Genomic DNA, 115,343 nt, shown 5'->3' on the forward strand with positions numbered 1-115,343 from the left:
GGGCGCCGACGGCCTCGATGCTGGCCATGGGAGCTCCTTCAGTGCAACAGGGGATTGCCGTGCAGGTGGATTGACGACCTCACCCTAGTGGCGTCCGACGACGACCGCGTCGGGACCTCGGTCCGGTGGACACCCTCACGCGGCTCACCGACGTCAGCCGTCCGACGGGCGCTCGTCCGTCGCCAGGACGGCCATGAGGACCGAGCCCGACCACTCGCCGTCCCACAGGAGGGTGTCCCGCTGCCGGCCCTCGACGACGAACCCCGCCTTCTCGTACGACCGCTGCGCGCGGGGGTTGAAGTCGAAGACGTCGAGCTGGACGCGGTGCAGTCCCACGCGGCCGAACGCGTGGTCGAGGACCGCGGTCATCGCCTCGGTCCCGTAGCCCCGTCCGGGCATGCCGGTGGCCAGCGCGATGCGCACGTTCATGCACGCGTTGTCGTCGTCGAGGTCGTTGAGGACCACCTCGCCGACGTACGCGCCGTCGGGCAGGGTGATCGCCCAGTCGGCGCGGTCGTCGGCGGCCGCGACGCGCTCGAGGTGCGCGGCGACCTGCTCGCGCGTGAACGTCGCGTGCGTGCCCGTCAGGCGCATCGACTCCGGGTCCTGCAGCGCGTCCCAGGTCGCGTCCAGGTGCTCGGGGCCGAGCGGGACCAGCACCAGGCGTGGCGTGCGCAGGATGGGGACCGTCCGCAGCGCGGCGCGGTCGACGACGGGCTGCGGCACCGCGGGCGTGACGGGCATGACCCCAGGCTACGCACGCACCGCGGCGGTGGACCGCGCGCGTGGGCCGCGTCGGCCGTCCGTGGTCACCCGGCGGAGCAGGAGCCCCCGTTGAGCCGGAAGGCGGTCGGTGCCGTCGACGTGCCGCCGTGCGACGCGTTGAACCCGATCTCGACGCTCTGGCCCGGTGCCAGGCGCCCGTTCCACGGCGCGTTGGCCGCGGTGACGAGCGACCCGCTCTGCGACCACTGCGCGCTCCAGCCCTGCGTCACCTGCTGACCGGCCGGGAACGTGAACGTCAGCGTCCAGCCGTCGACCGTCGTCGCACCCGTGTTCGTCACCCGCACGTTCGCGGTCAGGCCGGTGTTCCACGCGTTCGCCGTCCAGCGCACGCTGCACGCGGCCGGACCGCTGGTGGGGGTGGGCGTCGGCGTCGGCGTCGGGGTGGGCGTGGGCGTCGGGGTGGGCGTGGGCGTCGGGGTGGGCGTGGGCGTCGGCGTGGGCGTCGGGGTGGGCGTGGGCGTCGGCGTCGGCGTCGGGGTCACGCCGATCCGGGACGGGTCGACGATGCCCCAGTACGCGGCCTTCGCCTGCAGCGCCCCGTCGAACAGCAGCGGCGCGGCGCCCGCCCGCAGCCAGGTGCGCGAGTCGTCGACCCCCCACACGGTCACGGACTCGAACGCGGACGCGTGGCGCTTCAGCACCGCGAACAGGTCGCGGTAGTACAGCGCCTGCTGCTGGAGCCGGTCGGCGGGCGGCGTGGTCCAGCTCTCGCCACCGTTCAGGTAGGTCGAGACGTCGAGCTCCGTGACGGCCTGCCGGACGCCCAGCGCCTCGAACGCCGTGATCGTCGCCTCGACGTAGCCCAGCGACCGCCCGACCTCGACGTGCAGCTGGTGCCCCACGCCGTCGACCGGCACGCCCTGGTCCAGCAGGGAGCGGACCAGCGCGACGTACGGCGCGCGCTTGTTCGGGTACTCGCTGTTGTAGTCGTTGATGAACAGCTCGACCTCGGGACCGAACGCGGCGCGCGCGTACCGGAAGGCGTCGGCGATGTACGACGGACCCAGGATCCGGTACCACTCGCTGCGGCGCAGCCCGCCGGACTGGCTCTCGTCGACGACCTCGTTGACGACGTCGAACGCGAAGATCGGGTTGCCGGCGGTGCCGAACTCGCCGTACTTCGTGCGGTAGTGGTCGGCGACCGCCTCGATGTGGGTCTGCAGCCGCGAGCGCAGCAACGCCTGGTCGGCGGCGCTCGTCGTGAGCGCGACGCCGTCCCGCTGGAAGAACCAGGCGGGCGTCTGCTGGTGCCAGACGAGCGTGTGCCCGTAGACGCGCTGCCCGTGCGCGAGCGCGAAGTCGACCAGCAGGTCGGCGGCGTCGAAGCGGAACGTGCCCTCGGTGGGCTGGATCGCGTCGGGCTTCATCTGGTTGCCGGGCGTGATCTGGGCGGCATGGTGCGCGACGAGGTCGCCGCGGCCCGCCAGCACGTCCGCGGGCTCCACCGCGAGCCCGAAGGTGAACCACGGCGCGAGCGTCCGGTCGAGCTGCGGCAGCGTGAGGTCGGGCGTGGCCCGCGTGGCGCTGACGACCACGTCGTCGACCAGGAGGTCGGTGAGCGAGGACGTCGACTCCACGTAGAGCAGCGCCGTGTCGAACGGTCCCGGGGTGTAGCTCGCCACCACCTGCTTCCACGCGCCGGCCGTGACGCCCGTGACGGTCGCGACGGTGTCGTACGACGAGGCCCCCGCGACGTCGCGCTGCACGGAGACGCGCAGGTCGGCGTAGCCCGTCCCCGTCGCCGGCAGGCGGAGCCACAGCCCGATCGTGTGGGTGACGCCCGGCTCGAAGGCGTCGGTGACGTCGATGCCGGCGCCGTGCCAGGTGGACGTGCGGCCGGTCACCAGCAGGCTCTGGGCACCGCGCGCGTTCTCGGTCGACAGCGAGACCGCCGGCGCGGGTCCGCGGGCCGCCCAGCCGTCGAGCCCGTCCTCGAAGTCGGACTGCACCACCACCGCGGGCGACGCGGCGCGCGCCGGGCCCGCGAACGGGGCGACGACCAGCGCGACCGCGGCCAGCGCGGCGACGAGCGCCGCCGCCACGAGGCTCGCGACCAGCGGGGCCGGCCCGGCAGCCGTCGGGTGGGCGGGACGAGGCATGGCGGCGCTCCTTCGCGACGTGGCCCGCGCCGAACCCGCCGGGCCTCCCGCCGGACGCTAGGGAGCCTGCGGCCGGGCACGCCAGGGGGTGAAACGGTTCGACGCGCCGCCCGCGGAGGCGCAGGTCAGACCTGGTGGAGCGCGGCGACGATGCGCTCGGTCTGCTCCTTCGCGTCACCGAACAGCATGGCCGTGTTCTCGCGGAAGAACAGGGGGTTCTGCACGCCCGCGTAGCCCGTGGCCATGGACCGCTTGAAGACGACGACGTGCGCGGCCTTCCACACCTCGAGCACGGGCATGCCCGCGATCGGCGAGGCCGGGTCCTCCAGCGCGGCGGGGTTGACGGTGTCGTTGGCGCCGATGACCAGCACCACGTCGGTGCCCGCCAGGTCGTCGTTGACCTCGTCCATCTCGAGGACGATGTCGTACGGCACCTTGGCCTCCGCCAGCAGCACGTTCATGTGCCCCGGCAGCCGCCCGGCGACGGGGTGCACGCCGAACCGCACCTCCACGCCGCGCGCCCGCAGCTTCTCGACCAGGTCCGCGACGGGGTACTGCGCCTTCGCGACGGCCATGCCGTAGCCCGGCGTGATGACCACGGAGCGCGCGTCGGCCAGCAGCGCCGCGACCTCGTCGGCCGAGGTCTCGCGGTGCTCGCCCACGGGTCCGTCCGCACCGGGACCGACGACCGTGCCCTCGTCGGCCCCGAACCCGCCCAGGATCACCGAGACGAACGAGCGGTTCATGGCCCGGCACATCAGGTAGGACAGGATCGCGCCGGACGCGCCCACGAGGGCACCGGTGACGATGAGCAGGTCGTTGCTCAGCATGAAGCCCGCCGCGGCGGCCGCCCAGCCCGAGTACGAGTTCAGCATCGAGACGACCACGGGCATGTCCCCGCCGCCGATCGACGCGACGAGGTGCCAGCCCAGCGCGAGCGCCACCACGGTCATGAGGGCCAGCGGCCACAGCGACGGCGCCGCGAGGAACCAGGCCAGCAGCCCGGCGGACACGACGACCGCCGCGAGGTTGAGCAGGTTGCGCCCCGGCAGCGACAGCGGTGCGCTGCGGATCCGCGCCGAGAGCTTGAGGAACGCGACCACCGAGCCCGTGAACGTCACGGCCCCGATGAGGACGCCCAGGAACACCTCGACCAGGTGCACCGCGTCCGCCGGCTCGGTGAGGTAGGAGTTGAAGCCGACGAGCACCGCGGCGAGCCCGACGAACGAGTGCAGGATCGCGATCAGCTCGGGCATCTGCGTCATCTCGACGCGCCGCGCCTGCCACGTCCCGACGACCGCCCCGACGGACAGCACGAGCGCGATCAGCAGCGCGGTGGCGAGCACCGGGCGCTGCGACGCGCGCAGCGCGAGCGCGATGGTCGCGGCCAGCGCCAGGACCATCCCGACCATGCCGAGGACGTTGCCGCGGCGCGCGGTCTCCTGCTTGCTCAGCCCGGCCAGGGAGAGCACGAACAGCACGGCGGCCAGGACGTAGGTGGCCTGCGCCAGGGACACGAGCGTCATCTCACGCCCCCCGTCGGAACATGCGGATCATCCGGTTCGCGACCAGGAACCCGCCGAAGATGTTGATGCTCGCGACCGCGGCAGCGACGCACGCGAGGACCGTCACGACGACGTCGTCGGACCCGATCTGCAGCAGCGCGCCGACCAGGATGATCCCCGAGATGGCGTTGGTCTGCGCCATGAGCGGCGTGTGCAGCGAGTGCGACACGTTGGAGATCACGTAGTAGCCGACGAAGACCGCGAGCACGAAGACCGTGAAGTGCCCCAGGAACGCGGCGGGCGCGAAGGACACCGCGAGGGTCAGCGCGACGGCCGCGAGCGCGAACGTCACGGTGCGTCGCTGCGCGCGCCGCGCGGCCTCCTGGCGCGCGGCCTCCCGCTGCGCCGCGAGCTCCTGCTCGGTCGGCGGCGGTGGGACGGCCGCCGGCGGGGGCGCGGCCGAGACCGCGACGGGCGGCGGCGGCCACAGCACGTCGCCGGCGTGCGCCACGGTCATCCCCCGCTGCACCGGGTCCTCGAGGTCGAGCACCGGCACCCCGTCCGTGCCCGGCGTCAGCAGCTGGAGCAGGTGCACCACGTTGGTCCCCAGGAGCTGCGACGAGTGCTGCGGCATACGGCCCGCGAGGTCCGTCCAGCCGAGGACGACGACGCCGTTCTCGGTGACCACGCGCTCGCCGGGGACCGTGAGCTCGCAGTTGCCGCCGCCGGACGCGGCCAGGTCGACCACGACGGAGCCCGGCCGCATCGCGGCGACCGCGGCCGCGGTGATCGTGGTCGGTGCGGTGCCGCGCACCAGGGCGGTGGTGATCACCACGTCGGCCTGCGCGCACTCCGCGGCGTAGACCTCGAGCGCCGCGGCCGCCTGCTCCGCCGTCAGCGGCCGGGCGTAGCCGTCCGCGCTGACCTCCTGCTGTGCCTGCGGCGCACGCACGAACTGCGCGCCCATCGACTCGATCTGCTCGCCGACCTCGGGCCGCACGTCGAACGCGCGCACCTGCGCCCCGAGCGACGCGGCCGCGCCGATGGCCGCGAGGCCCGCGACGCCCGCCCCGATGACGAACACGCGCGCGGGCGGGGTCTTGCCCGCCGCGGTGACCTGGCCCGCGAACATCCCGCCGTACTCCTGGGCGGCCTCCACGACCGCCCGGTAGCCGGCGACGTTGGACATCGAGGAGAGCACGTCGAGCGACTGCGCGCGGGAGATCCGGGGCACGGCGTCGAGCGCGAGCGCGGTGACCCCGCGGGCCGCGAGCGCCTCGACGAGCGCGGGCCGGGCCGCGGGCTGCAGCGACGCGACCAGGAGGGCGCCCTCACGGAGCAGCCCGACCTGCTCGTCGGACGGCGCGTCGACCGCGGTCACCACGTCGGCGCCCCAGACCTCGGCGGCGTCGGCGGCCTGCGCCCCCGCGGCACGGTAGGCGTCGTCGGCGAACGTCGCCTCCCGGCCGGCCCCGCGTTCGACGAGCACGGTGTACCCGAGCCCGACGAGCTTGCCGACCGTGGCCGGGGTGGCCGCCACGAGGCGCTGTCCTGGTGCCTCGCGGGGGATGCCGATGCTCGCCACGCGCGCCTCCCGTCCTGTCCGGGGACCCCCTCGCGTACCGCACCGTGAGCAGAAGGCGTCCGTGCTGCGACCCGTGACCACCGGCCGCGAGCAGACACTATCGCGGCGGATAGCGCTTCCCAGGGACGACGGTCCTGGGCGACGGCCCCGAGGACCGCCTGGTCAGGCGGGCGGCGCCTCCACGGCGCGGGCACGCGCCTCCCACGTGTCCGTCGCACGGCGCAGCTCGCCCTCGGCGTCCAGCCCGGCCGCTCGGGCCTCGCGGACGAGCGCGAGCAGCCGCGTCCCCACGTCCTCACCGGCCGGCGGCTCGACGACGAGGCCGGCACGGTCGGCGCGCGCGACGAGCTTCTGCGCGCGGGCCAGCGCCCCCATCGCGCGCGGCACGCCGTCGAGCGCGGACGCGCGCGCGGGCTTCTCCTGCCGCTTGAGCCGGTCCCACGCGACGTGCCGGCCCTCGTCGTCGGCGGCGCCGTCCGCGCCGGCGAACACGTGGGGGTGGCGGCGGACCAGCTTGTCCACCAGGTCGCCGGCGACGTCGTCGACGTCGAACGGGTCCGCCGGGTCCTCCTGCGCGACGCGCGCGTGGAAGACGACCTGCAGGAGCAGGTCCCCGAGCTCCTCACGCAGGCCTGCGCGGTCGTCGTGCTCGATCGCCTCGACCAGCTCGTACGCCTCCTCGAGCGCGTACGGGGCCAGGCTCGCGTGCGTCTGCTCGGCGTCCCACGGGCAGCCGCCCGGGGAGCGCAGGCGGTCCATGACCGCGACGAGCTCGGCCAGCCGGCCGGGCTGCGCGTCGCCGCCGGTCAGGACGCGTCCGCCTCGGGTGCCGCGATCCAGGGCCACGAGGTCAGCGCGGTGACGTTCTGGTTCTCGTCGGCCGTGCCGAACCGCGGGTTCACGTCGACGTCGAGCGCCGCGAGCCGCTCGGAGACCTCGTCGCCGATCGCGTCGGCGTCGTCGGCCTCCTGCAGGTTGCCGCTGGCGAGCGAGTACCGCGCGATCGCGATCGTCGGCTCGCTGAACGTCTCCGGGGTCGCCTCGCCCGCGCCGGGGTCGGTGTCGTCGTCCGCCTGCCCCAGCGACGCGGCGACCTGGTCCAGCAGCGCGACGGCGTCCGCGTCCGAGACCCCCACGCCGTGCTCCTGCGCGATCGCGGTGACGGTCGGCTCCTGGATGAGCACGGAGACCACGGCCGAGACGTCGAACTGCTGACCCAGCGCCGCGAGCTCGTCGGACGCGACCTGGACGTCGGACGTGGTGATCACCCGGTCGTCGACCACGGCGGCGGCACCGGGCGTGCCGGAGCAGGCCGCGAGGAGCCCCGCCGCGACGAGCCCGCCGGTCGCCGCGAGCGCGCGCACCGTCCGTCGCCCTCGGCGTCCTGACCTGCGTGCTCCCGTGCCTGCCGTGCTGCGCACCTGACCTCCCGCGTCCTCGCTCGTCGATCGCCGACATCGTAGGCCCCCGGGCCGTGCGCGCGTGCCGCACGTCACGTCCGCCCTCGCGAGGTCAGTCCGGGGCGTCACCCCGGGCCTCGCGGCGCCCGCGTCAGGCGCCGTCCGACGACGGCGCGTGCCGGTCCAGGAACGCGTACATCTCCGCGGAGTCCACGCCCGGGAACACGCCGGTCGGCAGCGGCGAGAACACGTGCTGGTGGATGCGCGCGCTCGGCCAGGACCGGTCCTCCCAGCGGGCGGCCGCGCCCTCGTCGGGCCGCCGGCAGCACGCCTCGTCGGGGCACGTCGAGCGCCGCCGCACCTGCGTCTCCCGGCCGCGGAACCACGTGGCCGACGAGAACGGCACGCCCACGGCGAGCGCGAACCGGCCGGTCGGCGCGACGCCCGGCTGCGTCGAGCACCAGAACGTGCCCGCCGGGGTGTCGGTGTACTGGTAGGACTCGGTCGCGTGGTCGCGTCGGTCCAGCGCCTCCCGCACGCCCCACCGTCGGCACACCACCTGACCCTCGATCGCGCCGGTCACGTCCTGCGGCAGCGGGAGGCCGTCGTTGGCGTAGCCGCGGTAGATCGAGCCGTCCTCGTGGATCCGCAGGAAGTGCACGCGGATGTCGAGGTGGTGCGTCGCCAGCGAGGTGAACCGCTGCGCCGCGGCCTCGTGCGTCACGCCGAACGCGTCGCGGAAGTCCTCGATCGCAAGCTCCTTGGCGCGCTTGCGCTGCGCCAGGAAGTCCACCGCCGCGGACTGGGGCATGAGGCACGACGAGGCGAAGTAGGTGATCTCCATCCGCTGCCGCAGGAACGCCTCGTAGGACGCCGGCAGCCCGTGCCCCAGCACCCGGTGCGCCATGGCCTGCAGCGCGAGCGAGCGCAGCCCGTGCCCGCCCGGCGTCGACGCGGGCGGCAGGTAGATGCGGCCGTTGGCCAGGTCCGTGACCGTCCGGGTCGAGCGCGGGAGGTCGTCGACGTGCCGGATCTCGAAGCCCAGGCGCTCGGCCATGCGCCACACCGTGCGGTGCGTCAGCGGGCCGGAGGTGTAGCCCGCGTCGCGGACCATCTCCTCCGCGAGGTCCTCCAGCACCGGGAAGTGGTTGTCGCGGCTCTGCCGGTCCACGCGCAGGGCGGTGTTCGCGCGTCGCGCCTCCTCCGGCGTGGCGATCGCCTCCCGCTCGCGCCGGGCGAGCTCGGCGTGCAGCCCGACGAGCTGCTCGAGCACCGGGGTGGGCAGCGTGCGGCCGGGCCGGAGCGCGGGCAGGCCGAGGCGCTGGAAGGAGCTGGTGCGCTGGGCCTTGTCGAGCTCGATCTCGAGCGCGGCGCGCCGCGTCGGCGGCTCGGGGTCGATGAGCTCGTTGACGGTGACGCCCAGTGCGGCGGCCAGGTCCCGCAGCAGGGCGAGCCGCGGCTCGCGGCGCCCGTTCTCGACGAGCGAGAGCATGCTCGACGTGACGCCGACGCGCCGGCCGAGCGCGTCGAGGGTGAGCCCGCGCGCCGTGCGCAGGTGCCGGACGCGCCGGCCGACCGCCAAGGTCTCGTCGGAAGCCACGAACCTCACGCTACGTCAAGAAGGGCGAAACTTGACCTGCTGGCCAGCCAGCGGATGCGCTCGAGTTGACAACAGGATCGAAGCAGGAGGCCCGACCGACGGGCGTCCCGACCCGAGGTAGCTGGAGACCGTCATGACCGCCACGTCCGTCCGCCTGCCGCACCTGCCGCACGTCGCACCGGGCCAGCCGCTCGACCTGCACGCGTGGGTCGCGGCCGTCGCCGACCTGGTCGAGCCCGACGAGATCGTCTGGTGCGACGGCTCGGCGGACGAGCGCCGGGGCCTGGTCGACCGGATGGTCGCGACCGGCACGCTCCTGCCGCTCGACCCGGTCCTGCGGCCCGGCTCCTACCTGGCCCGGTCGGACCCCGACGACGTGGCGCGCGTCGAGTCACGGACGTTCATCTGCTCGTCGTCCGCCGAGGACGCCGGCCCCACCAACAACTGGCGCGAGCCCGCCGTCATGCGCGCCGAGCTCGCCGGTGTCCTCACGGGCGCGATGCGCGGCCGGACCATGTACGTGGTCCCGTTCTCGATGGGCCCGGTCGGCAGCCCGCTCGCGCAGGTCGGCGTGCAGATCACCGACTCGCCGTACGTCGTGGTGAGCATGGGCGTCATGACGCGGGTGGGCACCGCGGTGCTCGACCGGATCGAGGCCGGTGCGCGCTTCGTGCCTGCCGTGCACTCCGTGGGTGCCCCGCTGGTCTCGTCGGACGGCACGCGCGTCGCGGACGTGCCGTGGCCCTGCCACCCGACGAAGTACATCGCCCACTTCCCCGAGACGCGGGAGATCTGGTCGTTCGGGTCCGGCTACGGCGGCAACGCGCTGCTGGGCAAGAAGTGCTTCGCGCTACGCATCGCGTCGGTGATGGGCCGCGACGAGGGCTGGCTCGCCGAGCACATGCTCCTGGTCCGTGTCACGTCACCGGAGGGCCGCCGCTACCACGTCGCCGCCGCGTTCCCGTCGGCGTGCGGGAAGACCAACTTCGCGATGCTGCAGCCGACGCTGCCGGGCTGGACCGTCGAGACGATCGGCGACGACATCGCGTGGCTGCGCCCCGGCGAGGACGGCCGCCTCTACGCGATCAACCCCGAGGCCGGCTTCTTCGGCGTCGCGCCCGGCACGGGCGTCGAGACCAACCCCACCGCCGTCGAGATGCTGTCGCACGACGTGATCTTCACCAACGTCGCGCTGACCGACGACGGCGACGTGTGGTGGGAGGGCCTGACCCCGGAGCCGCCCGCCCACCTCACCGACTGGACCGGCCGCTCGTGGACCCCGGCGTCCGGCCGCCCCGCCGCGCACCCCAACGCGCGGTTCACCGTCGCGGCCGCCCAGTGCCCGTCGATCGCCGACTCGTGGGAGGACCCCGCGGGCGTGCCGGTCGACGCGATCGTCTTCGGCGGTCGTCGGGCCACCAACGTCCCCCTGGTGACGCGCGCGCTGGACTGGGAGCACGGCGTGTTCCTGGGCGCGACCGTCGCGTCCGAGCAGACCGCCGCCGCCGAGGGCGTGGTGGGCGAGCTGCGGCGCGACCCGTTCGCGATGCTGCCGTTCTGCGGCTACACCATGGCCGACCACTGGGCGCACTGGCTACGCGTCGGCGCCGGGCTGTCCGGCGCCGGGCGGCCGCTGGTCTTCGGCGTGAACTGGTTCCGCAAGTCCGCGTCCGGGGAGTTCCTGTGGCCGGGGTTCGGCGAGAACGCGCGCGTGCTCGCGTGGATCGTCGGGCAGGTGGACGCGGCGCGGTCGGCTTCGGGGTCCGGATCTGGGTCCGACGAGGGTGCGGTCGCCGGCCCGGTCGGCCTGCACCCCGCGCCCGGGGCGCTGGACCTGGACGGCCTGACGCTGCCCGACGGCGCGCTCGAGGAGCTCTTCGCCGTCGACCCCGCTGCCTGGTCGGCCGAGTGCGACCTCACCGAGGAGTTCTTCGCGCAGTTCGGCGACCGCCTGCCCCCCGAGCTGACCGCACAGCTCACGTCCCTGCGCGCCCGCCTCACCGCATCGTCCTGACTCCCGGCCCCTCGCGCGGCGTCGCCGGATCGGACGCCGGCCGCCTGGTTGCGGTGACAGGGTGGGGGGATGACGGACACCGGGCTCGACGCGCCGTTCTGGATCTGCCGGACCTGCGGCGTGGAGCACGCCGAACGGCCGACGGTCTGCGCGATCTGCGCCGACGAGCGGCAGTGGGTGCCCGCGAGCGGTCAGGCGTGGACCACGCTCGACGAGCTGACCACCGAGGGGCTCGCCGTCACCGCCCGCGAGCTCGAGCCGGACCTCGTCGCGCTGGAGGCGCCCGGGATCGGCATCGAGCAGCAGGCGAAGGTGGTCCGCACCGAGGCGGGCGCGCTGCTGTGGGACCCGCTGGGGTTCGTCGACCAGGCGGGCCTGGACGCGGTGGTGCAGGCCGCGGGCGCGAGCCGCTCCGCGCTCGTCGTCGCGAGCCACCCGCACATGTACGGCGTGCAGGTCGAGTGGGCCCGGCGGCTGGGCGATGCGCTGGGCACGGAGGTGCCCGTGCTGGTGAGCGAGGCGGACGCCGAGTGGCTCGCCCGGCCCGGCCCGACGGTGCGCACGTGGAGCGGCGAGGTCGAGGTGCTCCCGGGCCTGACGCTGATCCAGCCGGGCGGCCACTTCCCCGGCTCGGCGGTCGCTCACTGGGCTCCCGGTGCGGAGGGCCGCGGCGTGCTGCTGTCCGGCGACACGATCTTCGCCAACCCCGACCGCACGTCGGTGAGCTTCCTGCGCAGCTACCCCAACCGGCTGCCGCTGTCCGGCGCGGTGGTCACGCGCATCGCGGAGCATGTCGCGCGCCGCCCGTTCGACCGGCTCTACAACAACTTCGACGGCGTCATCCCCACGGACGCCCGCGAGGTGGTCCTGCGCTCGGCGCAGCGCCACGCCGCCTGGACCCGCGGCGACTACGACCACCTCACCTGACGCACTCCTCGGCCCGAGCTCGTCACCTCGGCGCGAGAGCGCGGGTGCGGCGCGCGCTCTCGCACCGGAGTGACGACCTCGGCGGAGTGTGCGGCCGCGGGCGGGGTCAGGACGGCGCGTGGCGGTCCAGGAACTCGTAGACCTCGGTGGTGTCGACGCCCGGGAACACGCCGACGGGGAGGGCGGCGAGCAGGCTCGCGTGCGGGCGGGCGGACGGCCAGGACGCGCCCTCCCAGCGCTGGGCCAGGTCGGCCGGCGGCTGCCGGCAGCAGGACGGCTCCGGGCAGCGCGACCGCGAGCGCTCCGTGGTCTCCCGGCCACGGAACCAGCGCACGTGCGCGAAGGGCACGCCGACGGACACGGAGAACGCGCCCTGCGACGAGGGCTGCACGCGTGAGGTGCACCAGTACGTGCCCGACGAGGTGTCCGTGTACTGGTAGTACGGCGAGAACCGGTCCTCGAGCGTGAACACCACGCGCGCGGTCCAGTGCCGGCACACGGGCTGGCCCTCGATGGCGCCGAGCGGGTCCGACGGGAACGCGACGCCGTCGTTCTCGTACGCCTTGTGCAGCGTGCCGCCCTCATGGACCTTCATGAAGTGCACCGGCAGGTCGAGGTGCCTCGTCGCGAGGTTGGTGAACCGGTGCGCCGCGGTCTCGTACGGGACGGCGAACGCGTCGCGCAGGTCCTCCACCGACAGGCGGCGCTCCTCCTTGGCCGCGGTGAGGAACGGGACCGCGCCGTCCTCGGGCAGCATCAGCGCGGCGGCCAGGTAGTTGGCCTCGACGCGCTGGCGCAGGAAGTCGCGGTAGTCACGCGGCTCGGTGTGCTGCAGCACGTGGCTGGCGAGCGCCTGGAGCAGGGGCGAGCGGGAGTCGGACAGGCCGCGGTCGCCCTGCGGCAGGTAGATGCGCCCGTGCGCCAGGTCGGTGACGGTGCGGGTCGAGTGCGGCAGATCCGGCACGTGGTGCAGCGTGAAGCCCAGGTGCGCGGCGATGTCGGCGGTCGCGCGCTGCGAGAGCGGCCCGCCGTTGTGGCCGATCGCGGTGAGCAGCGTGCGGGCGTGCTCCTCGAGCTCGGGGAAGTAGTTGTCCCGCGCGCGCATCCGCACCCGCAGCTCGGCGTTGGCTCGGCGCGCCTCCTCGGGCGTCGCGGCGTGCTCGGTGAGGAGCCGCTCGACCTGGTGCTGCAGGGCGACGATCGCCTCGAGCGCGTCCGACGGCAACGACTTGCCGACCTTGACCGTGGGCAGCCCGAGCTGCCCGAACAGCGGACCGCGTTGCGCCCGTTCGAGCTCGACCTCGAGCGCCGCGCGCCGGCTCGGGGCCTCGGTGCGCAGCAGCTCCGCCAGCGGCACGTCGAGCGCGTCGGCGATCTGCGTGAGCAGGCCCAGCTTGGGCTCGCGGTGCCCGTTCTCGAGCATCGAGACCTGGGAGGGCGCACGCCCGATCGCGGCGCCGAGGTCCTCGAGCGTGAGCCCGCGCTGCGTGCGCAGGTGCCGGATCCGCCGGCCCAGGACCAGGGTGTCGAGCCCGCCCGACGAGCCCGCGGTCTCGTCGGACCTCCCGCCGCCGTCCCACGGGGACGACGAGGCAGCAGGCGACGAGGCGGGGCCCGACGAGGACGAGCGCGGCGCGCCGGGCGCGGCGCGAGGGGTGCGGGCGGACGTCGTCGTCATGCACTCCAGCGTCACACCGGCCCATGCTTCTGTCGAGGAGAAGTTTCCCCGATCTTCTCCGCCTGGAGCGGGGGAAGAACCGGTGCGCGTGCACGAACGTGGAGGTCAGGCCAGCCGGCCGAGAAGAACTCCACGAACCGCACCGGAGGACCAGATGAGCACGCAGACGGACCCGACCGCCGCCCGCCCGGGCACGCCGGGTCACCCGCGCCCCGGCGACCAGACCACGACCGCCGACGAGCTCGCGGCGGCCTGGGAGATCGACCCGCGGTGGGCCGGCGTCCGCCGGGCCCACACCGCGGCCGACGTCGTTGCGCTGCGGGGGTCCGTCCGGGAGGAGCACACGCTCGCCCGCAGGGGGGCCGAGCGCCTGTGGGAGCTCCTGCACACCCGCACGCACGTCCCCGCGCTCGGCGCGCTCACCGGCAACCAGGCGGTGCAGCAGGTCCGGGCCGGCCTGGAGGCGATCTACCTCTCGGGCTGGCAGGTCGCCGCCGACGCGAACCTGTCCGGCCAGACCTACCCCGACCAGTCGCTCTACCCGGCGAACTCGGTGCCCGCCGTGGTCCGGCGCATCAACAACGCGCTGCTGCGCGCCGACCAGATCGACGTGGCGGAGCACGGGCGCCGCACCCGCGAGTGGCTCGCGCCGGTCGTCGCGGACGCCGAGGCCGGCTTCGGTGGCCCGCTGAACGCCTACGAGCTCATGCACGCGATGATCGCCGCCGGCGCGGCCGGGGTGCACTGGGAGGACCAGCTCGCCGCGGAGAAGAAGTGCGGCCACCTGGGCGGCAAGGTCCTGGTCCCGACGAGCCAGCACGTGCGGACGCTGAGCGCGGCGCGGCTCGCGGCGGACGTGGCGGACGTGCCGACGGTGGTCGTGGCGCGCACGGACGCCCTGGGCGCCGACCTGCTGACCAGCGACGCCGACGAGCGCGACCACGCCTTCCTCACCGGCGAGCGCACTGCCGAGGGCTACTACCGCGTGGCGCCCGGGCTGGACGCGGTGGTCGCCCGGCAGAGCGCGTACGCGCCGTTCGCGGACCTGCTCTGGGTGGAGACCGCCACGCCCGACGTCGCGCTCGCGGTCGAGTTCGCCGAGCGGATCCACGACGCGTTCCCCGGCAAGCTCCTGGCGTACAACTGCTCGCCGTCGTTCCACTGGCGCCGGCACCTGTCCGACGAGCAGATCGGCCGGTTCCAGCGCGAGCTCGCGGGTCACGGCTACGCGTTCCAGTTCATCACCCTCGCCGGGTTCCACGCGCTCAACCACTCCATGTTCGCGCTGGCCCACGACTACGCGCGCCGCGGGATGAGCGCGTACGTCGACCTCCAGACGGCCGAGCTCGCCGCCGAGGACGCCGGCTACACCGCGACGCGCCACCAGCGCGAGGTGGGCACCGGCTACTTCGACCGCGTCGCCACCGCGATCTCGCCCGACAGCGCCACCCTCGCGCTCGCGGGCTCCACCGAGACGGCCCAGTTCACCCACTGACGACCCCCGACGACCCCCGGCGGCGGCCACCCCACCCCACCCCACCCCGCCCCGCCCCACCCCGCCCCGCACGCACACCCGACTCGCGAGATCGAGGAGACACCATGACCGTCATCACGCCCCTGCCGGACCGGACCCTGCTCACCGACCCGTACGCGCGGCCGCACCTCGACGTGGTCGGGCCTGAGGTCGCCGGGACCGCCGAGATCCTCACGCCCGAGGCGCTCGACTTCCTGACCGACCTGCACGCGCGGTTCGCGGGCCGCCGGCACGACCTGCTGCTGGCCCGCCAGCACCGCCGCGACCGCTGGTCGAACGGCGCCGACCCGCAGTTCCTGCCGCTCACCGCGGGCATCCGCGCGGACCCCTCGTGGCGCGTCGCGGGACCCGGCCCCGGGCTCGAGGACCGCCGGGTCGAGATCACCGGTCCGACCGACCGCAAGATGACCGTGAACGCGCTGAACTCCGGGGCGAAGGTCTGGCTGGCCGACCACGAGGACGCGATGAGCCCCACGTGGGCGAACGTCGTCGGTGGGCAGCTCAACCTTCACGACGCGATCCGTGGCCGCGTCGACTTCACGAGCGCGGAGGGCAAGGAGTACCGCGTCGGCGAGCACACCCCGACGATCGTGTTCCGCCCGCGCGGCTGGCACCTCACCGAGAAGCACGTGGCGTACGTCGACCGCGCGGGCCAGCGCGCCTCGTCGTCGGCCTCGCTGCTCGACGCCGGGCTCTACCTGTTCCACAACGCCCAGGCCCTGATCGACGCCGGCCGCGGACCGTACCTCTACCTGCCCAAGCTCGAGGGCCACCTCGAGGCGCGGCTGTGGGACGACGTCTTCCGGTTCACCGAGACCTACCTGGGCCTGCGGCACGGCACCATCCGCGTCACCGTGCTGATCGAGACCATCACCGCCGCGTTCGAGATGGAGGAGATCCTCTACGAGCTGCGGGACCACTGCGCCGGGCTCAACGCCGGGCGGTGGGACTACATCTTCAGCGTCATCAAGAGCTTCCGGAACCGTGGGCCCCGGTTCGTCCTGCCCGACCGCGCACGCGTCACCATGACCGTGCCGTTCATGCAGGCGTACACCGACCTGCTGGTCGCGACGTGCCACCGCCGCGGCGCGCAGGCGATCGGCGGGATGAGCGCGTTCATCCCCCACCGCCGCTCCCCCGAGGTCACCGCCCGCGCGCTCGAGCAGGTCCGCGCCGACAAGCAGCGCGAGGCCGGCCAGGGGTTCGACGGCACGTGGGTCGCGCACCCGGACCTGGTCCCGGTCGCGCTCGAGGTGTTCGATGAGGCCCTCGGCGACCGCGTGGACCAGCGCGACCGCCTGCGGCCGGACGTCTCGGTCACCGCGGCCCAGCTCCTCGACATCCCGTCCGCCGGCGGCTCGGCACCCGGCGCCGTGACCGACGAGGGCCTGCGGAGCAACGTCTCGGTCGCGGTGCGCTACCTCGAGTCGTGGCTGCGCGGCGTCGGTGCCGTCGCGATCGACGACCTCATGGAGGACGCGGCGACCGCCGAGATCTCCCGGTCCCAGGTCTGGCAGTGGGTGCACCAGGAGGTCGTCACCGCGTCCGGCACCCGCATCACGGCGGACCACGTCCGCGGCGTGCTGGCCGAGGTGCTCGGCTCGCTGCGGCGCTCGTCGGACGACCGGTACGACGACGCCGCCGCCCTGTTCGAGGAGGTCGCCCTGGCCGAGGAGTTCCCGACCTTCCTGACCGTCCCGGCCTACACCCACCACCTGGTCACCCCAGCCTGACCCCCCGACCGACCGACCCTCCCTCCCCCGACCACGCCATCTCTCCGGCTCCGAGCGCTCAGAGCCGGAGAGATGGCGTGGTCGGCGGGATGTTGTGAGGGGTGGGGTGGGGGGATGGGATGGGAGGGGGTGGGGGGTGGGGGTGGGGCGGCGTGAGGCGGTGGGTGGTCAGAGGGACTGGCCGCCGGAGGCCTCGATGCGCTGGGCGGTGACCCAGGACATCGCCGGCGAGGTGATCGCCGCGACGGCCCGGCCGATGTCCGACGCGTCGCCCACGCGGCCCATCGCGCTCGCGCCGGCGATCATGGTGCGGTACCGCTCGTCGTCGCGGATGACGCCGCCCGCGAAGTCCGTGGCGGTGGCCCCCGGCGCGATCGCGTTCACCGCGATCCCCCGCGGCCCCAGCTCCTTGGCGAGGTAGCGCGTCCACACCTCGACCGCGCCCTTCATGGCGGCGTAGACGCTGTACGGCGCGGCGCCGGTGAAGCGCGTCAGGCCGGTCGACACGTTGAGCACGTGCCCGCCGTCGACGAGCAGCGGCGCCAGCGCCTGCGTGAGCAGCACCGGACCGCGCACGTGGATGGCGTACAGCGCGTCGACGGCGTCGGCGGTGATCTCGCCGAACGGCGTGTGCCCGGCGACGCCGGCGTTGTTCACGAGCACGTCCAGACCCGCGGCGCCCCAGCCGTCGAGCACGGCCCGCAGCGCGGCGACGAAGTCGGGGAACGCCTCGGGCGAGGTGGTGTCCAGCGCGAGCGCCGACGCCCGGCCTCCCGACGCGGCGACCTGGGCGACGAGCTCGTCGGCGGAGGCGCGGTCGCGGACGTACGTGACGACGACGTCCGTGCCCTCCTGCGCGAGGGCGAGCGCGGACGCCCGGCCGAGCCCGCGCGAGCCGCCGGTGACGAGTGCGGTGCGAGTCATGTGAGTTCCTCCCGTGGTGGTGGTGCCTGTGCTTCCACGCTGCGGCACGGGCGCGTGCTGATCCAGGCCGCACCCGTCCGGGGATCGGCGATCCCTGGTTCGCGCCGGTCACCGGGGAGACGATGGGTGCATGGACCGTCCCCAGCTCGCCGACTTCCTGCGCGCGCGACGCGCGGCGCTGCAGCCGGAGGACGTCGGCCTGCCCCGCGGGCCGCGCCGGCGCACGTCCGGGCTGCGGCGTGAGGAGGTCGCCGCGCTGTGCGGGATGTCGGCGGACTACTACGGCCGGCTCGAGCAGGGGCGCGGACCGCAGCCGTCCGAGCCGATGCTCGCGGCCATCGCACGCGGCCTGCACCTGACGGTCGCGGAGCGCGACCACCTCTTCCGCGTCGCGGGCCACCCCGCACCCGAGCGCTCGGGTCGGTCGGACCACGTCGCGCCCGCGATCCTGCGCATCCTCGACCGCCTGCAGGACACGCCGGCGCAGGTCATCACCGAGCTGGGCGAGACCCTGGTGCAGACCCCGGCGGCGGCGGCCCTGCTCGGCGACCAGACCCGCTTCCGCGGGTTCGAGCGGTCGACCGTCTACCGCTGGTTCACCGACGCCTCGTCCCGCGACGTCTACCCCGCCGGCGACCACGACGAGCGAGCCGCGACCTTCGTCGCGGAGCTGCGGTCGGCCTACGCGCGGGGCGGCCGGGACTCCCGCGCCGCCCGGCTCGTGGCCGACCTGCTGGCGCGCAGCGAGCAGTTCGCGGCGCTCTGGGCCCGCCACGACGTCGACGAGAAGCACGTGCGCACCAAGCGCCTGCAGCATCCGGAGCTGGGGGTCATGACGCTGGACTGCGAGACGTTGCTCGACACGGACACCGGTCAGCGGCTGCTCGTCTTCACCGCGACACCCGGATCACCCGATGCCGACAAGCTCGCGCTGCTCACCGTGCTGGGCCCGCGCCCGTTGTCGCCCGCTCCCTGACCAGCGACGCGCGCGGCTGGCCCGAACGGGTGCTTCTCTCGCGGACGCTCACCGGGCTCGCAGACGGCCGTCGTGCACCTGCGCCGCCCGCTGGCTGCGGGCAAGCACACCTGGCGCATCGACTACGGCGGCACCCGGCTCGTCCTGCCGTCGACGACGCTCACGCCGTCGTCCGCCGCTGACGGACCGGCGGCCGCGAGCCCGACGAGCCGACACCGCCGGGTCCGCGCGCGGCGTGCGGGTGGTCAGCGGGCAGTGCCCACCTGGGCGGCAGTGGCGACGTCGCCGCGGACGACCGCGTCGATGAACTGGCGGCACCAGGTGAGCAGTGCGCCGCCTGCCAGCGGCTTGCCGCCGATGCGGGCGGTCGTCGGGAAGGGCACCAGCGCGGTGCGGACCGCGGGCTTGACGATCGAGCCCGGGTACAGGCGCTTGAGCCGTAGCTGCGCGGACTCGGGCAGCTCGACGGGCGCGAAGCGGACGAACTTGCCCTGCGCCGTGATGTCCGTCAGGCCCGCCGCCCGCGCGTGGTTGCGGAACTGCGCGACCTCGAACAAGTTGTCCACCGCGTCGGGCACCGCGCCGTAGCGGTCGACCAGCTCGGCGCGCACCTCGGCGAGCGCGGCGTCGTCGGCACCGACCGCGATCTTGCGGTAGGCCTCGAGGCGCAGCCGCTCGTGCGCGATGTAGTCGTGCGGGATGTGCGCGTCGACGGGCAGCTCGATCGTGACGTCCGGCAGCTCCTCCGGGACGTCGTCGCGGAACGACGCGACCGCCTCCCCGACCATGCGGATGTACAGGTCGAACCCGACACCCTCGATGTGGCCGGACTGCTCGCCGCCCAGCAGGTTGCCCGCTCCGCGGATCTCGAGGTCCTTCATGGCCACAGCCATGCCGGCGCCCAGGTCGGTGTTGGCGGCGATGGTCTGCAGCCGGTCGTGCGCCGTCTCGGTGAGCGGCTTCTCCGGCGGGTACAGGAAGTACGCGTAGGCGCGCTCGCGCCCGCGGCCCACCCGGCCGCGGAGCTGGTGCAGCTGGGACAGGCCCAGCAGGTCGGCGCGCTCGAGGATGAGCGTGTTGGCGTTCGAGATGTCCAGGCCCGTCTCGACGATCGTCGTGCAGACCAGCACGTCGAACCGCTTCTCCCAGAAGTCGACGATGACCTGCTCGAGCTGGTGCTCGTTCATCTTCCCGTGCGCCACGGCGATGCGGGCCTCGGGGACGAGCTCGTTGAGGCGTGACGCGGTCCGCTCGATCGACTCCACGCGGTTGTGCACGTAGAAGACCTGGCCCTCGCGCAGCAGCTCACGGCGGATCGCGGCGGAGATCTGCTTCTCCTCGTACCCGCCGACGAACGTGAGGACCGGGTGCCGCTCCTCGGGCGGCGTCGCGAGCGTGGACATCTCGCGGATGCCGGTCACAGCCATCTCGAGCGTGCGCGGGATGGGTGTCGCGGACATCGCCAGCACGTCCACGTTGGTCCGCAGCGCCTTGAGCGTCTCCTTGTGCTCGACGCCGAACCGCTGCTCCTCGTCGATCACGACGAGCCCGAGGTCCTTGAACCGCACGTCGCCCGTGATGAGCCGGTGCGTGCCGATCACCACGTCGACCGAGCCGTCCCGCAGGCCGTCCGCGATCGCCTGGCTCTCCTTGGCCGTCTGGAACCGGGACAGCGCCTTCACGGTCACCGGGAACGCGCTGTACCGCTCGGTGAACGTGTCCAGGTGCTGCTGGACCAGCAGCGTCGTCGGCACCAGGACCGCGACCTGCTTGCCGTCCTGCACCGCCTTGAACGCGGCCCGCACCGCGATCTCCGTCTTGCCGTACCCGACGTCGCCGCAGACCAGCCGGTCCATCGGGATCGACTTCTCCATGTCGGCCTTCACCTCGTCGATCGTGGCCGCCTGGTCCGGCGTCTCCACGTACGCGAACGCGTCCTCGAGCTCACGCTGCCACGGGGTGTCGGGCCCGAAGGCGTGCCCGGGGGTCGCCATCCGCGCGCTGTAGAGCCGGATCAGCTCGGCGGCGATCTCCTTGACCGCCTTGCGCGCGCGCCCCTTGGTCTTGGCCCAGTCGCCGCCGCCCATCTTGTTCAGGCTCGGCGCCTCGCCACCCACGTACTTGGTGACCTGGTCGAGCTGGTCCGTCGGCACGTACAGCCGGTCGCCCGGGTGGCCCCGCTTGCTGCTCGCGTACTCGATGACCATGTACTCGCGCGTCGCGGCCGACGCACCGGACCCGATGGTCCGCTGCACCAGCTCGACGAACCGCCCGACCCCGTGCTGCTCGTGCACGACGAAGTCGCCCGGCCGCAGCGCCAGCGGGTCCACGACGTTGCGCCGCCGGGAGGGCATGCGGCGCATGTCGCGCGTCGAGGTCCCCGTTCGCCCGGTCAGGTCCGACTCGGAGAACACCGCGAGCTGCAGGGCCTCGGCGACGAAGCCGGGGCCCACGGGCGCCGGTGCGACGGACACCACGCCCCCCGCCGGCTCGTCCGTGAGCTGGGTGACCAGCCGCGCGGGGCAGTCGGCCGCCTTGAGCTGCTCGACCATGCGCTGCGCCGGCCCGTGCCCCTCGGTCGCGAGCACCAGCCGCCAGCCCGCCTGCTGCAGCGCGCGCACGTCCGCGACCGCCCGCGCGACCTCGCCGCGGTACCGCTCGACGTCACGCGCGGCCACGACGAGCGTCTCCACGCCGTCGGTGTCGCGCACCGGCGCGTCCGCGCTCTCGTCGTCGGACCCGGCGTCCAGCGTGAAGCCCGACAGCGTCCACCACCCGAGCCCGCGGACGGCCGCGAGCGCGCGCACCTCGGCGAACGTCGCGAACGACGCCGCGGACAGGTCGAGCGGCGTCGCCGCGCCCGCCGCCGCGGAGGTCCACGCGGCCTCGAGGAACTCCTGCGTGGTCGCCACCAGGTCGTGTGCCCGGCGACGGATGCGCTCGGGGTCCGCGAGGACCAGCAGCGCGTCGTCGGGCACCAGGTCGAGGACCGGCACCATGCCGTCCACCAGCGCCGGCGCGAGCGACTCCATGCCCTCCACCGCGATGCCCGCGGCGAGCTTGTCCAGCATGTCCACGGCGCCCGGGAGCTGCGGTACCAGCGCCGCGGCGCGCTCCCGCACCTGAGCGGTCAGCAGGATCTCCCGGCACGGGGGCGCCCACAGCCCGTGGTCCGCGATCTCGAGGCTGCGCTGGTCCGCGACCGAGAACCAGCGGATCTCCTCGACGTCCTCGCCCCACAGCTCGACGCGCAGAGGGTGCGACTCGGTCGGCGGGAACACGTCCAGGATCCCGCCGCGGACCGCGAACTCGCCGCGCTTCTCCACCATGTCCACGCGGCTGTAGGCGGCGTCCACCAGGCGTCGCGTGACGTCCTCGAGGTCCACCCGGTCCCCCACCGTGACCTCGACGGGCTCGAGCTCGCCCAGCCCGGAGACGACCGGCTGCAGCAGCGCGCGCACCGGCACCACGAGCACGCGGATCGGGCCGGTCGGTCCGGGCTCGGCGGCCGGGTGCGCGAGGCGCCGGAACACGGCGAGCCGGCGCGCGACGGTGTCCGCCCGGGGCGAGAGCCGCTCGTGTGGCAGCGTCTCCCACGACGGCAGCACCGCGACGTCGTCGTCGGGCAGGTAGCAGCGCAGCGCGTCCGCGAGCTCGTCGGCGTCCCGTCCCGTCGCCGTGGTCACGACGAGCGGGCGGCCCGTCGTCAGCCCGCCCGCGCCCGCGAGCGCGGCCAGCAGCGGTGGCCGCACGCCCGCGGGCCCGACGACGTCCACCTCGCCGCGCGCGGGCACGGCCTCGAGCGCGGCGGCGGCCGCGGGGTCGGTGAGCAGGACGGGCAGGAGTCCGGTCAGGTCCATGGGGTCCTCACGACGAGGTCGTCGTCCGACGAGCGGGGACGGCGACCGGTGCCAGCGAAACAGGGTGCGGCCCGCGGGACGGGCAGCACGAGCGCCCCGGATCCGGCTGGTGGCCGGGTGCGGGGTGCTCCGTCAGTCTACGAGCGCCCGCCGACAACGCCCCCTGGCGGTGGCCCGGGAAAGTCGAGTTCGCGGGTTGGAATTCTCGGCGGGAACGGGCACCCTGTTCCGGTGGACTGGACCCTCGCCGCCGCTGCGTTCGGCATCGGCATCGTCGTCGGACTGACCGGCATGGGTGGCGGCGCGCTGATGACGCCCGTGCTCGTCCTGTTCTTCAACGTCCCGCCGCTCACGGCGGTCTCCTCCGACCTCGTCGCCAGCGCCGTCATGAAGCCGGTCGGCTCGCTGGTCCACCTGCGGCACGGCACGGTCAACCTCCAGCTGGTGAAGTGGCTGGTGATCGGCTCGGTCCCGTCCGCGTTCCTCGGCGTCGTCCTCCTGCAGGCGTTCGCCGACGACGAGCAGATCCAGCACGCCATCAAGATCGCGCTGGGCTGCGCGCTCCTGATGACCGCCGTCGGGCTCGTCGTCCGGGCCTACATGCGGCTCGCCGAGCGGGCGCGCGAGCGTGACGGTCGCGCCGACCCCCTGCCCACCGGCGTGCCCAGGGTGACGGTGCGGCCCATCCCGACCGTGCTGCTCGGCATCGCCGGTGGCCTGATCGTCGGCCTCACGTCCGTCGGGTCCGGGTCGCTGGTGATCATCGGCCTGATGATGCTGTACCCCGGCCTCAAGGCCAGCCAGCTCGTCGGGACCGACCTGGTCCAGGCAGTGCCGCTGGTGGCCTCCGCCGCGCTGGCGCACGCGCTGTTCGGCGACCTCGACATGTCCGTCACCTGGCCGCTGCTGATCGGCTCGATCCCCGGCGTGTTCATCGGTGCGCAGATGTCCGCCCGGATGACCGGTGGGTTCGTGCGGCGGGCCCTGGCGTTCGTGCTGCTCGCGTCCGCGCTCAAGATGCTGGGTGTCAGCAACGAGGCCACCGTCGCGGTGCTCCTCGCCACCCTCCTGCTCGCCCCGCCGATGTGGATGCTCGTGCGGCGCCGGCACGGCTTCCCCGCGATGGCCACGAAAGAGAAGCGAGCGACGGTGCCAGCCACGCCCGCCCCGCCGGACGACTCCGGACCACCGGGACCGGCGACCGGTCCCACCACGGACCGCGACGAACGCGTCTGACCGCCCGACGGCCGGGTCAGCCGATCGTCAGGACGACGTTGTCGACGGTGCCGTTGAGCTGGTCGGGCTGCCAGGTCGCTATCCCGTTCCGCGGCGTGAGCTTGCCTCCGACGGACAGCGGCGTGTCCGCCGTCCGCGTCGCGACCGCGCCGGTGGGCGACGACGCAGCCGCGCCTCGCACGGACCCGTTGCGCAGGTCGGTCACCGTCAGCTTCACGCCGCCCGCGCCGCGCGTGCACCGCACGCGGTACCAGACGTCCGCGGCGAGCGATGTCCCCACGGTCACGATCACCTTCCCGGCGCGCCCCTTGACGGTGCACGCCGCGCGGCCGCCGTCGAGCTCGATCTTGTACTGCCCCGCGTCGTCCGCGAGCCCGCGCTGCACCAGGTTGTCGCCGTCGCTCGAGCCGCCCGAGTCGCGCCGGACGTCGGCGCCGAAGGTGAAGGCGCGGGTCCCCGGGCTCAGCCGGTCGCCGGAGACCGCGCTCCGGACCGACAGGATCGCCTGCCCGGCACCCGGCCTCGGGAGCCTGAGCGCGTTGCCCTGGCCCGCTCGTCCTGCCACGATCGCGGCGGAGCCGCCATTGGCCGTCCGGATGCCGGTGGTGACCCGGAGCCCGTCGACAGCCACAGCGCCCGCGCCGCCGCGGGCCTGATCGAAGCGGATCGTCAGGTCCGTCACCGGTGCGGCCGCCGCAGGGCCGCCCGAGCCGGCGGCGAGCAGGGCCACGGCCACGGCGAGGGCGGACGTCCGACGGACGGAGCGCACGATGTCCATCACCTCAGTGCAGCACCGAGCCGCTCACGGCGCACGCCGGGAGCGACTCGGTGCTCGCGGCGGGTGCACGCCGCGGGATCACTGCGGGATCACTGCGTCACGAGCGTGGCCTTGAGCCAGAAGCTCACGTCCGGAGTCGCGCGATAGTTCAGGTGCGTCTCCGCGGAGATGACGTTCGTACCGTCGCGCAGCAGGCCGACGGGCACGTCGACCACCACCGGGTCGTTCTCGGCGACCGTGATGCGCCGAGCGCTCGCGGCGTAGGTCAGGTAGGTCACCGTCTCGTCGGGACGCATGTTGTGCCGCGCCACCTCAGTTCCGTTGACGTAGATGACGACACCGTCGTCGGCCACGGAGTCGAGCCGGAGCGACACCACGCGTGAGGCGTCGGGAACCTGGACCGACCGCACGAAGTACGCCGCCCGAGCGCGGTCCGCGGTGGTCGCGAACGTGTCGATGTTCGTGACCACCTGGGTGGCCCCGAAGCCGAGGCGGGCGCCGCCGACCGGCCACGCCGAGGCGTCGAACCCGACCTGGTTCCAGGCGGACGGGGGCGCGCCGGTCGCGAAGCGCCACCGCCACGCGGCATCCTGCGCGATCGCCACGGTGGTGACGGGGTCCTGCGGAGCCTCGACGGTGACCGGGACCGTCGTCGAGTCGCTCCCGCCTCGGCCGTCGTCGACCGTGAGAGTGACGTCGTAGGTGCCCGCGGTGGTGAACTCGAAGGTCGCCTCGCGACCCGTCGCCGTCCCCTGTCCGTCGAAGTCCCACGCGTACGTCAGGGCGTCGCCGTCGGGGTCGCTCGAACCGGACCCGTCGACCTGCACCTCGAGATCGTCGACGGTCGTGTCCGCCACCGCCGTCGGCGCACGGTTGGGCGGCGCCGGGACCGAGACGGTGCGGCTCGTGGTCGCCACGCCGCCGAGGTCGTCCGTCACGGTGAGCCGGACGACGTAGTCGCCGGGCGCGTCGTAGTCGTGCTGCGCGGTCGCGCCCGTCCCCGTCGTGCCGTCGCCGAAGTCCCATGCGAAGGACACGATCGTCCCGTCAGGGTCGTGCGAGTCACCCGCGTCGACCGCGACCTTGAGGGGCGACGGCACGGCGGTGAAGGAGGCGACCGGCGCTGCGTTGATCGTCGCGCCGGCGCCGTAGTGGGTGGCCACCCGCGCGGCCGTCAGCTGGACCGGGTAGACGGAGAACTCGTCCAGCTGGCCGGCGAAGTAGTTCGACGTCGTGCCACCCCACGTCGTGTCGCCGCCCAGCCGCCAGTAACCGCTGAACGCCTGCGCCTGCGTCTGGCTCCCGGACGCCCTGAGCGCGCCGTCGACGTACAGCGCCATGCCGGCCGGACCGAGCGTCGCGACGACCTGGTGCCACTTCCCGTCGTTGTAGCTCGCAGGCGTCGTGATCGTGTTGGTGACCCCGGTGTACGTCCCGAACACCAGCTGACCGCCGTCGAGCATGTAGACGTGCCGGTCGTAGGAACCGGAACCACCGGTCTTCGCCGAGCTGAACCCGACGAGCTTGCCGCCGCGGTTCGTGGTCGTCTTGAACCAGAGCTCCAGGGAGAACAGGCTGGTCCCGGAGCGTCCCGTCACGGTCGCCGCCGTCCCGTCCGACCCGTTGAACGTCGCCGTCCGGGCGCTGCCGACGAACCCGGCCGCCGTGCCCATCGTCACGCCACCCGCGGTGCGGCCGAGGTCGAAGTTCCCCGTCGCGTCGGCCAGCAGCCCGGGCGCGGTCTCGTCGAGCCGCCAGAACAGGTCCGGGTCGTCGGTGAGGACCTGTGTCCCGTACGCGTCCGAGACCGGAGCCGGCGGGTCGCTCAGCCCCGAGCCGAGCGTGAAGTGCTCACGCACCTGCGCCTGCGACAGGACGCCGCCGTACACCGCGGCCTCGTCGATCCGACCGGCGAAGTACGCCGAGCTCGAGCCCCACGTGGTGTCGCCGCCGACCCGCCAGTAGCCCGAGTAGCCTTCCGAGCCCGTGTTCGGGTTGGTGCCGGCGAGCACCCCGTCGACGTAGAGGACCATCCCCGACGGCCCGATGCCGGCGACCACCTGGTGCCACTGCCCGTCGTTGTAGGCGCCGGCCGAGGTGATGGTGTTGGTCACGCCCGTGTACGTCCCGAAGACGAGCCGGCCGTCGTCCTGCATGTACACGTGACGGTCGTACTGCGTCGACGTCCCGGACGGGTTGTTCCCGAAGCCGATGATCTTTCCGCCGCGGTTCGTCGTGGTCTGGAACCACGCCTCAACGCTGAAGACCGTCGGGTTCGCGACGGGCTTGCTCGCCACGACGACGTCGTTGCTGCCGTCGAAGCCGGCCGCGGTGTCTGCGACGCCGACGAGCGCGCCGGCCGAGCCCAGGCTCACACCCTGCTGGTACGCCCCGACGTTCTGCCCCGTCGCGGCGTCCTTGGCCTTGGTCCCCGCGGACTCGCCGAGGCGCCAGTACAGCTGCGGCGAGTCGTCGAAGACGGCCTTGCCGTACGCGTCAGCCGGCGCCGGCTGCTCGAGCGCGAGCGTCTTGGTGGTCCTGGTCCAGGAGCCCTGCGCGTCGACCACGACGAGGGCGATCCGATAGGTGCCGCCGCCGTCGTACGTGTGGGTCAGCGAGGACGACGTCGACGTGGTGCCGTCCCCGAGGTCCCAGTACGTCGCCGCGACGCCCTGGTCGTCGGTGGACGCCGAGGACGAGAAGGTGACGGCCAGACCGGAGACGCTGGAGCTGATCACGGCGACCGGGGCCGCGTTGCCGCCCGGGACGACGAGCACCGGCGTGCTGGCCGAGGCGTTGTCGGCCCCGTCCGCGGCGCGCACGAAGTAGCGGTTCGCGCCGCCCTTGGGCACGGTGATCGCGGTGGAGGTCGTGGTCGCGATGACCCGGTCGTTGCGGAGCACCTGGTACGCCCCGCCCGTCCCGAGACCACCGACGGACGCGTTCCACTGGAGCCGCACCGACGTCGCGTCCTGCGATGCGATCCGCAGGTTCGTGGGCACGGCGGGGGCGGTGGTGTCCGCCGGCGCGAACCGAGCGAACCCACCCAGCCAGGTGTTGCCGCTGGCCACGCCGCGACCGGAGACCAGGTCCCCGCCCGCCCACATGGTGCCGTCGGACGCGACCTTGATCGCCCAGACGCCTGAGCCGAGCCGGGAAGAGATGGTCGGCGAGAAGTTCTCGTCGACCGCACCGGTCTCGGTGTTCCACGCCGCGACCCAGCCGATGTTGTCGACCTTGGTCCAGGACGAGCCGACGTTCGGCCAGAACTGGGCGCCTGTGTACAGGAAGTTGTTCGCGTGCGCCCCGGCGTAAACCCAGCCGTTCCCGGACGAGATCGCCTGGAAGTCACCCTTCGGGTTCGCGATCGTCGTGTTGCGACGGGCGTACGTCGTCGTGTCGAAGCCGAACATCGAGTGCTCGGACCCCCCGACCCAGACGCGGCTCCCGGCCTGGTCGATCGCCTGCTGGTAGGACTTGGCCGCGCTCCACACCGGTGCCCACGGCGTCGGGTCCACGGATGCCCCGGAGGAGGTCAGCAGCGCCACCGCGTTCTCCGCGGGAACCGTGCCCACGGACTCGAAGAAGCCGGCGAGGTAGGCGCGCGAACTGTCGTCCTTGATGTCGATCGCCCGCACGGAGCCCGTGAGCTCGGGCCGCCAGGAGGTGTCGGGCTGGCCTGTGGAGGCGGAGACCCGGGCGCCGTTGCGCGAGTAGGTCGCCGCGCCGGAGGCACCCTGCAGGTGCGTGAAGTTCCCGCCGAGGTAGAGGTACCCGCCGCCGACCGCCAGCGCCTGGACCTGCACCGACCCCGGCGAGCTGTTGTTGGTGATCGTGGTGCGGAACGAGCCGGAGACCGCGCCCGTCGCGGCATCGAGGACCGTCAGCCCCGTCACCGCCTGTCCGTTGACCTGCGTGAACCTCCCACCGACGGCGAGCCGGCCGTCGGGCAGCGCTGCGAGCGACTCGACCGCCTCGTTGAAGGTCGGCGTGAAGCCGGTGACGTACTGACCGGTGCTCGCGTCGAACGCGGCCAGGAAGCTCTGCTCGACCCGGCCCGTCCCGGCGGAGTCGCGCTGGACGTACCGGAAGTTGCCGCCGACGTACATCCGAGCACCGATCTGGGTGATCGCCTGCACCTCGACGTCACCTTCACCGGAGACCGCACCCTTCAGGCCCGAGACGCCCCACGGGTTCGTCTGGACCAGCGAGCTGGTCCCGGCCGGCCGCAGCATCGGCGCGGTCCCGGCGTCCGGGATCTGCGTGAAGTCGAGCACCGGGTTCAAGAGCTTCGGGCGGACGTAGACCTCGGTGAACGGCCGAGCGTTGCCCTGGCCGTCCGCCTTCGACCACAGGTAGCTCGAGGTCGAGCTCGACCCGCTGACCCCGGAGCCGTAGGCGAAGCCCCACGTGTACGACTGGTCGGGGCTGATGTTCGAGTCGACGACGTTGAGACCCGATCCCGAGCCGTACTGTGCCGAGCTGCCGCCGCTGCCCGTCGTCGCGCCGATGCGCCAGCTGCCGAGCACGTGGCCGGCGCCGAACGTCCAGGCCCAGCCGTCGAGCCGCGGGAGACTGACCCGGACCTCCTGCCACGACGTGCCGGCCTGGTCCGTGGCGCGGCGCAGACGCACCCCGTCGGTGAGCTCGGAGACGGCCTTCCCACCCAGCAGCCCGTCGACCTGCGCGGTCGACAGCTGCGCGCTCGCATTCGCGGCGGGTGTCCCGGACAGGAGGCTCGACAGGGTTCCCCGGGCAGCGGTGTTCGGTTCCCAGGTCTGCCGGCCCTGGCCGACCTTGACCCATCCGCCGCCGTCGGTCTCCTGGTCGCACCACACCTGGGTCGGCGCGGTCATCTCGGGCGTCAGCACCCAGTACACGCCGCTCGTCGAGTCGGGGTGCAACTGCTTGATCTCCCAGCAGGACGCAGCCGCCGTGTCGGCGCTCGCGCCCGTGTAGGCCGCGGGGTCGATGAACGGGTAGTCACCGGGGTCCGGGTCCGCCGCCACCGAGGTCGTCGCACCTGCGACGACGAGGGCCACTGCAGCACCCGCGGCGGCGGCGACCCGCCACCGCCGAACGGCCGGTCGGACCATGACAGCACTCCCATCGCGCCCCGGTGTCCCCCGGGGAGCGCGCATGCTCCCCCACCTGAAGGGCGACGCTAATCCCGGTCGAATCGGACAGATAGGGCGATAGCGGGTGAACTCGCCCGAAGCGCCCCGATACCACCCGGACGGTCGATCCGAGGAGGACGAGTCAGTCGCCCGGGGAGGTGATCCGCGCCGGGTTCCCGACGACCGTCGCGCCCGCCGGGACGTCCCGGGTCACGACCGCACCGGCACCCACGACGGCGCCGCGGCCGACCCGGATGCCCCCGATGACGATGCACCCCGCGCCGAGCTCCACGCCGTCCTCGATCACGGGGCACGGCCCGTCAGGACGCTTGTTGCCGATCGTCACGTGCTGCCGGATCGTGACGTCGTCACCGATCACGGTCCGGTCGTTGATGACGATTCCCGCACCGTGGAAGACGCGCAGCCGGCGCCCCACGACGGTGCCCCAGGGGATCTCCACCGACAGCACCCACTCGACGGCGACGCGGTACAGGACCCCGATCGGCAGCGCCCAGGGACGCGGTGGCCTGCCGAGCGGGCCCCGCGCGGCGTGCGCGAGCCGGTAGGCCACGACGACCAGCTGCCCCTTCGACTGGCCCGCGTTCGCGGCGACGTCCTCGCGCAGGTTCACGCCACACCTCTTCCGACGAGAGCGACCGCGCCCGGTGACGGCGCGGACAGGTCCGAGGGCCGCGGTCGCAGGGCGAGCGCCGCGACGACCATCGCGACGCCGAGGCCCACACCGAGCAGACCGTAGAAGAACGACTCCACGAGGACCGCGACGAGGACCGCGTTCATCACGACCCCCGGGACGTCCTGCCGCGACCACGTGCGTCTGATGAGCCACACCAGGAACGCGAGGAAGAGCAGGAGCCCGACGAAGCCGTGCGAGAACAGCACCATCCACACCTGTCCCTGGGTGCCCAGGGCGGGGATCTCGATCGCGACGTCCTGCGCCTCGCGCGGCACGGCGTGACCGAAGAACGGCGACTCGAGGGTCTGCCGCACCGTCTCGACGTAGACGGTGGTGCGCGACTCGTTGGTCCCGGAGCTCTCGAGCCGGTCGTCGAGGCGCTGGGAGACCGGCAGGACCTGCAGCGCCAGGACGCCGACGAGGCCGACGGCGATCACGCCGAGCAGCGCCTTCGCCCGTCCGTGCAGCGCGAAGCGCACGGACGCGAGGACCATGATGCCGCCGAGCCCCACGAACATGCCTCGGTTCAACGTGAGGAACGCAGGGACGAGCGACGCGACGAGGAGCAGCACGATCGGCCAGAAGCGCCGTGACCGTCTCCCGATCTCCGCCAGGTACAGGACCACGAGCGGGACGAGCATCGAGTACGCGTTACCCCAGTTGTTCGTGTAGAGGAACGGAGCGCTGGGCCGTGGGTCGATCACGGTCCAGGCATCAGGGTTGTACTGCGTGAGCCTCCGGACGGCCATCTGCTGCACCAGGTCGTTGGACAGCAGGCCCTGCGGCAGGACGTAGGCGAGCGGGGTCCGGATGGTCGCCGCCGGCGCCGCGAGGCCCAGGTACCCACCAAGCACCATCCAGGCGAAGAACACCGTCAGCAGACCGAGCACGTAGCGCTGGCCGAGCGTGCGACGCGCGTTGAACACGTACAGGAACAGCACGGTGGCACCGAGGTACAGCGCGACGCGGTAGACGAAGCCGACGGCGCGGCCGGGTGCGTCCACCTGCGAGGCAGACAGCAGCATCCACGCGAGGAAGGCGAACCAGATCCCGAACCCGCGGGGGACGCGCACCGGTCGTACGCGGGCCAGGTAGAGCACCATGACGCCCGCGAACAGCACCCACGCGAGCTCACCGAGCCCGAGGAGCCACCACACCGGGAAACCGACGAACAGCGCGGCCATGGGCCAGCGCGGGAGCGCGTCGCCGCCGGGGTCCGGCCCGGCGCGCTGGGTGGGGAGCACAGCACCGGTCACGTCAGATCCCACGCCCGAACCGGTGCAGGCTGCGCATCACGAACGCCGGTGTGACGAGCCGGACGCAGACGAGCACCGCGAGCGCGGCACGCGGCTCGAGCAGCCGCCGGCGCCAGACCGCGCGCGCGTCCGCCCATGCCTGCCGGCGGCGACCGGCGGAGGCGTTCGCGAAGGCGATCTGACCCCGCACCCGCGCGTAGCCGTGCGGCTCGGACGCGAACTCCGGGTACTCGTCGAGGATCCAGCCGAGCCCGGCCGCCATGGTGTCCCAGCGCCGGAAGAAGAACGACGTCCCGTGCCACCTCACCACGACGAGCGGCCGACGCACGACGGCGACCGGGCCGGTCCGCGCCGCCCGCAGCAGCAGCTCGTAGTCCTCCCCGAACGCCCCGGGCACCTGCTCGCTCACCAGCCCGATGCGCTCGCGCAGCACCGCGGTGCGGAACAGGAAGGTCGACGGGTGCAGCTCGGTGTGCCGGTCCCGCAGGAGGTCGTCGAACGAGACCACCGCGGCGTCCAGGACCCGCTCGTGCCGCTCGCCGTCGTACTCGACGTAGATGCCGCAGGACGCCATGGAGACCGCCGGGTCCTGGACCGCCTCGACCTGCGCCGCGAGCTTGCCCGGCAGCCACACGTCGTCGTCGTCGCAGAAAGCCAGCAGCTCGCCGGCGGCCGCCAGGATGCCCGTGTTGCGCGCGCCGGCGAGGCCGACCTGCCGCGCGTTGCTGATGACACGCACCGGTCTCCGGGGGTCCTCGGACGCGATCGACAGGTCTGGCTCGCTCTGGTCGTGCACGACGATCGTCTCGACGACACCGTCCAGCGCCTGCTCCCGGACGGCGGCGAGGGCCTCGCGCAGGAGCTCGGGGCGGTCGCGGGTCGCGATGACGACCGTCACCAGGACGTCCGTCATGCCGGTCGCTCCCCGAGGTCGACGCCGTAGCCCATCGCGGTGCGCAGCGGCCCGGTCAGCGCGGCGACGGTGAGCTTGTCGCGGCGCGGCATGCTCCGGCGCCACTCCTCGTCGGTGCGCAGCTCGACCGTGCCGACCTTGAACCGCACCGGGTTGCCGGCCACCGTGTGGTTGGCCGCGAGCTCCATCCGGGGCGAGACGACGTCCAGCCCGTCCGGCTCGAGGCCGAGCTGCCGCCACGCCGCGACGAGGGTGTCGCGCGGGTCGGCGACGAAGTCCTCGTACCGCAGCCGGGCGATCGGCGCCCGCGTGGTGCGCAGGAGCTCGGCCTCGACCGTGGTCAGCGACCAGAGCAGGCTGCTCAGCGCGGGCGTGTACTGCGTCATGTACTCGTCCTCGGCGGTGCGCGCCTCCGGCCGCTGCACGGACTTGGCCCAGCTGTACGAGACGCCGATCGGGTCGCGCACCAGGTGCAGGATGCGCAGGTCGATCCGAGGGTCCCGCGCGAGGCAGTGGGCGAGGGTCGGGTGCTTGCCGGAGTCCACGACCAGGCGAGCGCCGGTGACCTCTCGTGCGGCGTCGTAGATCCGCCGGTAGTAGTCCGTGTAGTCGAGCAGCCCGCGCCGGCGGTGACCGTGGCGCCCCCTGACCAGGGTCGCCGGCACGCGGCGGTGGCGGTCGACCGCGTCCGCGAGCGCGGCGACACGCCGCACGTCGTCGTCCTGCCAGCCGCCGAACGCGAGGCGGCCGACCTCCGACCAGAACGGGCAGGACGCGAACGGCGCGCCGCAGCCGCACAGCTCGTCGCGTGCCACCCCGCGCTCCCACAGGTGGTGCACCTCGCCGAGCACGACGACGCCCGGCACCTGGCCGAGCACGCGCTCGACGAGGGTCGACCCGCTGCGGCCCGCGCCGGCGATGTAGAGGACGGGGCCGCGCGAGGTGGCGTCGGGACGCAGCAGCCGCTCGACCTCGCGCCCGACCCGCTCGGCGGTCTGGGCGACCACGTCGGCGGTCTCGACCGGCGCCCGGGTGCCCTGCCCCACCAGCTCGTCGAGCCGCGCGACGTCGGTCACCACGCACGCGAGACCGTGCTCGTCGACCCATCGGGCGAACCGCTCCTGGTGGCCGTCGACGTGCTCGCCGCGACCGGGGGCCCGGGGCACCAGCACGGGCTGGTGCCCGCCGCGTCGCGCGTCGGCGAGCGTCCCGGGCCCACCGTGGCAGACCACCGCGTCCGCGCGCGCGATCAGCTCGGCGAGCTGGGCGGGAGGCAGGATCGCGACCCCGCGTGCGGTCTCGGGGGCTCGCGTGTACCCGTGCTGGACCACGACGTCGTCGTCGGGGTGCGTGCGCGCCCACTCGTCGGCCCATCCGACGAGCCGCTCGAAGGGGTGGACGTCGGTCCCGAGCAGCACCACGACGGTGCGCGCGCCGTTCACAGCAGCGGCCCGACGACGAGCGCGTCGCGGTACAGGTCTCGCTGCTCGGGCCACTGCACGCACATGAGATCGGTGAACGGGGCGCACAGCCGCCCCGTCAGGGTCGCCGAGTCGACGCGGTCGTAGACCTCGATGTACACGGTCCGGGCGCCGACGAGCCGTGCCAGGACGAAGAACGGGAGCGCGACCCCCGCCCCCGTGCTCACGACGACCTCCGGCCGGAACGACTTCAGCACGCGCCACGCCAGGAAGGCGTTGCGCACGAGGTTCGGCACGTTGCGGGTGGTCGGGAAGTGCGCCCAGGCGACGCGCCGCTCACCGGCGAGGTGACCCCTCGCGTCGTCGGTCGGGAAGGTCACCCACGCGCGGTCGGCGTCCTGCCACCACGCGCGCAGGCCCATGAGCTGAGCGAGGTGCCCGCCTGAGGACCCGACCAGCAGGACCCGGCGGTGCGGAGCGACGCGGTCGAGCACGGATCCTCCCTCTGGCGGTGACGACGGCAGCCTAGTGTCCGGATTCGCCCCTTTGATCCCCGCGGGGGAATGTCACCCGGGCGATATCACGCACCGCCTCGAGCAGGTCACCCGACTGGACCAGCACGGCACCCCATCCCCCGCGCGCGCGGGCGAGCGCCATCCCCCGCTCGGCGAGGACCAGCGCGTAGACCGCGAGGACGAGCTCGCGTGCTCGTCGACCGCAGCCCAGCGCCAGCAGCGTCCCGGTCGCGTCCTGCGCCGCAGAACGCAACCGGGTCGCGAGCTCTCCCGGCCCGGGACGGCGCGGGGCATGGGTGAACCAGTGCAGGGCATCCAGCCCGACGACCGCGTCCGGCTCGCACGTCTCCCAGTCCCACACCCAGAGCACCCCGTCACCCGCACGCGCGACGTTCCACGGCACCAGGTCGCCGTGCCACCGTGCAGCGACGGGGAGCTCCGTCCGGTCGGCGAAGACCGCCTCGAGGAGCGACCGCGTCGCGCGGCGCAGCTCGAGGTCGGCGCGATCCTGCTCGTCGTGCCGACCAAGTCGCTCGTCGAGGCCACGGAGGTGCTCGGTGCCGCCCGCGTGACCCCGGCGCACCGCGGGCGCGAGTCTCGCGAGCTCGGGGGCCGAGGGGCCGGCCGCCGCGGAGCGCACCCGGCGCGCGTCGGGCGGCAGCGGCGCAAGGGCCACGTACGGGCGACCCTCGATCTCGCCCGACGCCAGCACCGCGGCCACGCCGGGCGTCCCGGCGAGCTCCTCGAGAGTGGTCCGCTCCGTCTCGACGTAGCGAGTCGACTGCTCGTCCCAGGCGAGCTTGGCGAAGGCGACGGGCTCGCCGCCCGCGCCGAAGAGCTGGAGCGTCGGCTTGGCGTTCGCCCCGCGGCGCACCCCGATCGCAGGCACCGCGTCGGGACGGTGCAGCGCCGAACGCAGGCGGTCGAGCGGCAGCGCGACGTCCGCGCCCTCGCGCACCTGCACGTCCACCCGATCGAGGCCGGCAGGCAGACCGCAGCGTGCGGCCGAGGCGAGTGAGGCGCGCACCGCAGCGGTCCTCGGGTCGCGGAGCCCGCCGTACGCCTTCAGGAGCGCGGCCGTCCGTCGCGGACCGACCGCTGGCACGAGCATGGTCGCGGCGCGTGCGTCCGGCGCCGCCCAGTACCGCTCGCGCGTGCGCCAGCCGTCCCCCGCCTCTCGCCGGTCAGGTCCCCCCGACAGCGAGCGGCTCACCACGACCCGCGCCGCCCCCTCGTCGACCCACGGCGCCCACAGCTGCCGAACGAGCGCATCGAGGGCCGTGCCGCCCGAGCCGTCCACCTGCCAGGCGCCCGGGCGCGTCGCGTCCGGCTGCTCACGCATGGGGCCACCTCGACTCGGCCCCGCCCGGCGCGGTGCGTCTGCGGGCGAACCTAGCGGCGCCGCCACGGCGACTCAATCGCCCGGACCAGCGACGTCGCATTCCGCCGATATGGGGAGGAACTGCGCACATTCCGGTTGCCGAGGTGAGGACGGCCGACGCGGATCTAGCATGGCCGCAGATCGCAGCACGGCACCGCGCAGCCCGGAGGGCCGCACCACGCCATCCGGAGAGGCTGATGAGCACAGAGGAGACGCCCGGCGTCGACGTCCGCGAGTACGGGCGCGTCGTGCTGCGCCGGTGGCGCGTCGTCCTGGCCTGCACCCTGCTCGGCGGCCTCGGCGCCGCGGCGTACCTGTACGTCACCCCCGTCGAGTCGACCGCGACGAGCGTCGTCAACCTGACGCTCATCACGTCCGACCCCTACGACACGAGCCGCAGCGCGGCAGGCCTGGTCGACATGCAGACGGAGGCGCAGACTGCCCAGTCCACGTCGGTCGCCATCCTGGCGGCCGGGCGGCTGGGCGACGGCACGACCCCCGAGGCGCTGCGCCGCTCCGTGACGGTGACCGCCATCGACTCCACGACCATCATGCGCGTCGCTGCGACCGACATCTCCCCGCAGCGAGCCCGCGCCCGCGCGGACGCCGTCGCCGAGTCCTTCCTCGCCTACCGCGCCCAGCAGGCTGGTGACCGCATCGACACCGTCGTCCGCCAGGGCGAGGCCCGCCTCGCGTCGCTGCGTGACGACCTCGCCGAGGCGAACGCCACGCTGCAGGACGCCGACCCGGCGAGCAACGAGGCGAGCCAGGCGGAGACGGACCGCCAGCTGATCACCCTCCAGATCAACGCCGTGCTCACCCGCACGAGCACGTTCGAGAGCATCGACACCAACGGCGGCACGATCCTGACCTCCGCCGAGTCCAACCGCGTCGTGACCGCACCGGACCGCACCAGGATCCTGGCGATGGGCGTGCTCGCCGGGCTCGGTCTCGGTCTGGTCGGCGCCTTCGTCCGTGACGCGTCGGACCGGCGCGTGCGCGTGGGCTCGGATCTCGCCCGGCTCGGCGCCGGCCCCGTCATCGGCCGGGTGCACCTCAAGGGCACGTCCCAGCCGGCGGTCGCCGCCACCGTCCGCGAGCACATCCTGGGCCACCACGCCGTGACCGACGGCACGGGGGTCGTCGCCGTGGTGCCCTGCGGCGCGACGAGCAGCCCCTGGGAGCTGGTCGGGGAGCTCGCCCGCTCGTTCGCCGACGCGGGAATCCGGGTGCGCGTGGTGGGAGCCGGCCCGCAGGCCGGTCCCCAGCTCGCTCGCGCGCTCCACCTCGAGGACGTCACCGAGGAGCCGGCCGAGGGGAGGCGGTCCCCCACCCAGCCGCTCGTGAGCCTGTGGTCGGCGGGAGGCGACGGCTGGCTCGGGCACGTGCGTGCGGACGCCGACGCGCACCGTTCGACCGACCTGGTGCTCCTCGTCGGGACGACCACGGTCTCCGAGGCGGACGTGATGTCGTTGAGCAGGATCAGTGACGCGCTCGTCCTGGTCGCGGCTGACCACGGGACCCGTCGCGCCACCATCGCGTCGGTGCTGGAGGCGGCGTCCCTCGGCGGGCGCCCGGTCATCGGGTCCGTCGTCGTCCCGTCGCGCCGCACACCGGCGCACGCCGTCCACGAGGTCGACGAGCGCGGCCACCCGGTCGCCGACGAGCACACCGCCGAGATCCTCCCCGAGGACACCGCGGTGCCGGCCGCAGGGCAGCAGGAGCCTGCGGCCGATGCGGACGCTGACGCGGAGGCGATGACCGACGCCGAGCGCCCGGTCGCACCCGGGGCGTCCGCGGGCTCGTCGCTCGACGACGCCGCGACGGATCAGGAGCCCACCGGCGAGGGCGCTGCGCCCGACGACGAGCGCACGCAGGTCTCCACGCCGTCCTGACCCGGGAGCGCGCGGACGTCACCAGCCCATCGGCCGGCCGAGGTACTCACCGAGCTCACGGTTGTGGGGCTCGTAATAGGCGGCCAGCTCGTCGGCGACCTCCTGCGGGGGCAGGTCGGACGTCCGCCAGGTCGAGTTGAAGCTCGACCGCGTCGCCATCGGGACGGACGGGATCCCGAGGAACGCGCAGACCTCGTCGAAGGTCGCCTGCGTGTCGCCGTACAGGTCCTCGGCCCGGATCACGAGCAGCTGCTCGCGGGGGAACGTCGCGTGCCAGTTCCGGATCTGGGGCAGGTACACGCCGCGTGACCGGTAGGAGTAGAAGTCGTAGGCCGCGCTGTAGTAGCCGGGGTCCTCGCGCATGCGGTCGAGCTCGCCGTCGAGGCGCTCGTCCTCGGCCTCGAGCGCGTCCGCGAAGGACAGCGCCTCGACGCCGTTCTGGACCCGCTCCTGGTAGTGGGACCACGCACGGCGGACCGGCTCACGGACCAGCATGATCGCCCGCACGTCGGGCGCCGCCGCCCGGACGCGCTCCGCGATGCGCGGGTCCCAGACGTAGAACGGGGAGGCCTCACCGCTCACCGGCCGGTAGCCGAGGGTGCGCGCGAGCCGGTTCCGGTACCTCTCGGTGTGGAAGTGCGACCGGTACCACGCGTCGCCGCGCGCCTGCTCCTTGAAGAAGTAGTCCGTCGTCTTGTTCCCGCGCATCGTCGGGAACATCGGCAGCACCCCTGGGTGCCGGACGAGGTAGTTGAACAGCGACGTGGTCCCGCCACGCTTGCACCCCACGATCAGCCAGTCCGGAGCCGGCCGGTCGCCGGCGGTCGCGACGGCGTACCGACGCGTGGCGGCGTTGGCCGAGTCCTTCATCCAGCGCGGCGCGGAGGTGCTGAGGGACGTGATGCTCACTGGTCTTCTCCTGACGGTCGAGCGGGTTCGGCGACCGGGGTCGGCGGTGCGGGGACGCGCGGGCTCCCTCGTCGGGCGAGGCCGACGAGGCCGTCGACCTCGAGCGGGCGGCGCAGCACGACCACCGCGGGGGCAGCGAGGGCCAGGCCAGCGCCCAGAGCGACGGCGAGACCGCCGAGCGAGTCGCCCAGCACCGCGCGACCGATCACGCCACCCGCGGCGAACGTCGCACCCCCGGCGGCGAGCGCGAGTGCCACCCGCCCCGCCTCGAGGCGGATGCCGACGAGCCGGCGGACCTGGACCGAGGCGAGCACCGCGTCGACGCACGTCGCGGCAGCCCACGCCATCGCGGCGCCGGCGATCCCTCCGTCGGGCACGAGGACCAGCAGACCGGCGAGCAGTACGACGAGCACGACGACCTTGTTCACGGCGACCCAGGCAGACCGTCCGCTCATGAGGAGCACCGACTGCACGTTGCCCGTGAGGAACGCGACGGATGCGCCGGCGCAGAGCCAGACGAGCGCCTCCCCGCCCGACCGGAAGGCCGGCCCGACCACGCCGAGCACCGCCTGCGGGAAGAGGGCGAGCAGCGCGTAGACCGGCGCGCTGAGCAGCACGATCCAGGCGGTCGTCCGTGCGTAGACCCGTTGCGCCGCAGCGGTGTCGCCGCGGTGCAGGGCGTCGCTGAACAGCGGTGCCACCACGACGCGCATCGACGTGCTCGGGATCGTTCCCGCGCTGACCAGGCGGGTGGCCGCTCCATAGACGCCGGCGGCGCCGGCGCCTGCGATCGCCCCGACGACCACCACGTCGACCCACTGCTGCGCCAGCTCGACGACGGAGGCGAAGGCACGCGGGGCCGAGAACCGGGTGATGCTCCTGCGGGTCGCGCGTGACGTCGTGCGTCGCGGGACGTGCTCGTCGGCGCCCACGACGCCGTCGCGACGCTCGAGCTCACGGACGCGGCGCCTCAGGACCAGGAGCACGGGAAGGAGCGCCACCGCGAGCGGAGCGGCCCACAGCGCCGAGGCGAGCACGGAGCCGGCGCCGACCGCCGCGACGAGGAGGACGAGCAGGGGCCGGACGCCGGGGACGGCGACGCTGCCGATGAGCACGAACGGCCGCACGCTCGAGAGCCCTCTCGTCGCCGCGAGGCCGATGGTCGCCGAGACCGCGAAGGGCAGGAGCCAGGCGGTCGCCAGGAGCGCGCGCCGCAGGTCCGGGTCCAGGCCGGTCCAGGCCGTGACCGCCACGACCGCCGCCGCGGCGAGCGCGAGGCCCGCGACGAACCCGGAGCCGAGGATCAGGGCGAGAACCGGGCGGATCTCGTGCGGGTCCTCCCGCCGAAGGCGAGGGAGCAACCACACCGCGCAGGTGTCGAGGCCGAGCTTGGCGATCGCCACGCCGATCGAGAACAGCCCGATGACCTGGACGACCACGCCCGTGCCGTGCGCGCCGAGGGTCCTACCAAGGGCGATCGTGAGCAGGAAGCCGGCCACCGCGCTGAACGTCGCACCGATGAACGTCAGGCCGGAGGCGCCTGCGAGCGCCCGCGCCTCACGTACGTCGGACGGGCGCGTCGAGGTCACCAGATTCACCCTCCCGGGAGGCGTCAGCGAGGTACAAACCTACCCAGAATGGGATACCCGCATCGATGCCCCGAGCGGGTGGAATGTCGACGCGGCCCGGACCGCGCCGCACGACGGACGAGGTGGAGATGCGACGATCACGAGTGCTGACGGCGGGCGCGGCCTGCGTCGCAGCGCTGGGCATCGCCTGGGCGGTGGCCGCAGCCGGGTCGGACGAGCCGCCGACCGCGACCGCGCCCACGAGCACGCAGGAGGCGCCGCAGTCGCCGTCGTCCGAGCCGTCTCCTGCGCCGACGGCGTCGTCACCCTCGCCCTCGCCGACACCGCGCGCGTCCGCGGCTGCTCTTCCCTCGCCGGTCCGTGGCGCGCTGAAGAAGGACGGCGACGCCGACGACGTCGTGGCGCCGTTCCTTGACGGCGAGGCGCTGGCACGGTCCTCACCCGACGACGACACCGACCTGGACTCGGTCGCGACCGGCGTCGCCTTGTCCGACCTCGCCGCCGAGGCCGCAGACCTCGCCGAGCGAGGCGTGACGCAGGAAGGTCGACCGGTCGTCGTCTCCGCCACCGTGACCGAGGTGGACATGGCGGGCAAGCCGCCCACAGCCGTCGTCGCCCTGTGTCTCGACTACGCCGACGTGGATCTGGTGGCCGAGGACGGCACGTCCATGGTCGACCCGTCAGCGTCCACGCGCGCCGCCTCGATCCTCGAGCTGGTCCAGCAGGACGGCGCGTGGCTGGTGTCGCGGCGGACGTTCCCCGACGACCCGAGCTGCTAGCCCGGGTCGTCGGGTCCGTCTCAGCCGGTGACGAACGCGCCCCAGGCGCGCTGGGAGTACACGTCGTCGAGGCGCCAGTTCCCCGCGTTCGTCGACTGGAAGTAGGTCGCGAACACCGCGTCGTTGGCCTTCAGATAGGCGCCGACCGACGTCAGCCACGCCGCCCGGGCGCGGCCGTCGTCACCCGGGACCAGGCGGCTGCCCGTCTCGGCGATCGCGAACGGCTTGCCCGCCTCACGGGACGCCTTCACCGGATTCGCGAAGATCGACGCCGCCGAGGCGTAGAAGTCACGCGTGGGGTCGGAGGCACCGTTGTACGGGTCCCACGCCATCACGTCGATGACGTCGTCACCGGGGTAGTACGTCGTCCACGACCGCTTCGACACGGGCTCCGCGGTGTATCCGGTCAGGATCAGCGTGGCGTACATGTTCGGCTTGCAGAACTCCTTCTCGAAGCCGGCGATGCGCTTCCACGCCGCGCGGTACTGCGCCTCGGTGAAGGTGCCGTTCGCGATGAGCGGCTCAGGCTCGTGGATGTAGGACCAGTAGACGACCTGGTCATCCGGGGCGTCGCGGAAGAACGCCCGCAGCTGGGCGTCGTACGTCCCGGCCAGGACCTCCTTCGGGTCCGGGCGGAAGGAGACGATCACCGTGCGGTCGGAGGTCACCCGCGAGCGCAGCGAGCTCCAGGACGAGGGCAGACCCGGGTCGAAGACGCGGACGGCGCCGATCTTGCCGAAGGCCTTGTCGACCTCGGACAACGAGGCGTCGGGCGTGATGCCGCTCGTGGAGATGCTCGAGCCGAACTCGGTCGGGCCGTCCGGCACCGCGGCCGTGCACCTGCCGGGCGTCGGGCTCGGCGACGGCGTGGGCGACGCGGTCGGCTTCGGCGACGAGGTCGGCGTGGGGCTCGGCGAGGAGGTCGGCGTGGGCGACGACGTCGGAGAGGCGGTCGGCGAGCTGGTCGGGCTGGGCGACGTGGTCGGCCTCGGCGACGTGGTCGGCTTCGGCGACGACGTCGCAGTGGGCGAGGACGTCGGCGCGGTCGTCGTGGGCGCCGGGGTGGACGTCACGACCCGCATCGAGACGTCGTCCACGCGCAGCCCGTTGCCGTTCGGGACATTCCAGCCCAGGACGTTCAGGTCGAGCGACGCCCCCGAGCGCTGGGCGGTGAACGCAAGGGTCACCGTCCGCCAGCCGGTGGTCTTGAGGTTGAAGCTCGTCGCGTGCGTGACCGCCGTGCCGTTCGCGACCTCGCGGACACGCAGCTGGCCGTTCACGCCCACCTTGACAGGCTTGACCGCGGCCGTGACCACGTAGGACGTTCCAGCGACCGTGGAGCCGACGGTGTTCTTGACGTCGTTCAGGACGATCGTGGTCGGCGTGCGGGTGGACGTGACCTGCGCCCGTGGGTCGTCGTCGCCGACGACCATGCCGATGGACAGCCTCTGCGTCGTCGCCCCGGACGTGCGCCACCCGGCGACGCCCTGGCTGAACGAGCCGTTCACAACGAGCTCGGGCGACTGGGTCGCGGCGGCCGCGCTGTCCAGACTCTGAGCGACGGCGATGCTTCCCGCGACGGCGAGCGCGGCGACCGAGGCGACGAGGCGCACGCCGGTCCGGCTGCCGTCGCCGAGGGGACTTCTGCGGCGGACCGCACTCTCCTGGTGTCGAGCCATGGGGGGGACTACCTTCCGACGTTCACCCATCCAGTCGGTCCGTATATCGGTCCGAACCGGAACGTTCTGTCACGTTGTTATGCGATCGTGACCTTTCCGCCGGGGAGACTAGCCCATTCGGGTGAAGTTGGACAAAGGTACAGGTAACCGCCATGTTTCGGATGTATAGGGTCCTGAGGCAACTCGGGCGGAATCGGGCACCGGGGTCATGACGCGGGACCGAGGCCATACGCACGACAGACCGCTCGGCCGAACCCGTGAGGGATCGACCGAGCGGTCTGTCGTGGGCGGACGGACGGGCGTCAGCCCGGGCTCTCAGTAGGCCCCGGAGGCCTTGAGCACCGCACGTCCCGTCTTCCAGAGAATCAGCAGGTCCATCGAGACGGACCAGTTGTCGACATACCGCAGATCGAGCCGGACCGACTCGTCCCAGCTCAGGTCCGCACGCCCGCTGACCTGCCACAACCCGGTCAGTCCGGGCTTCACGCGGAGGCGCCGGTGGACCTGGTCCTCGTACGCGTCGACCTCGCACTCGAGGGGAGGACGCGGTCCGACGAGGGACATGTCCCCGCGCACGACGTTCCACAGCTGGGGCAGCTCATCGATCGAGAATCGACGCAGGATCCGCCCGACGGGCGTGACGCGCGGGTCGTGCTTCATCTTGAACATGAGGCCGTCACGGTCGCTCTGGTCCGCCAGCTCGGCACGGCGCCGGTCGGCGTCGACGAACATGGTGCGGAGCTTCCACATGGTGAAGCGCTCGCCGTCCACGCCCACGCGCGTCTGCCGGTAGAAGGCCGGGCCCTCCGAGGTAGCCCTGATGAGGAGCGCCGCGAGCGCGACGATCGGCGCCACCGCCAGCGCGATGATCGTCGCGAGGACGACGTCGATCACCGACTTCGCGACGAGCCGCGGTCGCGGGCTGTCGACCTCCACCTCGAGCAACGACAGGCCGGCGGTGGGCCGCACGGTCAGCCGCGGGGCGGCGACCTCGATGAGGTCCGGCGCGACGACGAGGTGCGTGCCGGCCCGGCCGAGCGCCCAGGACAGCCGGCGCAGCGCGGCGCCGGAGATCGAGGTCCCGGTGACGATGACGACCTCGGCGGCGTGGTCGGCGGCGACCTGCACCACGTCGGCGACCCCGCCGAGGATCGGCGCGTCGGCGATCTGGTCCGAGTCGTCGATCGCGGCGCTGCAGACGCCCTCGACCCGGTACCCGTGATGCGGCGCGCCGGTCAGGTCCCGGATCACACGGGCGGCGGGTGCGGCGTCGCCGACGACGATCGTGGTCATCATCGACTCGCCCGCCCGGCGTCGCCGGTGCAGGAGCTGGCGTCGCCGGTGCCGGACGGCCGCGGACGACAGGGCGAGCAGGGGCACGCCCACCAGGACGGCGAGGCGCGGCACGGCGGCGCCGACGAGGTAGCCGAGGACCATGAGCAGGACGGCCGAGGTCAGGGCGGCCCGCCCCACGGCCTGGAACTCCGCGGGACCGTCGCCCAGCGACGCCGCGCGGTAGCCGTGGAACGCGCCGACGAGCCCGACGAAGACGAGCGCGCCGACGACGGCGAGGCCGAAGGCGGTCGCGGGCGCGAAGGTCGGGGCCAGCGCGGCGACGCCCATGCCTAGTGCGAGCACGAAGTCGACGGACAGCGCGACCTCCGCGTAGCGGTGGCCCCGGCTGCGCCACGTGCGGGCCTCGAGCTCGGGGTTCGAGTTGAACCGCGTGCGCCGGGCCACGAACGGCTGCGGGGACGCCCAGGACCGCCGAGGCTCGATCGCACGCCCACGACGCTCCGCGTCGTCCGAGTGCGGCACTGAGGCGTGGTCCGCGGTCAGCGTCATCGAGCCCTCCCCCGTCGTCCGATCTGGACTGATGTCCCGGTCAGGGACACAGGGGACGTTAGCCGTCCGACTGATACCAGACAGTACCTTTCGTCCGATTTCACCCGCCTTGTGCGACTTTCATCCCTCTAGCGAGTGAACGGCAGACGAACTGCGCAGGTCAGGGCTTCGTGTGGAACCGCTGCTGGGCGGCCTCCAGACCCTCCAGGACCACGGCCTCGACCGCGTCCGCGGCGTGGTCCAGCAGCCAGGGGAGCTCCTTGAGCTCGGGCTTCGCGAAGTCCTTGAGCACGAAGTCGGCCGGGTCCTGCCGGCCGGGCGGCCGCCCGATGCCCACGCGCACCCGGACGTAGTCCTTGGTGCCGAGCGCCTTGGTGGTGTCGCGCAGGCCGTTGTGGCCGCCCTCGCCGCCACCCCGCTTCAGCCGGACGTCGGCGAAGGGGATGTCGAGCTCGTCGTGCACCATGACGACGCGCTCCGGGCCGACGTCGTAGTACCGGGCCAGCGCCGCGACCGGCCCGCCGGACACGTTCATGTACGTCGTGGGCTTGGCGAGCACCACGCGCGGTCCGGGCGCTCCCCCGGGCAGGACGCCGAGGCGCGCCTCCGCGACGGCCGCCTGCGGACGCCGGGACAGCAGCCCCGACGCGCGGGCACCGAACGTCGCGCCGGTGCGGCGCGCGAGCTCGTCGAGCACCATCTGCCCGACGTTGTGCCGGTTGCCGGCGTACTGCGGCCCGGGGTTGCCGAGGCCGACGACGAGCCACGGTCCGTCGGTCACGGCGGTCCTCCAGAAGCGGGCGAGGGGTGGGTGGGAGGGCCCGGACGCACGAGCGCCCGGCACCGCACGTGACGGTACCGGGCGCCGGTGTCGATCCGGTGGATCAGGCAGCGGGTGAGGCTCAGGCCTCGGCGGGCGCGGCCTCGTCGGACTCCGTGGTCTCGCCCATGTCCTCGGCAGAGACGCGCGGGGTCGAGATCGCGACGAGCACGAGCTCGGGGTCGCCGGACAGCGACGAGCCCTGGGGGAGCGTGACCTCGCCGGCCTTGACGCTCGCGCCGTCCTCGAGACCCGTGATGTCGACCTCGACGGCCTCGGGCAGGTGCGTGGCCTCGGCGTCGAGCGCCAGCGTCTGCGTCTCGACGACGTGGATGGTGCCGGGGGCGGACTCGCCGACGACCGTGACGGGGACCTCGACGGAGACCGTCTCGCCCTTCTTCACGATCAGCAGGTCGACGTGCTCGATGATGTTCTTGACCGGCTCGCGCTGGACGTCCTTGGCGAGCGCGAGGACGGGCTTGCCGTCGATCTGGATCTCGAACAGCGCGTTCGCGTGCTTGACCGCGAGCATCGTCTCGTGGCCCGGGAGGGCGACGTGGACGGGCTCCGTGCCGTGCCCGTACAGGACGGCGGGGATCTGGCCGGCACGGCGCAGGCGACGAGCGGCGCCCTTGCCGAACTCGGTGCGGGCGGTGGCGGCGAGCTTGACCTCGGACACAGTGACTCCAGTGGTGCAGGGCGCCTGGTGGCGCGACGTACATGAGAGGCGTACAGGAAGCGGCGCGGGGCCGGTGGTCTCACGGGGAGACGGGCTTTCGGTACGGGTCCGACGAGCGGGCCCGGTGCCTCGACGCGGGGCGCAGGACGGGCGTCACGCAATCGCGGAGGCGCTCGCCCAGTCGATCACGGACTGCGGGCGGTGCTGGACCGTCCGACGTCCCTCGCCGAGGCAACCTGAGGATCCTACAGGCTCACCCCGACGAGCCCGAATCGGACAGCACGCTCGTCGGACCGCCGGACGCGCGCCGGCGGACCGCCGGACGGCTGACGGAAGGCCGGCCGACGGACGCGCGTCAGGCGTTGCCGTCGAACAGGCTGGTGACGGACCCGTCGTCGAACACCTCGCGGATCGCGCGCGCGATCAGCGGCGCGATCGACAGGACCGTGAGCAGCTCGAACCGCTTGTCCTCCTCGATCGGCAGCGTGTCGGTGATGACGACCTCCCGCACACCGCAGTGCTGCAGGCGGTCCACGGCAGGGTCGGACAGGATGCCGTGCGTCGCGGCGACGATGACGTCCTTGGCGCCGGCCTCCTTGAGCACGCGCACGGCCTCGGAGATCGTGCCAGCCGTGTCGATCAGGTCGTCGACCAGCACGCACGAGCGACCCTCGACGTCACCGACGACCCGGTTGGCGACGGCCTTGTTGGCCGTGCGCACGTCGCGCGTCTTGTGCACGAACGCCAGCGGACCGCCGCCGAGCTTCGCGGCCCACTGCTCGGCCACGCGGATGCGGCCGGCGTCGGGCGAGACCACCGTGACGTTGGTGAGGTCGACGCGGGAGCGGACGTAGTCGACCAGGATCGGCATGGCCCACAGGTGGTCCACCGGTCCGTCGAAGAAGCCCTGGATCTGCGCGGTGTGCAGGTCGACCGACATGATCCGGTCCGCGCCCGCGGTCTTGAACAGGTCCGCCAGCAGACGCGCCGAGATCGGCTCGCGCCCGCGGCTCTTCTTGTCCTGCCGCGCGTACCCGTAGAACGGCGCCACGACCGTGATCGTCTTGGCCGAGGCGCGCTTGAGCGCGTCGACCATGAGCAGCTGCTCCATGATCCACTGGTTGATCACGGGCGACGCGTGGGACTGCAGCACGAAGGCGTCGGCACCGCGCACGGACTCCCCGAACCGCGTGTAGATCTCGCCGTTGGCGAAGTCGTAGGCGGTGGTGGGAACCAGCTCGATGCCGAGCTCGCCCGCCACGGACTCCGCGAGCTCGGGGTGCGCCCGGCCCGACACCACGACCAGGCGCTTCTCGCCGTCCTGGGAGACGATCCCCGTCATCACGCGTCCTTCGAGTCGGTGGAGCCGGATCCGGAACCGCGCTCCGGCTCGGACAGGTGGGCCGGCTGGTCCGGCAGCGAGGGGGGCGGCGTCACGGGGATGCCGCGCGCGGCCGTCGCGGCCCGCTGCAGCTCGGCGCGCGCCTGCGGCGACAGCTCGTCGGACGGCGTGGGGCCGCCGGCACGCTGTGCGGCCTGCGCCGCGGGCGTGCCCGCGCGGGACCGCACGACCCAGCCCTCGATGTTGCGCTGCGCGCCCGCGCTGACGCCGAGCGCGCCCGCGGGCACGTCGCGGCGGATCACGGAGCCCGCACCGGTGTACGCGCCGTCGCCGACCGTGACGGGAGCGACGAACATGTTGTCCGCGCCCGTGCGCGCGTGCGAGCCGATCGTCGTGCGGTGCTTGTTCACGCCGTCGTAGTTCACGGTGACGGAGGCGGCACCGACGTTGGAGTGGTCCCCGATCGTCGCGTCGCCGATGTAGGACAGGTGCGGGACCTTGGAGCCCTCGCCGATCTGCGCGTTCTTGGTCTCGACGAACGTGCCGATCTTGCCCTTGCGACCCAGGACCGTGCCGGGGCGCAGGTACGCGTACGGGCCGACGCTCGCCTTCTCGCCGATCACGGCCAGGCTGCCGTGCGTGCGCGTCACGGTCGCGCCCGGGCCGACCTCGACGTCGGTGAGCGTGGTGTCCGGCCCCACGGTCGCGCCGCTGCGGACCACGGTCGCGCCGTGCAGCTGCGTGCCCGGCAGGAGGGTGACGTCCTGCTCGAGCTCGACGTCGACGTCCACCCACGTGGTCGCCGGGTCGACCACGGTGACGCCCTCGCGCATCCAGTCCTCGAGCAGGCGGCGGTTGAGCTCCGCGCGCAGCGCCGAGAGCTGCACCCGGTCGTTCACGCCCTCGACGACGAACGGGTCCTCGGTGCGCAGCGCGCGGACGTGCCCGCCGTCGCCCCGCGCGATCGCCAGCACGTCCGTGAGGTAGACCTCGCCCTGCGCGTTGTCCCGGCCGAGCCGGCCGAGCGCGCCGCGCAGCACGCCGGCGTCGAACACGTAGATGGAGGAGTTGATCTCGCGGATCTCACGCTGCTCGTCGGACGCGTCCTTGTGCTCGACGATCCCGAGCACGTCACCCGTGCCCGGCTCCCGCAGGATGCGCCCGTAGCCGGTCGCGTCCTGGAGCTCGGTGGTGAGCACCGTGACGGCGTTGCCGTCCGCGTGGTGCGCCGCGAGCAGCTCGCCCAGCGTCCCGGCGTCCAGGAGGGGCACGTCGCCCGCGATCACGACGACCGCGCCCTCGACGAGCACGCCCGAGGCCGACCCGGCCTCCCCCGGCTGGTCCAGCGCGACGACGGCACCGGCCTGCGCGGCTGCGTCGAGGCGCGTCATCGCCACCTGCACCGCGCGGCCCGTGCCCGGGATCGCGTCCTGGTCCGCGAGCAGCGCGTCCGGCGCGATCTCGGCGACGTGCGCCGCGACCTTCTCGCGCTCGTGCCGGATCACCACGACGACGCGGCCCGGCTCGAGCGCCTGGGCCGACGCCAGCGCGTGGCCGAGCATGCTGCGGCCGGCCAGGGTGTGCAGGACCTTGGGTGTCGCCGAGCGCATCCGCGTTCCCTCGCCTGCGGCGAGGACGATGACGGCGGCTGGGCGGGGGGTCGTCACCTGTGGGTGCTCCTCGCGGGTGTGCCCGACGAGCCGGGCGGCGGAACCGTACGCGCCTCGCACTCTACCGCCGCATCCTCGCCCCACCCGCCGTCCGGCAGGAGTGCCCGCTCACACCACCGCAGGCTCGCCGGACGCGCTGCCCGCCCGTCCGACGACGTCCGACGACGTCGACCCGGGACCCGACCGGGTGAAAACGGGGCCCCTCCACCGGGACATGTCCACCCAGAACGGGCACGTCCCCGCCAGAGTGGCGAGGTCGTCACGCTCCCCGCGGTCCGCGCGGGCTCGGAGCGGGTTCTCGTCACCGACCGGTCGGGAGCCGGCGGTGCCGGCTGGCTCCGCCCCCAGGATTCGAACCCGGACCTCGAGGCACCAAAGGCCTGTGTGCTGCCGTTACACCAGGGCGGACCGGCTCGTCGCGCGACGAGGCGGCCGGCTCAGTCTGCCAGCACCGTGCGGCCGGCCAGGCGGCGGGGACGCCAGCGCGTCGTCAGCTGACCAGGACCTGCGTCGCGGACTCCTTGAGCTTGCCGTTCGCCCAGCGGACCTGGCGCAGCGTCTCGGCGTGGCAGCGCCCGGTCAGCTCCACGAGCTCGCGGTGCTTGAGCCCCTGGGCGGCCTGCGCCACGAGCTCCCAGTCCACAGAGACGCCCGAGGCCATGAGGTAGACCTCGCGCAGGTCGCGCAGCAGCTCGAGGCCGGGCGCGGCACGCCGCCCGACGAGCTCGCTGCCCTTGTCCCGCAGCCGCGCCACGAGGCTGCTCTCGGTCGCGGCGTCCGGGTCGAGGTCCTCGTCGTAGTCGCGGGCGATGCGGGCGATCTCCCGGACGTGGTCCTGGGACCACACGGCCAGGTCGCGCGCGACGTAGAAGATCTCGTGGTCGACCGCGTGACGGTCGGAGACGCGCAGCAGCTCCGAGGCGAGGTCCCCCTCGTCGCGGTGCAGCTCACGCAGTGCCAGCCCGATCCTCATCGCGCACCTCCCCCGACCTGCTCGTCGGCCAGCGCGGCCGGTCCGCCCCGCGTGGGCGGGACGCCGGCGGCGACCGGTGCGGAGCCCGTCGTCGTCGGGGCGGCCGACGGGCGGCCGTCCGCCGGGGCGACCTTCCGGATCGCGGCCGCGGCCGTCTTGAAGACCGGCTGCTTGGACGCCGGGTCCCACTCGGTGATCGTCAGCTCGTTGGCGGCGCGGCCGGGCTCGTCGCCGTCGGGGGCGCCCGGGGTGTCCCAGTACCCGTAGTGGAACGGCAGGAACAGCACCCCGGGGCGGATGCCGCCCACGCGCACGCGCGCCTCGACCCGGCCGCGCGGCGTGCTGACCTCCGCCAGGTCGCCCTCCACGAGCCCGAGCGCCTGCGCGTCCGGTGCGCTGACCTCGACCCAGACCTCCGGGGCCGCGGCCTGCAGCTGCGGGGAACGGCCCGTCTTGGTCCGGGTGTGGAAGTGGTAGAGCGTGCGACCCGTGGTGAGCTGCAGCGGGAACTCCTCGCTGGGGAGCTCGTGCGGCGGCACGTACTGCGCCGCCTTGATGACCGCCTTGCCGGTGGGGTTGAGCGCCCGGTACTCCGTCTCCTCGACCGGGGCACCGGTCAGCAGGTCGCGGCCGTAGCTCTCGCAGACGTCGGGGTGGGCCCAGAACGAGCCGTCGGCGTACAGGCGCTCGGTGCCGTCGGGCTGCTCGTCGCCGCAGGGCCACTGGATGCCGCTGCCGCCGCGCAGCCGGTCGTAGGTGATCCCGGTGTAGTCGCAGGGCCGCCCGCGCGTGCACTCCTTCCACGCCTCGAACGCGGACTCCGGGTCGTGCCACCGGACCAGCGGCCCGCCGTCCTTGTCCTTCAGCCCCATGCGCTGCGCGAAGTCGACGAAGATCTCGAGGTCGGCCCGCGCCTCGCCGGGCGGCTCCACGGCCTTCTCCGAGAGGTGGACCGTGCGGTCGGTGTTGGTGAACGTCCCCGTCTTCTCCGCCCACGTCGCGGCCGGCAGGACCACGTCCGCGAGCTGTGCGGTCTCCGTCAGGAACAGGTCCTGCACGACGAGGAAGAGCCGCTCCTGCGAGAGCACCGAGCGGATCCGACGCAGCTCCGGCAGCGAGACCGCCGGGTTGGTCCCGCTCACCCACAGCAGCCGGATCGAGCCGTCCTCGACGTAGCGGACCATCTGCATCGCGTGCGTCGGCGGCGAGTAGTGCGGGATGTCCATCGGGTCGATGTTCCACACGCGCGCCAGGTCGGCGACGTGCTCGTCGTTCGACCAGTTCCGGAACCCGGCGAGGTCGCCGTCCGCGCCGCACTCGCGGGTGTTCTCGGCCGTGGGCTGGCCGTTCATCTGCAGCAGCCCGCACCCCGGCCGGCCCAGCATGCCGCGCACCAGGTGCAGGTTGTTGACCTGGACCGCGGCCGCCGTCGCCTGGTGCGACTGGTAGAAGCCCTGCAGCACGGTCGAGGTCAGCCGCTGCGCCGTGCCCAGGAGCCGCGCCGCCTCCCGCAGCCGGTCCTCGGGGACGTCGCAGATCCGTGCGACGACCTCCGGCGGGAACTCGGCGACCCGCTGCGCGAGCTCGTCGTACCCGACCGTGTGCGCCGCGACGTACTCCTGGTCCACCCAGCCGTGGCGCACGATCTCGTGCAGCAGGCCGTTCATGAGCGCGACGTTGGTGCCCGGCCGCGGGGCCAGGTGCACGGTCGCGGCGCGCGCCACGGGGGTCAGGCGGGGGTCGACGCACACCACCGCGGGCGGGTCCTCGCCCGCGAGGCGGTCCAGCACGCGCATCCACGAGACCGACTGGGTCTCGGCCATGTTGTTGCCGAACAGCGCGATGACGTCCGCGTGGTCGATGTCCGCGAGCGTCCCGGGCTGCCCGTCGCACGCGAAGGACTCCTTGAGCGCCGCCGCGGCCGTCGCCGTGCACAGCCGCGTGTTGCCGTCCACGTGGTTGGTCCCGATGCCGCCGTGGCCGATCACGCCGAGCGTGTAGTACTCCTCGGCGAACAGCTGGCCGCTGGTGTAGAAGCCGACCGCGCTCGGCCCCTGCTCCTCGAGCAGCGCCCGGGTCCGCGCGACCACCAGGTCCATCGCGGTGTCCCAGTCGGTCTCCACGAGCTCGCCGTCGCGCCGCACCAGGGGACGCGTCAGGCGGTCCGACGAGGCGTTGGCCTGCCACCCGTACAGGTCCTTCACCCCGAGGCGCCCGTGGTTCACCCGGTCCTGCGCGCGCCCGCGCACGCCGACCACCCGGCCGTCCTTGACCGCGACGTCGAGCGCGTCGCCGTTGGAGTGCAGGATCGAGGCGCTCTGCGCCCACCGCTCGACCTCGTGCGGCTCGACCCCGTCCGCGAGGAACGAGTCGACCCGCATCGGCCACGTGGTGCCCGGCGCGTACGGCGTGCGCGTCCCCCACGGCTCGGCGATCCGGTCTGTCGCGCTCATGCTGCTCTCCCCACCTCGGATGCCGGCCGCGCGGCGACGCCCTCGTCGGTCCGACTCCGCCACCGAACCGCCGGTTCCCGGGTCCCGCAAGCCGAGCGACGCGCCCGCCGGGCGGGCGTCGAGGGGCGTCGGCGCGGCAGCCTAGGGTGACGGTCGTGACGAGCGACGCGCCTGCCGTGGAGATGTGGACCGACGGAGCCTGCAAGGGCAACCCCGGGGTCGGTGGCTGGGGCGCGTGGATGCGGTTCGGCGGCCACGAGCGCGAGCTGTTCGGCGGGTCCCCGCACACGACGAACAACCAGATGGAGCTCACGGCCGTGATCGAGGGGCTGCGCGCGCTGAACCAGCCGTGCTCGGTGACGCTCCACGTCGACTCCACCTACGTCATGAACGGGCTGACCAAGTGGCTGCCCGGGTGGAAGCGCAACGGCTGGCGCACCGCCGACAAGAAGCCGGTGAAGAACCAGGACCTGTGGATGGCCCTCGACACCGAGGTCGCGCGCCACGCGATCCGCTGGGTGTGGGTCAAGGGCCACGCCGGGGACCCGGGCAACGAGCGCGCGGACGCGCTGGCGAACAAGGGCGTCGACGCGGTGCGCGCCGGACGCTGATACCGGACGTCGGGCCCGCGGCCCGCGTGCGCACGGCATGATGGGCGCGTGGCGGACGGCAAGCGGGCACCCAGGTCGAGGATGACCGGGGTCCAGCGGCGCGCCCAGCTGCTCGACGTCTCGCGCCGGCTGTTCGCCGAGAAGGGCTTCGAGGGCACGTCGGTCGAGGAGATCGCGGCGCGCGCCGAGGTCTCCAAGCCGGTGGTCTACGAGCACTTCGGCGGCAAGGAGGGCGTGTACGCGGTCGTCGTGGACCGCGAGATCCAGGCCCTGACCGGCGCGCTCACCGGTGCGCTGGAGGGCGGCGGTCACCCCAAGGTGCTGGTCGAGCGGACCGCGCTCGCGCTGCTGACGTACATCGAGACGTCCGAGGACGGCTTCCGCATCCTGGTCCGCGACTCCCCCGTCGCCCAGGCGACCGGGACGTTCTCGAGCCTGATCGGCGACGTCGCCACGCAGGTCGAGCACCTGCTCGCGGACCAGTTCAAGAAGCAGGGTCAGGACCCCAAGACGGCGCCGATGTACGCGCAGATGCTCGTCGGGATGGTCGCGCTGACGGGCCAGTGGTGGCTCGACGCGCGCCGCCCCGGCAAGTCCGACGTCGCGGCCCACCTGGTGAACCTCGCCTGGAACGGGCTCTCGGGCCTCGAGCGGCGGCCCACGCTCACCAAGGAGCCGGTCGACAGGCCGGCCGACGAGACCGAGCCACGCCGGGGCTGAGCCGTCGAGATTCTCGACGTCGAGTAATCTCGCGTCATGGCGGACACCGGCGCGCACGACGAGGTCGACCGCATCGTCGCCGCGTGGCACCGCGAGCGCCCGGACCTGGACATCCGCCCGCTCGAGGTGCTGTCCCGCGTCAGCCGGCTCGCGCGGCACCTGGACCTGGCCCGCCGCGGCGCGTTCAGCCGGCACGACCTGGAGACCTGGGAGTTCGACGTGCTCTCGGCGCTGCGGCGCGCGGGGGCGCCCTACCGGCTGTCGCCCGGTGCGCTGCTGACCCTCACGCTCGTGACCTCCGGGACCATGACCAACCGGATCGACCGGCTGGAGAGCAAGGGCCTGGTGGAGCGGCAGCCCTCGCCCGACGACCGGCGCGGCGTCCTGGTCCAGCTCACCGACGCCGGCCGTGCCCGTGTCGACGCCGCGTTCGCCGATCTCCTGGACACCGAGCGGACGCTCCTGGGCGACCTCCCCGAGCCGGACCGCACGGCCCTGGTCGACCTGCTGCGCCAGGTCCTGTCCCCCTTCGACACGCCCCACTGACCGCCCGCGTCGGGTGGCCGGGCGTCACTCGGCGAGCTCGGCCGCTTCCAGCCAGGCCAGCTCGAGGTCCTCGCGCTCCGCGGCCAGCGCCCGCAGGTCCGCGTCGAGGCGCGTGATCGCCTCGTGGTCGGTGGCCTGCGCCGCCATCTGGTCGTGGAGGCCCTTCTCGAGGTCGGCGATCTTGGCCAGGCGGCGCTCGATGCGCGTGACCTCCTTGCGTGCCGCGCGCACGTCCGCGGCGGAGCGCACGGGCTCGGGCGGCGTGCCCGCACCGGCCGCCGCGGTCTCGTCGGGCACGTGCGTGCGCGCACCGGCACCGGAGCCAGCACCTGCACCGGCACCCGAGAGCGCGGCCCGGCGCAGCGCCAGGTACTCCTCGACGCCGCCCGGGAGGTCGCGCAGGTGGCCGTCCCCCAGGAGCGCGAGCTGGCGGTCGCAGACGCGCTCGAGCAGGTAGCGGTCGTGCGAGACGACGATCAACGTGCCCGGCCAGCCGTCGAGCAGGTCCTCGAGGGCCGCGAGCGTGTCGGTGTCGAGGTCGTTGGTGGGCTCGTCGAGCAGCAGCACGTTGGGCTCGCCGACGAGCAGGCGCAGCAGCGACAGGCGCCGCCGCTCGCCGCCGGACAGGTCGCGCACCGGCGTGCGGGCCCGGTCCTTGGTGAAGCCCAGGCGCTCGACGAGCTGGCTCGCGGTCAGCTCCTTGCCGCCGACGACGACCGAGCGCTTCTCCGCCTCGACGACCTCGACGACGCGCAGGTCCGCGACCTCGTCGAGGTCCTCGACGTCCTGCCGCAGCTCCGCGACGCGGATGGTCTTGCCACGCTTGACCCGGCCGGCGTCGGGCGCGAGGCGGCCGGACAGCAGCCGCAGCAGGCTCGTCTTGCCCGCGCCGTTGACGCCTACGAGGCCGAACCGGTCCCCGGGGCCGATCCGCCACGTCACGTCGTCGAGCAGCGTGCGCCCGCCCAGGGCGAGCGTGACGTCCTCGACGTCCAGCACGTCCTTGCCGAGCCGCGCGGTGGCCATGCGGGTGAGCTCGAGGTTGTCGCGCGGCGGCGGCTCGTCGGCGATGAGCGCCGAGGCCGCGTCGAGGCGGAACTTGGGCTTGGACGTGCGCGCGGGCGCGCCGCGGCGCAGCCACGCGAGCTCCTTGCGCAGCAGGTTCTGCCGCTTCTCCTCCGTCACCGAGGCGGTGCGGGCGCGCTCGGCCCGCGCCAGCACGTACGCGGCGTAGCCGCCGTCGTACTGGTCCACCACCCCGTCGTGCACCTCCCAGGTCCGGGTGCAGACCGCGTCGAGGAACCAGCGGTCGTGCGTCACGACGACGAGCGCGCCGTTGCCGCGGCCGAACCGCTGGACCAGGTGCTCGGCGAGCCAGGCCACGCCCTCGACGTCCAGGTGGTTCGTCGGCTCGTCGAGGACCAGCACCTCGTCGTCCCGCACCAGCAGCGCCGCGAGCGCGACGCGGCGGCGCTGCCCCCCGGACAGGGTGGTGAGGTCGGCGCCCAGGTCGACGTCCGGCAGCAGGCCGTCGTGGACCGCGCGGATCCGGGCGTCGGAGGCCCACTCGTGCGCGTCCGCGCTGCCGTGGACCGCGTCGAGGACCGTCCCGCCGCCCAGCTCGTCGCGCTGGTCCAGCATCGCCAGGCGCGTGCCGCCCGCGCGCGTCACCCGTCCGTCGTCGGCCTCCTGCGTCCCGGCCAGGACGCGCAGCAGCGTGGACTTGCCGGCGCCGTTGGGGCCGACGACGCCGATGCGCTGGCCGTCGTCGAGGCCGAGGCTGACCCCGTCGAGCAGGACGCGGGTGCCGAGCGCCAGGGAGACGCGGTCCGCGCCGAGCAGGTGAGCCATGAGGACTCGAGGCTACCCGCCGCGCGACCGCGCCCCCGTCCGGGCGGGCGGCCGCTCAGCGCGCCAGGTACGCGCCGAGCTGGTCGAGGATCCCCGCGCACCCGGCCTCGCGGCCGTCCAGGTCCTCCTGCCCGCCCGCGTACACGCCCTGCTCGGTATAGGTCAGGCGCGTGCCGCCCTCGACCGCCTCGAACGTCGTGGTGACCAACGACGTCGACAGGTACGCGTGGTCGACCCACATGTCGTAGGTGTGCACGATGCGCTCGTTCTCCACGAGGTCGCTGTAGCGCGCGACGTACCGGCTGCGCGGGCCGCCGTGCCACTGGCCGTCCTCGACCGCCAGCCCGCCGGGCCGGAAGTCGTGCGACGCCTCGTCGACGTCGAAGCTCTCCTCCGCGCCGAACCAGTGCGCGCGCTGCTCGTCGTCGGCGTGCGCGGCCCACACCCGCTCCACCGGGACGGGGTAGGTGCGCTCGATGGTGAACGAGCCGTGGACCAGCTCGGGCGTGGTCGTCGTGGTCATGACTGCTCCTGGGTGGGGTGGTCCGACGCCAGGTGGGCGCCGAGGCGGTCGAGGCGGCGCTCGGCCGGCAGCCGTTGGGCCGCCAGCCAGGCCGTGGGGTCGGTGAGCGCGCCGGGCACCAGCGAGCAGGTGCGCACGCGCCCGATCTTCTGCGACGTGACGATGCCCGCGTCCTGGAGCACGGCGAGGTGCTGCAGGACCGCCGGCAGGGACATCGCGAGCGGCTCGGCGAGCGTGCCGACCGATGCGGGACCGCGGACGAGTCGTTCGACGACCGCCCGGCGGCTCGCGTCCGACAGGGCGTGGAACACCTTGTCGAGACCGGATTGGTTAAGCATGTGCTTAAGTATTAGCCGACGAGCATGCCCCGTCAAGGGGTGAGCGGGACGTCAGTCGGTGGCGACGACGCGGGCGCCCGCGACGGGGCCGGTCGCGGTCAGCACGCGGTCGGCGACGCCCGCCGCGGTGAACGCCGCCGCGAGCACCAGGGCGTGCTGGCGGCTGCGACCGAGCGCCGCCACCGTCGGGCCCGAGCCGGAGACGACGACGCCGAGCGCGCCGGCGTCCTGCGCGACCGCGAGGGGCTGCGCCAGGCCCGGGTCGAGCTCGAGCGCGGCCGGCTGCAGGTCGTTGTGCAGGGCGGCGCCGAGCGCCCGCGGGTCGCCCGCACGCAGCGCCTGCAGGAGCGGCACGTCGTCGTCGAGGTCCGGCAGCACCGCCAGCTCGTCGTCGGGCGCGCCCGCGCGCAGCTCGTCGAGCGCGCCGTACACCGCGCCGGCGGACAGGCCGCGGTCCTGCACGGCGAAGGCCCAGTGGAACTCGCCGCGGCCCAGGACGGGTGTGAGCACGTGGCCGCGGCCCTGACCCACCGCGGTGTGCCCCTGCAGCACGAACGGCACGTCGGAGCCCAGCTCCGCCGCGAGGTCGACCAGGTCGGCGCGGCTCAGGCCGGTCTGCCACAGGGCGTCGCACGCGAGCAGCGCGGCCGCGGCGTCGGCGGAGCCGCCGGCCATGCCCCCGGCCACGGGCACGCCCTTGTCGATGTGCAGCCGCACGCCCTCGTCGACCCCCGACGCCCGCGCCAGCAGCTCGACGGCGCGCAGGGCGAGGTTCGACGAGTCCGTGGGCACCAGGTCGGACTGCGGGCCCGAGACCGTCACCACGCGCTCGTCGGACGCGCGGGCGACGACCTCCTCGAAGACCGACACGGCCTGGAAGACCGTCATCAGCGGGTGGTAGCCGTCGGGCTGCACGGGGCCCACGTGGAGCGACAGGTTGACCTTGCCCGGCGCGCGCACGCGCACCTCACGGGAGGTCACCACCTCGACGGAGCTCAGCGTCACGGCTCCACCGTGCCATGCCCGGCGCCGTCGCGCGGAAGATGCTCGGCGATCCGGGCGAACCCGGCGACGTCCACCGTCTCCCCCCGCGCCTGCGCGTCCACCCCCGCCGCCGCGAGCGCCGCGACCACGGCCTCGCCCGAGCCGAACAGGGGCGCGAGCGCCGAGCGCAGCATCTTGCGGCGCTGCGCGAACGCCGTGTCGATCACGGCGAAGACCTGCTCGCGCGTCGCGCTGGTGGTCGGCGGCTCCCGGCGGTCCAGCCGCACCAGCGCGGAGTCGACGTTGGGCGCGGGCCAGAACACCGAGCGCCCGACCGTCGCGGTGCGCCGCACGTCCGCGTACCAGGCGGCCTTGGCCGACGGCACGCCGTACGTCCGGCTGCCCGGGGGCGCCGCGAGCCGGTCCGCGACCTCGGCCTGGACCATGACCAGCCCGTGCTCGAGGGAGGCGAACCGCTGGAGGAACGTCAGCAGCACGGGGACCGAGACGTTGTAGGGCAGGTTCGCGACGAGGGCGCGCGGGGGCGGTCCCGGCAGCTCGGTGACCTGGAGGGCGTCGCGCAGGACCACCGTGAGCCGGGGGTCGCCCGCGGCGTCGCGCAGCACCGCGGGCTCGTCGGGCGCGGTGCCGTCCGGACGCAGCCCGGCGTGCGCCGCGACCGTGCCGGGCAGCAGACGCGCCAGGACCGGGTCGATCTCGACCGCGACCACGTCCGCGCCCGCCTCGAGCAGGCCGAGCGTCAGCGAGCCCAGCCCCGGCCCCACCTCGACCACCCGCATGCCCGGCTCCACGCCCGCCTGCCGGACGATCTTGCGCACCGTCCCGCCGTCGAGCACGAAGTTCTGCCCGAGCGTCTTCGTCGGGCGGACGCCCGCACGCTCCGCGAGGTCGCGGATCTCCACGGGGCCGAGCAGCGTCACGGTCATGCGGGGAGCCTACGAGAGCCGGTACGACGACGCCCCGCCCTCCCGCGCGCGGCGGGAGGACGGGGCGTGCGTCACGCTCGCGGGGTCAACTGAACAGCCGGCTCCCGCAGACCGGCCACTGGCCGGCGCCCGAGCGGAGGTAGAGCATCTTGGCGCGCGCGGTCTGCTCCGCGGCCGAGGCCTGCGAGGGCAGGCCCGAGCCGCCGACGGCCTGCCACGTCGCCACCGAGAACTGGTAGAGGCCGTGGTAGAGACCGTTCGAGGAGACGATCGACGGGTTGCCGCCCGACTCGCACTGCGCCAGCGCGGGCCAGTTGAGCGAGTCCGCGTCGGTCGTGTCGCCGATCGGGCCGGGGTTGCTGGGCCGGCTCGGGGTCGGCTGGACCACCGGGCGCTCCTTGGTGCCGACCGCGATGACCTCGTCGACCGGCTTGCGCGTGATGCGGTTGGTGACCTCGACGCGCGAGGTCTCCTTGCCGTCCACCGTGGTGACGCGGTCGACGATCAGGCGCAGCCCGGTGACACCCTCGGTCACCACGGACTCCTCGCCCTCGTACGCGTCCTCGTCCTGCGTGGTCGAGGAGTCGTACTCGAGCTTCTGGACCCGCTTGACGTCCTTCACGACGACCCGCTGGACCACGACGACGACGTGGCCGTGCACGTCGTTGCGGACCGAGACCCGGTCCAGGTCGTTCAGCGTGATGCCGGCGTCGTCGAGCGCGCCGGCCACCGTGGTGTCCGCGTCGTCGACGTCGACCATGTCGCCGTCCACGATCACGCGGGCCGGGCCGTCGATGCTGAGGTCGAGCGCGAGCTGCGGGCGGCCGCCCGACGAGCGCGACGCCACGAGCTGGACGTCGGGGTCGCGGGTCGCGAGCAGGTCGAGCGCCTCGTCGGCGGTCAGGGCGGTGGTCCACACCTGACGCTGCTCGCCGTCCTGGTCGACCCAGATCTGGTGCGCCGAGCGCACCGTGACGACCGCGCCGTCCGTGAGGGCGCCCGAGGGCGAGACCGCGTCGCGGGCGCCGACCGTGATGCCCTCGTCGGTGAGCAGGTTGTCCACCGAGCCGGCGAACGTGCTGACCTGGTGCGTGACGCCGTCCACGTCGACCGTGACGGTCTTGTGCGCCTGGGCGTAGGCGGCGGTGCCGCCGCCGATCACCAGCGCGCCCGCCGCGACGGCGGCCGGCAGGACCAGGCGCCGCTTGCGCCCGCCCTGGGGGGTGTCGTCGCCCTCGGGGGGCGTCGGGGTGGTGACGTCGAGGGCCTCGGTGGGGGCCGTCTGCGACGAGGTGGCGCGAGTACGCGCGGAGGGGCGAGCGAGGCGGGTGAAGAACTGCACGTGGCTCCAGCCGTCGTGGGACCCGGGCACGGGGTCAGGAGCGCGCCCGTACGGACGCCCGACGTGCGGGCCCGGCGGACCGGGCGGTGCCGTGGCGCCTGGAGGGAGGCACCACCGTCGGTTCCGGATCCCCGATCCGGCTGTCGAGCGCCGCCCCGGATGACCGTGGACGGCGACGCTGCGTGAGGGGCGTTCGAGCCCGCTGGCCGCACAGCGACACGCGACCGTAACCCAATCGTGATCATCCGTCCACCACGGACGGATCGGGCCACGAAGGGTCGGTCAAGCGGCGACCCGTGGCGCCCCAAGCCGTGACCGAGCGGCGGTCACGGGCGGGTCAGTACCAGTGCTTCACCTGGAAGTGGGACCACGCGCCGCACGGGGTGCTGTAACGACTCTTGATGTAGTTCAGACCCCACGTGATCTGCGTCGCAGGGTTGGTGCGCCAGTCTGCGGCCACCGACGCCATCTTGGTGCCGGGCAGCGCCTGCGGGATCCCGTAGGCACCCGACGACCGGTTCTCCGCATTCACCCGCCAGCCGCTCTCCGCGGTCCACAGCGGGAGCAGGCAGGCGAACTGGTCGTCGCCCCAGCCGCGCGCCGCGGCCATCTGCTTGCCGAGCGCCTGCGCGGTGCCCGGGGACACGTTCACCGCCGTGGGCAGCTCCGCCGTGCCGACGGTGACGACCTGCGTGACCGGTGGCGTCGTGATCACCGACGTCACCACGGTGCGTCCGACGACCGCGCCGCCGACGACCTCGAGCTCGTAGGTGGTCGTCCGCACGCCGGCCTTGCCGGGCTGCGTGATGATCCGCGTGCCCTTGGGGAGGGAGTCGTCCTCGACCTCCTCCTCGTCGAAGGGGAGCGCCTCGGTCACCACCTCGCCGCTGCTCTGGCCGCGCGTCACCAGGACCGCGAGGCCGTCCACCGCCGCCGCGTCGAGCGGCACGGAGACCTGGTCGCCCTCGTTCAGCACCAGGCCGATGTCGCGCAGCGCGTCGCGCACCGTCGCGCCGGTGCTCACGCCGTCGATCACCTGGCCGTCCACGACGAGGTGGATCTCCTTGAGCGTCGAGACGTGGAGCGTGCCGCGGCCGAGCGCGGCGGAGCGGGACGCCGACAGGCGCACCTCGCCGTCGCGCAGCCCCATCCCGTCGACCGCCTCGCCGACCGTGAGCGCCGTGGTCCAGACCGTGCGCGGCGCCCCGTCCACCTCGACGTCGAGCTGGCGCGCGTGCCGGACGACGATCTGCTCGCCCTTGCCGACGGCCTGGTCCAGGCCCGGCGCGACCAGGTCCCGCTCGCCGACCTCGATGCCGCCCGCGCCCAGCACCTGGCCGACCGTGCGGCCGAAGCCCTCGACCTGCACCACGGAGCCGTCGACGTCGACGGTGACCTCCTTGTGCATGACCGCGAACGCGCTCGTCGCGCCCGCGACCAGCGCGAGCACCAACCCCTGCGTGACCGCGCGCGCCATCCGGCGCGGAGGTCCGGCGCGGTGGGTCCGGCGAGAGCCGTCGGTGACGGGGCGCTCTCGCGACGTGCTCACGCGGCGGGTCCTTCCGTCGTCGGGGCGGGCCTCGCGCAGCGCGCGGCGGCCCGGGTGGAGGTGCTCGTCGTCCTGTTCGTCATGCCGTGTCAGCCCTGCCCCGGCCGGACGACCGTCCGACCGTAACCGATCTGTGATCGGCAGCGGTAGCCGAGAACTCGACCCCCCGGCGCCACGATCACCCGGCCGCTCCCGCGCCCCCGGCGTGTCGCCCGGCGTGTCGATCGACGCGCCGCCGGCCCGGGCCGCCGAACCCCTCGGCCGCCGCCTTCAGCGACGCCGTGGTGGTGCGACACGCCGCGTCCGGCACGGCGTGTCGCACCACCACGGCTTCACCGAAGCTGCCGAGCACGAGCCGGGATCCGGCGGCCGACCGACGGTGCGGCGTCACCAGGGGCCGTAGACCTGGTCCGTGGTGCGGGTCAGGGCGGCGCAGAGCTCGGGCAGGTCCTGACCCCGTGCCTCCGCCAGCGCGCGGACCGTGCCGCCGAGCAGGTAGGGCGCGTTGGGGCGACCGCGCCACGGGTGCGGCGTCAGGTACGGCGCGTCGGTCTCGACGAGCAGCAGGTCGACCGGCAGCGCCCGGGCCGCCGCGCGCAGGTGCTCGTTGGCCGGGTAGGAGACGGGACCCGCGAACGAGCAGAACCAGCCGTGCTCGGCCGCCACCTGCGCCAGCCCCTGGTCGCCGGAGAAGCAGTGGAACACCGTGCGCTCGGGCGCACCGTCGCGCAGCAGCAGCTCGACGACCTCGTCGTGCGCGTCCCGGTCGTGGATCTGCAGCGCGAGGCCGAGCTCCTTGGCGAGCGCGACGTGCGCGCGGAACGCCTCGCGCTGCACCGCGCGCCCCAGCGGCCCGGCGCGGAAGAAGTCGAGTCCCGTCTCGCCGATCGCGCGGATGCGCGGGTTGCCGCGCGCGGTCGTCGCGACCAGGTCCAGGGCCTCGTCGAGCGGCATCGCGTGCCACTCCTGCGGGTCGGGCTCGAGCCCGTCCGGGGCCACCTCGCGCACGCCCGCGTGCAGCACCGCCTCGTTGGGGTGGACGGCGACGGCCCCGACGAGCGAGGGGTGCTCGCGCACCACGGCGTCCGTCCAGCGCACCGACCCGACGTCGCAGCCCACCTGCACCATGCGCGGCACGCCGGCCGCCGCCGCGCGCTCGAGGTGCGCGACGAGCCCGGGCAGCTCCGGCTGTGCGCCGGACTGCTCGTCCGACTGGGCGCCCGATCGCGTGCCCGACGGCGCGCTCGGGCCGGTCCAGCCGTCCGCGCGCCAGGTGACGACGGTCTCCAGGTGCGTGTGGTTGTCGACCACCGGCACCGGGAGGGGCTCGGGCGTCGCCGGCCACCCGCGTTCGCGCGTGCGTGCCATCGTCAGCGCGACCGGTAGCGCTCGAGCTCCTCCTCGACGATCGAGTCGTCGAGCTTGGTGAACACCGGGGTCGGCTTCGCCACCGGGGTCCCGGGCACCAGCGCCGTCGTCGCCCACGCGGGCACGTCGCGGTAGTCCCCCGTGATCACCGGGTAGGAGCGCGAGTCGTCGTCCAGATCCGTGACCTCCTCGAGCCGCGGCTGCGGCGCGAACACGCCCGTGCCGCCCAGCGTCTCGTGGACCTTCTGCGCGGAGTGCGGCAGGAACGGGGCCAGCAGCGTGTTGGCGTCGCTGACCACCTGCGCGGCGGTGTTCAGCACCGTGCCGAGCCGCTCGCGGTCCGCGGTGAGCTTCCACGGCTCGGTGTCGGAGACGTAGCGGTTCGCCTCCTGGACCACCCGCATCGCCTCGGAGATCGCCGCGCGGTGGCGGTGCGTCCCGACGAGGTCGCCGACCGTGCCGAACGCCGCGCGTGACTGCTCGAGGATCCCCCGGTCCACGTCCAGCAGCGGGCCGGCGGCAGGGATCTCCCCGAAGTTCTTGTGGATCATGCTCGCGGTGCGGTTCACCAGGTTGCCCCAGCCGGCCACGAGCTCGTCGTTGGTGCGGCGCAGGAAGTCCGCCCACGTGAAGTCGGCGTCCTGGTTCTCCGGCCCGGCGACCGCGATGAAGTAGCGCAGCGCGTCCGGCTGGTAGCGCGCGAGCATGTCCCGCACGTAGATGACGATGCCGCGCGACGACGCGAACTTCTTGCCCTCCATGGTGAGGAACTCGCTGCTCACCACCTCGGTCGGGAGCTGCAGCTGCCCGAACGCCCCCGGCGCCCCGCCCTTGTCCCCCAGCCCGTCGTAGCCCAGGAGCTCGGCGGGCCAGATCTGGGAGTGGAACGTGATGTTGTCCTTGCCCATGAAGTAGTAGGACAACGCCTCCGGGTCGTTCCACCAGGCGCGCCATGCGTCGGGGTCACCCGAGCGGCGGGCCCACTCGATCGACGCGGACAGGTAGCCGATCACGGCGTCGAACCACACGTACAGGCGCTTGTTGGGGTTGGACTCCCAGCCCTCGAGCGGCACGGGGATGCCCCAGTCGATGTCCCGGGTCATGGCGCGCGGCCGCAGGTCGTCGATGAGGTTGAGGCTGAAGTTCAGCACGTTGGGTCGCCAGTCGGTGCGCGTGCGCAGCCAGGCGTCCAGCGCGTTGGCGAACGCCGGCAGGTCGAGGAAGAAGTGCGTCGACTCGACGAACTTCGGGGTCTCGCCGTTGATCCGGCTGCGCGGGTTCTTCAGGTCGATCGGGTCCAGCTGGTTGCCGCAGTTGTCGCACTGGTCACCGCGCGCGCCGTCGTAGCCGCAGATGGGGCAGGTGCCCTCGATGTAGCGGTCCGGCAGGGTGCGCCCGGTGCTCGGGCTGATCGCGCCCATGGTCGTCTTCTCGACCATGTAGCCGTTCTTGTGCACGGTGCGGAACATCTCCTGCACCACGGCGTAGTGGTTGCGCGTCGTCGTGCGGGTGAACAGGTCGTACGTCAGGCCCAGTGCCGTCAGGTCCTCCGCGATCACGCGGTTGTACTTGTCCGCGAGCGCCTGCGCCGTGGTCCCCTGCTTGTCCGCCTCGACCAGGATCGGCGTCCCGTGCTCGTCGGTGCCCGAGACCATGAGGACGTCGTGGCCCGCCATGCGCATGTACCGGGAGAAGACGTCCGAGGGGACGCCGAATCCGGCGACGTGACCGATGTGGCGGGGGCCGTTCGCGTAGGGCCACGCGACGGCGGACAGGATGCGGGACATGCGCCCGATCCTAGGTGAGCGGGAGCTGCACGCACCGTCCGTCCCGCGTGGTCCACGTCGGCGGCGGCGGCGGGACGAACGGCGAGACCGTGGTCGTGAAGAGGCCGACCGCGTCCACCACCGTCTCGACCTTCTGGTCCACGCGCGCGAGGTCCGCCATGCGATCGACGCGCGCGACGACTCGCGACAGCAGCTCGGGCAGGTCGTCGGTCCGACGAAGGAGGTTCGCGATCGTCTCGAGGGTCCCGGTCACCGTGAGCGCGAGCCGCTGCGCGAGCCGCGCGACCCGCTTGCCGACGTCGGCGGCGATCTTGGGCAGAGCGAGGCCGCCCGTCAGGAGCGCCTGGCCGAGAGCGCTGCTGACCATGGCGACCAGCTCGGACAACGCCTCACGGATCAGGTCGTGCACCGCGTGGACGATGCTCGCGCAGACCCGCACCGCCGCCGACACCCCGTTGCAGACCGCACCCAGTCCGTCGACGAGCGTCGCCTGCATCCCCGAGTGCACGCGGTAGGCGGCGACGTGCGCGCCCTCGAGCCCGACGAGGTCACGCGCCGCGTCGTCGCGCAGCCCGGTGGCCACAGCGCCCACCGTGAGGCCGACCGCGGCCCACTGGTCCGCCGACCGCTCGACCTGCTGGAAGTCGCCGGTGAAGTCGTTGAACCAGTCGCACAGCGGGTGCAGGTGCTCGAGCACCCAGCCCGCACCCATCGACGCGAGCTCGCCGATCGGATCGAGGACGAGGCCGACGGCGCCTGCCGCCGCCCCCAGACCGGTGACCGCTGCGGCGACCCACCTCCCGCTGCCCAGGTCGTTTACCACGTTCAGGATGTCCTCGGGCAGACCGGATCCCGTGAGGTCGGGCGTGCTCACAGCACCACCGCCTCGAGGAGGCGGCGACCCCTCGCGAGCACGTCGCCGACGACCGAGTCGAGCTCCTGGTACGCCACGGCCGACGCCTCCAGGCCGCCCGCGGTCGCCGACAGGCTCGCGGACGCCGCCGCGAGCGCGCCGCAGACCCCGGTCTGCAGGCGTCCGACCATGAGGCCCAGGCCCGCCATCACGACCCCGTACGCCGCCTGGTCCACCGCTGCCACAGCCTGGTCCACGCTGCGGTCCAGCTCGCCTGCGCGGCCCTCCACGTGCGACGCGTGCCTGCGCAGCGCCGCCAGATCGATGTCGAACCCCTCCACCTGTTCCCCCTGCCTCGCCGTTCCTCGGTGGCGCGACGGTAGCGAGCAGCTCACGTTCGGCGTCGGGAGGCCTGTGGATGGCCGTGCGCGGCGGGAGCCGGCGAGCTCGGGTCAGTCGACGACGACGCGCAGGAGCCGGTCGTCGCCGTCGGACGGCTCGCCGCGGCCGTCGCGGTTGTTCGTCAGCACCAGCAGCGCGCGCTCGTCGTCGGACGCGTCCTCGTCGGACCGTGAGCCGGGGCCGCCCGCCGTACCCAGCGCCACCACGGCGCGGAGACGACCGTGCTCGCCCGTGAGGAGCGCCTGCGGCTCACCGACGCCGTCGGCGTCGGTCTCCCCGACCGGCCGCAGCGGGACCCGCCACAGCGTCTCCCCGCGCAGCCCGGCGAGGTAGACGGCCTCGTCGGTCACGGCCAGGCCGCTGGGCGACGCGTCGTCGGTGGCCCAGACCGCGACGGGGTCGACGAAGTCGCCGCCGCCGCCCCGGCCCTCGACCACCGGCCAGCCGTAGTTGGCGCCCGGGTGGATCACGTTGAGCTCGTCCCACGTGTCCTGGCCGAACTCGGCGGCGAACGTGCGCCCGTCGGCGGACCACCCGATGCCCTGCACGTTGCGGTGCCCGTAGCTCCACACCGGCGACCCGGCGAACGGGTTGCCGGGCGCGGGGTCGCCGTCGGGGGTCACGCGCAGGATCTTGCCGCCGAGCGAGTCGAGGTCCTGCGCGGCGTCCGGGTCCCCCGCGTCACCCGTGGTGATCCACAGGCAGCCGTCCGGGCCCAGCGCGACGCCGCCGCCGGAGTGGTACCACTGACGCGGGATGCCGGTCAGGACGGGGGTGAGGTCGCCGAGGGTCGTCCCGCTCAGCGTCGCGCGCAGCACCCGGTTGTCGTCGGCGGTCGTCGCGTACAGCGCCACGTCCACCGCGTCGTCGCGCTCCGCCAGCACGGTCACGCCCAGCAGGCCGCTCTCCGCCTCGTGCACCACGACGTCCGCGAGCTCGTCCGCGCCCGGGCCGTCGACCGGCGTGACGGTGCCGTCCGGCTCGACGAGCACCACGCCGGCGTCGTCGCGCAGCGTGAGCAGGACCCGGCCGTCGGACAGGGGCGCGATCCCCCACGGCACCGCCAGGTCGGTGGCGACCGTGCTGACCTCGACGCCGACGGTCGCGCTGCCGGGCGCGACGTCCGCGTCCTCGTCGGCCTCGGGGAGCGTGGTGCACCGAGCGGGTCGCGCGTCAGGAGTCGGCGTCGGGCTCGGGCCGGGCGCGCTCGTCGTCGGGTCCGACGAGGGCGCGGTCGCGTGCCGCGCGGACGTCACGGTGGGCGCGGGCTCGTCGCCGGGTCCCGTGCACCCCGCCAGGACGAGCACGACGACGAGCGCCCCCGCCCCGGTCAGCGCGCGAGGCACCACGCGGTCACGCCCCGGGGTCCGACGAGCGGGCGCCGTCCGAGGCGCCGGTGCCACCCTCGCCGTCGGCGGCCGAGCCCGCCGGGAACGCCGCGTCGCTCGCCGTCAGCTCCACGCCGGCCGCCCGCAGCTCGTCGCGCGCGGCCGCCCCCAGCTCGGGCGTGACCGGCACGGTGAGGTCGGTCAGCACGCGCGTGCGCAGGCCCTCGGCGTGCGCGTCGAGCGCGGTCGCGCGCACGCAGTGCGACTCCGCGATCCCGACCACGTCGACGTCGGTCACCCGCTCCTCGCGCAGGATCGCCGCGAGCGAGCGCCCCTCGCCGTCCACGCCCTCGAAGCCGGAGTACGCGGCCGCGTACTCGCCCTTCTTCACGCTGACGTCCGGACCGAGCTCCGAGAGCGCGGGATGCAGCTCGGCCTCCTCGGTGCCCGCGACGCCGTGGGGCGGCCACGTGTCGACGAAGTCCGGCTGCTCGGAGAAGTGCGCGCCGGGGTCGACGTGCCAGTCCTGCGTGGTGACGACCAGGTCGTACCGGTCGTGCGTCGCGGCCGCGTACCGCGCGATCGCCTCGGCCACGGCGTTCCCGCCCGCCACGGGCAGCGCGCCGCCCTCGCAGAAGGTCGGCTGCACGTCCACGACGAGCAGCGCCCGACGCCCCTCACCCATCACGGTCTCCCTCGCGTCCGGTCCTCCTCCACCCTCGCACGCCGGGTCCGCCCCCGCGCGGCACCCCGGCGGTCGAGGACCCGTCCCGGGGCGGACGACCGGTGCCGACGTCCGCTGAGCCGTCCGGCGCAGATCAGGCCGGGCGCGTCAGGTCACGCGGGGGCCGCGAGGCGGTGGAGGTCGGCGTACGCGCCGTCGGCGGCGACGAGCTCGTCGTGCGACCCGATCTCGACGAGCCGGCCGTCGCGCATCACGGCGATGCGGTCGGCGCCGCGGATCGTGGAGAGCCGGTGGGCGACCACGAACGTGGTGCGTCCGCGCATGAGCCGGGCCAGCGCCTCCTGCACCAGCCGCTCGGACGCGGTGTCGAGCGCGGACGTGGCCTCGTCGAGCACCAGCACGCGCGGGTCGCGGACTAGGGCGCGGGCGATCGCGAGCCGCTGCCGCTGCCCGCCCGAGAGCCGGGCGCCGCGCTCGCCGATCACCGCGTCCAGCCCGCCCATCGCGTCGACGAAGTCCAGCGCGTTCGCGTCCCGCAGCGCCGCGAGCACCACCTCGTCGGACAGGTCGCGGGACCCGTAGGTGACGTTGTCCCGCACGCTGCCCTCGAACAGCAGCGACTCCTGCGGGACCACGGCGAGATGACGCCGGTAGGAGCGCAGGTCGAGCTCGGTCATCGGGCGGCCGTCGAGCAGGATCCGACCCTCGGTGGGGGTCAGGAAGCCGATCACCATGTTGAGGACGGTCGACTTGCCGGAGCCGGACGGCCCGACCAGCGCGACCGTCTCGCCCGCGCGCACGTGCAGGGTCAGGCCGTCGATCGCGGTCTCGTCGGGCGCGTCGTCGTACGCGAAGCGCACGTCCTCGAGGTCGACGTCGCCGCGGACCGCCGCGACCTGCGCCTTGCCGTGGTTGCGCTCGACGTCCGGGTCGGTGAGCACCTCGCCCATCGAGCGGACGGACTCCAGCCCCTTGGCGATGATCGGCGTCAGGGACATCAGCGCCGTGACCGCGCCGGTGAGCGCGACGAAGTAGGCGGACAGCATCGTGACGTCCCCCGCGCTCATCCCGAACCGCCCGGTCCAGGCAATCCACGCGGCACCGACCAGGGTCGCCACCGACAGCAGCTGCATGAGGATCCAGGACAGCGACCCGAACCAGCCGTTCGTCACGTCGAGCCGGAAGCCGGCGTTGCGGACGCCGACGAGCGTCGCGTCCATGCGCTCGAGCTCGTCACGCTCCAGCCCGTGCGCGCGGGTGATGGGGATCAGGTGGGTCATCTCCGAGACGCGCGCGGACATGTGCTCCACCTCGGCGCGGAACGCCGCGTTGCGGGCGGACATGCGGCGCCGCATCGACACGACGAGCGCGGCGCCCGCGGGCACGGCCACCAGGTACACCGGGAGGAACTCGGGCACCCGGATCGCCGTGATGACGATCGCGCCCGCCAGGGTCGTGACGGCGGCCATGCCGGAGTCGAACGCCTGGCGCGTGCTCTCCACGACGTTCTCCACGTCGCGCACGATCTTGGCCTGCAGCACCCCCGCGCTGACCCGGCGGTGGAAGCCGATCGACAGCTCCTGGAGCCGCTGCGCGAGCGCCATCCGCAGCCCGGTCTCCACCGTGCGCACCGAGCGGGACAGCATCCGCGTGTAGAGCTGGTGCAGCGGCAGGTTCTGCAGGATCAGCACCGCCATGATCGCCGCGTTCACCCACAGCTCCGTGAGCGGCCGGTGGTCGACCACCACGTCGATGATGTTGGCCGTGAGCAGCGGGATCACCCAGATCGGCGAGTGCTTGAGCGTGAACGCGGCCGCGGCGACGACGAGCCGGCGGCGCTGGCCGCGGAACATCCGGCCGAGCGTGCGCACGGGCTGGTCCCGCAGGTACACGTCCTGGAGGGGCGGCATGGCGATCACGCCCAGCATCGTAACGATTCGAGGCGCCCCGGGGGAGGGGGTCCGTCAGCCGCGCTGGAGCGCCGCCTCGTACAGCGTCCTCGTCGGGACCCCGGCCGTGGCGGCGACGTCCCGCGCCGCGTCCTTGAGGCGCTCGCCCGCGTCCACCCGGGCGCGCACCTGCGCGACGAGCGCCGGCAGGTCGTCCGCGCCCGCGGACCGCGTCGCACCGCCCACGACGACGACGACCTCGCCCCGCACCTCGCCCTGCGCCCACTCGACGAGCTCCGCGAGCGACCCGCGGACCACCTCCTCGTAGGTCTTCGTCAGCTCGCGGCACACCGCGGCAGGCCGGTCCGCGCCGAACGCCTGCGCCATGGCACCCAGCAGCGTCGCGAGCCGGTGCGGCGCCTCGAAGAAGACCATCGTGCGGCGCTCGTCGGACAGGTCCGCGAGGACGCGCGCCCGCTCGCCGGGCTTGCGGGGCGGGAAGCCCTCGAAGCAGAACCGGTCGGTCGGCAGCCCGGACAGCGCGAGCGCGGTCAGCACCGCGCTCGGTCCGGGGGCGGCGGTGACCGTCAGGCCGGCGGCGACCGCGGCCGTGACGACACGGAAGCCCGGGTCGGACACCGCGGGCATGCCCGCGTCGGTCACGACGAGCACGGTGCCGCCCCCTGCGACCACGTCGAGCAGCTCCTGGGCCCGCGCGGCCTCGTTGTGCTCGTGGTAGCTCACGACGCGCCCCGACACCTCGACGCCCAGCCGGCCGACGAGCGCGCGCAGGCGCCGCGTGTCCTCGGCGGCCACCACGTCCGCGCTCGCGAGCAGGTCCCGCAGGCGGGCGGACGCGTCCTCCACGTTGCCGATCGGCGTCGCCGCCAGCACCAGCCGCCCACCGGTCACCGAGGCGCTCACGCACCCACCGCCGTGACGTGGACCTGGACCGCTCTCATGCGGGCATTGTGCCCCGTCGCAGGGTCGCGGCGCCCGACGCCACCAGCAGAGCCCGAGAGCACGCGACCTCGCCGGGACGGTGGGCGGGGGCGGGCGGCCCCGCCGGGACGGTGGGCGGGGGCGGGCGGGCTGGGGTCCGGGAGGTGAATCGATGCCGGTGTCCGGTTCGCGCCCCGGTGACGGGGTGCGCCCGTAGCATGTCCGCGTGCCGCAGACCGACGACGACGCCCCCGACGACGCCTCGTCGACCGAGCGCGCGCGCCCGTCGTCCGACGTCGCCGCGCCCGACCTCGCAGCGCCCGACCGTGCTGCGCCCGACCTCGAAGCGCCCGACCGTGCTGCGCCCGACCGTGCTGCGCCCGACCGTGCTGCGTCCGAGGCCGCCCCGGCTGGGCAGGACCATCAGGCGGGCGCTCCGGCCGGCGACGAGGAGCCGGAGCGCTCGGACGTGGCGGCCGCGAACCCGTGGGCACCGGTCTCCGCCGGACCGCTCTCACGCGGTGCGCACCCCGAGGGCGACGATACGAGCGCCCGCGTCGCCGTCCTCGAGCCCGGCGAGCGGGACCCGCACGCCCTCGGCCCCGACGACCCCGCGCCCCTCGCGGCGGAGCCCTCGGTACCCGCGGCGCCCCCGACGCGCGAGGAGCTGCTCGACCGCCTGCTCGGCCGCGCGACGCTCGTGCTCGACGCCACCCGCCGCGGACGGCTGACGGGCTGGGCGTGGGCGCTGGCGGTCACGGTGCTCGCCGGGGTGCTGCGGTTCTGGGACCTCGGCAAGCCGCACTCGCTCGTGTTCGACGAGACGTACTACGTCAAGGACGGCTGGTCGCTGGTCGAGCGCGGCTACGAGGCGGACTGGGGCGAGGACCCGAACCCGGCGTTCGAGGCCGGAGACGACTCGAGCCTCGGCACCGGTGCCGAGTACGTGGTGCACCCGCAGGTCGGCAAGTGGCTGATCGGGCTGGGGATGCGGCTGACCGGCAGCATGGAGAGCGCCTTCGGCTGGCGCCTGGCGACCGCGCTGCTCGGCACGCTCAGCGTGCTGCTGATCGCCCGGATCGCGCGTCGGCTGTTCGGCTCGACCGCGTGGGGCACGGTCGCCGGCCTGCTGCTCGCGGTCGACGGCATGGCGATCGTGATGTCGCGGACCGCGCTGCTGGACCCGATCCTCATGTTCTTCGTCCTCGCGGCGTTCGGTGCGCTGCTGCTGGACCGCGAGCAGGCCCGGCGCCGGCTCGCGGAACGGACCGCGGACCTGCTCGCGCAGGGGGCGGACCTGGGCTGGGGGCCGCACCTCGGCTTCCGCTGGTGGCGGCTGGCCTCGGGCGTCCTGCTCGGGCTGGGCATGGGCACCAAGTGGTCGGCGATGTACTTCCTGGCGGTCTTCGGGCTGCTGTCGGTGCTGTGGGACGCGACCGCCCGGCGCGCGGTGGGCGTCCGGGGCTGGGCGGGCGCGGCCGTCGTCAAGGACGGCCTCGTGGCGGCCGTGGTGATGGTCGGGTCGGCCGTCGCGGTGTACCTGGCGTCGTGGTGGTCGTGGTTCGCGCACGCCCAGGCCTGGGGGCGCACGTGGGCGGCGGACCACCCCGGTGCGGGCGTGACCTGGCTCCCGGACTCGCTGCGCTCGTTCGTCGAGTACCACCGGCAGATGTGGGAGTTCCACAACGGGCTCGAGACGCCGCACACCTACGCCGCGCACCCGCTCGGCTGGATCGTGCAGTGGCGCCCCACGTCGTTCTACTGGGACAGCGAGCTGTCCGCCCTCAACGGCGGCGACGCGCAGGCCGCCTGCGGCGCGGACCACTGCGCGCAGGCGATCCTGGCGATCGGCAACCCCGTGCTGTGGTGGTCCGGTGCCGCGGCCGTCCTGGTCGCGGTGTTCTGGCTGATCCGCTACCGCGACTGGCGCGCCGGCGCCGTCCTGTCCGGCCTGCTGGCCGGGTGGGTGCCGTGGTTCGCCTACGCCCACCGCACGATCTTCGACTTCTACTCGATCGCGTTCACGCCGTGGGTGGTGCTGACGCTGGTGTACGTCCTGACGCTGATCGTCGGGCCGGCGACCCTGCCCCGCGAGGCACGCCGCGGAGCGATCATCGGCGTCGGGGTGTTCCTGGGCGTCGTCGTCGCCGTGAGCGTGTACTTCTACCCGCTGTGGGCGGGCTGGACGGTGCCGTACGACTTCTGGCACCAGCACATGTGGCTCCAGACCTGGATCTAGGCGTCGTGCTCGGCTCGTCCGGGACCCGGGACGCGAGTCAGACCGGCCAGGTCACCTGCGGGCTGCGGTACCAGCGGAACCCCACCCGCTCCCAGAACGCGCCGTGCTGCGCGACGCGCGCCGAGAAGTCGTCCCAGTCGCGGTCCTCGGGCTCCGTCCACGCCACCTCCGCCACCGCGGCCAGGCGCGGCAGCAGCATCGCCGTCAGGTCCTCGAGGTCCCGGATGGTCTCGGTCCAGACCGCCGCCTCGACACCGATCACCGCCGCCGGCGGCACCCCGTCGATCAGCGTCGTCGGCTCCCAGTCGTAGGCGTCCCGCAGCTCGATGTGACCGGCCCACTCGAGGCCCAGCTCGGTCGTCGCGTCGTACTTCATGTCGAGGTAGGCCTTGGACCCGGGCGACATCAGCAGCAGCGCGCCCGCACCGGCGGCGTCGACGAACGGCTGCGGGTCGACGCGCGTGTCCCAGTACTGCACGACGGTGCCGGGCTCGAGCGGCGTCGTCGCGATCTCCTGCCACCCGACGACCTTCTTGCCCGCCGCACGCACCGTGCGGGCCGCGGCACCGACCAGGCGCGCGTACTCGTCGTGCTCCATGGTGAGGACCTCGTCCCCGCCGATGTGCACGTACTCCCCCGGGGTCATCGCGGCCACGTCGCCGAACACGGCCTCGAGGAACGGCTCGGTGGCCGGCAGGTCCGCGTGCAGCCGGCTGAAGCCGACCTCGATGCCCGTGTACTCGTCGGTGGGCTCGCCGTCCGGGTTGAGCTCGCCGTAGGCGTGGGTCGCGGCGTTGACGTGGCCCGGGACGTCGATCTCCGGGACCACCGTGATGCCGCGGGCCGCGGCGTACTGCACCAGGTCCGCGTAGTCCGACGGCGTGTAGTGGCCGCCCGGGTCGCCACCGACGGAGGTCGACGACGAGGCGCGCGCGAGGTGCGGGCGCGACGGCACGTGCAGGCGCCAGCCCTGGTCGTCCGTGAGGTGCAGGTGCAGCACGTTGAGCTTGTAGTGCGCCATGAGGCCGATCACGACCTTGACGGCGTCCACCGGCAGGAAGTGCCGTGCGACGTCGAGCGAGAGCCCGCGCCACGCGAACCGCGGCGCGTCCACGACGTGCATCGCCGGCGCGTACCACCGGCCGCGCTCGTCCTGCCGCATGGTCTGGCGCAGGGTCACCACCGCGTGGGTCAGACCGGCGGTGTCGCGCGCCGTGATGTCCACGCGCCTGCCGGAGACGTCGAGGCGGTACGCGCCGCCGCCGCCGGGCAGGGCGGCGTCCTCGGGCGCCAGCCGCAGGCGCACCACGTCCCGCACCTCGCGGTCGTCGTCGCTGTAGCGCACCTCGACCTGCTGCCCGGTGACCCGGCCCAGGAGGTCCGCGCCCAGGACGCCGATGGCGATGAGGTCCGGCCGCGGGTCGACGACGACCGTGGTCGCCTCACCCACCGTGAAGACCGTTCCGGTGCGGACCTCGCAGAGCATCGGTCGGGGGACGACACCGAGATCGGTCGACGCGTCGGTCACAGCTCTCCTGAGGGCGTACGGAGCCGGCGCGAGAGGCACGAGCCGGGCGGATCGGGCTGACGGCACGCTACCCGACGCGAGCGAGGCGCCGGGCGAGAACCGCACAGGTGGCGAGCTGGATCTGGTGGAACACGATCACCGGAAGAGCCACGCTGGCGGCGAGCACGGGCGAGAACAGGACCGCCGCCATCGGCAGGCCCGTCGCCAGGCTCTTCTTGGAGCCGCACATGAGCAGCGCGATCCGGCTCGCCCGCGCGAGGTGCAGCCGCCCGCCACCCCACCACGTGAGCGTGAGCATCGCGGCGAGCAGGACGGCGCACACCACGACGAGCACGACGAGCGCCACGGCCGTCACGTGGTCCCACGCGCCGGAGACCTGGGCCTCGCTCACCGACGTGTACGCGACCAGCAGGATCGTCGCCCGGTCGGTGACGCGCGTGAGCCCGCCGTGCGCGCGCAGCCACGCGCCCAGCCAGCGCTGCAGCGCCTGCCCGACGACGAACGGCAGCAGGATCTGGAACAGGATGCTGGTCAGCGAGCCCGCGTCGAGCCCGCCCGTGCTCGCGCCCATCAGCAGCGCGACCAGCAGCGGTGTCGCCACGACGCCGACGACGTTCGAGATCGTCGCGCCCGTGATCGCGCCCGCGACGTCGCCGCGCGCGACCGACGTGAACACGACCGACGACTGCACGGTCGACGGCAGCAGCGACAGGTACAGCAGCCCTGTCTGGAGCTCGGGCGCCAGCACGGTGTCCGGGAGGAGCTGGACCAGCAGGCCGAGCAGCGGGAAGACCAGGAACGTCGCCGCGAGCATCGAGCCCTGCAGGCGCCAGTTGCGCAGGCCCGCCAGCACCTCATGCGTCGGCATCCGTGCGCCGTAGAGGAAGAACAGCAGCACGATCGCGCCCGTGCGCACGTGCTCGAGCACCGTCGCGAACGTGCCGTCGGCCGGCCACAGCAGGCCCAGGACCAGCACCGCGACGATCATCATGACCAGCGGGTCGAGCCAGCCCCGGACCACCGACCACCAGCGACGGGGTCGGGACGCGGTCTCGTCGGGCACCCGCCCATCCTCCCATCCGACGACGAGGCCCCGGGGACGGCGTCGCACCGTCACCCGGGGCCTCGTCGGCCTACCGCCTCGCGATCACGTCACCTGACGATCGTGACCGTGTCCGTCCCGACGCTCGACGTGAGGCCGCCGGTGCTGCCGAAGACGGCCTTGACGGTGAGCGAGCCCAGCGCCGTACCGGTCACCGAGACGGAGAGCTTGCCGCCCGTCGCGACCTTCGCGGTGCGGACCAGCTTCCACGCGCCGTCGCCCTGCTGGGTGTAGACGCGCACCGTGCCGCCGACCGTGAGCGCGGTGGGGCGCACCACGACCGTGACCGGGATCGCGGTGCCGACCTTGGCCTTCGCCTTGGCCGAGACCTCGGTGGTCGTGGTCCGCTTGGCCACCCGCAGCGCTCCCGCCGCGGACGTGGAGCCGGCGTAGGTGGCGTCGCCCGAGTAGACCGCGCGCACCGAGAGGCCCGCGACGCTCGTCGGCGCCGTGAAGGCGTAGGACGCGCGGCCGGTGCTGCCGAGCGTCGCCGTCGCGGCGCTCGTCCAGGACCCGGAACCCGTCTTGACCTCGATGGCGACCGAGCCGCCCGGCACCGTGCCGGCGGTGCCGCCCGAGACCGCGACGGTCCCGGAGACCCTGCCACCGACCGTGACCGTGGCGGGGACGGTCACCGTGGACTCGGTGGCGCCCGGGGCGACGACGACCCCGGCCGTCACCGTGCCGCTCGCCTCGACCTTCGCGGTGCCGTCGAAGACGGCGGACACCGTGTACGCCCCCGGGGCCAGGCCGGCGGGGAGCGCGAACGTCGCCGCGCCGTCGACCAGCTCGAGCTGCGTCGTCGTGGAGCCGTACCCGAGGGTCACGGTCCCGGACGTCGAGCCCTCGACGGCCACCGAGCCGGTGACCGGGCTGCCGTACGCCGACGCCGCCGCGTCGAGCGTCAGGGCGATCGTCGACTGGCCCTTGACCAGCAGGAACGTGACGACCTCGGACGACGAGGAGCCGGCCGTGGCCGTCTCGCCGAACGTCGCGACGACCGCGTGCTCCCCGGCCGCGAAGCCGTCGGCGACCTCGAGCGTGGCCACGCCCTCGACGACGTCCGCCGTGCCGAGCACGGTCTCACCGTCGGTGAACGTCACCGCACCGGCCGTGTCCGCGCCCGAGACCGTGGCCGTCAGCGTGACGGCCTCGGCGATCGCGGGGACCTCCGGCGCCAGGGTCAGCGCCGTCGTCGTCGGGGCCAGGACCGTGAGCGTGCCGCTCGCGGTGCGGCCGGTGCCGGCCGAGACCGCGGTCAGCTCGCGCTCACCGAGGCCCGCGTCGGCGGGGACGACGAGCTCGGCCGAGACCGAGCCGTCGGCGACGGAGACCGCCGAGCCGAGCGCGACGCCGTCGAGCGAGAACGCCACCGACTCGAAGGCGCGGAAGCCCGTGCCGGAGACCGTCACGGTGTCGCTCGGGGCCACCGGGTCCGTGCCCGCCGTGAGCGTGCCGGCCGTCGGCGCGACCTCGGCGCACGGGTCACCCTGCTCGCCCACCGGGGCGATCGGGGCGGCCGCGCCCGTGGTGCCGTCGTCCTCGCGGACGACGAGCTGCGCGAACGCGTCCGCGCCCATGACGGCGTTGCTCGTGTTGATCACCGAGATCTTGTACGCGGTGGCCGCCGACGAGCTGGCCGCCGCGTCGCCGTAGGTGGCGACCGGGACCGCGGTGCAGGTCTGGCCCGGTGCGAAGGTCACCTTCCTCATGGCGAGCGCGGCCTTGGCCGTGGCCGTGGTGCCGCCCGCGACCGTGAGGTACGCGGTCACGGGGACGTCCGCCGCGCGCGAGAGCGTGACCGGGACGAGCGCCTCGCCGGGGCCGACGCCCTCCTCGACCCGCACGAAGCCGGTCCCGACCGAGATCTCGGTGGCCGGTGCCGCCGTGCCGACGGCGGGGGTCTCGAAGGCGAGGTCCGAGAGGTACGCGCCGCCCGTGGAAAGGCCGTCGATGCCGACGGCCGCCGTGAGCCGCACCTCGCGCAGGTCGCTCGTGTCCACGCCGGTCATGTCCGCGATCGGGAGCTTGACCTGCTGCAGCACGATCTTGCCGAGCGTCGTCGGGTTCTTGGTGCTCTGCGGGAGCCGCACCAGGGCGTTCGGGTTGAGCTCGGACACCTTGCGGGAGAACGTCGCGCCGGTCCGGTCGACGACCGTCACGGTGAGGTCCGTGCCGCCGCCGTAGGCCACGCTCTCGTCGGGCGCGACCTTGATCGACAGGCTCTCCCGACCCGACGCGTCACGCAGCGCCTTGGGGATCGACATGCGCAGCTCGCCGGTCCCACTGGTCCACAGCATCTTGTTCATCGGGCTGGCCGGGACGTTGGCGCCGTTGCTCGCCGGGGTCCAGTGCGGGACCTGGGCGGACGCGAACGTCGTGGAGCAGAACGGCAGCGTGGCCGGCAGCGTGCGGCCGGACAGGCTCGCGCACAGCGTCGCCGTGGCGGTCCCGTACGTGCGGACCGACGAGCCGGGCGACGTGAACGTCTCGATGTCGCCGCGCGACGAGGACGGCTGCGTCGCGGAGACGCGGATGTCCGCGTCGGCCGTGGAGTCGACCTTGGCGTTGGAGCCGTCGAACATCGGCAGGAACTCGTCCTCGCCGCCGACCGTCAGGCGGAACCAGCCGGACAGCAGCGCCGTGCCGACGTCGTACTGCTCGTCGGCGGTGAGGCGGATGCTGGTGTCGACCGCCGCGCCCTGCGTGCCGCAGACCTCGTCGGTGGCCCGCGCGCTCGTCGTGCTGGTGCCGGACCAGTCGTCGGAGACCGAGAGGTTGTACTTGCCCGGCGTCCAGACGGTGTTGAAGAAGTTGTGGTTGGCGCCCATCACCCAGACGTCGGAGCGCAGCACGTCGTCGTCGAACGCGTACCGCGCGTCGTCGTTCATGTGCTGGCCCTGCTGGTTGGACACGTCACCGTCGCAGTACGGCAGCAGCACCATCGAGGGGATGCTCGGCACCGTCATGCGGCCGAAGTCGACCGGCGCGAGCGGCAGGATCGAGACGATGTCGAACGGGTCCTCGAGCTGCGCGTTGAGCGTGGCCGCGGCCGTGACGCCCTCGCCGCCGCGCGAGTGGCCCATCAGGCCGACGCGCGAGAAGTCGAGCCGGCCCACCAGGTCGGCGGGCGTGATCTCGACGACCTCCGGGTCCAGCCCTGCCGCCGGCAGCGCACCGTTGCCGGACAGCGCGTCCGCCAGCGTCACGTCGGTGTCGGTCTGCGCGTCGTGCAGCGTGGTCGAGACGCCCGCGTCCGCGTCGCGGAAGATCGCGAGCGTGTCGAGGATCAGCTGCCCGCGCGCCTTGGCGCCCTGGTCGAGCGCGAGCTCGTTGTCGTTCGAGTTGATCGCGTTGGCGGCGATCGAGATCACGGCGTAGCCGTTGCTCGCCAGCGCCTCCGCCGCGCCGTCGTAGCCCGCGTAGCTCGGGATGTTGGTCTGCGTGGGGCCGCAGGGCCAGCGCAGCGGGTTGGCGCCCGCGCCGTTGCAGGACGTGTGCCGGCCGTGCAGGAACAGCACCACCGGGCGCGCGCCGCCCGTCGTCGGCAGGTAGACCTTGCCCTCGACCTCGCCGCGGATCCCCCCGATGCCCGCGAGGTCGATGGCCTGGTTGCCGAACGTGTAGAGCGACTTCGTGTACGCGTAGTCGCCGTGGACGGCCGGGTCGGGCGTGCCCTCCGGCGCGTTCTCGAGCAGGAGCTCGGGCTCCGGGGCGGCCTCGACGTCCGCGAGGACGCGCGAGGTGGCGCCTGCCTCGCTGAACCAGCCGGCGCGCACCGAGTCGGCGGTGGCGACCGACGGGTCGTCGGTCAGCACCGTCAGGCGGCGGCCGGAGTCGGACTCCTGCGCGAGGCCGACGGGCTCGCCGTCGACGACGAGCGTCGGGGCGTCGTCGCGGACGGGCAGCGGCTCGTCGAGGTCGAGCGTGACCTCGTACGTCCCGCCGAGGTCGGTGACGGTCCAGCTGTCGCCGGCGGCGACCTCGCCGTCCGTCGTCGTCGTGGCCGTGGCTGGTGCGGCGAACGCGGTGAGCGTGCCGGCGGTGAGCACCGCGGCGAGCAGGCTCGCCGCGAATCGATTCGAGCGTGGGGAGAGTCGCACGGAGGTCCTTTGCGTCGGGGGACGCGCCGCCACCGCTGGCAGCGCACCGCTGACGCTAAGGACCCGCGCGCACGCCAGGTTCCCGGCACGTTTCCGACGCGTGAAGCCCTGACCAGGCACGTGAGGGTCAGGTAACGCCGTCCGACGAACCCGACGAACCGGTCATGACGTCACCCGATCAAGGGCCGGCCCTCGGGCCGGCGGAACAGCCGCCGGCGGTCCCGCAGCACCAGCGCGGACGCGAGCGTGACGGGTCCCAGCCGGCCGGCGAACATCAGCACGACGAGCAGGAGCTGGTGACCCGGTGCGAGGTCGGCGGTGATGCCGGTCGACAGGCCCACCGTCGCGAACGCCGACGTCACCTCGAACAGCACCTCGTCGAGCGTGAACGCGCTCGTCAGCGACACCACCATGGTGGGGACGACGACGGCCGCGACGCTCAGCAGAGCGACGGCGAGCGCCTGGCGGATCGTGCCCGACGACATGCGGCGGTCGAACAGGTCGACGTCCGGGTCGCCGCGCAGCTCGGCCACGATCGCGAGGAGCAGGACGGCGAACGTGCCGACCTTGATGCCTCCGGCCGTGCCCGCGCTCCCCCCGCCGATGAACATCAGCACGTCGGTGCCCAGCAGCGTGCCGCCGTTCATCGCCCCGGTGTCGACGCTGTTGAACCCCGCGGTCCGCGGCATCACGGACTGGAAGAAGCCGGCGAGGACCCGGCCCGCGGGCTCGAGCGCCCCGAGCGTGTGCGGGTTGGCCCACTCGGCCGCCGTGACGAACACCGTCCCCCCGACGAGCAGCACGGCGGTCATGACGAGGGTCAGCCGGGTGTGGATGCTCCACCGGCGCGGGTGCCGGTGCTGCCGCACGAGCTCGAGGATCACCGGGAACCCCAGCCCGCCGAGGATGACCGCGGCGGCGATCGGCAGGCAGATCCACGGGTCGCCCGCGAAGCCGATCAGGCTGTCGCTGAAGAGCGCGAAGCCGGCGTTGTTGAAGGCCGAGACCGCGTGGAACACCCCCAGCCACAGGCTCTCGCCCGGGGAGTACCCGTACCCGAGCGCGAACCGCAGCGTCAGGAGGGCCGCGGTCACGGCCTCGACCGTGAGGCTGATCGTGGCGACGCCGAGCACGACGCGCCGCACGTCGCCCAGGCCGACGCTCTTGGTCTCCGCCGCGGCGACCATCCGCGAGCTCAGGCCCAGCCGTCGGGAGATGAACAGGCCGAGCAGGGTGGCGAGCGTCATGACCCCGAACCCGCCGACCTGGATCAGCAGCAGGATGACGACCTGCCCGAAGGCCGACCAGTACTCCGCGGTGTCGACGACGGCGAGCCCCGTCACGCACAGCGCCGACGTGGCCGTGAACAGCGCCTCGAGCGGGCTCGCCCCGCCGGGTCCCGAGCGCGCGACGGGCAGCAGGAGCAGCAGGGTGCCGCCGACGACGCCGACGGCGAACGCCGCCACCACGGCGCGGCCGGGGTTGCGGACGCTCGGACGCCGGCTCGGGCGTCCCGCGAGCTCGGCCTCGCGTTCGTCGAACGGTGCCGTCATGTGCCGTCGTGCCTCCGCCGCCGGGGGCGCGGCCCCGGGCCGCGGCGCCGGCGGGTCACCGGTGCGACTGTCGAGCGTAGGCCCGCCGGAGGTCCCCGAGAGACGCCGCGCCCGACGCGGCGCCCACGGCCCGGGCACGAAGAAACCCCCGCCCGTACCGGCCTGCGGCCGATCGGACGGGGGTCACCCTGGGGTGGAGCTGAGGGGATTCGAACCCCTGACCTTCTCATTGCGAACGAGACGCGCTACCAACTGCGCCACAGCCCCTTGAAGCGGGCTACAGACTAGCCCACCGGAGCCCGCGAGACGAAATCCGCGGGCACCCGCCCGGCCGCTCGGCCCGTCGGTCGCCCGCGAGCAACCAATCGACGGGCTACTGGCCGGACGCGCGCCGCTTCGCGAGGACGGCGTCGAGGTCGATCGAGCCCGTCGTGGCGGGCAGCGCGACCGCCGCGGCGACGGTCGTCGCGGCGGCAGCGGGCGCCACGTTCGGCGCCACGGTCGGCGCCACGGTCGGCGCCACGGTCGGCGCCGCGGCGGGCGGCGCCATCGGGGCCGCGTGGGTCGAGCCCTCGAGGTTCTCCAGCGCCACGGGCTCGCGGCGCGGGGCCTCGGCCTTGAGCGCGTAGGTCGGTCGCGGCACGGGGACCGGCGACCAGCCGGCCTCGTCGGACGTCCGCACGCGGGCGATGGCCTGGGTGCGCAGGTCGTCGGACGGACGCACCGCGTGCCCCGTCACGCCGGCGCGGGCGACCACGGGGTTCGCACCGGTCACGGCCCGCGAGGCGCGCTCGCGAGCCGCCCGCGCGTCGGCGGTCGCGCGCGCCATGGCCTCGGCGAACGCGGCGTCGTTCTGCCGTCCGACGAGCACGGCGCGGCGACCGAGCACCACGACGGCGGTCAGCAGCACGGCCGGCACGACCGCCGCGACCCACGTGACGGCGGGCAGCGCGACGGCGCCGAGCGTCCCTGCGACGGTCAGCACGACGAGCCCGCCCGCGAGCAGGCCACGACGACGAGCGGCGGCGCCACGGCGCGCGACGGACGCCGCGTGCGCGGCTCGGGTCTGCGCCGTGCGGCGCGCGACCTCGGCGGTGATGCGGTCCTGCTGCGCGGTGGGTCGGTCCACGGTCCTGCCTCCTGTCGCGGCGCTCGTCGTCACGAGCACCCCTCTGCCGGGGGTCAGCAGCCCCGACGCGCCGGCGGGCCTGCAGTCGGCGCCGTTCCCCGCGACCTGTGGCCGGGGTGACCGGCCCGGGCGGTCGCTCACCGCGACCACCCGCAGGTTCTCGGAGAAGCGGTCGTCGACCCGGGACTCCACCAGCTGTTGCCGGTGCCGCAGCTTGTGCGGCACCAGGTACGCCACCCACAGGCCGACGAGCGCGAGCGCCACGACGCCTGCAAGATCCTTCACGCACCGACGGTAGGGCGCGCCGCCCGGCGCCCCGGGCAACCCCCCGGCGTGTCGCCCACACTCCGCCCGCCGCCACGCGCGGCTGGGCGGCGCACCGCCGTCAGGCGCGCGCGGCCTTGTAGCGGTTGAGCAGGCCCTCCGGGACCTCCTCCGCCGTGAGCGCGAAGCTGCGGTGGTCGCGCCAGTCGTCCTGGATGTGCAGGAACCGCTCGCGCACGCCCTCGTCGCGGAAGCCGAGCTTCTCCACCACGCGCAGCGACGGCCGGTTCTCCGGGCGGATGTTGATCTCCACGCGGTGCAGCTCGAGCGCCACGAAGCAGTGGTCGGTCGCCAGCGCCACCGCGACGGGCATGATGCCCCGCCCCGCGACGTGCTCGGACACCCAGTAGCCGATCGACGCCGAGCGCAGCGAGCCGTACGTGATCGACGAGACCGTCAGCTGCCCGACGAGCTCGCCCTCGTGGTCGATCGCGAACGGCAGGGTCGCCCCCGCGCGCGCCTGGGCGGCCAGCGTGCGGACGAACGCGCCGAAGGTCGGCCGGGGGCCGGTCACGGGCACGGGGCTGGTGGCGTCCCACGGCTCGAGCCAGCCCGAGTTGCGCGCGCGCAGCGCGAGCCACGCGTCGGCGTCCCGGCGGCGCAGCGGGCGCAGCCGGACCGGGCCGTCGACGAGCACGGCGGGCCACCCGAGGGCCATCAGCCCTCCAGCACCAGGCAGTGCACGACCTGCCCGGCGCGGACCGTGGTGTCCTGCTCCCCGACGACGGCGAGCGCGTTGGCGTGCGCGAGCGCGCTGATCGTGGGCGCGGCCGGGTCCCCGAGCACCGTGACGCGGTAGCCCTCGTCGGGCGTCCCCAGGACGGTCGCGGGCACGAACTGCCGCAGGCCGGCCGGTGAGGTCCAGCCGTGCGACGCGTGCGCGGCGACGCTCGGCCGGTACAGCTCGGTGTGCCCGGCCATCGCGCGCAGCGCGGGCCGCACGAAGACCTCGAACGACACCTGGGCCGCGACCGGGTCGCCCTGCAGCGCGAAGATCGGCACCGAGCGGTCCTCGCCCAGCTCGCTGCCGACCGTGCCGAAACCGTGCCGGAAGCCCGGTGTCATCGCGACGTGGTCGAGCCGGACGGTGCCGAGCGTCGCGAGCACGTCCTTCACGGTGTCGCCCGCGAGCTCGGAGAGTCCGCCGGTGATCACGACGAGGTCGGCGCGCACCAGCTGGTCCTCGAGCGCCTCCCGCAGCGAGCCGCGGTCGTCGGGGAGGATCCCGACGCGCACGGGGGTGGCGCCGGCGTCGCGCACCGCCGCGTCCAGCGCGTGGCCGTCCGCCTCGAACACCGCACCGTCCTGGGCGCGCGACGAGCCGGGCTCCGCCAGCTCGTCGCCCACCGACAGCAGCACCACGCGGGGCGTCGGGTGCACGTGCAGGCGCCCGAACCCGAGCGCGGCCGCGAGCGCGATCTGCCGCGCGCCGAGCCGCGTGCCCGCCGTCAGCACCGCCTCGCCGGCGTGGGCGTCCGAGCCCACCGCGCGCACGTGCTGGCCCGCGACGGCCGCCCGCTGCAGCGCGAACCGCACCGACCCGCGATCCGTCTCCTCGAGGGCGACCACGGCGTCGGCGCCGACGGGCAGGGGCGCGCCGGACGCGACGCGCACGGACTGGCCGGGCGCCAGGCGCAGGCGGCTCGGCGCGCCCGGCCGGACGTCGTGCGCGACCGGGAGCGTCAGCTCCTGCTCGTCGTCCGCACCCGCCGTGTCGTGCGCCGCGAGCGCGTAGCCGTCCCGCGCCGCGACCGCGGACGCGGGCAGGTCGCGGGGAGCGACGAGGTCCGCGGCGAGGACGCAGCCCACCGCGTCGTGCAGCGCGACGTCGAGCGGGGCGACCGGCCCGACCGCTGCGAGCACCGCCGCCAGGTGGTCCTGGACCGATCTCATGCGGGCATTGTGCCCCGTGCGGGGCGCCGGTCCCGCGACCGACGCCGCCGCCGGGTCAGAGCCGGGCCGCGTAGTCCGTCAGCCACGCCTTGAAGTCGGGGCCCAGGTCGGGACGGTCGACCGCGATCTTCACGACGGCCTTGAGGTAGTCGAGCCGGTCGCCGGTGTCGTAGCGCCGGCCCCGGAAGACGACACCCGTGACGCCGCCGCCCTGCTCGGGCGGCAGGTCCATGAGCGTGGCGAGCGCGTCGGTGAGCTGGATCTCGCCGCCGCGGCCGGGTGCCGTGCTCTCGAGCACCTCGAAGACCGCGGGGTGCAGCACGTAGCGACCGATGATGGCGAGGTTGCTGGGCGCCTCCTCGACCGGGGGCTTCTCGACGAGCCCCGTGACCCGCACGGTGTCCTCCTGCTCGCCCTCGAGCGCCTCGACCGCGGCGCAGCCGTACGACGAGATCTGCTCCGGCGGGACCTCGAGCAGCGCGATCACCGAGCCCCCGACGCGCTCCTGCAGCGCGAGCATCGTGGTGAGGAGCTCGTCGCGCTCGTCGATCAGGTCGTCACCCAGGAGCACCGCGAACGGCTCCTGGCCGACGTGGTGCTTGGCCTGCAGCACGGCGTGGCCCAGGCCGCGCGGCTGGCCCTGCCGCACGAAGTGCACGTTCGCGAGCTCCGTGGACTCGCGGACCTTGGCGAGGCGCTCGGTGTCGCCCTTCGCCTCCAGCGCCGCCTCGAGCTCGGGGACCGCGTCGAAGTGGTCCGCCAGGGTCCGCTTGGAGCGGCCCGTGATGAGCAGGACGTCGTCGAGGCCCGCGGTGACGGCCTCCTCCACGACGTACTGGATCGCCGGCTTGTCGACCACCGGGAGCATCTCCTTGGGCGTCGACTTCGTGGCGGGAAGGAATCGCGTGCCCAGTCCTGCGGCGGGGATGACTGCCTTGTGGATCGTCATGCGGGAACGCTAGCCGCGCGCCGTGACCCGCGCCCACCCGTACGGAATGTGGCGTGCGTCTCGTCGGACGACCTTCGCCGAGGGGCCATCGAGGGTTCACCCGGCCGCGGACGGGCCCGACGAAACGGACCGGAAGGCCCACCCGGCACCCCGGTTCGTTTGCGACACTGGGGGCATGAGCAGCGCTGCCGACTCGTCCTTGCGTGCGTCCAGGCCGGAGCCCGACGAGTCGAAGGAGCAGCTGCGAGCGGCCATCCGCGCGGCCCGGGGGCACCGGTCGGCCCGCCTGCGTGACGAGGCCGCGGTGGCGCTCGCCGACGTGGTCGAGTCCATCCCGGCGGTCGCCCAGGCGCGGTGCGTGTCCGTCTACGCCGCGCGGTCCGCCGAGCCCGGCACGGGGGTGCTGCTGGAGCGGCTCGCGGCGCGCGGCGTGCGGATCCTGCTGCCGGTGCTCGGCGCGGGGCTGCAGCGCGAGTGGGCGGAGTACCAGGGCGCCGACGACCTGCGGGAGCGTGCGCCCGGCCGGCCACCCGAGCCCGGCGGGCCGACGCTCGGGCCGCAGGCGCTCGCCGACGCGGACGTGATCGTCACCCCCGCCCTCGCGGTCGACACCGCCGGTTCGCGGCTCGGCCAGGGCGGCGGCTGGTACGACCGGGCGCTCGAGCACGCCCGGCTCGACGCGCTCGTCGTCGCCCTCGTCTTCCCCGAGGAGGTGTACGACGCGCGGACCCAGCCGCTGCCGCACGAGCGGCACGACCGCCGCGTCGACGCCTACGCCACCCCGGAGGGCTGGGTCCCGCTGGCGCAGTGAGCCGGCGCCACGCCTGCCGTCAGGGCTCGAGCGTGAGCCGCTGGTCGGCGTCCGCCTCCGTCGCGGCCGCCGTGAACGGCCACGGGAACGTCGTGCCCTTCGACCACGGACCGAGCTGGTCCGTGTAGTGCGGGCTCGCGGGGTGGCCCGACGAGCCCGTCAGGTTCACCCACGTCGAGGAGTCCAGGTCCCCCAGGTCGACGACCATGCGCATCGACGGCCCCGCGGTGACCCCGTAGCCCTGCGACGCGTCCCACGCGGTCGCGTCGACGAGCGACGAGCCGCCGCCGACCTCGACCGGGTCCGGGTTGACCAGGCTGCGCACCAGGCCGGGGACCGAGTCGCCGCCGAGCACCGCGTGCTCCGGCGCCGCCACGTGCAGGCGCCCCCAGCGCCAGTCCTCCGCGTCGCGGCCCAGCTGCTGGGTGAGCTCGAGGCGCGCCGTCACCATCGCCCGCGTCAGCACCTCGTCGCGCCCCTCGACCACGCCCGGGGTGGACCGGTCGTCCCACCACGGCGAGTCGGGCTCGTCGAGCAGCTCGCGCACGACCTCGAGCCAGCGCGACCCGCCGTCCGGCGCGTCGTCCTTCGGCAGGTCGTCGGCGAACGCGAGCGTCAGCAGGGTCGACCAGACCGCCGAGAAGTACGCCGCGGCGGCCGAGTCCGCCGACTGCACGTGGTCCCACGTGCGCAGCAGGTCCTGGCCGTCGTCGTCGAACGCGTCGTCGATGTCGAGCCGCAGCAGCGCGGGCACCAGGACGTCGGCGTACGGGTTGTGCTGGTCGACCTGCAGCGCGCCCATGTCCGCGACCGTCATCTTCTCCCCCGCCGCGACGTGCGACTCGAGGACGTCGCGGATGCGCTGCGAGCGGAAGCCGTAGTCCCAGTCGCTCGTCAGGTACGGGCCCACGCCCTCCGGCGTCACCGCCTGGTTGGCCGCGACGACGAAGCCCTGCGCCGGGTCGAGCGCGCGCGGCATGTCCTCGGGGTCGACGTAGCCCTGCCAGTCGTACGCCGGGTCCCAGCCCGGCCGCGGCCAGGTGCCGTCCGACGGGACCTCGCCCGTGACGTCGTTGCGCAGCGGGATGCGGCCCGGGGCCTGGTAGCCGATGTGCCCGTCGGTGGTCGCGAACACGATGTTCTGCGACGGCACGTCGAGCAGGCGGCCGACGCGCGCGATGTCGGCGGCGTCCTTGGCGGTGTCGATCGCGAGCACCGCGTCCGCCGTGCGCCCCGGCGCGAGCGCCGTCCACGCGAGCGCGACCTCGTAGCTGCGGCCGAACGTGCCGTCCGGCAGCGGGGCGTCGCCGAGCGCGTCGGACTCGAGCACGTCGGAGACGATCGGTCCGTGCACGGTCTCGCGCACCTCGATCGTCACGTCGTCGCCGCCGTTGACCTTGATCACCTCGGTGCGGGTAGCGATCGGCTCGAGCTCGTTGCCGCGCACCGACGAGGTGCCGTCGTCGGTGACCCGCTCGAGGAAGAAGTCCGTCACGTCCGCGCCGAGGTTGGTCAGCCCCCACGCGAGGTCGGCGTTGTGCCCGATCACCACGCCCGGGAACCCGGCGAAGGAGAAGCCCGAGACGTCGTACGGGCACGCGTCGGTGACCTCGCGGCAGCGCAGCCCCACCTGCATCCAGATGCCGGGCGCCGAGATGCCCAGGTGCGGGTCGTTGGCCAGCAGCGGGTGGCCCGACTCGGTGAGGTCGCCGCTGACCACCCACGAGTTCGAGCCCATGCCCTCGCCGTCGCCGAGCAGGTGCGGCACCGCCGCGAGCGCGGCCTGCGCGCTGTCGACGGCCCGCTGCAGGCCGATGTCGTCGAGGTCCAGCGCCCGCGCCTGCGCGGCGGCCGGCGTCGGGTCGGTGAGGTCCGCCTCCGCGAGGATCGGGGCGTTGACGTCCTGCGGGTACGCCGGGAACAGCTCGTCGACCTGCGCCACGTCCCGGATCGACGAGAACGCGCGGGCCCGGCCCAGCTCGTCGTCGTAGTTGCCCCGCAGGTCCCACGCCATGGCCTTGAGCCAGGCGAGGGAGTCGACCTCGGTCCACGGTGCGGGCGCCTCGACGTCGACCTGCAGGCCGAGCACCGTGTACTCGACCGCGATCTGCGAGGGCGCCTTGCCGTCGAGGTAGGCGTTGACCCCGCGCGTGTAGGCCTCGAGCACCGCGCGGGTCGCCGGGTCGATCGTCTCGAGCTCCTCGGTGGCCACGCGGTACCAGCCGAACGTGCGGATCACCTTGTCCGCGTCGAGCGCGTCCTCGTTCTCCCCGACGAGCTCGGACAGCCGGCCGGCCACGACGTGCCGGCGGTAGTCCATCTCGAAGAACCGGTCCTGCGCCGCGACGTAGCCCTGCGCCAGGAACAGGTCCGCCGAGGTGTCCGCGGTGAGGGTCGGGATGCCGCGCGCGTCGCGCGTCACCGCGACCGGTGCCGTGAGCCCCGGCACCGTCAGCGTCCCGGACGTCTGCGGCAACGGGCGGCGCACGACGACGAACGCGGCGACCACGCCGGCGACGAGGGCGACGACGAGCACGATCGCGACGGAGATCAGGGTGAGGCGGGCGGTACGGCTGCGGAGCACGTCTGCGAGGGTAGTGCGCCGTCGGGAATCGGGCGCCACGGCGGGCCGTTATCCTTGGCACTCGGACCGTGCGAGTGCCAGGGATCCCACCGAGGACCCGGCCCCGCGCGAGCACCCGCGAAGCGACCCGAACCACCAGGAGACCCGGTGCCCACCTACTCGTACGCGTGCACGGCGTGCGGCCACGCCTTCGACATCCACCAGTCGTTCTCCGACGAGTCCCTGACCGTCTGCCCCGAGTGCGAGGGCCGGCTGCGCAAGGTGTTCTCGTCCGTGGGCGTGGTGTTCAAGGGCTCGGGCTTCTACCGCAACGACGCCCGCTCGGGCACGAAGTCCTCGAGCGTCCCCGCCGCCGCCTCGAGCGGCTCCGACTCGTCGAGCGGCTCGTCCTCCAACGGCGCGTCCACGAGCGGCGCGTCGACGAGCTCGTCGAACGGCTCGTCCGGCACGTCGTCGAACGGCTCGACCGCCGGCTCGTTGACGACGAGCTCGTCGTCCGGCTCGTCGGCGACGCCGGCCAAGGCCGCCTCCCCGGCCTCCTGACCCGCCGCTGACTGCCTGCCGCCTGCTGCCGCGTCCCTGACCACCCGGTCCAGGACCCCGGACGACGACGCCGACCCAGCGGTTCCTCCGGCTCAGAGCGCTCTGAGCCGGGGGAACCGCTGGGTCGGTGTGGTCTCGGGGGCTACGCCGTCGGGGCCGGGGGCGGGGGCGGCGTCGCCGGTCCGGGTGTCGGACCCGGCGTGCCCGGGAGCGGGTGACCGTCCGGGCCGAGGGTGGTGGGCGGGGTGGAGACGTCCGCGACGACCGCCGGTCCCGGGCGCTGCGCGAGCAGGTCCCGGATCTCCTGGAGCAGGAGGATGTCCTCCGCCGGGGCGGCCGGCTCCGGCTCCTCGCCGCGCTTGCGCCGCGCCGCGAGGGCGTTCATGGGCAGCACGATGAGGAAGTAGATCGCGGCCGCCGTGATCAGGAACGTCAGCAGCGCCTGCAGGATGAGGCCGACCTTGATCGGGTCGCCGCCCTCGTCGCCCCAGCTGTAGGGGCCGATGTCCCACAGCTCGACCAGGTTGGGCTGGCCGAAGACCCACCCGATGAGCGGGCTGATGAACCCGGCGACGAACGCGTCCACCACCGCCGCGAACGCCGCGCCGATGACGACGCCGACGGCGAGGTCCACGACGCTGCCCCGGGCGATGAACTCCTTGAACCCGTTCAGCACCTTGCCGGCGCCGCGGGCACCCTGGCCCAGCGCGTTGGCCGCCGAGCCGACGGACGACCCGAGCGTCGGGCCGTGGTGGGAACCGTGGGGAGATCCCTGGGCGGGCTGCGTCACGCGTACCTCCGGGAGGTGGTCGGGCAAGGTCGTGGCCTGAGCGTCCTGTCGATCATGGCACGACCACGGCGGACAGCACGGAGGACGCCGCGGCCCCGGCGAGGTCCGTCGCCTCGTCGGGCGTCACCGCGACGAGGACCGGAGGTGCCTCCGCCGCGCCGGCGCCCACGTCCCAGCCGGCGGCGTCCGGGACCGCGGGAACCGGGAGCACCAGCGCGCGGCGCGCGACGACGACACCCGCGGACTCCGGCGTCGCGGCGAGGACGTCGACGCGCGTCCCGGGTGCCAGCAACGCCGCGACGGCCGGGTCCGCGAGTCGCACCGCAGCGACCACCGTCCCCTCCGGCCCCGCCACGTCGCCGGTCGCCAGGAGGCCGGGGACCACGGGCAGCCCCGCGGGCACGGGCACCGCAGTCGCCTGCCCGACGAGCGTCGCTGGCTCGTCCGTGACCACGGCCAGCCCGAGCTCGCCCGGGACGCGGGCCACGCGGAGGTCGGCCGCCGCGATCGTCGTGCCGGCCGGCAGGTCCCGCGCGGCGACGACCACGCGCGTGGTGCGGGGCGGCTCGGGGCGCAGCTCCTGCAGCACCGCGGACGCCGTCACCGCGACCCCGAGCGCCGCGACGACGAACCGCCACCGCCACAGCCACCCGCGCCAGGCGGTGCGCGGTGACCGCCGGCGGCGCGCGAGCGCGGGCGGTCCCCACCGGCCACCGTCCACCGTCACCCCCTCCTGCTCACCCGTCGTCGCTGGTCGTCGCTCGTCGGCACTCGTCGTCCCACGTCACAGGAACGCTAGGCGGGCGCGGGCGTCCGCGACCGGGGCCCCGCGAGGCTGTGAACGGCCGGTCGGCGCGCGGGGGCTGGGGTCGGGTCGTGACAGCTCCGGGTCAGGTCAGGTCAGGTCGGCCGTCACCAGTGCGGGGGCTTGTCCTGCCGCAGCCGCTCGTCGTTCTCCCGGGACATGCCGGACGAGCCGCCCCAGCCCTCGTCGCTGTCGTCCGCGCTGCGCACCGCGAGCAGCGCGTCCGACGAACGGTCGACCGTGGCCGCCGGCGCGGGCACGCCGCCCGCGCGCTCGGGCTGAGCCGCTGCGGGCAGCGTGGTGCGCAGCACCGACTCGTCCGTGCCGACGGTCCCCGGCTGCCGCACGGCCCGCCGGGGTCGGCGGCGCGCCGGCGTCGGCCGGTCCTGCTCGTCGGGCACCGGCCCGACCACGTCCCCGCTCACACCCCGATGATCCCACCCCCCGACCCCGACCCCCGACCCCGACCCCCGCCGAGAACGCCATCGCTCCGGCTGTGGGGGCCCAGAGCCGGAGCGATGGCGTTCTCGGCGGGTCAGGGCGGGTCAGGGCGGGTCAGGTCAGGGCGGGTCAGGTCAGCGCGCGGGTGATCGCCGCGCGGACCGCGGTGTCGATGCGGAACGAGCGCCGCGTGACGCCCAGCTCCTCCCGCAGCGCCGCCGCGAGCTCGTCGCGGGTCCGCTCCTCGCCGTCCGAGCGCAGCCACGCCACCAGGTCGTCGAGCTGGTCGTCGCTGTAGGCGGCGATCGGCAGACCGCGCCGGACGTCGGGCCGCGGGCCGGTCCGCACGGGCAGCAGCGGCTGCTCGGCGCGAACCACGCTCAGCGGCCGCGAGGGCGGCTGGGCGTCGTCGTCGGGGGTCGCCGCAGCGGCAGCCGGCTCACGCGACGTCGTCTCGTCGGACGCCGACGCCTCGGCCGCCGAGACCTCCCCGGTCCCGGTCGACACCGGAGACGCCGGAGACACCGCGGACCCCGCCGGCTCGGCCTCATCGGCGGCCTGCTCGTCCGGCAGCTCCGCCAGGGCCGCGGCCACGCGCGCGATCGCCTCGGCCGGCGGCTCGTCGTCGGTCCAGGACGCGGGCAGCCCGATCACGGCCGTGCCGGTGCGTGGCTCCACGGGCCGCGGCACGCACGCGTGCACGGCGCGCCGGATCCGGTCGACCTCGGCCTCGGGGTCCAGGAACGCGGCCGCGGACCAGACGCGCACCACGGTCCACCCGAGCCGCTCGAGCCGGTCCGCCATGAGCCGGTCCCGCACGCGCACGCTGGGCTCGGCGACGTACGCCTCGTCGTCGGTCAGGACCGCGACGAGCATGCGCCCGGGGGCGTCCGGGTGCCCGACGACCATCGGGATGCGGCGGCCGCCCGGAACGCCGTAGTCGAGCTCGACGACGAGCCCGTGCCGCCACAGCCGCTCGGCCAGGTCGATCAGCAGGCGGTCCGGCTCGACGGCGTGCGACGCGGGGACCAGGTCGCCCGAGCCGCGGCCGTCGGCGAACGCGAGCAGGTCGCGCAGCAGGCGCGGGCCGTCGCCGCGGAGGCGCTCGTCGTCCAGGTCGTCGGCGCCGAAGCAGGACACCACGACGAGCCGGTGCCGCGTGGACCCCAGCGCGTCGAGCAGCATCGCGGCGCCGCCCGGCGCGGAGACCGCGCCGAACGTGTGCAGCACGCGGCGGTGCGGCGTGCGGCCGAGGCCCAGCGAGAGCACGATCGCGTCCCGGGCCAGCCCGGCCAGCCCGGTCAGGTCCGTCACGACGAACGGCTCGCGCCGGGCGTGGTCGAAGAACGCCGCGAGCGCGGGGTTGGTCCGCACCTCGTCGAGCACGGCCTCGCGGACCGCCTCGGCGTGCGCGGGCGTCACGGTGACCACGGCGAGCGACTCGTCGGGGCGGGACACCGCGTGCTCGAGGACCAGGTCGACGGTGTGCTGGACCTCCGCCTGCGTGGTCGCGACGACGCCCGCGTCCGGGTCCGGCATGCCGGTGCCGTCGACGACGTCGAGGCGCACCAGCGGCCGGCTGGTCGGCAGCGGGGTCGCGGACAGCACGCCCTCGTAGCCGTGCTCGGCCAGGAACGTGGTCAGGTACGGGTCGCGCGGGACGGCGTCGGCGTGCAGCGCCACCACGGGCAGCACGTCGGCGAGCTCGCGCACCGCGCTGCCCGACGAGCAGCGGGCGTCCCCGACGACGACGACCTGCCGACCGCGCGCCAGGGCCGCGACCGCGACCTCGGTGGGCAGGTGGGCGGCCGAGCCGAGGACGACGAGGTCGACCGTCCGCGCCGCGGGCAGCACCTGCGGGACCAGCATCGGGCTCGCGACGAGCACGGGGCGCAGCCGGCGCGCGACGTCCGGGTACCGGCTCACGGTGTCGCGCAGCGACGTCAGCCGCTCCTCGACGAGCTCGGCGAACAGCTCCTCCGCCTGCTCGCGGTGCCGGCGCAGGACGCTGGAGACGTGGCCCGCGACCGCGGCGCGCACGGGCGGGGCGAGGCTCGCGACGTGCGCGCGGTCCAGCTCGGCGTACCGCGCGGACACCGCGCCGAGCGCGTCGCCGTCGTACCCCGCCAGCGCGGGGTCGGCGGCCAGGATCTGCTCGATCACGGTGCTCCACCACGCGAGCTCGAGCTCGGCCGGGGCGGCGGCGGGGTCGACCCGGCGCTGCGCCAGGTCGTCGACGAGCGCGCCGAGCCCGATCCCGCGCAGGCGGTGCACCAGGCCGGTGCGGTCCGGCAGTGTCTCGAGGGCGTCCTGCGTGGCCCGCAGGCGGGCCAGGCGCTCGGTGAGCGCCGGCAGCGGCATGGCGCACAGGCCGCCGCCGGCCGGCGTGGTCGCGAGCGCCAGGTCCAGCGCCTCGAGGTCCTCGCGGACCGCGCGGTACTCCTCCTCGATGACCTCGAGCCCGTCGGGCAGCCGCGGCCAGCCGCCGCTCGGGCAGTGCGCCTGCCACGTCTCGCGGCGCGCCTGCACCTCGACGAGCGCGCCGTGCAGGTCCGCGACCGGGCGGCCGGGCCGCACCATGTCCGCCGCCTGCCGCCGCAGCCGCCGGCGCAGCCAGTAGCCCATCTCGATCTCGCGCTCGGCCCGCCACTGCGTGGTGGCCGTCGCGGCGACCAGGTCCGCGGCCGTGCGCTCGAACACGACGGGCAGGAACAGGTCCAGCGAGCCGCGGATGCCGTCGAGCATCGTGAGCTGCTCGCCCCACGCGTCGACCGTCCCGGCCGCGACCAGACCGGTCTCGGTGTCGACCTGCTCCATGCGCTCCGCGAGGCGCGGCAGCGTGTCGTCGAGCAGCCGCTCGAGCCGGCGCCGGGCCACGCCCGCGTCCGCGTGCGTGCGCAGGTCCGCGCCGTACCAGGGCGTGTCCCCCGGGCGCACGGAGAACGCGCCCAGCTCGCCCGCGCGCTTGAGGTCCGCGGCGGTGCGCGCCCGCTCGGCCTCGTCCAGCGCGCCCGCCACGTCGGCGGAGAGCCGGACCGTGGTGCGCGGCGCCGGGCGCGCGGAGGTGAGCCGGGCCAGGTGCTGCAGCGCGTCGTACGCGGACACGCCGAACGGCGACCGCACCTCGTGCAGCCCCGCGACGTACCCGCGCAGCGCCTCGCGGTGCCCGACGAGGTCGGCGCGCAGCGCGTGCGCGCCGCGCTCGTCCACGGCGGGGGCCTCGAGCGTCATGGCGCCCAGGAGCCGCCGGGCGGCGGCGCCGCGCCAGCCCGCCTCCGGGGCGATGTCCAGCAGGAGGTCGTCCAGGCCCTGCTCGGCCAGCCGCGCGGCGAGCGCCTGCCCTGCGCGGCGGTGGCCCGGCACGTACAGCACGGTCCGTCCGGCCGCGGCCGCGTCGGCGACGACCGCGGCGACCGTCCCGGCCTCGTCGGCGCCGGTCGGGCTGTCGACGAACAGGTGGTTGCCGGTCGCGACGACGTCGAGGACGTGCTGCTGCACCGGGTCCAGGTCGCCCACGCCGCGCTCGTGCGCCGGGTCCCGGTCGCCGGGCACCGGCTCCGGCAGCGCCGCGTGCAGCCGGTCGCGGGCCGCCTCCACGCCCGCGAGCGCGGTGAGCACCTCGTGGTGCGCGATCCCGGCGGCCAGGTTGTCCAGGTCGTCGACCAGGACCTGGCCCGGGTGCACGAACGTGCCGACGACGACGCGCTCGGTCAGCTCGAAGTCCTCGAGCACGGCCTCGCCCAGCGACGCGAGGCGGGTGAGCGCCTCGCGCGGGTCGAAGCCGCCGCTGGTGAACGCGCCGCGCGCGACCGCGGCCGGGTCCAGCAGCGCCCCGCGCGACCGCAGCGCGCGGGCCAGGACCGGGTTGACCTCGAGCGACGGCTCGAGCGCGAGCTCGTAGTCGCTCTCCCCCGTGCCGCGGGCGTGCAGCGAGACGGGTCGCAGCAGCACGGGCGCCCGCAGCGTGCGCGGCCCGGCCGCGGGCTCGTCGGACGGGTTCGCCGTGGCACCGCCGCGCGTGGCCGCGGCCAGCGCCGTCACGTCGTCCTGCGCGACGTCGACGGGCGAGCGCTCGGTCCACGTCGCGACACCGATGGCGAGGGACGTCGGGGCGATGCCGTAGCGCTGCTCGTACGCGGCCGCGCGGGAGCCGACGGCGCGGGCCCGGCGGCGCGCGGTCGCGAGCGCGCCCCCCTCGCGCACCAGGTTGGACAGGCGGGTCTCGCGGCCGGCGAAGAGCTGCGCCATCCCCGAGGGGTGCGCCTTGGACAGGTCGAGCGCGGCCTCGCCCAGCAGGTCGATGTCGGACAGCGAGGACCCGCCGGCCGCCTCGACCAGCGCGCCGCGCCAGGTGGCCACGGCGCCCTCGACGAGCTCCGCGTCGGAGGGCGGCTCGACGAGCGCGACGGGCGACGCGTCGGGGCGGCCCCCCGTGCCTGCGGCGTCGATGTCGTCGCCGGAGACGCGGTCGCCGGACGCGGGGTCGCCGGGGGAGGCGGGCGCCTCGCCGGCGGTGCGGGCGGGGCCTTCGGAGGTCGCCGGGGCGGGGACCGGTCCGTGCTCGGAGCCGGCTCCCGTGCCGGGCGTACGCGCGGGGACGGTCACCCTGCGACGGTAACCGCGGGCTCAACGCGTCAGACCGTGACGCGCCGAGAGGCCCGGTTTCTTGCGGCTGGATGGCGTCCTTGCCGTTGGACGACGCCGCTGGACGGCTCCGCTGGACAACGCAAGAGCCCGGCCGCGCTGGCGGCCGGGCTCCTGGACGTAGAAACGGTGCGCACCGCGCAGGGGGCAGGCGATGCGCACCGTCAGGAGCCAGTGTGCGCCACGGATCCCCTGCTGGTCAACTGTCCAGTGCACCCGGCGCGAAATTCACTCGTCAGGTGGTGCGACGGTCCCGGGACCGGGCCCTCGGTCCGGGGGACGGGAGCCCTCCCGGACGGCAAGATCGTGCCGACGGCGGCCATCGGAGCACCGCCCGGACCGACCGGAGCACCATGACCACGACGCCCCCGGCACCCGCCCCGACCGGGCTGGGCGTGCGGACCATGACGACGCTCGTCGTCGGCTCGATGGTGGGCGCCGGCGTCTTCTCCCTGCCGCGCCAGTTCTCCGCGGAGACCGGGATCGCGGGGGCGCTCGTCGCCTGGGGCGTCGCGGGCGGCGGCATGCTCATGCTCGCCCTGGTCTTCCAGATGCTCGCCGTCCGCCGTCCCGACCTCGACGCGGGCGTCTACGCGTACGCCAAGGCGGGGTTCGGCGAGTACCTGGGGTTCTTCTCCGCGTTCGGCTACTGGGCGTCCGCGTGCGTCGGCAACGTGACCTACTGGGTGCTCGTCATGTCCACCCTGGGCGCGGTGGTGCCGGCGCTCGGGGACGGCGGGACGCCGCTGGCCGTGGCCGCCGCGAGCGCGGGCCTGTGGCTGATGTTCGCGCTCGTGCGCCGGGGCGTGCGCGAGGCGACCGCCATCAACCGCGTCGTCACCGTGGCCAAGGTCGTCCCGATCGTCGTCTTCGTGCTGATCGCCGCGTTCGCCGTCGACCCGGACGTCCTCGCCGCCAACTGGCACGGCGGCGCGGACGCCGGCCCGCTGCTCGAGCAGGTGCGCGGCACCATGCTCGCCACGGTGTTCGTCTTCCTCGGCGTCGAGGGCGCGAGCACGTACTCCCGCCACGCGCGGCGCCGGTCCGACGTCGGGCGCGCGACCCTCCTCGGCTTCGGCTCGGTGCTCGCGCTGTTCGCGTCCGTCACGCTCGTCTCCTACGGGATCCTCCCGGCCGACGAGATCGCGGAGCTGCGCGAGCCGTCGATGGCGGGCGTGCTCGAGGCGGTGGTCGGCTCCTGGGGCGGCGCGCTCGTGGGCGTCGGGCTCGTCGTGTCCGTGCTAGGGGCCTACCTCGCGTGGACGCTCATGGCCGCCGAGGTGCTGCTGGTCGCCGCCCGGGACGGCGACATGCCGCGGTTCCTGAGCCGGACCAACGCCGCCGACGCGCCCGTCCCCGCGCTCGCCCTGTCGACCTGCCTGGCGCAGGTGGTGCTGCTCCTGACCTTGCTCTCGGACGACGCCTTCGACTTCGCGTTCGACCTCACCAGCTCGCTCGTGCTGGTGCCGTACGTCCTCTCGGCGGGGTTCGCCCTGCGGCTCGTCCTGCGGCGCGAGACGTTCGCGGACGGCGCGCCCGGTTCCCGACGAGGCTGGCTCGTCGTCAGCGCGGTGGCCACGGCCTACACGCTGTGGCTGCTCTACGCCGCCGGCCCGACGTACCTGCTGATCGCCTTCCTCGCCTACGCGCCCGCGACCGTCCTGTTCGTCATGACGCGCCGGGAGCAGGGCCGGCGCGTGTTCAGCGGGCGCGAGCTCGTCGTCCTCGCGGTCTCCGTCACGGGCGCCGTGGTCGGCCTCGTGGCGCTGGTCACCGGCCGCGTCGCCCTCTGACACCGAGGCCCACGGCCGCCGACCCCCCGTGCCGGTCCGGCGCGACCCCGCGCGTGGCCCAGGATCTCGATCCCGATCGCTGCGTGTACGCACGGTGTGCGTACACGCGGCGGAGGAGAACCGGCAGAGGAGAACCTCCGCAGCGTGCAGGATCAGGGTGTGAGCGAGCGGCGCGCGGTCGAGGACCCGGCAGGCACGGCAGAGCCGACAGACCCGACAGCGCCGAAGGACGGTCCCACCCCCGGGGACGGGACCGCCACCGCACGGCGGTCGCGGGTCGCTGCGGTCCTCGCGGCCGTCGTCGTACCGCTGCTCGTGGCCGCGCTCGTCGTGATGGCCGCGACCTGGCCGGACATGTCAGCGGGACGCCAGGCGGGCGAGGACGCGGGGCTCGTCGACGTGGGCGTGCAGTACCTGGACGCGACCGTCGTCGGCACGCGCGCGCAGACGTGCGAAGGCTCGATCGAGGACGCGAGCGCGACGGGCGAGGTCCCGGCCCAGGTGCCGTGCCTCCGGGTCACCGCACGGTTGACGAGCTCGGGCGACGAGGTCGAGGTCGCGGCGCCCGCGGGCACGACGAGCGTCGACGAGGGCGCGCGCATCGTCGTCGAGCGCTACCCCACCGTGGGCGACGCGACGGAGGTCTACGCCTGGTCGGACTACGCCCGCGGGGTGCCGCTGGGGACGCTCGCGCTCGTGTTCCTGCTGGTCACCGCGCTCGTCGCGGGCTGGCGGGGGCTGCGCGCGATCCTGGGGCTCGCGATCGCGTTCGTCGTGCTCTGGACGTACGTGCTGCCCGGGCTCGTGGAGGGGACCGACGCGCTCCTGCTCGCGCTGACCGCGTCCGGGGTGATCATGACCGTCGTGCTGTACCTGGCGCACGGCGTCTCGGTCCGGACGACCACCGCACTGGTCGGCACGTTCGCCGGGCTGCTCGTCGTGACGCTCGTCGGGTCCCTCGCGGCGTGGGCGGCGCACCTGCAGCCCGTGGCGACCGAGGACGACTACCGGCTCGCCGGGCTGCTGGGCGACGACGGCGTCGCGACGCTGCACGGCGTGTTCCTGTGCGGCCTGGTGCTCGCCGGCCTGGGCGTCCTCAACGACGTCACGGTCACGCAGTCGTCCGCGGTGTGGGAGCTGCGCGCCGCGGACCCCACCGCGTCGTGGCGGCAGCTGTTCTCGGGCGGCATGCGCATCGGCCGGGACCACATCGCCTCGACCGTCTACACGATCGCGTTCGCCTACGTCGGGGCGTCGCTGCCCGTGCTGCTCCTGCTGCAGGTCTACGACCAGCCGCTCCGCCGCACGCTCACGGGCGGCGTCTTCGCGGCGGAGATCGTCCGGACGCTCGCGGGGTCGATCGGCCTGGTCCTGGCGATCCCGCTGACCACGCTCGTCGCCGCGCTGACGGCGCACGCGACGCCGGTCACGGCGCGGTTGCGTCGTGAGGCCGCGGCCCATGGTCACGGTCATGGTCACGGTCACGGTCACGGTCACGGCGATGGTCAGGGTCCTGCTCAAGCCGTCGGTCCTGGTCGGGCGGCCGGGCGCCGGCACTGACCACCAGCGCCGCGATCGCGGTGGTGACCGGGATCGCCAGGACCAGGCCGATCGAGCCGACGAGGGTGCGCGCCACCTCCTCGGCCAGCTCGCCGCTGGTGAGCGACTCGAGCAGCGCGCGGTCGGCGACGCTCACCAGCAGCACCAGCGGCAGGGCGGCCCCGACGTAGGCGAACGCGATCGTGTAGACGGTCGAGGCGATGTGGTCGCGGCCGATGCGCATGCCCCGCGTGAACAGGTCGCGCCGCGACGCCGCGGGGTCGGCCGCGCGGAGCTCCCACACCGCCGAGGCCTGGGTGATCGTCACGTCGTTGAGCACGCCCAGGCCGGCCAGCACCATGCCGCACAGCAGCACGTCGCGCAGACTCATGGCCGGCGCGACGTTGCGCAGGTCGAGCGCGTACTCGTCGGACAGGCCCGTGAGGTGCGCGGCGCCCGTGGCCCACGCCGCGATCCCGGCCGTCAGGACCAGGCCGACGAGCGTCCCGAGCAGCGCGGTGGACGTGCGCAGCGAGACGCCGTGCGCCAGGTACAGCACGACGAACATGATCAGCGAGGAGCTGACGAGCGCGACGGGGAGCGCGGGCATGCCGGCCAGGAGCGCGGGCAGCGTGAACACGCCCAGCACGCCGAACGCGAGGCCGAGCCCGACGAGCGCCCCCAGCCCGCGCCAGCGCGCGACCAGCAGCACGAGCACCCCGAACACGATCCCGAGCGCGGCGAGCGGCGGCCCGCGCACGAAGTCGAGGAACACGTACGGTGTGCCGAGGTCGCCGTAGACGTCGTCGGACCCGAGGTCCACGACGCGCAGCCGGTCGCCCGCGCCGACCTCGTCGAGGTACTCCGGCGGGACGCTGACCACCACGGCCGTCCCGTCCCCGAGCGTCGCGGTGACCTCCTGGCCGGGCTCGGCGCCGGGGTCGACGCCCTCGACCGTGAGCACGCGCACCGTGCTGCCGGGCGCGCTGGTGTCGAGCACCGGCTGCTCGCCGCGCGGCCAGAGCGCGCCGAGCCCGTACAGCGTGAGCGCCAGGGCCGGCAGCAGGATCGCCGCGAAGACGCGCCGCGCCCGCCGGTGGTCCCGCGGCGCGACGCGCGCCGGCTCGAGGGCGTGGACGTGCGCGGCGTGGTCCATGCGCGGGAGCCTACCCGCGAAGGACAATCGTTCTCAGGAGCGCCTCAGGCGGCGCGGGCGCTCGTGCGGCGGTCGCGGGCGACCACGGTCTCGTCGGGTACGTGCTCGTCGGACTCGACCGTCACGCCGTCCGCGACGTGCGCCCCGGCCCCGACGGTCACGCGGCTGCCGAGCCGCGCCCCGGCGCCGACGACGGCCTCACGGCCGACGTGGACGTGCGTGCCCAGGCGGCTGTGCGGGCCGACCATCGCACCGGACTCGACCCAGACGTGCGCGCCCACGCGGACGCCGCCGCCCACGAGCGCGCCGGGGTCCACCCAGGCGGTCTCCGCCACGTACGCAGACGGGTCGACGGAGGCGGTCTGCGCGACCAGTCCCCCGCCGTTGTCGTGCCGGCGGTAGCGCACGACCGTGCCGTCATCGGTCTCGAGCTCTTCGTATCGCTTCCTCATAACGACTCTCGTAACGATTCGCGTGACGCCGGTGTTCCCGGCGGTTCGCGCGTCGCCGTGCGGCCGCAGGGCTGAGCGCGGGCGCCGGAGTCGGGGACACGCGCCCGGGGCGGCTACCTTGGCGTCCGTGCTGCAGGGCTCCCACGACGACGTCGCCGCGCTGGTCGCTGCCCGCACACCGCTCGTCGTGCTGGCGACCACCGACGAGGAGGCCGCGCTGCAGCTCGTCGTCCGCTCGGTGGGCGGTGCGGGCGCGACGCGACCGGTGTTCCGGTGGAGCATCACGGACGGGCTGCGGCGCGTGGACGTGGACCTCGGTGCCGCGCAGCGCCACAACGCGGACCCGCCGACGCTGCTGCGCTCGGTGCTGGAGAGCACGCAGCCGGCCACGTACGTGCTGCTCGACCTGCACCCCTGGTTCGACGATCCGGTGGTCGTCCGGCTGCTGAAGGACCTGGCCCAGCTCCCGCCCGCCCGGCGCAGCACGCTGGTCCTGGTCTCCCACGCGGTGGAGCTGCCGCCCGAGCTCGACCACCTCGCGGTGCACGTGCCCGTCGCGTTCCCGACGGCCGAGGAGCGTGCGGCGATCGTCGACGACGCGGTCCGGACCTACGCGTCGCTCACCGGCCGGTTCCCGGACGTCGACCCGCACGCCCGCCAGCTCCTGGTGGACCGGCTGGCGGGTCTGTCCCGCGCCGACGTGGCGCGGCTCGCGCACGGGGCGGTCGTGGCGGACGGGGCGATCACCGCGCGCGACGTGCCGGTGGTGGAGAAGGCGCGGTTCGAGGCGCTCGCGGCGGACGGCGTGCTGTCCTACGAGTACGCGCAGGCGGGAGCCGACGACGTCGTCGGACTGGACCGGGTGGTGCGGTGGCTCCGCCTGCGCAAGCCGGCGCTCGACGGCAGCGCACCGCACCTCGAGGCGCCGCGCGGCATGCTGCTGCTCGGGGTGCAGGGCTGCGGCAAGTCGCTCGCGGCGCGCGCCGCCGCGTCGCTGCTGGGCGTCCCGCTGCTGCGCCTGGACCTCGCGGGGGTCCACGACAAGTTCGTCGGGGAGTCCGAGCGGCGGCTGCGCGACGCGCTCGCCGCCGCGGACGCGCTCGCGCCGTGCGTCCTGTGGGTCGACGAGATCGAGAAGGCGATCGCGACGAGCGACGGCGACGGCGGCTCGGCGCGCCGCGTGCTGGGCACGCTGCTGACGTGGCTCGCGGACCGTCGTTCCCGCGTGTTCGTGGCCGCGACGGCCAACGACATCTCCGCGCTGCCCCCCGAGCTGGTGCGCAAGGGCCGGTTCGACGAGCTGTTCTTCGTGGACCTGCCCGACGACGCGGAGCGCGCGGCGCTGCTGCGGCTGCACGCCGGGCGCCGCGGGCTGACCCCCGCCGACGACGAGCTGCGCGCGCTGGTCGCTGCGTCCGCCGGGTTCTCGGGCGCGGAGATCGAGCAGGCGGTGGTCGCCGCGACCTACGCCGCGCACGCGCAGGGCGGGCGGCTGCACGCGCGCACGGTGCACGACGAGCTGCGCGGCACCCGCCCGCTCGCGGTGGTCATGGGCGAGCGCGTGGCCGAGCTGCGGGCGTGGGCGGCGACGCGGACGGTGCCGGCGCGATGACCCGCCGGGACACCGCCGCGATCCCCCGCCGCACGGTCGTCGGGTACGCGCTCGGCTCGGTCGGCACGGGCGGGTTCGGCACCCTGCCCGGCCTGGTCCTCGCCTACTACCTGACCGACACGCTCGGCGTCGCCGCGGGCGTGGCGAGCCTGGTGGTCACCGTGCCCAAGCTCTGGGACGTCGTCATCGACCCGTTCATCGGCGCGCGCTCCGATGCGGACGCCGCCCGGCACGGGTCCCGACGGCGGTTCCTGCTGGCCGGCGCGCTCGCGCTGCCCCTGCTCTTCGCGGCCGTGTTCGCCGCTCCCCCGGCCGTGCGCGGTGCCGCGGCCGCCGCGTGGGTCGTCGTCACGTTCGTCGCCGCCGCCACCGCGTTCAGCCTGTTCCAGGTCCCCTACATCGCGCTGCCGGCCGAGATCGCGCCGGACTACGCCTCCCGGACCCGCCTGCTCGCGCCGCGCATCGCCGTGCTCGCGGTCGCGATCCTGGCGTTCGGCGCGGGCGGTCCGCTGGTCCGCGACGCCGTCGGCGGCGGCCGCGCCGGGTACGCCGTGATGGGCCTGGTCTGCGGCGTCACCATCGGGCTCGGGATGCTCGCGGCGTGGTGGGGCGCGCCGCGGCGCGCCGAGGTCGCGACGTCCGCCGGGCGGCTGTCCGACGAGCACCACGGCGCCGCGCACGAGAACAAGCACGAGAACACGCACGAGAACGAGCACGACGACCAGCGAGACGGGGAACCCGCGGTCGCCGCCCCGCGCCCGGCCCGGCGCGGGGACGCGCTGCGCGCCGGCGTGGCCGCGCTGCGCGAGCTCCCGGCGTTCCGGGCGCTGCTGGCGACGTTCGTGCTGCAGGCGCTGGCCACGGGCGCGATGCTCGCGGCCGCGCAGTACGTCGCCACGTACACGCTGGGCTCCGAGGGCGCGGTGACCGTCCTGTTCGCGGCGCTCGTCGCGCCCGCGCTGCTGGTGATGCCGCTCGCGACCCGAGTGGCCGACCGCATCGGCAAGTGCCGGGCGCTCGTCGGCTCCTCCGTGCTGTTCGCGCTCGCCGCCCTCGCCCTGGTCCCCGCGCGTGAGGCGCCCGGCGCGTGGGTCTACGCGCCGGTGGCCCTGGCCGGGGTCGCGTACGCCGGCATGCAGCTCTACCCGCTCGCGATGCTCCCCGACGTCGCGGTGGTCGACGCCCGCGAGCGCGGCGTGGACCGCGCGGGCGTGCTGGGCGGCGTCTGGACCGCCGGCGAGACCGCGGGGCTGGCGCTCGGGCCCACGCTGGTGCTGGCGCTGCTGGCCGTCACGGGGTTCGTCTCCCGCACGGGCGACGAGGTCGTGGCGCAGCCGGGCTCGGCGCTCACCGGCGTCGTCGTCGCGTTCTCCGCCCTGCCCGCCGTGCTCGTCGGGCTCTCGCTGATCCCCCTGTCGCGGTACCGGCTCACGGCCGAGATCGTCGATGACCGCCCGGAGGTGGCCGCATGACCGAGACCCGTCCCGAGGGTGGGAGCCCCGCCGACCGCACGCGCGCGGGTGGCCGTCCCGCCGACGACGTGCTCGCCGAGCTGCTGGCGCTGCGCGCCGCCGACCCGCCGACCCACGGCGGCCGCGTGCTGTCCTACGTCTACGACCCGGGCCGCCCCGACCTCGACGCCCTCGCCGAGCGCGCGGCCACGGCGTTCCTGCCCGTCAACGGGCTCGACCCGACGACGTTCACGTCCGTCGCGGCGATCGAGCGCGCGCTCGTCGCCCGCGCGCGGGCCACGTTCCACGGGTCCGACGACGTGGTCGGCTCGGTGACGTCGGGCGGCACCGAGTCGTGCCTGCTCGCGGTCAAGGCCGCGCGCGAGACCTGGCGCGCGGCCTCGTCGTCCCGGGCCACCGCCCAGGAGCGCGCGACGATCGTGCTGGCGACCACCGCGCACCCCGCCTTCCACAAGGCGGCCGCCTACCTGGACCTCGACGTGGTCGCGGTGCCGGTGGACCCCGCGTCCGGGCGGGCGGATCCGGGGCGCATGGTCGCCGCGCTCGACGAGGCCGGGGACCGGGCCGCGCTCGTCGTGGTGTCCGCCCCGTCCTACCCGTTCGGCGTCGTGGACCCGGTCGCGGAGGTCGCCGCCGGCGCGGCCGAGCGCGGCGTCGCGTGCCACGTGGACGCGTGCATCGGCGGCTGGGTGCTGCCGTGGTGGGGCGACCTCGAGCCGTGGGACCTGGCGGTGCCGGGCGTGACGTCGTTGTCCGCGGACCTGCACAAGTACGGGTACGCGCCCAAGGGCGCGTCGGTGGTGCTGCACCGCGGGCGGGACCGGCACGCGGCGCAGTACTTCGTCACGACGGCATGGCCCGGCTACCCGGTGGTCAACCCGACCGTGCTGGGCTCCCGCGCGGCCGGCGCGATGGCCGCGGCGTGGGCGATCGGCGAGGCGCTCGGCGACGACGGCTACGCCGAGCTCGTCGGGCGCACGCGCTCCGCCGTCGCGGTGGTGCGGCGCGCGCTCGACGCGACCGCGGGCCTGCGCGTCGTCGGGTCGCCGACGGGTCCGCTGCTGGCGCTGGCTGCCGACGAGGCCGCCGACGGGACCACCGACGGGGCCGCTGGCGCGGTGGACCCGTTCCGGCTGGTCGACGCCCTGCGCGCCCGCGGCTGGCTCGCGCAGTGCCAGCCCGCGATGACGCAGCCCGACGGGACCGTGCTGCCGCGGACCGCGCACCTGACGCTGACGGCCGTGACCGCCGACGTCGCCGACCAGCTCGCGGCGGACCTGGTCGCGGCCGCCGACGCCGTGCGCGGCGTCGCCCCGGCAGACCCGGACCCCGGCCTCGTCGCGCGCGTGCTCACCGAGGGGCTGCCCGACGAGCTGGCGGGCGTCATGGCGACGCTCGAGGCGCTGCCCGCCGACGTGGTCCGGCCGGCCCTGGTGCAGGTGCTGCAGGCCGCGATCGACCCGGGACCCGCCCGCGCCTGACCGGCCGGGCTCCGCGGCGCGGGCCGCCGCGCGTGGCACCCTGGCCGGGTGGCGGCCGACCGCACCACCCCGGACGACCCCGGGGACACCTCCTCGCTACGCGACCACAAGCGCCGCGCGGTGCAGGACGAGCTGAGCCTCGTCGCCATCGACCTGTTCATCGAGCGGGGCTTCGACGCGACGTCGGTGGAGCAGATCGCCGCCGCGGTCGGGATGTCCGAACGCTCGTTCTTCCGCTACTTCCCGACGAAGGACGCGGTGCTGGCGCACCAGTCAGCCCGCTGGCGCCGGCTCGTCGCGACCTCGCTCGCGGCGCGGCCGGCGGACGAGCCGGTCTGGTTCTCGCTGCGCCGGGCGTTCGACGAGTACCTGCGGGTGACGATCGCCGAGGGGCGCGCGCTGCCCCTGCTGCGCATGGTCTACGCGAGCCCGGCGCACCACGGCCAGCTGCTGCACCGCATGGAGCTGCTGGGTGAGGAGCTCACCGCGGTGCTGGTCGACCGGCTGCGCGGGACGGTCGAGGACCCGGAGCTGGTCGCCTCGGTGCGCGCGGGCACGGTGGTCGCGTGCCTGGAGGTGGCGCGGCGGCGCTGGGCGGCGACCGCCGGCGCCCAGCGCTTCGACGACCTCCTGGACGCGACGATGGAGCTCGTCGAGCCCGTCAGGCCGTCCGGCTCCGGTCCTCGAGCGACCGGTTCGGGGAGATGAGCGCGTGCACCTCGGCGCCGAGGTAGCGCCGGTGCCCCCCGAGCGTCCGGATCGACGTGAGCCGTCCCGCGCGGGCCCACCGGGTCACCGTCTTGGGATCGACGCCGAAGAGGTTCGCGACCTCGTGCGGCGTCAGGAGCTCCTGCGTGTCGTGCTGCTGGTCGTGGGCCATGTCGTCCTCCTCCTGCGAGGCCCTCGGCGAGGGCCTCCCGTCACCCGAACGTGTCAGCCACTGCCAACGGTGACACGAAACGTCACGAAACGCACCCCCCGGGCATAATCGGGACATGCCTCCCGACGAGGCCCCGCTGCGCGAACGCACGCGCCGGGCCGTGCAGGACCGGATGACCCTGGCCGCGATCGACCTCTTCGTCGAGCAGGGGTACGACGCGACGACGGTCGGTCAGATCGCGGCCGCCGTCGGCATGTCCGAACGGACCTTCTTCCGCTATTTCTCCACGAAGGACGACGTCCTGGAGCACGTGTCGGCGCACTGGCGGGCCCGCGTCGGGGCGGACCTGGCGGCCCGTCCGGCGGCCGAGCCGACGTGGCTGGCGGCCCGCCGGGCGTTCGACGGGTACGTCCGCGAGACCGTCGAGCAGGGCCGCGCGCTGGCCCTCCTGGGCGTCATCTACGCCAGCCCGGGACTCCACGGACGGCACCTGCTCCGTCTCAGTCGGTGGACCGAGGCAATCGCCCCGGCCCTCCGCGCCCGGCTCGACGGGACCCCCGACGCCGACTTCCGGACCGCCGTCCAGGCCGCCGTCGTCGTCACCTGCTTCGAGGCGGCGCGGCACGCGTGGGTCGCGTCCGGCGGGGAGTCGTCGCTCGACGAGCTGCTCGACCGGGCCATGGAGTCCGCCGCCCGGTTGCTCGACGGCTCCGCCTGACCTCGGTCTCGACAGGGCGCCCTGGTCAGACAGAGCCTCGGGCGGCCCGCCGTCGGGCGCGCACGACGAGCGCGACCCCGGCGGCCACCATGAGCACCCCGGCCGCGAGGAAGGGCCACGGGCTCCACGTCTCGGTGCAGGAGGTGCCGTCCTCGATCACCCGGCACACCTCGCCGGGCCCGCCGCGGTTCAGCCAGGCGATGGTCAGCGGCAGCGCGCCCGCCCCGACGAGCGCGGCCGGCGACGCCGCACCCTGCCGCGCGACGAGCAGCACGACGACGAGCACGAGCCCCACCGGCACGGTGAACACGCCGATCGCGCTGATCACCAGCGCCAGGCACAGCCCGGCGACGGCCCACAGGACCACGGCCCACCCGGGCACGGCGGCGGCGGTCCGCCCCGTGCCCCGTTCGACGACGGCGCTCATGCGGTCAGCATGGACCCGCCGCGCCCCGACACGCCCGGGAAGCGCGCACCGTCCCCGCAGACGCCGCCGGCGCCCGGCCGTGGGGCCGGGCGCCGGGGAGGGCGAAGGTAGGTGCCGCGGTCAGCCGCCGTGGCGCTGGTCGCCGCCACGCTGCGCGGGCGCACCCGACGCGCGACCGGCCCGACGCGGACCCGCGGGACGACGGGCACCCGACGAGGCCGGCGCCGCGCCAGCTGCACCGCCCGACGAGCGCTGCGCGCCGGCCGACGAGCGCTGCGCACCGACCGACGAGCGCTGCGCACCGCCGGCGGCCGCGCGCGCGGGCTGCCCGCCCTGGCGCGGAGCCGCACCGGAGGGCTGCCGTGCGCCGCGCGAGGCCGAGGCGTCCGTGCTCGTCGTGCCGCCGCCCTTGCCGCGACGGCGACGCGAGCGGCCCGCGGGACGCTGGCCGTCGGCCGCGGGACCGCCGGGCGTCGCGCCACGGCCCGCGGGGCGGACCGGGGCGGCGGGTGCGCTGGGGGCGACGGGCGCCGCGAGCGTGGGGACCAGGTCGTTCAGCACGCGCGCACCCGGCCGGACCGGCTGCGGCGTCGCCTGGATGCCAGCCTGACGCGTCATCGAGCGCACGTCGGAGAGCTGCTCGGGCAGCACGATCGTGACGACCGCACCCTCCGAGCCGGCGCGTGCGGTACGGCCCGAGCGGTGCAGGTACGCCTTGTGCTCGGCCGGCGGGTCGACGTGCACGACGAGCTCGACGTCGTCGACGTGGATGCCGCGGGCCGCGATGTCGGTGGCGACGAGCACCTTCACGGCGCCCGTCGAGAACGCCTCGAGGTTGCGCTCGCGCGCCCCCTGGCCGAGGTTCCCGTGCAGGTCGACCGCCGGCACGCCCGCGCTGGTGAGCTGCTTGGCGAGCTTCTTGGCAGCGTGCTTGGTGCGCGTGAACAGCACCCGCCGGCCCGTGCCGGAGGCCAGGTGCTGCACCACGTCGCGCTTGACCTCGGCGTCCGGGACCGTCAGGACGTGGTGCGTCATGGCGGACACCGGGGACTGCGCGGTGTCGACCGAGTGCCGCAGCGGGTCCCGCAGGAACGCCTTGACCAGCGCGTCGACGCCGTTGTCCAGCGTCGCGGAGAACAGCAGGCGCTGGCCGCCCTTCGGCGTCGCGGACAGGATCCGCTTGACGCCCGGGAGGAACCCGAGGTCGGCCATGTGGTCGGCCTCGTCGAGCACGGTGATCTTCACGTCCGCGAGGGAGATGACGCCCTGCTTCATGAGGTCCTCGAGCCGGCCCGGGCAGGCCACGACGATGTCGATGCCGCCGTTGAGCGCGGACTCCTGCGGACGCTGCGAGACGCCGCCGAAGATCGTCGTGACGGACAGCCGCGCGGCCCGGGCCAGCGGCTCGAGCGTGGCGGCGATCTGCGTCGCGAGCTCGCGCGTCGGCGCCAGCACCAGGCCGGTGGGGCGCCGCGCCACGTGCCGGACGGGCTGGGTCCCGGGGACCTGGCCGGCCAGGCGGGCGACGAGCGGCAGGCTGAACGCGAGCGTCTTGCCGGAGCCGGTGCGGCCGCGGCCGAGCACGTCACGGCCCTGCAGGGTGTCCGGCAGCGTCGCGGTCTGGATGGGGAACGCGTCCGTCATGCCCTGCTGGGCGAGCGTGCGGACGAGGGCCTCGGGCACGCCGAGGGAGGAGAAGCTGGTCACAGAGAGAGTCGCCTTTCAGGCGTCGAGGGGGCGCCCACCAGGCAGCCTTCACAACCCAGGACGCGGGCTCGCGCTGGACCTAGAGCCGCGCAGAGCCACCCCCAGTATCCCCCACGTTCCCCGGAACCCGGTTGTCGGTCCGCTCACACCCCCTGGCTCCGAGTCGAACAAGCTGCGCCCCGCGCTGATCGTCGGCCGCGCGGTCGCGGCGGAGCGCGCGCTCGCGTCCGGCCGGGGCGTCGTGACCGTCGTCCCGCTCACGTCCAACCTCGCGACGGTCTACGACTTCCAGATCGAGATCCCCGCCGAGGCGTGCGGGCTGGACGCGCCGTCGAAGGCGCAGTGCGAGCAGGTCCGCTCGATCTCGGTGGCGCGGTTCGTGCACCGGATCGGTTCCGTGCCGCTCGGCCTGATGCTCCGCATCGACGACGCCCTCCGCCTGCACCTCGACCTCTAGGCCCGGGCTACCGCGTTTCGCGCTAGGCGACCTGCACGCCGAAGTCGGTCAGCCTCTGGAGGACTCCCCCGATGCCGGCTGCACGTCCGCCCCACCGCTCGTCGGGCGTGAGCTTGCCCCAGACGTTGCGGAACACCGTGACGCTTCCGGACCGGGACGACGAGGTGTCGGTGGTCAGCCGATCGCCCGGAGTGCCGACGACGAGATCGCGGCGACCGGAGCCGTCGACGTCCAGGAATGCGAGAGCGGCGCCGAACCCGTGGCCGGAGCCCGGGTTGCCGGGCACGCCCGCTGACGCCTGCGTCAGCACTGCCACTCCGCGCGAACCCAGTCCGCTCGTCGCGCCTCGCACCAGGTAGACCGCTCCGGCCGAGTCGCGGCCGGAGAGGTCCCTCCCTGGGGCGCCGACTGCCAGCTCGTCGCGGCCGTCCAGGTCGATGTCCGCGACAGCGAGCTCGGCGCCGAAGCCGTCCCACGTCTCGACGTCGCCGGGCATCCCCGGCGTCTCGAGGGAGAACAGCCGGGCTCCGGAGAGCGACAGCGACGTCCCGCGGGCGACGACGGAGACGATGAATCCACCGCGTTCGAGGTCTGCGGGCGAGGCACTGGGCGCGCCCGCGATCACCTCGTCACGACCGTCACCGTTGAGGTCGGCGGTCGCGATCGACGAGCCGAGGTTGAGGGTCCACGTGTCGTGGCCGGCTCGGCGGAAGGCCGCATCGAGGTCACGACCGCTCACCATCGACGACTTCGCAGCTGCGACGCCGTACCGCCCGCCCGGCACGAGCACCACACCGCCGGCGGCGTCTCCCGACCGGGGTTCGACACCGGCGCCAGGAACGCCGACCACGAGGTCGGCATAGGAGTCAGCGGTCACCCTGCCGATGGCGAGGCTCGCCCCGAAGCGGCCCGACCGGCTCGCCCAGCCAGGCACCCCGGACGTGGCCTGGGTGATCATCCGTGACCCCGATCCGGAGAGCCCGGACTTGCGGCCGTAGAGGACCACCACGCTGCCGGCCCCGGACGCCCCGGAGACCTTGGTCTCCGTCATGCCGACGGCAAGATCGTCGTAGCCGTCACCGTCGAGGTCCCCGGTCGCGAGTGCAGACCCGAAACGTTCGTCCGGCGTCGGCACCCCCGCGACGCCGGACGTCGCACGGCTGATCAGACGGGCAGCGGACAGATGCAGCCCGCTCTGGGAACCCGGAAGCACCCACAGCGCGCCGGCGAAGCCGCTGCTCTCTGTCCCGGGGACCGACTCACACGTCTCTGCGACGACGAGGTCGTCGTACCGGTCGCGGTTGAAGTCTCCGGTCGCGACGCCGCTCAGGCCGAAGTTGCTACAGCGAGTTCCGTGCGCGCGGTTCGCTGTCCCGAAGAGCACGTCGTCGCGCTGTACCGAGGAGTACCGCACCGCGACGGCGCCACCGGTCTCGTCGGAACCGATGGTGACGTCGCTGTCGCCGGCGACGGCGAGGTCGTCCACGCCGTCGCCGTCGAAGTCGGAGACGGTCGACGGTGTGCGCTTCGTCGGCTTCGCGTGGGGACGAGGCTCGCTCGCGACCAGGATCACCGACTTGCCGATCTTGCGTCGCTCCACGGTCGGCTTGCTCGCCGCCGTCCCGGCTGTCGGGAGGAGCGAGACGACGAGCGCGGCCGCCGCCGCGGCACCGACAAGACGAGCGGCCACCACACGGCCGGCAGGACGAGACATGAGTACCCCCTGGGAAGAAGACGCGTGAATCTAGCGCGGCCGACCGACAAGCCCGCAGGACCTCGGCGGTTGTCACACGTCCGGCCTATGGTCGGACGTGGCGGACGGGACGGGTCCGTCACGTCGCTCGCCCGGCACTGCGAGGAGGGTCATGACCAGGTTCACGCGTTCCGACGACCTGCAGGGCTCCGAGTTCGTCGGCGTCAACCTCCAGGGCTCCCGCTTCGTCGGATCCGACCTGTCGGCGGCGGTGATGCGCGGTGTCGACGTGGCGCGTGCGGACATCGACGCACCGTGGCTCCCCGAGCCGGACAGCTACCTCCTGGTCAACGGCGTGGACGTCATCCCGTTCGTCGAGGCCGAGCTGAACCGCCGTTTCCCCGGCCGCGCGCTGCGACGTGCCACGGACCCCGACGACCTGCGCGCCGCCTGGGCGAAGCTCGAGGCGACGTGGGAGGCGACGCTCGAGCGCGCGGCGGCGATGCCGGCCGGGACGGTCGACGTCTCGGTCGACGGCGAGTGGTCGTTCGCCCAGACGCTGCGCCACCTGTAGACCGGACCGTCACGTCGACGCCAAGGGAAGGCAGACGCCATGCGGTGGGGACCGTTGCTGACCGAGCAGCTCACGTTCTACTGGGAGACCAGCCTCTGGCCCCGCGTCCAGGGCCTCACGGACGACGAGTACCTCTGGGAGCCGGTGCCCGGCTGCTGGTCCGTGCGCCCGACGGCGGACGGCACCTGGCAGGCCGACGGCACCGGTCAGCGCGAGCCCGACCCGCCGCCGGTGACGACCCTCGCGTGGCGGATCTGCCACGTCGCCGTCGGCGTCCTCGGCACCCGGGCGCGCGCGTTCTTCGGCACCGACGTCCCCGACGACGCGGACATGTTCGACCCGCGCCTGGCACCCGCCTCGCTGCCCGCGACCGCCGACGAGGCGGTGGCGCTGCTCGCGTCGTCGTACCAGGCGTGGGTGGACGGGCTCTCGGCCTGCGACGACGAGGCGCTGGCCCGGCCGCTCGGCCCGCGCGGCGCCTACTTCGCCGAGGACAGCCTCGCCGCCCTGGCGCTCCACCTGCACCGCGAGACGATGCACCACGGCGGCGAGATCGGCGTCCTGCGCGACCTCTACCGGGAGGGGTACCGGCCCTAGCGCGGCCGGGTCAGGCGCGCAGGGCGTCGGTGACCTCGCGCGCCTCGGTGGTCAGGCGGTCGACGTCGGCCGGCAGCAGGTCCGCGCGGGCGACCGCCTGCGCGAGCAGCTCGACCTCCTCGGCCGCCGCCGCGCGCAGCGCCGGGTCCCGCGCGGCCGCGCCCACGCGTGCCGCGAGGCGCACCGCCGCCCGCACCACGGTCGGCGCGCCCGCGCCGTACCAGCGGATCGCCTCGAGCACGGACCCCACCAGGTCGACGGGGTCCGGGTGGGGCGCGTAGAGCCGCAGGGCGCCCTCGTCGTCGAACCGCGCCGCCGAGGGAAGGGGCCGCTCGGCCAGCAGGGTGAGCCCGGCCGCGAGGTCGTCGACGGCGTTCACGGCGGTGGTCGGGTCGTTCGTTCCCGGCGACAGGGCGCGCGCCGCCATGTCGGTGAGCTGCTGCACGACGAAGGCGACGTCCTGGTGCGCGTCGCGCGCGTCGGCGACGTGGACCGCTCGTCGGACCCGCTCGACGACCTCGCCCACGCGCTCGGCGGGCAGCCCGCCCACCACGGCGACGGCCTCGCCCGCGACCACGTGGTCACCCGGCGTGACCGTGAGCGCGACGACCGCGTCGTGCCGGCTCGCGAGCCGCACCAGGCGCTCGATGTCCACCAGCTCCACGTACCCGGGACGCTGCGCGGTCACGACGACCCCCGTCGCGCTGGTCGGGATCGCTCCGGCGGGTACCGGCCTGCTCTCGCCCGCGCGCTCGGGGTAGAGGCGCTCGATCGTGCGGCACAGCGTCTCGCGCACCTGGGACGCCAGCGTCCACACCTGGATCGAGTCGCTGATGTGGTGGATGAACCACACGAGCACGGCGACGTTCGCGACCGCGAGCAGCACCGCGAAGTTGACCGCGAGGTGCGGCACGAAGACGTCCGCCTCCTGGTCGCCGGGGTCCCCGATCGCACGGATCGAGCGCAGCACCAGCAGCGCGTACAGGAACGTCGAGACGAAGACGCCCAGCACCGCCTGGTTGCCGCGGTCCGCCATGAAGCCGGGCACCAGCCGCGGCCCGTAGGCCGACGACGTGAGCGCGAGCACCGCGATCGTGATCGAGAACGTGGTGCCTGCGACCGCCAGGCTCGACGTCGCGATCGCACCCAGGACGTCCCTGCTGCCGCTCTCCCCCACGGTCAGCACCAGGTGGTCCGCCCACCCCGAGACGGTCGGCGTGCCCACCGCGCGGTCCACCGCGATCAGCGCCTCGGCCACCAGCACCGCGAGCACGCACATCACGGCGGGCAGGAACCAGAAGCGCTGCCTCAGCTCCACCAGGACCGTCACGTCCCGAGCCTGTCAGGGCACGGCAGATGCCGCGCGCTGGCCCTGACGCGCACGGCGTCCGTGTGCAGGTCAGGTGGCGCGTCGGCTGCGCGCGGTGACTGTCTGTGGCGGGTGAGAGGGTCCGCGCATGGACGAACGTGAGCACCTGGCCGCCGCCCTCGCTCAGCACCCCACGGTCCCCGGCGTCAGCGTGGCCGTGATGCGGGGAGGGGCAGCGACCTGGGCGGGGGCGGCCGGCGTGAGCGACGCGAGCACGGGACGGGCGCTGAGCGCGGAGCAGCCGCTGCACGCGTGCTCGATGACGAAGCTGGTCACGGCGACGGTCGTGCTGGCGCTGACCGAGCGCGGGCTCGTCGACCTCGACGCGGACGTGGCGGCGACGCACGACGTGCCGCTCACCCGCGCAGCGAGCGCCGGCGACCGGCCCGTGACGCTGCGCCACCTGCTGGCCCACGTCGCGGGCATCGTCGACGCCGACGGCTCGTTCGAGCCGGTCGCCCGCGGCGACGGGACTCCGGACCTGGCCGACCTGCTGCGCGGCCGGACCTCCGCGCACGCGGGCCCCGTGACGGTGGCGGCGACGCCGGGCACGCGGTTCGCGTACTCGGACGGCGGGTACGCGGTCGTCGAGCACGTCATCGAGGTCGCCACCGGCCGGCCGTACGATGACGTCGCGCGCGAGCTGGTGCTCGACCCCCTGGGGCTCGCACGCGCCGTGCTGCGTCGCCGGACCGCAGACGCCCCGGCGGCGGCCACCGGGCACGGCCCCGCCGGGCGCCCGGTCGAG

At 74.4% G+C, this 115,343-nt stretch carries 88 protein-coding genes, 2 tRNA genes and 2 pseudogenes (2 of these 92 only partly in view); 25 read left to right on the forward strand and 67 right to left on the reverse strand.

What is annotated here, in order from left to right:
• The 8 genes from eno to KIN34_RS01075 form a co-directional block, all read right to left on the reverse strand.
• Positions 1 to 28, reverse strand: partial view of a phosphopyruvate hydratase gene (eno, locus tag KIN34_RS01040; RefSeq protein ID WP_214345870.1) — the 5' end (the start) only. Its footprint begins 1,253 nt before the window's first position; 28 of the gene's 1,281 nt are visible here — the first part of the coding sequence; its start codon is at positions 26 to 28; its stop codon lies beyond the left edge, outside the window.
• 125 nt (positions 29 to 153) lie between these two features.
• On the reverse strand, positions 154 to 744 hold the full coding sequence (locus tag KIN34_RS01045) for a GNAT family N-acetyltransferase (protein WP_214345871.1): 591 nt from the start codon (positions 742 to 744) through the stop codon (positions 154 to 156).
• 65 nt (positions 745 to 809) lie between these two features.
• Positions 810 to 2,885 carry an endo-1,4-beta-xylanase gene (locus KIN34_RS01050; RefSeq protein ID WP_214345872.1) on the reverse strand — a complete coding sequence of 692 codons (2,076 nt, stop codon included), beginning with the start codon at positions 2,883 to 2,885 and terminating at the stop codon, positions 810 to 812.
• Positions 2,886 to 3,010: 125 nt separating this feature from the next.
• The gene (gene pntB, locus KIN34_RS01055; protein WP_214345873.1) at positions 3,011 to 4,411 is read right to left on the reverse strand and encodes a Re/Si-specific NAD(P)(+) transhydrogenase subunit beta; all 1,401 of its coding nucleotides are present in this window, start codon (positions 4,409 to 4,411) and stop codon (positions 3,011 to 3,013) included.
• Position 4,412: 1 nt separating this feature from the next.
• Positions 4,413 to 5,975, reverse strand: a complete 1,563-nt coding sequence (locus tag KIN34_RS01060) for a Re/Si-specific NAD(P)(+) transhydrogenase subunit alpha (RefSeq protein WP_214345874.1) — start codon at positions 5,973 to 5,975, stop codon at positions 4,413 to 4,415.
• A 162-nt stretch (positions 5,976 to 6,137) separates the two neighbouring features.
• Positions 6,138 to 6,821 (reverse strand): MazG family protein, encoded by a 684-nt coding sequence (locus KIN34_RS01065; RefSeq protein ID WP_307858027.1) that lies wholly within the window; start codon positions 6,819 to 6,821, stop codon positions 6,138 to 6,140.
• On the reverse strand, positions 6,782 to 7,339 hold the full coding sequence (locus tag KIN34_RS01070) for a SurA N-terminal domain-containing protein (protein WP_214345875.1): 558 nt from the start codon (positions 7,337 to 7,339) through the stop codon (positions 6,782 to 6,784). The genes KIN34_RS01065 and KIN34_RS01070 overlap by 40 nt, the downstream gene beginning before the upstream one ends.
• A 187-nt stretch (positions 7,340 to 7,526) precedes the next feature.
• The gene (locus KIN34_RS01075) at positions 7,527 to 8,975 is read right to left on the reverse strand and encodes a helix-turn-helix transcriptional regulator (RefSeq protein ID WP_307858028.1); all 1,449 of its coding nucleotides are present in this window, start codon (positions 8,973 to 8,975) and stop codon (positions 7,527 to 7,529) included.
• Positions 8,976 to 9,108: 133 nt separating this feature from the next.
• On the opposite strand from KIN34_RS01075, the gene KIN34_RS01080 reads away from it, so the two are divergent.
• A complete protein-coding gene (locus tag KIN34_RS01080) occupies positions 9,109 to 10,989 on the forward strand; it encodes a phosphoenolpyruvate carboxykinase (GTP) (protein WP_214345877.1) in 1,881 nt (626 codons plus the stop codon).
• Between the two features lie 69 nt (positions 10,990 to 11,058).
• Positions 11,059 to 11,916, forward strand: coding sequence for an MBL fold metallo-hydrolase (locus KIN34_RS01085; protein WP_214345878.1), 858 nt, complete (start codon positions 11,059 to 11,061; stop codon positions 11,914 to 11,916).
• A 106-nt stretch (positions 11,917 to 12,022) separates the two neighbouring features.
• Here KIN34_RS01085 and KIN34_RS01090 read toward each other — a convergent pair whose 3' ends face one another.
• On the reverse strand, positions 12,023 to 13,594 hold the full coding sequence (locus KIN34_RS01090) for an XRE family transcriptional regulator (RefSeq protein ID WP_214345879.1): 1,572 nt from the start codon (positions 13,592 to 13,594) through the stop codon (positions 12,023 to 12,025).
• Between the two features lie 154 nt (positions 13,595 to 13,748).
• Between KIN34_RS01090 and aceA the strand changes: the two genes are divergently transcribed.
• On the forward strand, positions 13,749 to 15,089 hold the full coding sequence (gene aceA / locus KIN34_RS01095; protein ID WP_214345880.1) for an isocitrate lyase: 1,341 nt from the start codon (positions 13,749 to 13,751) through the stop codon (positions 15,087 to 15,089).
• 104 nt (positions 15,090 to 15,193) lie between these two features.
• Positions 15,194 to 16,861 (forward strand): malate synthase A, encoded by a 1,668-nt coding sequence (aceB, locus tag KIN34_RS01100; RefSeq protein ID WP_214345881.1) that lies wholly within the window; start codon positions 15,194 to 15,196, stop codon positions 16,859 to 16,861.
• Between the two features lie 168 nt (positions 16,862 to 17,029).
• Here aceB and KIN34_RS01105 read toward each other — a convergent pair whose 3' ends face one another.
• Complete coding sequence (locus KIN34_RS01105) at positions 17,030 to 17,785, reverse strand: SDR family NAD(P)-dependent oxidoreductase (protein WP_214345882.1); 756 nt, start codon at positions 17,783 to 17,785, stop codon at positions 17,030 to 17,032.
• A gap of 130 nt (positions 17,786 to 17,915) precedes the next feature.
• On the opposite strand from KIN34_RS01105, the gene KIN34_RS01110 reads away from it, so the two are divergent.
• Positions 17,916 to 18,761 (forward strand): helix-turn-helix transcriptional regulator, encoded by an 846-nt coding sequence (locus tag KIN34_RS01110; RefSeq protein WP_214345883.1) that lies wholly within the window; start codon positions 17,916 to 17,918, stop codon positions 18,759 to 18,761.
• Between the two features lie 245 nt (positions 18,762 to 19,006).
• On the opposite strand, the gene mfd is transcribed toward KIN34_RS01110, so the two are convergent.
• Positions 19,007 to 22,621 carry a transcription-repair coupling factor gene (mfd, locus tag KIN34_RS01115; protein WP_214345884.1) on the reverse strand — a complete coding sequence of 1,205 codons (3,615 nt, stop codon included), beginning with the start codon at positions 22,619 to 22,621 and terminating at the stop codon, positions 19,007 to 19,009.
• A gap of 231 nt (positions 22,622 to 22,852) precedes the next feature.
• Here mfd and KIN34_RS01120 point away from each other — a divergent pair, with 231 nt between their 5' ends.
• Entirely contained in the window at positions 22,853 to 23,857 is a 1,005-nt protein-coding gene (locus KIN34_RS01120) for a sulfite exporter TauE/SafE family protein (RefSeq protein WP_214345885.1), read from the forward strand.
• Positions 23,858 to 23,873: 16 nt separating this feature from the next.
• Here the strand turns inward: KIN34_RS01120 and KIN34_RS01125 are convergent, their stop codons facing one another.
• The 8 genes from KIN34_RS01125 to KIN34_RS01160 all read right to left on the reverse strand — a co-directional run bounded on the left by KIN34_RS01125 (position 23,874) and on the right by KIN34_RS01160 (position 35,893).
• Complete coding sequence (locus KIN34_RS01125) at positions 23,874 to 24,635, reverse strand: LamG domain-containing protein (RefSeq protein ID WP_214345886.1); 762 nt, start codon at positions 24,633 to 24,635, stop codon at positions 23,874 to 23,876.
• An 89-nt stretch (positions 24,636 to 24,724) separates the two neighbouring features.
• The gene (locus tag KIN34_RS16990) at positions 24,725 to 29,677 is read right to left on the reverse strand and encodes a PKD domain-containing protein (protein WP_214345887.1); all 4,953 of its coding nucleotides are present in this window, start codon (positions 29,675 to 29,677) and stop codon (positions 24,725 to 24,727) included.
• 217 nt (positions 29,678 to 29,894) lie between these two features.
• Complete coding sequence (locus KIN34_RS01135) at positions 29,895 to 30,383, reverse strand: serine O-acetyltransferase (protein ID WP_214345888.1); 489 nt, start codon at positions 30,381 to 30,383, stop codon at positions 29,895 to 29,897.
• A complete protein-coding gene (locus tag KIN34_RS01140; RefSeq protein ID WP_214345889.1) occupies positions 30,380 to 31,702 on the reverse strand; it encodes an O-antigen ligase family protein in 1,323 nt (440 codons plus the stop codon). The genes KIN34_RS01135 and KIN34_RS01140 overlap by 4 nt, the downstream gene beginning before the upstream one ends.
• Before the next feature lies 1 nt (position 31,703).
• Positions 31,704 to 32,615 carry a glycosyltransferase family 2 protein gene (locus KIN34_RS01145; RefSeq protein ID WP_214345890.1) on the reverse strand — a complete coding sequence of 304 codons (912 nt, stop codon included), beginning with the start codon at positions 32,613 to 32,615 and terminating at the stop codon, positions 31,704 to 31,706.
• The gene (locus KIN34_RS01150; protein WP_214345891.1) at positions 32,612 to 34,057 is read right to left on the reverse strand and encodes a sulfotransferase; all 1,446 of its coding nucleotides are present in this window, start codon (positions 34,055 to 34,057) and stop codon (positions 32,612 to 32,614) included. Before KIN34_RS01150 ends, KIN34_RS01145 begins: the two co-directional genes overlap by 4 nt.
• Positions 34,054 to 34,530, reverse strand: a complete 477-nt coding sequence (locus KIN34_RS01155; protein WP_307858029.1) for a UDP-N-acetylglucosamine--LPS N-acetylglucosamine transferase — start codon at positions 34,528 to 34,530, stop codon at positions 34,054 to 34,056. Before KIN34_RS01155 ends, KIN34_RS01150 begins: the two co-directional genes overlap by 4 nt.
• A gap of 31 nt (positions 34,531 to 34,561) precedes the next feature.
• Positions 34,562 to 35,893 (reverse strand): hypothetical protein, encoded by a 1,332-nt coding sequence (locus KIN34_RS01160; protein ID WP_214345892.1) that lies wholly within the window; start codon positions 35,891 to 35,893, stop codon positions 34,562 to 34,564.
• A 236-nt stretch (positions 35,894 to 36,129) separates the two neighbouring features.
• Between KIN34_RS01160 and KIN34_RS01165 the strand changes: the two genes are divergently transcribed.
• Positions 36,130 to 37,827 carry a GumC domain-containing protein gene (locus tag KIN34_RS01165; protein WP_214345893.1) on the forward strand — a complete coding sequence of 566 codons (1,698 nt, stop codon included), beginning with the start codon at positions 36,130 to 36,132 and terminating at the stop codon, positions 37,825 to 37,827.
• An 18-nt stretch (positions 37,828 to 37,845) separates the two neighbouring features.
• On the opposite strand, the gene KIN34_RS01170 is transcribed toward KIN34_RS01165, so the two are convergent.
• Together KIN34_RS01170 and KIN34_RS01175 are read right to left on the reverse strand one after the other, a co-directional pair.
• A complete protein-coding gene (locus KIN34_RS01170) occupies positions 37,846 to 38,736 on the reverse strand; it encodes a sulfotransferase family protein (RefSeq protein ID WP_307858030.1) in 891 nt (296 codons plus the stop codon).
• The gene (locus tag KIN34_RS01175) at positions 38,733 to 40,325 is read right to left on the reverse strand and encodes a lipopolysaccharide biosynthesis protein (protein WP_214345894.1); all 1,593 of its coding nucleotides are present in this window, start codon (positions 40,323 to 40,325) and stop codon (positions 38,733 to 38,735) included. The genes KIN34_RS01170 and KIN34_RS01175 overlap by 4 nt, the downstream gene beginning before the upstream one ends.
• A 128-nt stretch (positions 40,326 to 40,453) precedes the next feature.
• Between KIN34_RS01175 and KIN34_RS01180 the strand changes: the two genes are divergently transcribed.
• Positions 40,454 to 41,104, forward strand: a complete 651-nt coding sequence (locus KIN34_RS01180) for a hypothetical protein (protein WP_214345895.1) — start codon at positions 40,454 to 40,456, stop codon at positions 41,102 to 41,104.
• A gap of 20 nt (positions 41,105 to 41,124) precedes the next feature.
• Here the strand turns inward: KIN34_RS01180 and KIN34_RS01185 are convergent, their stop codons facing one another.
• The 9 genes from KIN34_RS01185 to KIN34_RS01225 form a co-directional block, all read right to left on the reverse strand.
• A complete protein-coding gene (locus tag KIN34_RS01185) occupies positions 41,125 to 42,783 on the reverse strand; it encodes a glycoside hydrolase family 26 protein (protein WP_214345896.1) in 1,659 nt (552 codons plus the stop codon).
• Positions 42,784 to 43,098: 315 nt separating this feature from the next.
• On the reverse strand, positions 43,099 to 44,628 hold the full coding sequence (locus KIN34_RS01190) for a sugar transferase (protein ID WP_214345897.1): 1,530 nt from the start codon (positions 44,626 to 44,628) through the stop codon (positions 43,099 to 43,101).
• Positions 44,629 to 44,788: 160 nt separating this feature from the next.
• The gene (gene pth / locus KIN34_RS01195; RefSeq protein WP_214345898.1) at positions 44,789 to 45,409 is read right to left on the reverse strand and encodes an aminoacyl-tRNA hydrolase; all 621 of its coding nucleotides are present in this window, start codon (positions 45,407 to 45,409) and stop codon (positions 44,789 to 44,791) included.
• A gap of 121 nt (positions 45,410 to 45,530) precedes the next feature.
• Positions 45,531 to 46,127: a 50S ribosomal protein L25/general stress protein Ctc gene (locus KIN34_RS01200; RefSeq protein ID WP_214345899.1), complete on the reverse strand. Its 597-nt coding sequence runs from the start codon at positions 46,125 to 46,127 to the stop codon at positions 45,531 to 45,533.
• A gap of 355 nt (positions 46,128 to 46,482) precedes the next feature.
• Positions 46,483 to 47,469, reverse strand: a complete 987-nt coding sequence (locus KIN34_RS01205) for a ribose-phosphate diphosphokinase (protein ID WP_214345900.1) — start codon at positions 47,467 to 47,469, stop codon at positions 46,483 to 46,485.
• Positions 47,469 to 49,079 (reverse strand): bifunctional UDP-N-acetylglucosamine diphosphorylase/glucosamine-1-phosphate N-acetyltransferase GlmU, encoded by a 1,611-nt coding sequence (glmU, locus tag KIN34_RS01210; RefSeq protein ID WP_237689017.1) that lies wholly within the window; start codon positions 49,077 to 49,079, stop codon positions 47,469 to 47,471. The genes KIN34_RS01205 and glmU overlap by 1 nt, the downstream gene beginning before the upstream one ends.
• A gap of 393 nt (positions 49,080 to 49,472) precedes the next feature.
• Positions 49,473 to 49,547: transfer RNA gene (locus tag KIN34_RS01215), tRNA-Gln, on the reverse strand.
• Positions 49,548 to 49,629: 82 nt separating this feature from the next.
• A complete protein-coding gene (locus tag KIN34_RS01220) occupies positions 49,630 to 50,112 on the reverse strand; it encodes a hypothetical protein (protein ID WP_214345902.1) in 483 nt (160 codons plus the stop codon).
• Positions 50,109 to 52,565 (reverse strand): molybdopterin oxidoreductase family protein, encoded by a 2,457-nt coding sequence (locus tag KIN34_RS01225; protein WP_214345903.1) that lies wholly within the window; start codon positions 52,563 to 52,565, stop codon positions 50,109 to 50,111. Before KIN34_RS01225 ends, KIN34_RS01220 begins: the two co-directional genes overlap by 4 nt.
• Before the next feature lie 182 nt (positions 52,566 to 52,747).
• On the opposite strand from KIN34_RS01225, the gene rnhA reads away from it, so the two are divergent.
• From rnhA to KIN34_RS01240, 3 genes are all read left to right on the forward strand, one after another.
• Positions 52,748 to 53,176 (forward strand): ribonuclease HI, encoded by a 429-nt coding sequence (gene rnhA / locus KIN34_RS01230; RefSeq protein ID WP_214351620.1) that lies wholly within the window; start codon positions 52,748 to 52,750, stop codon positions 53,174 to 53,176.
• An 81-nt stretch (positions 53,177 to 53,257) separates the two neighbouring features.
• Positions 53,258 to 53,896 (forward strand): TetR/AcrR family transcriptional regulator, encoded by a 639-nt coding sequence (locus KIN34_RS01235; protein WP_214345904.1) that lies wholly within the window; start codon positions 53,258 to 53,260, stop codon positions 53,894 to 53,896.
• A 36-nt stretch (positions 53,897 to 53,932) separates the two neighbouring features.
• Positions 53,933 to 54,442 carry a MarR family winged helix-turn-helix transcriptional regulator gene (locus tag KIN34_RS01240; protein ID WP_214345905.1) on the forward strand — a complete coding sequence of 170 codons (510 nt, stop codon included), beginning with the start codon at positions 53,933 to 53,935 and terminating at the stop codon, positions 54,440 to 54,442.
• 24 nt (positions 54,443 to 54,466) lie between these two features.
• Here KIN34_RS01240 and KIN34_RS01245 read toward each other — a convergent pair whose 3' ends face one another.
• The 16 genes and pseudogenes from KIN34_RS01245 to rsmI form a co-directional block, all read right to left on the reverse strand.
• Positions 54,467 to 55,825 (reverse strand): ABC-F family ATP-binding cassette domain-containing protein, encoded by a 1,359-nt coding sequence (locus tag KIN34_RS01245; RefSeq protein WP_372449548.1) that lies wholly within the window; start codon positions 55,823 to 55,825, stop codon positions 54,467 to 54,469.
• A pseudogene (locus KIN34_RS17460) lies at positions 55,811 to 56,293 on the reverse strand (ATP-binding cassette domain-containing protein); the annotation flags it as partial. The pseudogene KIN34_RS17460 and the gene KIN34_RS01245, both read right to left, overlap by 15 nt.
• Before the next feature lie 55 nt (positions 56,294 to 56,348).
• A complete protein-coding gene (locus KIN34_RS01250) occupies positions 56,349 to 56,816 on the reverse strand; it encodes an SRPBCC family protein (RefSeq protein ID WP_214345907.1) in 468 nt (155 codons plus the stop codon).
• Entirely contained in the window at positions 56,813 to 57,154 is a 342-nt protein-coding gene (locus tag KIN34_RS01255; protein ID WP_214345908.1) for an ArsR/SmtB family transcription factor, read from the reverse strand. Before KIN34_RS01255 ends, KIN34_RS01250 begins: the two co-directional genes overlap by 4 nt.
• A 51-nt stretch (positions 57,155 to 57,205) precedes the next feature.
• A complete protein-coding gene (locus KIN34_RS01260) occupies positions 57,206 to 58,159 on the reverse strand; it encodes a 4-(cytidine 5'-diphospho)-2-C-methyl-D-erythritol kinase (protein ID WP_214345909.1) in 954 nt (317 codons plus the stop codon).
• Positions 58,156 to 59,085 carry a 16S rRNA (adenine(1518)-N(6)/adenine(1519)-N(6))-dimethyltransferase RsmA gene (gene rsmA, locus KIN34_RS01265; RefSeq protein ID WP_214345910.1) on the reverse strand — a complete coding sequence of 310 codons (930 nt, stop codon included), beginning with the start codon at positions 59,083 to 59,085 and terminating at the stop codon, positions 58,156 to 58,158. The genes KIN34_RS01260 and rsmA overlap by 4 nt, the downstream gene beginning before the upstream one ends.
• An 85-nt stretch (positions 59,086 to 59,170) precedes the next feature.
• Positions 59,171 to 60,457 carry a resuscitation-promoting factor gene (locus KIN34_RS16995; RefSeq protein WP_307858031.1) on the reverse strand — a complete coding sequence of 429 codons (1,287 nt, stop codon included), beginning with the start codon at positions 60,455 to 60,457 and terminating at the stop codon, positions 59,171 to 59,173.
• Between the two features lie 307 nt (positions 60,458 to 60,764).
• Complete coding sequence (locus tag KIN34_RS01275) at positions 60,765 to 61,904, reverse strand: resuscitation-promoting factor (RefSeq protein WP_214351626.1); 1,140 nt, start codon at positions 61,902 to 61,904, stop codon at positions 60,765 to 60,767.
• Positions 61,905 to 62,363: 459 nt separating this feature from the next.
• Complete coding sequence (locus KIN34_RS01280) at positions 62,364 to 63,344, reverse strand: TatD family hydrolase (RefSeq protein WP_214345911.1); 981 nt, start codon at positions 63,342 to 63,344, stop codon at positions 62,364 to 62,366.
• Positions 63,345 to 63,346: 2 nt separating this feature from the next.
• Positions 63,347 to 65,131 carry a methionine--tRNA ligase gene (metG, locus tag KIN34_RS01285; RefSeq protein WP_214345912.1) on the reverse strand — a complete coding sequence of 595 codons (1,785 nt, stop codon included), beginning with the start codon at positions 65,129 to 65,131 and terminating at the stop codon, positions 63,347 to 63,349.
• A gap of 10 nt (positions 65,132 to 65,141) precedes the next feature.
• Positions 65,142 to 66,005, reverse strand: a complete 864-nt coding sequence (locus KIN34_RS01290; protein WP_214345913.1) for a hypothetical protein — start codon at positions 66,003 to 66,005, stop codon at positions 65,142 to 65,144.
• A complete protein-coding gene (locus tag KIN34_RS01295; protein WP_214345914.1) occupies positions 66,002 to 66,325 on the reverse strand; it encodes a type VII secretion target in 324 nt (107 codons plus the stop codon). The genes KIN34_RS01290 and KIN34_RS01295 overlap by 4 nt, the downstream gene beginning before the upstream one ends.
• A 111-nt stretch (positions 66,326 to 66,436) precedes the next feature.
• The gene (locus KIN34_RS01300; RefSeq protein WP_214345915.1) at positions 66,437 to 67,735 is read right to left on the reverse strand and encodes a PQQ-dependent sugar dehydrogenase; all 1,299 of its coding nucleotides are present in this window, start codon (positions 67,733 to 67,735) and stop codon (positions 66,437 to 66,439) included.
• A gap of 4 nt (positions 67,736 to 67,739) precedes the next feature.
• Positions 67,740 to 68,399, reverse strand: a complete 660-nt coding sequence (locus KIN34_RS01305; RefSeq protein WP_214345916.1) for an isochorismatase family protein — start codon at positions 68,397 to 68,399, stop codon at positions 67,740 to 67,742.
• 152 nt (positions 68,400 to 68,551) lie between these two features.
• Positions 68,552 to 70,309: an ABC transporter ATP-binding protein gene (locus KIN34_RS01310; protein ID WP_237689164.1), complete on the reverse strand. Its 1,758-nt coding sequence runs from the start codon at positions 70,307 to 70,309 to the stop codon at positions 68,552 to 68,554.
• 54 nt (positions 70,310 to 70,363) lie between these two features.
• Positions 70,364 to 71,212: a 16S rRNA (cytidine(1402)-2'-O)-methyltransferase gene (rsmI, locus tag KIN34_RS01315; RefSeq protein WP_214345918.1), complete on the reverse strand. Its 849-nt coding sequence runs from the start codon at positions 71,210 to 71,212 to the stop codon at positions 70,364 to 70,366.
• A gap of 244 nt (positions 71,213 to 71,456) precedes the next feature.
• Between rsmI and KIN34_RS17230 the strand changes: the two genes are divergently transcribed.
• Positions 71,457 to 73,469: a dolichyl-phosphate-mannose--protein mannosyltransferase gene (locus KIN34_RS17230; protein WP_214345919.1), complete on the forward strand. Its 2,013-nt coding sequence runs from the start codon at positions 71,457 to 71,459 to the stop codon at positions 73,467 to 73,469.
• A 37-nt stretch (positions 73,470 to 73,506) separates the two neighbouring features.
• On the opposite strand, the gene KIN34_RS01325 is transcribed toward KIN34_RS17230, so the two are convergent.
• The 9 genes from KIN34_RS01325 to galU form a co-directional block, all read right to left on the reverse strand.
• On the reverse strand, positions 73,507 to 75,036 hold the full coding sequence (locus KIN34_RS01325) for a beta-N-acetylhexosaminidase (protein WP_307858033.1): 1,530 nt from the start codon (positions 75,034 to 75,036) through the stop codon (positions 73,507 to 73,509).
• Positions 75,037 to 75,064: 28 nt separating this feature from the next.
• The gene (locus tag KIN34_RS01330) at positions 75,065 to 76,060 is read right to left on the reverse strand and encodes a bile acid:sodium symporter family protein (protein ID WP_307858034.1); all 996 of its coding nucleotides are present in this window, start codon (positions 76,058 to 76,060) and stop codon (positions 75,065 to 75,067) included.
• 89 nt (positions 76,061 to 76,149) lie between these two features.
• Positions 76,150 to 80,202: an Ig-like domain repeat protein gene (locus KIN34_RS17235; protein ID WP_214345920.1), complete on the reverse strand. Its 4,053-nt coding sequence runs from the start codon at positions 80,200 to 80,202 to the stop codon at positions 76,150 to 76,152.
• 170 nt (positions 80,203 to 80,372) lie between these two features.
• Positions 80,373 to 81,755 (reverse strand): TrkH family potassium uptake protein, encoded by a 1,383-nt coding sequence (locus KIN34_RS01340; RefSeq protein ID WP_214345921.1) that lies wholly within the window; start codon positions 81,753 to 81,755, stop codon positions 80,373 to 80,375.
• A 194-nt stretch (positions 81,756 to 81,949) separates the two neighbouring features.
• Positions 81,950 to 82,022, reverse strand: a tRNA-Ala gene (locus tag KIN34_RS01345).
• 106 nt (positions 82,023 to 82,128) lie between these two features.
• Positions 82,129 to 83,169, reverse strand: coding sequence for a hypothetical protein (locus KIN34_RS01350; RefSeq protein ID WP_214345922.1), 1,041 nt, complete (start codon positions 83,167 to 83,169; stop codon positions 82,129 to 82,131).
• Positions 83,170 to 83,269: 100 nt separating this feature from the next.
• Positions 83,270 to 83,866, reverse strand: coding sequence for a GNAT family N-acetyltransferase (locus KIN34_RS01355; protein ID WP_214345923.1), 597 nt, complete (start codon positions 83,864 to 83,866; stop codon positions 83,270 to 83,272).
• A complete protein-coding gene (locus KIN34_RS01360; protein WP_214345924.1) occupies positions 83,866 to 85,101 on the reverse strand; it encodes a molybdopterin molybdotransferase MoeA in 1,236 nt (411 codons plus the stop codon). Before KIN34_RS01360 ends, KIN34_RS01355 begins: the two co-directional genes overlap by 1 nt.
• A 55-nt stretch (positions 85,102 to 85,156) precedes the next feature.
• Entirely contained in the window at positions 85,157 to 86,050 is an 894-nt protein-coding gene (gene galU / locus KIN34_RS01365) for a UTP--glucose-1-phosphate uridylyltransferase GalU (protein ID WP_214345925.1), read from the reverse strand.
• A gap of 175 nt (positions 86,051 to 86,225) precedes the next feature.
• Here galU and KIN34_RS01370 point away from each other — a divergent pair, with 175 nt between their 5' ends.
• The gene (locus KIN34_RS01370) at positions 86,226 to 86,861 is read left to right on the forward strand and encodes a 5-formyltetrahydrofolate cyclo-ligase (RefSeq protein ID WP_214345926.1); all 636 of its coding nucleotides are present in this window, start codon (positions 86,226 to 86,228) and stop codon (positions 86,859 to 86,861) included.
• A gap of 19 nt (positions 86,862 to 86,880) precedes the next feature.
• Here the strand turns inward: KIN34_RS01370 and KIN34_RS01375 are convergent, their stop codons facing one another.
• On the reverse strand, positions 86,881 to 89,445 hold the full coding sequence (locus tag KIN34_RS01375; RefSeq protein ID WP_214345927.1) for a penicillin acylase family protein: 2,565 nt from the start codon (positions 89,443 to 89,445) through the stop codon (positions 86,881 to 86,883).
• Positions 89,446 to 89,592: 147 nt separating this feature from the next.
• Between KIN34_RS01375 and KIN34_RS01380 the strand changes: the two genes are divergently transcribed.
• Entirely contained in the window at positions 89,593 to 89,988 is a 396-nt protein-coding gene (locus KIN34_RS01380; RefSeq protein WP_214345928.1) for an FmdB family zinc ribbon protein, read from the forward strand.
• A 142-nt stretch (positions 89,989 to 90,130) separates the two neighbouring features.
• On the opposite strand, the gene mscL is transcribed toward KIN34_RS01380, so the two are convergent.
• From mscL to KIN34_RS01400, 4 genes are all read right to left on the reverse strand, one after another.
• Entirely contained in the window at positions 90,131 to 90,778 is a 648-nt protein-coding gene (gene mscL / locus KIN34_RS01385; protein ID WP_307858035.1) for a large conductance mechanosensitive channel protein MscL, read from the reverse strand.
• 52 nt (positions 90,779 to 90,830) lie between these two features.
• A complete protein-coding gene (locus KIN34_RS01390; RefSeq protein ID WP_307858036.1) occupies positions 90,831 to 91,505 on the reverse strand; it encodes an SAF domain-containing protein in 675 nt (224 codons plus the stop codon).
• 185 nt (positions 91,506 to 91,690) lie between these two features.
• The gene (locus KIN34_RS01395; protein ID WP_214352179.1) at positions 91,691 to 92,008 is read right to left on the reverse strand and encodes a hypothetical protein; all 318 of its coding nucleotides are present in this window, start codon (positions 92,006 to 92,008) and stop codon (positions 91,691 to 91,693) included.
• A 145-nt stretch (positions 92,009 to 92,153) separates the two neighbouring features.
• Positions 92,154 to 96,629 (reverse strand): PDDEXK-like endonuclease domain-containing protein, encoded by a 4,476-nt coding sequence (locus tag KIN34_RS01400; RefSeq protein ID WP_214345929.1) that lies wholly within the window; start codon positions 96,627 to 96,629, stop codon positions 92,154 to 92,156.
• 392 nt (positions 96,630 to 97,021) lie between these two features.
• Between KIN34_RS01400 and KIN34_RS01405 the strand changes: the two genes are divergently transcribed.
• Both KIN34_RS01405 and KIN34_RS16565 read left to right on the forward strand, forming a co-directional pair.
• Entirely contained in the window at positions 97,022 to 98,461 is a 1,440-nt protein-coding gene (locus KIN34_RS01405) for a basic amino acid/polyamine antiporter (protein WP_214345930.1), read from the forward strand.
• Between the two features lie 354 nt (positions 98,462 to 98,815).
• Positions 98,816 to 99,814, forward strand: a pseudogene (locus KIN34_RS16565) (YibE/F family protein); the annotation flags it as partial.
• Positions 99,815 to 99,887: 73 nt separating this feature from the next.
• Here the strand turns inward: KIN34_RS16565 and KIN34_RS01410 are convergent.
• Together KIN34_RS01410 and KIN34_RS01415 are read right to left on the reverse strand one after the other, a co-directional pair.
• Positions 99,888 to 101,156 carry a YibE/F family protein gene (locus KIN34_RS01410; protein ID WP_214345931.1) on the reverse strand — a complete coding sequence of 423 codons (1,269 nt, stop codon included), beginning with the start codon at positions 101,154 to 101,156 and terminating at the stop codon, positions 99,888 to 99,890.
• Between the two features lie 44 nt (positions 101,157 to 101,200).
• Positions 101,201 to 101,608, reverse strand: a complete 408-nt coding sequence (locus tag KIN34_RS01415; RefSeq protein ID WP_214345932.1) for a transferase — start codon at positions 101,606 to 101,608, stop codon at positions 101,201 to 101,203.
• 127 nt (positions 101,609 to 101,735) lie between these two features.
• Between KIN34_RS01415 and KIN34_RS01420 the strand changes: the two genes are divergently transcribed.
• The 4 genes from KIN34_RS01420 to KIN34_RS01435 are packed head-to-tail and all read left to right on the forward strand — an operon-like array spanning position 101,736 to position 106,881.
• On the forward strand, positions 101,736 to 103,220 hold the full coding sequence (locus KIN34_RS01420) for an AAA family ATPase (RefSeq protein ID WP_214345933.1): 1,485 nt from the start codon (positions 101,736 to 101,738) through the stop codon (positions 103,218 to 103,220).
• Positions 103,217 to 104,692 carry an MFS transporter gene (locus KIN34_RS01425; protein ID WP_214351641.1) on the forward strand — a complete coding sequence of 492 codons (1,476 nt, stop codon included), beginning with the start codon at positions 103,217 to 103,219 and terminating at the stop codon, positions 104,690 to 104,692. The genes KIN34_RS01420 and KIN34_RS01425 overlap by 4 nt, the downstream gene beginning before the upstream one ends.
• On the forward strand, positions 104,689 to 106,173 hold the full coding sequence (locus tag KIN34_RS01430; RefSeq protein ID WP_214345934.1) for a pyridoxal phosphate-dependent decarboxylase family protein: 1,485 nt from the start codon (positions 104,689 to 104,691) through the stop codon (positions 106,171 to 106,173). The genes KIN34_RS01425 and KIN34_RS01430 overlap by 4 nt, the downstream gene beginning before the upstream one ends.
• A gap of 48 nt (positions 106,174 to 106,221) precedes the next feature.
• A complete protein-coding gene (locus tag KIN34_RS01435) occupies positions 106,222 to 106,881 on the forward strand; it encodes a TetR/AcrR family transcriptional regulator (protein WP_214345935.1) in 660 nt (219 codons plus the stop codon).
• On the opposite strand, the gene KIN34_RS01440 is transcribed toward KIN34_RS01435, so the two are convergent.
• Positions 106,835 to 107,053 carry a BldC family transcriptional regulator gene (locus KIN34_RS01440; RefSeq protein WP_214345936.1) on the reverse strand — a complete coding sequence of 73 codons (219 nt, stop codon included), beginning with the start codon at positions 107,051 to 107,053 and terminating at the stop codon, positions 106,835 to 106,837. The genes KIN34_RS01435 and KIN34_RS01440 overlap by 47 nt on opposite strands.
• Before the next feature lie 115 nt (positions 107,054 to 107,168).
• On the opposite strand from KIN34_RS01440, the gene KIN34_RS01445 reads away from it, so the two are divergent.
• On the forward strand, positions 107,169 to 107,771 hold the full coding sequence (locus tag KIN34_RS01445; protein WP_214345937.1) for a TetR family transcriptional regulator: 603 nt from the start codon (positions 107,169 to 107,171) through the stop codon (positions 107,769 to 107,771).
• Between the two features lie 25 nt (positions 107,772 to 107,796).
• Here KIN34_RS01445 and KIN34_RS01450 read toward each other — a convergent pair whose 3' ends face one another.
• Both KIN34_RS01450 and KIN34_RS01455 read right to left on the reverse strand, forming a co-directional pair.
• Positions 107,797 to 108,198, reverse strand: coding sequence for a hypothetical protein (locus tag KIN34_RS01450; RefSeq protein WP_214345938.1), 402 nt, complete (start codon positions 108,196 to 108,198; stop codon positions 107,797 to 107,799).
• A gap of 120 nt (positions 108,199 to 108,318) precedes the next feature.
• Positions 108,319 to 109,905 carry a DEAD/DEAH box helicase gene (locus KIN34_RS01455; protein WP_307858038.1) on the reverse strand — a complete coding sequence of 529 codons (1,587 nt, stop codon included), beginning with the start codon at positions 109,903 to 109,905 and terminating at the stop codon, positions 108,319 to 108,321.
• Between KIN34_RS01455 and KIN34_RS01460 the strand changes: the two genes are divergently transcribed.
• Entirely contained in the window at positions 109,841 to 110,362 is a 522-nt protein-coding gene (locus tag KIN34_RS01460; protein WP_214345939.1) for a type II toxin-antitoxin system PemK/MazF family toxin, read from the forward strand. The two genes, KIN34_RS01455 and KIN34_RS01460, sit on opposite strands and share 65 nt — an antisense overlap.
• 22 nt (positions 110,363 to 110,384) lie before the next feature.
• Here the strand turns inward: KIN34_RS01460 and KIN34_RS01465 are convergent, their stop codons facing one another.
• Positions 110,385 to 112,076, reverse strand: a complete 1,692-nt coding sequence (locus KIN34_RS01465) for an integrin alpha (RefSeq protein ID WP_214345940.1) — start codon at positions 112,074 to 112,076, stop codon at positions 110,385 to 110,387.
• 151 nt (positions 112,077 to 112,227) lie between these two features.
• On the opposite strand from KIN34_RS01465, the gene KIN34_RS01470 reads away from it, so the two are divergent.
• Positions 112,228 to 112,629, forward strand: a complete 402-nt coding sequence (locus KIN34_RS01470) for a pentapeptide repeat-containing protein (RefSeq protein ID WP_214345941.1) — start codon at positions 112,228 to 112,230, stop codon at positions 112,627 to 112,629.
• 39 nt (positions 112,630 to 112,668) lie between these two features.
• Positions 112,669 to 113,226, forward strand: a complete 558-nt coding sequence (locus KIN34_RS01475; RefSeq protein ID WP_214345942.1) for a DinB family protein — start codon at positions 112,669 to 112,671, stop codon at positions 113,224 to 113,226.
• A gap of 10 nt (positions 113,227 to 113,236) precedes the next feature.
• On the opposite strand, the gene KIN34_RS01480 is transcribed toward KIN34_RS01475, so the two are convergent.
• Complete coding sequence (locus KIN34_RS01480) at positions 113,237 to 114,556, reverse strand: DUF2254 domain-containing protein (RefSeq protein WP_214345943.1); 1,320 nt, start codon at positions 114,554 to 114,556, stop codon at positions 113,237 to 113,239.
• 127 nt (positions 114,557 to 114,683) lie between these two features.
• Here KIN34_RS01480 and KIN34_RS01485 point away from each other — a divergent pair, with 127 nt between their 5' ends.
• Positions 114,684 to 115,343, forward strand: the 5' portion of a protein-coding gene (locus tag KIN34_RS01485) for a serine hydrolase domain-containing protein (RefSeq protein WP_214345944.1). Its footprint extends 375 nt past the window's final position; only the first 660 of its 1,035 coding nucleotides appear in the window; its start codon is at positions 114,684 to 114,686; the stop codon falls past the right edge of the window.

Origin of the sequence: Cellulomonas fulva, from assembly GCF_018531375.1 — a bacterium.
Classification (GTDB): Bacteria; Actinomycetota; Actinomycetes; order Actinomycetales; family Cellulomonadaceae; genus Cellulomonas; species Cellulomonas fulva.

Coding starts and splice junctions, on each gene's coding strand:
- KIN34_RS01045 (WP_214345871.1), bottom strand. CDS start 744: ATGCCCGTCACGCCCGCGGTGCCGCAGCCCGTCGTCGACCGCGCCGCG.
- KIN34_RS01050 (WP_214345872.1), bottom strand. CDS start 2,885: ATGCCTCGTCCCGCCCACCCGACGGCTGCCGGGCCGGCCCCGCTGGTC.
- pntB (WP_214345873.1), bottom strand. CDS start 4,411: ATGACGCTCGTGTCCCTGGCGCAGGCCACCTACGTCCTGGCCGCCGTG.
- KIN34_RS01080 (WP_214345877.1), top strand. CDS start 9,109: ATGACCGCCACGTCCGTCCGCCTGCCGCACCTGCCGCACGTCGCACCG.
- KIN34_RS01085 (WP_214345878.1), top strand. CDS start 11,059: ATGACGGACACCGGGCTCGACGCGCCGTTCTGGATCTGCCGGACCTGC.
- KIN34_RS01090 (WP_214345879.1), bottom strand. CDS start 13,594: ATGACGACGACGTCCGCCCGCACCCCTCGCGCCGCGCCCGGCGCGCCG.
- aceA (WP_214345880.1), top strand. CDS start 13,749: ATGAGCACGCAGACGGACCCGACCGCCGCCCGCCCGGGCACGCCGGGT.
- aceB (WP_214345881.1), top strand. CDS start 15,194: ATGACCGTCATCACGCCCCTGCCGGACCGGACCCTGCTCACCGACCCG.
- KIN34_RS01105 (WP_214345882.1), bottom strand. CDS start 17,785: ATGACTCGCACCGCACTCGTCACCGGCGGCTCGCGCGGGCTCGGCCGG.
- KIN34_RS01110 (WP_214345883.1), top strand. CDS start 17,916: ATGGACCGTCCCCAGCTCGCCGACTTCCTGCGCGCGCGACGCGCGGCG.
- mfd (WP_214345884.1), bottom strand. CDS start 22,621: ATGGACCTGACCGGACTCCTGCCCGTCCTGCTCACCGACCCCGCGGCC.
- KIN34_RS01125 (WP_214345886.1), bottom strand. CDS start 24,635: ATGGACATCGTGCGCTCCGTCCGTCGGACGTCCGCCCTCGCCGTGGCC.
- KIN34_RS01145 (WP_214345890.1), bottom strand. CDS start 32,615: ATGACGGACGTCCTGGTGACGGTCGTCATCGCGACCCGCGACCGCCCC.
- KIN34_RS01160 (WP_214345892.1), bottom strand. CDS start 35,893: ATGCGTGAGCAGCCGGACGCGACGCGCCCGGGCGCCTGGCAGGTGGAC.
- KIN34_RS01165 (WP_214345893.1), top strand. CDS start 36,130: ATGAGCACAGAGGAGACGCCCGGCGTCGACGTCCGCGAGTACGGGCGC.
- KIN34_RS01180 (WP_214345895.1), top strand. CDS start 40,454: ATGCGACGATCACGAGTGCTGACGGCGGGCGCGGCCTGCGTCGCAGCG.
- KIN34_RS01185 (WP_214345896.1), bottom strand. CDS start 42,783: ATGGCTCGACACCAGGAGAGTGCGGTCCGCCGCAGAAGTCCCCTCGGC.
- KIN34_RS01190 (WP_214345897.1), bottom strand. CDS start 44,628: ATGACGCTGACCGCGGACCACGCCTCAGTGCCGCACTCGGACGACGCG.
- KIN34_RS01205 (WP_214345900.1), bottom strand. CDS start 47,469: ATGACGGGGATCGTCTCCCAGGACGGCGAGAAGCGCCTGGTCGTGGTG.
- glmU (WP_237689017.1), bottom strand. CDS start 49,079: ATGCGCTCGGCGACACCCAAGGTCCTGCACACCCTGGCCGGCCGCAGC.
- KIN34_RS01220 (WP_214345902.1), bottom strand. CDS start 50,112: ATGAGGATCGGGCTGGCACTGCGTGAGCTGCACCGCGACGAGGGGGAC.
- KIN34_RS01225 (WP_214345903.1), bottom strand. CDS start 52,565: ATGAGCGCGACAGACCGGATCGCCGAGCCGTGGGGGACGCGCACGCCG.
- rnhA (WP_214351620.1), top strand. CDS start 52,748: ATGTGGACCGACGGAGCCTGCAAGGGCAACCCCGGGGTCGGTGGCTGG.
- KIN34_RS01235 (WP_214345904.1), top strand. CDS start 53,258: ATGACCGGGGTCCAGCGGCGCGCCCAGCTGCTCGACGTCTCGCGCCGG.
- KIN34_RS01240 (WP_214345905.1), top strand. CDS start 53,933: ATGGCGGACACCGGCGCGCACGACGAGGTCGACCGCATCGTCGCCGCG.
- KIN34_RS01250 (WP_214345907.1), bottom strand. CDS start 56,816: ATGACCACGACGACCACGCCCGAGCTGGTCCACGGCTCGTTCACCATC.
- KIN34_RS01255 (WP_214345908.1), bottom strand. CDS start 57,154: ATGCTTAACCAATCCGGTCTCGACAAGGTGTTCCACGCCCTGTCGGAC.
- rsmA (WP_214345910.1), bottom strand. CDS start 59,085: ATGACCGTGACGCTGCTCGGCCCCGTGGAGATCCGCGACCTCGCGGAG.
- KIN34_RS01275 (WP_214351626.1), bottom strand. CDS start 61,904: ATGGCGCGCGCGGTCACGCAGGGGTTGGTGCTCGCGCTGGTCGCGGGC.
- KIN34_RS01280 (WP_214345911.1), bottom strand. CDS start 63,344: ATGGCACGCACGCGCGAACGCGGGTGGCCGGCGACGCCCGAGCCCCTC.
- metG (WP_214345912.1), bottom strand. CDS start 65,131: ATGTCCCGCATCCTGTCCGCCGTCGCGTGGCCCTACGCGAACGGCCCC.
- KIN34_RS01305 (WP_214345916.1), bottom strand. CDS start 68,399: ATGGGTGAGGGGCGTCGGGCGCTGCTCGTCGTGGACGTGCAGCCGACC.
- KIN34_RS01310 (WP_237689164.1), bottom strand. CDS start 70,309: ATGCCGCCCCTCCAGGACGTGTACCTGCGGGACCAGCCCGTGCGCACG.
- KIN34_RS01340 (WP_214345921.1), bottom strand. CDS start 81,755: ATGACGGCACCGTTCGACGAACGCGAGGCCGAGCTCGCGGGACGCCCG.
- KIN34_RS01355 (WP_214345923.1), bottom strand. CDS start 83,866: ATGGCCCTCGGGTGGCCCGCCGTGCTCGTCGACGGCCCGGTCCGGCTG.
- KIN34_RS01360 (WP_214345924.1), bottom strand. CDS start 85,101: ATGAGATCGGTCCAGGACCACCTGGCGGCGGTGCTCGCAGCGGTCGGG.
- galU (WP_214345925.1), bottom strand. CDS start 86,050: ATGACGATCCACAAGGCAGTCATCCCCGCCGCAGGACTGGGCACGCGA.
- KIN34_RS01370 (WP_214345926.1), top strand. CDS start 86,226: ATGAGCAGCGCTGCCGACTCGTCCTTGCGTGCGTCCAGGCCGGAGCCC.
- KIN34_RS01405 (WP_214345930.1), top strand. CDS start 97,022: ATGACCACGACGCCCCCGGCACCCGCCCCGACCGGGCTGGGCGTGCGG.
- KIN34_RS01410 (WP_214345931.1), bottom strand. CDS start 101,156: ATGGACCACGCCGCGCACGTCCACGCCCTCGAGCCGGCGCGCGTCGCG.
- KIN34_RS01415 (WP_214345932.1), bottom strand. CDS start 101,608: ATGAGGAAGCGATACGAAGAGCTCGAGACCGATGACGGCACGGTCGTG.
- KIN34_RS01425 (WP_214351641.1), top strand. CDS start 103,217: ATGACCCGCCGGGACACCGCCGCGATCCCCCGCCGCACGGTCGTCGGG.
- KIN34_RS01430 (WP_214345934.1), top strand. CDS start 104,689: ATGACCGAGACCCGTCCCGAGGGTGGGAGCCCCGCCGACCGCACGCGC.
- KIN34_RS01440 (WP_214345936.1), bottom strand. CDS start 107,053: ATGGCCCACGACCAGCAGCACGACACGCAGGAGCTCCTGACGCCGCAC.
- KIN34_RS01445 (WP_214345937.1), top strand. CDS start 107,169: ATGCCTCCCGACGAGGCCCCGCTGCGCGAACGCACGCGCCGGGCCGTG.
- KIN34_RS01450 (WP_214345938.1), bottom strand. CDS start 108,198: ATGAGCGCCGTCGTCGAACGGGGCACGGGGCGGACCGCCGCCGCCGTG.
- KIN34_RS01460 (WP_214345939.1), top strand. CDS start 109,841: ATGCCCTGCTGGGCGAGCGTGCGGACGAGGGCCTCGGGCACGCCGAGG.
- KIN34_RS01465 (WP_214345940.1), bottom strand. CDS start 112,076: ATGTCTCGTCCTGCCGGCCGTGTGGTGGCCGCTCGTCTTGTCGGTGCC.
- KIN34_RS01470 (WP_214345941.1), top strand. CDS start 112,228: ATGACCAGGTTCACGCGTTCCGACGACCTGCAGGGCTCCGAGTTCGTC.
- KIN34_RS01475 (WP_214345942.1), top strand. CDS start 112,669: ATGCGGTGGGGACCGTTGCTGACCGAGCAGCTCACGTTCTACTGGGAG.